We start from the raw sequence: 115,343 nt of genomic DNA on the forward strand, positions 1-115,343 counted from the left end.
GCTCCTGGAGCGAAAATCAACTAGACCACATACCACTTTTTGGATAAATAGTAACAAAGTTTACGAAAACATTTCCTTAAAACAACGATTGCTTAGTTAAAACAGTTGCTTTCAGCTTGATCAACTGTCATTCTTAAGTAGGTACTAAACTCAATAGAAATGAATGTGAAGGTGATTTACATGATTGAAATAAAGACTTCCAAGCTAAGTAACGGGGAATTTAATCGAGGGGTATTCGCGACACGTGATATCGAAAAAGGAGAACTTTTACACGAGGCGCCGGTCATTCCGTACCCAAATGAGGAGCATAAATTTATAGAGAAAACGATACTTGCTGATTACGCTTTTGAATATGGGAAAAACCACACTGCGATCCTTTTAGGGTACGGGATGCTGTTCAACCATTCGTACCAGCCTAATGCCACTTACGATATCAACTTTCCAAACCATACGTTTGACTTCTTTGCTTACACGGATATTAAAGCTGGGGAAGAGATTCTAATCAACTATAATGGCGACGTCGATGACAATGATCCTTTATGGTTTAATAAGGAAGAAATCGAATAAAAGCTGAAATCAATAACTAATAAGTTAAATCATTTGTGAACTCAATTTAATGTTCTAAGCCCTAACAGCCTATACTTAAGGCTGTTTTTTTTGCTAAAACCGTTGTGACTGCAATCACTACCTATATCTTAAATAAATGGTACTTTAATAATGAGAATATTTATCACTTGTATTCATTTATAGCAAGACAAAGCAAAGGAGAATCCTGATGAGTGAAATCATTAATAATCGTGAACAACCAATAATTAATAAAACAGAACGCCAAGAGATATTAAAGCAAATTTTTAAAGATCTTTATAATGGAAGAAATGTGAATGAAGTAAAGGCTCATTTTGACGCATTGATCGGCAAAGTTACCATCGAAGAGATTTCCCAACCGAAGCATGAAGAAATGGAAGCGGGTGATATTCCAGTTGCTGAAATGCAGCGACTATATTCAGCACATACGGAATTTTTTAGAGGGGCTATTGAAGAGACCCACCAATCCCAATATCCTGAAGATGAGCCAGGTCATCCGATTCACACCTTTAAACTGGAAAACAAAGAAATTGACAAGCTGATTAAAAATAAGCTTCAATTGCACTTGGAGCAGTTTGATAGTGAGGATACAGCCGAAAATGTGTTTCGCCTTATTGAAGATTGCAATCTATTACTTGATATCGATAAGCATTATAGCCGAAAAGAAAATTTGATTTTCCCATATTTAGAAAAGTACGGAATTTATGGACCTACGAACAATATGTGGAGAATTGATGATTTTATTCGGGACGCCACTAAAGACGCAAAACAAAAATTAGCAAATTATCATGGAGACAAGCAAGCAGTTATTGATGTTGTTCATTTTATCATTAAAGAAGTAAGCGATATGATTTACAGAGAGGAAAACATTCTATTTCCCATGGCCTTAAAAAATCTAACCGAAGATGAATGGGTAAAAATCGCTCATGAAAGTGATGAAATCGGATTTTGTCTGACAAGTCCGGCTGAAGAATGGAAGCCCGAAAGAAAAGCATTAGATGAGAAAACCATCTCTGAAGGATTTATTAAGATGGAAACAGGGATCTTATCTTTAAAACAGCTTGAGCTGCTTTTAAATCATCTGCCAGTTGACATCACCTTCATTGATAAAGATGATGTTGTCCGCTATTTCTCTCATGGGAAAGAAAGAATCTTCGCGCGAACAAAAGCAGTCATCGGCCGTACCGTCCAAAACTGCCATCCGCCTAGAAGTGCCCACATTGTTGAGGAACTATTGGAAGACTTAAAATCAGGAAGGAAAGACACAGAGGATTTGGATCAAATTCCGTGATAAGTTTGTGTATATTCGCTACTTTGCAGTTCGGGATGAGAACGGAGAATATATCGGTACCCTTGAATTCACGCAAAATATTGATCCGATTCAAGCCATAGAAGGGGAAAAACGGATCATGTCATAAGGAATATGGATTTACCATAAAAATATTATGTAAACTAGAGAGAACTTCATCTACTTTAGTTGAATAGGCGGGGGTGATAAAGATGTTCAATTTATGCCCCCGCCTAAAAAACAACTAACGTTTGCTCAAGACCTGTTCATTTATCTTAATGACTTGCTTCTTTTTGTCAGAAGTCCAGTTTACAAGGAAGATGGAGATAAAAATAAGACCTCCACCTATAAAAACATACCATTTAAGAACCTCTCCCAATAGGAGCCATCCTGATAAAACGCCAAAGAAGGGGGCCAAAAACAAAAATGCGCTCGTTTTACCAGGATCGCCTTCATTTAACAAATAGAACCAAATCATAAACTGAATGATTGAGGCCATGATAGCAAGCCATAAAATGATAAAAACGGATGTACCATTAATGGTCAATTTTGGCGTCTCGATGGTAACGGCCATTAATAACAAAAGAAGCCCGCCAAAAAGCATTTGATATGCTGTTAATACCCAAATATTGAACCGAGACCCCCATTTTTTAATTAACAAAGTAGCAATCGCCCATGATAAAGCTGCCCCAAGTCCAAGGATGGTTCCTTGCTCCAATTGAAGGTGAAAACCGAGCGTAATAAATACACCAATAAAGCCGATAATCACGCCTGCCCAATGGAAGATGCCGTATTTAGCTCCAAGAAATATCGTCCCTAATATAACGACTAGCAAAGGATTACTAAATGTTAATATGGATGATTCTCCTGCTGTGATGGTTCTTAGACTTACAAATATACATCCCATTACACCAGCTGTCTGAAACAGACCCACTAGGAAAATCCTACCCCAATCTGCCCATGATTTTGGCAGCGGCTTTTTTATAAAAATGAAAGCCATAAGCACACCGGCAATAGTAAATCGAAGCCCGACCAATAGCAGCGGCGATACATAGACTAAACCGATTTTTCCAAGTGCAAAGGATGAGCCCATCAGAGAAGTCGTTAAGACAACAAGTATTCCGAACAAAATAGGATTCATTTTTTCCTCCTAATTTATTTGCCTAGTACCTTTGTAATCGCACTTGTGTAGGCTTAACTTAGATGGACTGAACCTTTTTTGTCTGTGCTGTATAAATACGATACAAAACAAAGGCAATGAATGATAATACAATCCCTGAAAAATAAGGCAACCCGACCGTAATTGAAAAAAGCCAGCCGCCTAATGGAGGACCAATAATTCTTCCAAGTGAATCAAAGGAAGAAAGAAAACCGGTAGCACTGCCATGTCCTGCTGTCGAGGTTTTTGTCAGCAATGCTGAAACGCTAGGGCGAATAACCCCATTTCCAATTCCAAAAATAGTTAAAAAAATCGCTGCAGTCGTGAAACTGTCAATAAATAGAATAAGCCCAAAGCCAATCGCGGAAATAACAATTCCAATTTGAATGACAAATCCTTCTCCAAACTTTTTGGTCATTCTTCCAACTAATCCGCCTTGAACAATCGCCCCAGCCAGTCCCATAATCATAAAAATATAACCAAGATCAACGATCCCTAATCCTGCCTTTTCGGCGGCAAAATAAGCAAATGTTGCTTCCAAACCAGATAAAGACAGAGAGACAAACATTTGCAGAAAAAACAAGATCGAATGAGGCCCATTCAAAACTTCCCTTAAAGAGGATTTATCTTTATTCTGCAGCTTTCTGTTATCTTCAGTTAAAGATTCCTTTAAAAAAATCCATACAAGGAAAAAAGTGAGAAGAGAAGAGACTCCTGAAATATAAAAAGGCAGACTTAGACTAATTTTGGAGAAAACCCCGCCAATGGCTGGTCCGAACACAAAGCCTAGTCCAACAGCTGCACCAATTATGCCCATCCCTTTTCCACGGTCTTCCGGTGTTGTTATATCAGCCACATAAGCCATAACGGTTGGCATATTAGCGGAAGATAGGAATCCCCCGATAATTCTAGCTGCAAACAACATCCACAGCGATGAGGATATGCCCATTAAGAAAAAAGAAAGAGCAAGTCCTAAAATACCAATCATGATCACGGGCTTTCGACCAATCCGGTCAGAAATCCGTCCCCACATCGGTGCGAAAAAAAGCTGCATAAGTGAATAAACGGCCATAAGCAGCCCTAATTGTGTCGGCGTGGCACCGATGTTTTCGGCGTAAAAAGGTAATACGGGAATAATGATCCCAAAGCCGATCATGACGAGAAACATGACAGCAAATAAAATGGGTAAAGCCTTTTTTGTTTCTAACAAAATTTCCACTCCGTTTCATGATGTTTGCATTCATTAGACTTGACTAACATAAGTATAATTATTGTCCATGTGGATAGTCAATTTCAACGTTGCAAGGATCTTTGATATTTTACTAAATATTAACAAACATGGGTATGGTTTCATTTTCCCTAAAAAACATAACACTAAGTTTCGCTAGTTACCTCTTTTCAGTAAAAAGGCCAATAAATTCAGATGAAATAGGAGGCAGAAGATGCTTGAAGGATCCCATAATCTTTTCGATATCGTCACAGTTATTTGGTTGTTCCCAATCGTTTTTATGTTTCATGACTTAGAAGAGCTAATAACAATTGAGCATTTTTCGAAAAGCAACAAAATTAAGGATCAGAAGCCGATGCCTGCCGTATTTGCTTTATTCGCTTTAATAGTCAAAAGAAAATTTAGTACAAAGACAGTCCAGTTTGCTGTTGCAGTTACCTGGATTTTTCTTATCCTTTCATTTATCACATTATTTACTGTTCAGTCTCTTCCAAACGGAGGGAGTTTTCTTCTGTTTATTGCTGCAATAAACATATTTTTTTTACAGGTATTTACTCATATTGGACAAACCATCATTTATCGAGGCTATACGCCAGGTGTTATAACGGCGCTATTCATCGTTATCCCTTATTGCCTCTATACCTATTATCGCTTGTTGGAATCGGATCTTATAGACTGGCAATTCATATTTGACAGTATTCCTATCAGTCTATTCATTGTACCTGTTCTCCTTATAGGGAATATTTTAGGACGTCTAATCAATCCTTAAAGATAAATCGCTTAATTGCTGGAATGTTTTTTGTACCACTTACTGCTTACTGCGGGCAGTTTAATAAAAAAAGAAGTGATTGTGGTCACTTCTTTTTCATCTACTTATTTATCGGTTATTATATTCGCTTGGCTTTGGACCATTACGCTGGTCGCGATTAAGTTTATTAATCTCCGCCATTTCATTTGCAGATAGCTCAAAACCAAAAACATTAAAATTCTCTTCAATTCGTGATGGCGTGACAGATTTAGGGATGACAATTGAGTTATTTTGTAAATGCCAGCGTAATACAACTTGGGCTGGTGTTTTCTCATGTTCTTGAGCAATCTTTTGGATAACTTCTTCCTTTAATACTTCGCCACCTTGTTGTAGAGGGCTCCATGCTTCCACAAAAATATCATGCTTTGCACAAAACTCTTTTAACTCATTTTGAGAAAGATATGGATGGCACTCCACTTGGTTTAATACAGGCTTTACTTCACATTCTTTTAAAATACGTTCTAAATGCTCAATGTCAAAGTTACAAACGCCAATCGCTTTGACACGTCCATCATGATAGAGTTTTTCTAATGCTTTGTATGTATCAACATATTCATCAAATTCAGGAGTTGGCCAGTGGATTAAATATAAATCAACATAATCGAGGCCTAACCTTTCCAAACTTTCATCAAAGGCACGCAATGTGTTCTCGAAGCCCTGATCGCTATTCCAAACTTTTGTCGTTATAAAGAGCTCCTCGCGAGGCATGGATGATGCTTGAATCGCTCTCCCAACACCATTTTCGTTTTTATAAATCATTGCCGTATCAATAGACGTATAGCCCACTTCAAGTGCTTTCGCAACAGCAGCAGTTGCTTCTTCATCTTCTACTTGCCAAACACCCAACCCAAGCTGTGGCATCTTTAAACCATTATTTAAAGTAACAAAATTCATCTCGCATTTCTCCTTTTATTTCAATGATAAATCCTTTCGACGTACAGTACCTAGGGTATCAAGATATGGGTTTATTTTCAAATATTTCAATCGCCTTTACTTGATTTTACAAACTGCTCTAAACAATTTTTACAAATACAGACTTTTCTTAATTGATCAGGGGGAACAAGATCAAATATTTCTTTCGGAAAGTTTTCTTCGGAACACCAGCAGATACCTAATGATTTATCTAACGAATTGCAGCAATAATTACTTTTTCCGCAGAGGGGGCAGTATTCGTTCTTGATTTCTACCATTCTCTTAGAACACCTCCATTCCAAAATTTAGTCACTTGACTATTTGTTAGTTTACAAACTTCCTTGATAACGCTTCAACAAGCAAATAGCCAACTTGACGATCGGAAATTGAATATTCCTTTTTGATTGCCAAGCATAATGAAAAGATTAGTTCAGAACCTTCAGATTGTGCAAATTCAATTCCGAATTGCCCCATTAAATAACGGCCCATATCCCATCGTTCGTGATAATGCTCCTCTTGCATCAAATAATCTCTTATTTCTAAGAGATTTCGAGCATGTGGAATGCAATCTGGATTTTTAGCTAAAAAATCTTTTAGTGGTATTGAAAAATCATAGGTTCCATTCACATTCCGGGAATATACCGACGACAGTATTCTTAGAAGAAAATCTGTATTTAGGGCAGGACTTAACATCTGGACAAAAGGGCTTTTTAAAAACTGGCCGAATGTAAAAAGAGCTTGATCGATTTCCGTCATTTTTAATCCCTCATGGCTAGAATGTTCGTGGATATAAGGAAGGTACTCATCAAAATACAATTTCACCCATTGTTTATTGTCTTTCGGTATTTCCAAGATTAACTCTGTTTGTATATATTGAAAAGCGCGATAAGTATGCTGGTCAAAGAGCGGATAATACTCAGGATTAATGAGATGTAACAAAAATATTTTCCATACTCCATCACTCAAAAAATCCAAATCATAATCGACATTTACTTGGTCGGATCCCTTTAAACTGTTAATTAAATGAATTTTTTCTGTAATCTGTTTGACTGTTTCCTTTTTCTTTTTACTTAATGTCATGCCATTTTTCCACGTAAAGAGTGCGTATAGATCTTCTTCAGAGAATTCACTTTTTTGAATGTGTTCATTATAGAGTTCATTGCCCTTAGGATGTTTTGGCTTATAGCTATAAAGGGCAGCCCAATACTTCGTGAAATCATGAAAATCACTGCACGTAATTGGCCCAAGTTTCGTATACATTTATCTATCCCCTTATGAATTTCAAGATTTTCCAACTCTATTATATAATATGTTTTAGGAAACGAATATCCAATTTATTCAAAACAACATCCCCCTCCTAGATTTTCCTATCTTTCATCCCATTTCCCTTCAATCAAAATGTTATATTTAAAGAGAAAAGCACGGTGAACGTTTATGAAAGATGAATCAAGAAAAAACAATATGAGATTTTTCAATTACCGAAAATCTTGTTAGAATACATCTTTTCCAAAATTGTATGTATATTCCTTGCTATAATTTATAATAAAATTGATAGAGTCTGTGTACGTCAAAATTTTTGAAGTTAGGTCGGTGAGAAAATGACAATCGCTGAAATTCATGGGAAACTTCCGGAAAGCGAAGGGATGGAAGATTTACTGACATCTGATGTCTTCTCTGTTTTCAAATATCTCCCAGTTCAATCGCCTTGATTCCTTCAAAATAATTGTTATAAAAAATACCGTTTAAGGTGGTCCAATAACGATGAGAACAATTAATCCAAAAGAACTAAATGAAAAAATGAAAGCAAATAACGAATTATATATTTTAGATGTCCGCGCAAACGAAAAATACGAGAAAGATCATATTCACGACGAAAATATCCAAAGCATCAATATCGTAAAGACACTAATACTAGGTGAAACAAACAACGAGGCGATTTCCGCTTTACCGAAAAATCAAGAAATCATCGTCACATGCACAACTGGTAATTCTGCCGGAAAATGCGCGGCGGTTTTGGCGGAGAAAGGCTATAATGTAACCGTGCTTGAAGGCGGGATAACAGCTTGGAAAGAGCATCTTGAATAAACGGATAATAAATTTAAAGTTAAGATGTCATAGTATAGGAGTGTTTTGAAATGGAGATCGGGATAAGTACATTTGTAGAAACAACACCGGATGTTGAAACTGGAGAGGTAATAAGTCATGCACAACGAATTCGGGAAGTAGTCGAGGAAATTACACTCGCAGATCAGGTAGGTCTGGATGTTTTTGGTGTAGGAGAGCATCATCGCGAAGATTTTGCAGCGTCTTCTCCGGCAGTTATACTGGCTGCTGCTGCATCGCAGACAAAACGGATACGCTTGACGAGTGCAGTAACGGTCCTCTCTTCTGCTGATCCTGTACGGGTGTTTCAGGATTTTGCAACGCTTGACGCTATCTCGAATGGACGAGCTGAAATTATGGCGGGCCGAGGTTCTTTTATTGAATCGTTCCCGCTGTTTGGTTACGATTTGCAAGACTACGATGAGTTATTCGAAGAAAAGCTGGAATTGCTGTTAAAAATACGGGAGTCGGACAAAGTGACATGGCGAGGAGGGCATCGGCCGGCAATTCAAAATCTGGGTGTATACCCGAGGCCTGTTCAGAATCCTTTGCCCGTTTGGATTGGCAGTGGCGGGAATTCCAGTTCCGTTGTACGCGCAGGCATGCTAGGACTGCCGCTTGTGTTAGCAATTATTGGCGGCAGTCCGTTGCAGTTTGAACCGCTTGTACGACTTTATAAAAGGGCAGCCGCTAAAGCAGGACATGACATATCAAAGCTGCCGGTTGCCTCGCATTCGCACGGATTCGTTGCGGAGGATACCCAAAAAGCGGCCGACAAATTTTTTCCTTCAACTCAGCAAGTAATGAATAAATTAGGTAAAGAACGTAGATGGGGACGATATGACCGCTCAAGCTTTGATGCTGCTCGCAGTTTTGAAGGAGCCTTATACGTTGGTGATCCAAAAACGGTGGCTGAAAAAATAATACACCTTCGAAAGAACGTTGGCATAACACGCTTTATGCTGCATGTACCGGTCGGCACAATGCCTCATGATGATGTCATGAGAGCGATAGAACTTTTAGGAAAAGAAGTAGCGCCTATGGTTCGTGAAGAAATATCCAGTTGGGAAGGCGCGAGTGAAGGGAATCAGCAAGCTAATGAATAGATATTAGGTTAGAAGCGAAAATGAAATGTTTATTTTGATATTAGGAGTAGCCAGAAAAGATGAACGAATACGGGCAGTCTGTATGTAAGGTTCAAGAACCAATCCCAATGCTCTCAAAAATATTTTTCAAGACACAAACTAAAAAGATATTAGCTATGGAGTGGTGAAAATGGCACGTGTTTTATTTATTAATGCCGGATCAGAAGGACATATCAATCCAACTATTGGAGTTGTACAAGAGCTTATTTCGCGCGGAGAAGAGGTAGTGTACTTTACGATAGAAGCTTTTCGAGAGCGAATTGAGAAGACGGGAGCCACTGTACGAATATTAGACGGCCAAAAGTTTTTAAAAGCCTTTATCTCGGGTGGAAGAAATTATTTACTTGAAAGAATAAACGGTCTTTTACTTACGGCAGATATTGTCATACCTAGCGTACTTGAACAGATTGAAGGAGAACATTTTGATTACATCATCCACGATTCCATGTTTGGTTGTGGACGTATACTTGCCCATATACTTAAACTTCCGGCAATCAATTCTTGTACTTCTTTTGCGCAGACAAAGGAATCATTCGATAATATGCTGGAGCAGCTTTCTAAAAATATTCCTGCAGAAGTGGTTAAAGAAACAAACGAAGAATATCAAAGCCTGACGGCAATGGTGAATGAAAAATATAATATCGAGATCCATTCTCCTTACGAAGTTTTTTGTAATCCTGCATCAATTACAATCGTTTATACAACTAGGGAGTTTCAACCTTTTGGAGAAGCATTCGACCAAACTTATAAATTTATAGGTCCATCCATCCCTACACGATTAATTCAAGAAAACTTTGAGCATACATCAATCAAGGGAAAAAGACCAATTTATATTTCACTGGGTACTGTCTTTAACCAAGCCATTGATTTTTATAAGCTTTGTTTTAAGGCATTTGGGAACACTGATCATACCGTTGTCATGTCGATTGGGGAAAAAACTCAAATATCTGATTTAGGGGAGATCCCTATAAACTTCATTGTAAAAAATTATGTTCCACAAACTGAGATACTGAAATACACTAAATTATTTATTACACATGGTGGAATGAACAGTAGCCATGAAGCTCTCTATTACGGGGTTCCGCTCATTGTTATCCCACAAAGCGCGGATCAGCCGATCATTGCCGAGCAAGTTGCCAATATCGGTGCCGGTATTAAATTACAAATGCAAGGCTTGACTGCAAATCAACTACGTGAAGCCGCTGATCATGTGTTGAACCACCCATCTTTCCAAAAAGCTATTTCAAATATAAGTAAAGCCTTTCAAAAATCGGGTGGATATCAGCAAGCTATTGATGAGATTTTTGAATTTAAAAGTAAAAATGGTATCTAATTAAAATAATTTCCAAGCTGCCATTAATGGTGGCTTTTTCTTTGTGGTTACGGCCATTCCTTTTTAAATTTAGTAATTAAATATTCGCTCAATAAAAAGTATAAAATGATATACTGTTAAGTGAGGATTAATTTAACAATCTAACTCAATACATATCAAAATTTGTTTGACATTAACCTGAAAAAATTCATAGGAGGCATTATGGTAGAAAATAAACCTAGTGTTTTTATCGGCTCGTCTAGAGAGGCTATGGATTATGTAAACGCTGTTCAAAAAGCACTTGAATATCATGCAGAAGTTAATCCTTGGTATGCAGGAGTTTTTACACCGGGAAATTACACAATGGAGGATCTCGAAAGACAATTAAGCCAAAATGATTTTGCTATTTTTATATGTTCCCCAGACGACATAATAGATATACGTGGTAAAACCTTTTTAATTACAAGGGACAATACCTTATTTGAGATGGGACTGTTTTGGGGAAAGTTAAAAAGAAGAAGAGTTTTTTATTTAATTCCGAATTCAGTACCTAAAAAAAGAGATGATATAGATATTCAAGATTATCATCTTCTTACAGATTTAATCGGCATTAATCCCTTAACATATCAGGCACAATCAAAAAATTATGATGCAGCGGTAAGTGTATCATGTCACCATATTATAAAGAAAATAAATGAACTAAAATTCTTTAAAGACCCAGAAATGCTTTTAGAAGTAGTACAAAGAAGGCAAAGAGAAAGAGATGAAGTTGCTCTTTTCACCCTTAAACTAACTAAAGAACTTATAGAGAACGATAAATCAAAAATATATGAATATTTATCCGATGCACTTAGAAGTGTTTATGCTATCCATTCATTATTTAAAATGGATGGAGTAGGTGTATGGAAAAAAGAAGGGACGGACGGTTTAAAACACGTTGCAGGAAAAGCCGGGGATGTAAATTTTTATCCTTTTAATGCAAACGATGGTAAAGAAGAAGATGCTGCAGACAGAATTCTTGTGATTGATAGCTTATTAAAAGGGGAAGAATTGGTTCACTTAACAAAAGATCACTTGTTTAAAACTTATTTAATATGCTATCCTATAGGTAATAAATTAGTAATTACAGTAACCATTTCCGGATCAGACGTTCTAACTGATGATCAAATCGATTCCCAATTTCTTGCTAACTATGATTTGATAAAAACAATAAATTATCTATTCGGAGGTGCTTCTGAATGACCAGAATTATTAATCCAGCTGAACAAAGAAAAGTTTTCGATAAGGATTTGTATAAACTTGGAAAGCCTGTTGTTGGTGTAAAGGCAGTGGCACCCGTAAAAGGTAAAGAACAAGTCGGAGCGGTTGTTTATAAACGTAAAGCGAAATACGGCGATCTTTTTGAAAATCAAGCATAAATCAATTAATTATAAAAACACTTCAATCTTTAGGTTGAAGTGTTTTTTATGTAAACTACGCTTTGAGTAATCCGTGGCACAGTATTATCAAAATGGCATTTTTCCTATTGATCTTCTAATTGATAAACATTCTTAATATTTTTGAAGGTTGTTTTAGCATTGATCGTTGTTTTAAACTACGTTCAAACTCCAAAAAAGTCCGATTTAAGGATTTAATTCACTACTTTAAAGATTGAGCATGGTTCCTTTTTTTAAGAAGTGCAGGAGAAGGAACAGTGACTTGTCTGCAAAATGAAATACCAAGAAGTTAGAAGGGTAGCTAAATTCTTTTCAATTTTAGAAAAATAATATCAATATTGCTAAATTGGTAATTTCGATAATTACTATGTTTTGCAGTGCGCCTTGCCAAAAATGAAAATAAATAAATAATTTTAATATTAAAACTGTAGATTTTATAAGGTTTACAGAATTGGCATAATTTTTGCATACAACTATATATAACTAGCCTTAAACAGAGGATACAGGAGGAGATTTCATATGAATTTAGCACAATTTCCTAGAAAGCGATATACAACGGCCTATACACCCATTGAAAAATTACAACATTTATCTGAGGTTCTTGGGGGTCCTTCCATTTATATGAAACGGGATGATTTACTTGGGCTAACAGCTGGTGGAAATAAAACAAGAAAGCTGGAGTTCCTTGTTGCAGATGCAGTAGAAAAAGGTGCGGATACGTTAATTACCTGTGGAGGCATTCAATCCAATCATTGTCGTTTAACGCTCGCTGCAGCTGTTAAAGAGAATATGAAGTGCATTCTTGTATTGGAAGAGGGGCTTTTAACCGATTCTGAGCCAAATTTTAATGGGAATTATTTCTTATATCATTTATTGGGCACTGAAAAAGTCAAGGTTGTGCAGAATGGGACAGACTTGATGAAAGAAATGCAACAAGTAGCGAAAGAGGAAACAGAAGAAGGCCATATACCTTATATCATTCCGGTTGGAGGATCGAATCACATTGGGGCAACAGGATATGCTGCGTGCGCTCAGGAGATTTTGGCACAATCCTTCGATCAAGGAGTCTCGGTCAATGCCGTCGTTTGTGTAAGCGGTAGCGGCGGAATGCATGCAGGTTTGGTGACAGGCTTTTATGGAAATCAAAGTAATATACCCGTAATTGGAATAAATGTAAGCAGAGGTAAAGTGGAACAAGAAGAGAAAGTCTTTCAGCTTGTTAAAGAAACATCAGCACATATTGGCATCCAAAGTTCAATCCCTTGTGAGGCGGTTACGTGTTATGACGAGTATGTCGGACCAGGCTATGCTATACCTACGCAAGAAATGGTCGAAGCCGTAAAGCTCATTGCAAGAACAGAAGGGATTTTGCTGGATCCAGTCTATACTGGTAAAGCGGCGGCGGGACTCATTGATTTAATCCAAAAAGGATTCTTTAAGAGGGAAGACAACATTCTATTTGTGCACTCTGGCGGATCCACAGCGTTATATGCCAACACTTCGCTCTTTCAGTAAAGTTTTTGTTACTCAAACGTCTGAAAATTATATCAACCTTCGGAAGAATTTTTTCATTATTTTAGAAATCTAGTATAATCATTTATATAAAGTGGATAACAAAAAAAGGTAAAAAGCGGCAAAACATTGAGTGTTTTGCTTTTTTTCGTACATAGTTTTTTTGAATTTAAAGTTGGCTTGAACATTGAAATATAGGACAGTGAAAAAAATTTTATTTCATAGATAAGCTCCATTACTTTTTTTAAGTTTAAGTGAAAAATGAAATGGTTTTGGTAGGTTACCTGATTCACAATTGATTTTTATATTAATGACACCCATTTTTAAATACAATTAAATGGAAAAATATTTCACTAATTGTTCAAATAAGAAAAAAATTTTTTAAGGGCTATTTAGCTATTTAATAGGATTCAAAACTCTTAAAATATCTTGATAAATCGGCTTTTACTATGAGGTTAAGGGGAAGGGGAATGGTGTCATAAAGGAAGTTCTTTAGTAATATTTTTAATTTCCAGTAAACGTATAGTGATAGTTGATGGAAAATGATAATTATTATCTAAAAATTGGTTTCCATTAATTTCCTAGAGGAATTATAAGGAACTTGTAAAAGGACAAGGAAGTCTAAACTATCTTTATTTTCGATAAATTCAGTATTGACAACTCGAATTTATCAGTATATTATCGTATTTAATTAAATAATAACAAGCAAAGATTGGAAATAGTAAAAGGATTTATAAATTTGTCAGAGAGCCGATGGTTGGTGAGAATCGGTAGTTATAGCCTTTGAACTCATCCATAAGCTACTCCCTGAACATAATCAGTAGGGGATGTCGGTTTTCTACCGTTATGAAGATAGGTGGTGATTGCCACCGAAAATGAGTGGGTTAATATTATTATGATTAATCAATTAGAGTGGTACCGCGAGCAATGCCTCGTCTCTATATTTTTATAGAGGCGAGGCTTTTTTTATTTTTTTAAAAATCAACCATTATAAATGATAAGGTGGGAGTACGAATGAAAAATATCGATAAATATTCTAGAGGTTACTTTATGCCCCCAGTGCAAAGCATGAAATGGACAGAGAAGGAGTATATTACAGAAGCACCTACATGGTGTAGTGTGGATCTTCGAGATGGAAATCAGGCTTTGGTCGTCCCTATGAATCTGGAGGAGAAGTTAGAGTATTTTCAATTGCTTTTGCAAGTGGGTTTTAAGGAAATAGAAGTGGGGTTTCCTGCTGCATCGGAAACAGAATATGCCTTTTTACGTACATTAATTGAAGAAAATTTGATTCCGGATGATGTGACAATTCAAGTTTTAACACAGTCAAGAGAACATATTATTAAAAAAACTTTTGAAGCGTTACAGGGTGCGAATAATGCAGTTGTGCACTTGTACAATTCCACATCTGTGGCACAGCGTGAGCAAGTATTTAGAAAATCTAAGGAAGAAATTATTGATATTGCTGTAACTGGGGCAAAAATGCTTAAGAAATATGCTGCTGAAACTGAAGGGAATTTCCAATTTCAGTATTCTCCGGAAAGTTTCACAGGAACAGAAGTGGAGTTTGCGCTTGAAATTTGCAACAAGGTAATTGATATTTGGCAGCCGACAGCTGATAATAAGGTAATTATCAACCTACCAGCTACGGTATCAATGTCTATGCCTCACGTTTACGCAAGTCAAATTGAATATATGAGTGACAATCTGAGCTACCGAGATAATGTAATCCTATCACTTCATCCACACAATGACAGAGGAACTGGGGTAGCAGATGCCGAGCTAGGAATGCTTGCCGGAGCGCAAAGAGTCGAAGGAACATTGTTTGGAAATGGAGAAAGAACAGGGAACGTGGACATCGTAACGCTTGCATTAAACATGTTTTCACACGGGGTAGATCCGAAGCTGAATTTTGAAAATATCCCAACCATTATTTCTAAATATGAAAAATTAATAAGAATGAAGGTTCACGAAAGACACCCGTATTGCGGTGAACTTGTCTTTACTGCATTTTCAGGCTCCCATCAAGATGCCATTGCCAAAGGTATGAAGTGGCGCGAAGAAGAAGAACGTCAATATTGGACTGTTCCTTATCTATTAATTGATCCGATGGATATTGGAAGAGAATATGAAGGAGATATTATCCGAATTAACAGCCAATCCGGTAAGGGAGGAATCGGTTATATCCTTCAGCAAAAGTATGGAATAGATCTACCTGCCAAAATGCGTGAGAGCTTTGGATATAGTGTGAAAAATGTTTCAGATCATAAGCACAAGGAACTTATGCCGAATGAAATCTATGACATTTTCATCAATGAATATGTGAATATTAATACCCCTGTTGAATTTATCCGTTACGAATACTCTCAAAATGGTCTTTACGAAACAATTGTATCGATCCGAATGCATAATGAAGAACATGAATTTACTGGTGTGGGAAATGGAAGACTTGATGCTATCAGCAATGCTATTCAAACACAACTGGGTATCGACTACACAGATTTGGTCTATAAGCAGCATGCGCTGGAAATAGGCTCAGGATCAAACGCTGTATCTTATGTAGGAATTACCGCAAAGAATGGTGCTGTATATTGGGGCTGCGGAATTGACACTGATATTATGATTTCCTCAGTAAAAGCTCTGTTTAGTGCTGTTAACAATTTGGTATCCAGCTTGCAACTTCCTGTTCATAAAGAATTTTTCCTTTCAAATAAATAAAATAATAAAGTCGATAGAGGAAATTTAGCAAGTTTACAATTCCCTTCCAAGCTATTGGGAGCGACTGTTCAATAAGAACTGTCGCTTCTTTTGCTAACTCTGAATAGGCTACAATATATTTAATGAAGTGAGATATTTCAAACCGGTACATATTCTTTGATAAAAGTCATTTTTACAATAAGATACCGTTAAAAATGAATCTATATAATAATTATGTAGGTCGTTTTTCTATCTATTCTGCTTCTTTTAATATTTATATTTGACTAACAAACTGAGATAATGGATACTTATAGTAAGGGGGGATTGTTATGGTAGCTTTCGCAAAAAGAACAGCGCTAAAGCTGGATAGAGTGGATAATCAAAAGATATTACAAGAGCTGAAGGCGGAGAAGAGTGCCAATATCAATCCAGATTATCGAGCGTTTTTAAACTCTTGTATCCGTATATCAGCAAATGTTAGGAACAATAAAACAACTCATAGAGTATTCTGAGGAGTAAGACCATAATGAATTTCGATAATATAGAATTTTTGCCCTTGGACCAAACCTACCAGTTAGTTCAAGGGTTTTCTTGTGGGGACAGTTGGATAGATGGTTACTTAAAACAACCAAATAATGCTTTATTTGACCATAACTTAGGGATATCATCTACGACAACATTGATTTATGAGGGAGAAGTAATTGCCTTTTTTACGGCTAATTGTTCACACCTTGAAATACCTATGGAAGAAGCTAGAGAGATAGGACTACAAGATGATTTATTCATCCCGGCCATTGAAGTAAAGTTTCTAGGAGTAAGGACGGACCTAAAGAAGATAGGTATTGGGACATACTTGCTGCAGTTTATCATAGGTAAAGTCCTTGAAATTACACCAGTCTTTACATGTCGGTATATTTTCCTTTGGTCTGTTGAGGATAAGGTAAAATACTATCAGAAGAGATACTTCCAACCAACTGGAAAAGAAGATAATGGACTTCATTTGATGAAGTTTCTAGTACCTACATATTTTTCAGTAGAGGAATAATAGATTTCTAGAATAAATTGTCATCTAGGAGTATATATATCTACAAAGAACCTTTACGTGGTGGTGGATAATATGAAACTAGGTGCTAAGAAAATTATTGGTGGTAAAGCAAAGGACATTTTTGACGAAATGAAAACAGACAACCATTCAAAATCAAAGAAGAAATTCATGAAAGATGCGAAAGCAATTGCAAAGAAACACACTAAATAATATTTATTTCTGAGTCGCCTAGATGCGGCTCATTTTATTTTTGTGTCTAATCCTTTGGAATCAAAAGTGAGTACATTCTTTATATGGAAGCCAAAGAATGATCATATTATGCAACTACATACTTTTATAAATTATTGATTTAGACAGGATTCTGTAAAGTAATGTAGAATATCTGAGGTTAACCAAAAAACTGTTAAAAATATGAAAGTTAAAAATATGAGGGAGAAAGAATAGGAATGAATGTTAGAAAGCTAAGTAAAGGTGAAACAGTTCCAATGGATTTGTTGTTATTGGCTGATCCTTCAAAAGAGATTGTTGAAGAGTATCTAAATAGGGGTGAGTGTTTTATAGCCGAAAGTGAACAGCAAATTGTTGGAGTTTATGTATTACTTCCAACCAGACCAGGGACAGTTGAGTTGGTCAATATCGCAGTCGTAGAAGAGCAACATAGTAAAGGTATAGGGAAACAGTTAATAATGAATGCAATACAGGAAGTTAAGACAAAAGGTTTTAAAACAATTGAAATTGGTACTGGAAATTCCAGTATTGGACAATTGGCTTTATATCAAAAATGCGGCTTCAGAATTATTGGTGTTGACATAGATTTTTTCATTAAGCATTATCCAGAAGAAATTTTCGAGAACGGTATTCAGTGTAGAGATATGATTCGCTTATCTCAAGATTTATAGGGTAAACGAGAGTGATCCTTTTTCCATTTAAGGAGGCGTATGATCATATTTGTTAGTAATGTATTCAATTATGTATCTCATCCGGTTAGAGATTGCATGGTGCGGTTTTGAGGGTATCAATAATTCTATGTACTCAAATTCTTGTCTCCAATGTAATTTAATTTATGTGTTCGTACAGAGGGAAAAATTACGAAGAAAAAAATCTAGTTTACATAATATATATTATAGGAAGTAAAATAAAATCGCGCGAGTTCCATCTCATTATTAAGTATACTTAAGATAGTGAGACAAAATCGAGATTTAAGTGAAAAACGATACTAAATTGATCTATTTTAGATGATTCCGAAATAATCTTGCTTGAAATTAATTTCTATTTGGATCAATTTCATTATTAAATTTTATTAAATTTCTCTATTTTATTTTTAAAAATTGTTTTATTTACTGAAATCTTCAAGTCAATTATTATTTTTGTGAAATTGTTCCAATAATATAATTCTTCTTTTCAAAAGATGCCCAATTATCTTCTTTTCAATCTAATTCACTTAGTTTACATAATATAATTATCATTTACTTTCAGCTGTTCCGTAATCATAAAACAAACACAATAAAAGTGTCTGTCAAACTGTACGATTTATTCACTTTCTGGTGTGCTGTTAAAATAAATCTCAGCATTTTCGTTGTTATTGTTGGCTACATTCTTTTTCTTATTCTTGCCCATTTTCCCGTCGGACTCATAGCTTTGCTTATAAGAATTTTCATTTTTCTTTATCAAAATTTGTCACTCCTTTGCCAATAGAGTGTGTAATATGTTAATTTTTATACTATTTATTTCATTTTTTAATGGTATATCACTACTTTTTTAATTAACTACTTAGTAATTGGCTGTTCATGACTAGCAGATCTGGAACAGTTAAATTTGTTAAATTGAAATCTTTTAATGAGTATAGATAATATTTGGTTATTCCTCCACTTCCGCTGGTGTCAATGCCAATATACATATCTTTTACTTTTTTCTGTTGAATACGAAAAAAACACCACTAATAATACGATACAGGTACGTACCCCATCGAACATTAGTGGTGCTTCCGCATATTTAGTGTTTGCTCTAATAGCTGAATTCATTACTAACTTTCTAAAAGATTCTTGGCAAGATACTCCCCTTGACCTATTCCACCAGGGATTGCAAACATGGCACTACCGATATGCTTCGTATATTCGTTTAACAAATCCACTTGTGAAAGCTTTTTTAACATTGGAATAAGCTGCACTTCTGGATTTTTTTGAAAACTAATAAATGCCAATCCTGCACTCATATGTCCTGTTGTTTGATCGATGCCATCTGTAAAAGAATAGGCGCGTCTAAATATTTGTTGACCCGACTCTTTAGCAAGCCGAACGTGTGAGTTAGCTGGTAATTGACTCAAATCAACTGAATCATGTTCATTTACTCTTCCATAAGCAGCGCCGCTCATTTTTTTCCTTCCGAATGTGTCTTCCTGACTCTTTAAAGAAGTGCGGTCCCAAATCTCTAGTGTCATTAGAATTTTTCTGAAAGCCATATACGTACCGTTCTTCATCCATTCTGGTTCATCTTGGTCGGCCCATACAATTTCATTTAAAGATTTTTTATCATTATTTGCAGGGTTTGCTGTACCATCTTTAAAACCGAATAAATTTCTTGGTGTTTTTCCTTCTGCCTTGTTCAAAAATCCTGATTGCATCCAAGTTATTTCCGCTACCCCGTTGGAAGCCTTTATTAAATTCCGAATGGCATGAAAAGCAACTTGCTGATTATCAGCACACACTTGAATACAGATGTCCCCTCCCACAAATGGTTCTTGAATAGCATCACGAGGCATTGATGGGATATCTTTCAGATATTTTGGTTTTTGATTAGCAATCCCAAAACGATCAACCCCATTTTCCATAAAGAAAGTAGGGCCTAATCCAAATGTAATGGTTAAATTTGAAGACGTTAAATCTTCTGATTCTCCTGTATCGACTGGTGGAAGAAAATCATTTGAAGAACTAGCTGTTTTAACGCTCCCTTTGCTTAATTCTTCACTAAGATTAGTCCATTCTTTAAAAAGCTTGATAATTTCCTGTTTATGATCTGTTATTACATGAAGAGCAGCAATATACATATAATCCTGCTGTGGTGTGTCAATCCCAGCTTGATGCTCTCCATAAAAAGGTATGACATCATTATTTGTTTTTTTATTCTCTTTACTTGACGGTTGGGCCAAAACATCTGACATTGCTGTAACGGCACCGAAACCACCCGCTCCTAATGCCACCCCTACACCAGCAATAGCAGACATTTTAAGAAGATCACGTCTTGAATATTTATTAGAGGTTTTCTCGGAAGACATCTCTTCTTCTCCTTTCTACTGTAAAATCATAGCTGTTTGTGCCATTAATTCAGAGAGAACTCCTAATTTTTGGCTTATTTCGCGAATTTGCTCTTTTGTTAATTCAGAATATAGCACATACTGTCCGTTCTTTTTATATGAATTTAATATTGTTGTCATTTGAGTAAACTGAAGATCTAATTTTGAAGCAAGTTCTTTATCATTTTCAATTAGGGCTGGGAGTATTGCATTGTATATTTCGAATGACCCTTCAACGTTTGCTCCTAAATCCATCAAATCAACATGTGAATACCGTTCCTCCTCACCAGTGATTTTAGAAATGGAAGCTTCGTTTATTAATGAAATAGAACCTGCAACGACCTCAGTAGGTCTAAGTTTTAAATCTTTTACTTCTTCTTGTAGTTGTAGTACATCTTTATATAATTGGTCCGCAACACTTGGCATACTATCAAGTTGTTCATTTTCCCATAAAGCCTTTTCTATGCGATGGAAACCACCCCATTCTGAAGGGTCTACATCACCTTCACGAGCGTCGATTTTGGGATCAAGTTCTCCAAAGCTTTCAGCAATCGGTTCAATCCGTTCATAATGAGTACGTGCCTCAACATATAGTTCTTTTGCTTTTTGTACATCCTTATCTTTTACTGCATTAGTGAAATCCTGAGTACTACTTACTAATTTACTAGTTTCATCCAGTACATAAAGCTTATATTGCTCGACAGCTTTATCTAATGCAGCCGTACTTTTTTCTTCGGTTTCTTTTGCATTTTCTAATTTTGTTAAAGCTTCATCTAGTGAAACCGCTAATTCCTTTATTTTTGCAAGGTCTGGTTTATCAGTAGAAGCCTCCGAATATAAAGGCAGTATATATTTTTCAATCTCTGTATATAATAAAGGAAATGTTTCACGAATATTACTTTCACCAGAAAGCCATTGATTATTTAGTTGATCGTTTACTTTTTTAATACTTTCCATGTTTTTATTAGATACGGCTTCATTAAAGGATTTTAATGAACTTTTCAATTGAACAGCAGTTGTTTTTATATCATTATTCCCTTCTTCTTGAGTGACAGCTGATGATTTATCTGCTGAAGTCGTTTTATCCGTATTTGAACTGCATCCTGCAAGTGACGGGATGAGAATAGAAGATGATAATAATGCAACCATTAAACGTTTATTATTTAACTTCATGAATAGTGCCTCCATTTGTCTTAGATAATTTCTTTTTGTTAATATATTGATAAGTTAAAACACATACAGCCATTAAACTGATTACTAGCTGTGGCAAGGTACTGTACCAAGAAGGATAAACACCAATAAACGAAACTGTTGGAATACTTTCATTTACTGTTGAATCAATGAGACCAGAAAGCTGCAAACTATGTATTCCCGTACCCATAAATTTAATGCATAAATAGAATACGATAATACTTGAAACAAAGAAAAACGGCTTCAATGGCAGGAATGAACCTACTTTTAGCATTAAGATTCCAAAAATAACTAAAATTCCAACCCCCACTACAATCCCTATTAAAAACTTCTCTATCGGCATTCTATTAACCATTCCAACTAGGAAAATGACTGTTTCCAACCCTTCCCTTAAAATGGCTAGGAAAGAAAGAGCTGCAAATGAAATTAATTTTCCATTACTAATGGCTTTCTCCGTTTTCCCTTTAATAAAGCTGTTCCAATGTTTTATATTTGAATTTCTATGAAGCCAATAACTTACATATAGCAGCATAATACTAGCAATTACCCCAGACCAGCCATTAATTAAAAAGTTATTTTCGCCAAAAGAAATAGCTTTTAAGAAATAGGTTACTAACAGCCCAATTAACATACTGATTAGTAATCCGGATAATGTACCTCCCCAAATCCACTTTCTCCCGTTAGATACGTTTGCTTTCTTTGTGACGGCTAGGAGTGATCCAATGACTAAAAGCGCTTCTACCCCTTCTCTAATAGGTATGAGTGCCGCATCCCATAGCCCATACGAATCTTTTTGAAGTGGCTCAAGATCGGTTATCATCTGATCTAATGTTTTACTAGCTTTTGAGAGATTGTTTTGTTGGATATAGCCTTCTAATAAGACAAGATGTTTTTCAGAATTGTTATATATGCTCTGGGACTGACTAACAACCTCCCCCTCAACTCCTAACCAGTCTCTTCTTAGTTGTTGAGCTTGTTCTGTTGCTTGATTCATATCTTTATTGGAAATCGACTCTTTAGCCTTTTTTAATAACGTGATATACGAAGACAAACTCATTTTTTCAATTTTATTGGGATGATCATTTAACGTACCTTCTGAATAATCTTTTATTGTTTTTGTTAAAGAAGATATGTCTGTTAATGATTTATTTTTGTCCTCATTTAGTAGTGATATCGTTAATGCTGCTGTTTTGGATTCAATTTCACTGTAGCCAATAATCGAATCTGAACGAATCTCATTTTTTAATTTCAAAAATTGATTTTTATAATCATCGAAAGACAAATTTGCCTTTTCTAAACCACCATTGCTCACATCTTTTTCTACCTTATCTAAAAGAGGAATAAGTGTTTTTATTGCATCTCTTGCATTATTTTCTTCAGCAAACCCTATTGAATATAAACTAAGTGAAACGAGGTATAGAATGATAACCAGAATATTTACTCTCTTGAACAATTTGAGGCACCTCACATAAATGCAAATGAAAATCAATATCATTATTATCCTATGTAAAATATTTATTTGTCAATATCGTAGTTCTTTCCAAATTTAAAATGGCGAAAACGATGTGCTACTTACAATTTCAAGTTGTGGGCATAAAACTATTAATGTCTTTTGACATAAAAATTCATCCGTATGCCTGATATTTTGGTTAGCGAATCAAAAATCCTTTTGCCCCGAATACCAGGCTATAAACTTTTTGGATCCCTACGCCTAGCCTTTTCAACAAAAAAAATATAGCAACCTAAAAAGTTGCTATAATAATCTCTATAATACGTATATTCATTTTCTTAATTCAATAATTAATACTACCATCCAAAGCAGAATACTTCTTGCAATGATAATTATTAGTTGAAAGCCTTTAAGTTGTAAATCCATATTTTCCTGACTCTACCCCAGGTGGAGAGAATCGATGGTTTTACTTAAGCAATCGGTTGCATTTGATTAGAAAACGCGAGCGCTCGTCTAGCGAAAGTACACAAGTCGCTGGGCGCTACTCGAAACTACCGCTTCAGACCCTTTCTCCTATGGAGCAGGACATTTCTTCGAGTATAACGGTGCACTTAAATACCAACAGCTCGTTGAATAAACCAAACCAGACCGATTGTTATGATCGAAGCTGAGCTAACGGAGACGAAAACTGGAAAGCGTTTATACCGTCGAAATAGGAATAATAAAGGTAGTACTAGAGCAATAACCGCTATCTGGCCAATTTCGACACCCACATTGAAAAAGAGCAGAGAAGACGCAATGGTACTACGGGAAAGTTCCATTTCCTGCAGGATACCTGCAAATCCAAATCCATGAATTAAACCAAAGAGCAGCGTAACAATCCACCGGTTTTTCGTTTCCCATTTCAGTAGATTCGCCACAGCGACATAAATGATACTAAGGGCGATAGCCGGTTCCACCAATCGCTCCGGGAGTGAAACAATCCCTAAAGTTGCCAATCCAAGTGTAATGCTATGTCCGAGAGTGAATGCAGTAATGACCTCTACTACTCTTCCAAACGAAATGGCAGCCGGAATGATTAGACAAAGCACAAATAAAATATGATCATAACCTGTGATAATATGCTCGATTCCTAGAAAGGTGAAGTTCCATGCTTGGCGCAGCCAATTACGTTCGCCTATTACCATTTCTCGTTCCGCAATTGTAAAGGTAAACTCTTGAGTTCCCTTCTCTCCATCCACAGTGGCAAAGTTTATATGCGAACGGTTAATGTCATCTACAAATAGATCATAAGCAATCCTGGTAGATTTACCTTCACATGAGTAATGAAACTGGAAATTGGCTAACGGATGATTATCAATCATACTAACCTTTGTAGACTGGAGCCGAGGTTCACAAATCAGTTCATCCCGGTATACTCGCATTCCTGAGGCAAGGTAATCCATTATTTTATCTTTCTGATCACTAAGCGCGCTCTCCAACTCTGCAGTTGTTGGTGCGGTTTCAATACTGATCGGTAGTTCCACAGCTATTGCAAGCTCCTTATAATCAAGAGTCAGATCAATATCTACTTCTTTCGTTTTTTCATGTATGTTCATATATCCGTAGCTATTCGTATGTGCATGAACATGAGATGGCAGTATGCTATACAACAAAACTCCTAATAACAGTACAATAAAATTTGCAGAAAATAATGAAGTCCGATGCATGGATAAGTCCCTTCTTTCTGGTGCAATAGGCAGATACTGCAATAATGGTGAACGACTAAAGTAAACACATAACAAACAAAGGAGATGGAACATATGCCCCATCTCCTTCACATAGGAAGAAATGTTAATTTTACATATGATTTTGACCCTTAATGCTGTTAATTCTTAGCGTTTTTCTCTTCTTGCTTCTCTTTTTCCCACTGGGTGTTTGTTATTTCCTTGATCTGCTTTTGTCCACTTGGCGTTTTATTAATTTCAAAACCATCGAATAAATTTCCTGTAGCCGTACGTGCCTCGTAGGATAGTGTATCTCCATTAATTCGGACGAGTTGGTATAGCTGAGTATCCTTTATAGCATTGCGAACTTGAGCGCCATTCTCATCCCAGTTTTTAGAAGTAAAGTCATACATCTTTGGACCGGAAACCGAAACGACAAATACGGTGTCACTCTTTGTGCTCATTGCATTTTGCCCCGAAGATTTGTTAGTAACATGACCACGGGCATAGCTATGGTCGTGACCTTGAAGGACTAAATCAACACTGTATTTTTCAATTAAAGGAAGCAACTTATTCCGAACTTCCACATTGTCGCGCCCTGGAGAGTTGGCGTAGATTGGATGATGGAATGTGATTACCGTCCATTTATTCGGATTATTTTCTAGGACCTGTTCAAGCCAGGCAACTTGTTTATCCAGGTTGCTGCCTTTAGCATTGGTATCAAGCGAAATGATTCGCATTCCTTGATAATCAGTGTAATATACAGTTTCTTCAAAGCCTGCAGGCCCGTTCTCTGGAAGAGCAAACTGTGGGCGCCAATATTGGGACAGACCGGATGGTTCACCTTTTACAATTTTCGAGTATTCATGGTTTCCAGGAGTCGGAATACTAGACACCATGCCGTTGAGCCAGCCACCGGCTTTGAACCATTCCCCCCACTGCTCGTCTGCATCACCATGATTGATTAAATCTCCCGCATGAATAATGAATTTGGCATCTGGCAAGTCTGAATATGCATTGCGAATGACACGCGACCAATGTTCAAGGATGTCGTTTTGGGCGTCACCTACATAAAGAAATGAGAATGGTTCAGATTTATCGGAAGCTGTGGAAAATTCGAACCATTCGCTCCAGTTAGCTCCATCTCCGACTCGATATAAGTACTTTGTGTTCGGATTAAGATTTTCGAAATTTACAGTGTGGAATTTGGCCGTGTATGGCTGATTCCCCTTTACCTCACTACTGCTTTCGGCCATCACGATTTTCGCCTTGGCCTTGAAAGCAGGACCGTCTTCTGCAACCGCAATCTGGGCTTGCGGGGTGACGACATTAACATCTGTTCGCCAAGTTACCGCTTGTGTTGTAGCTGTATCGCCCTTCCAGCTTAAAATAATCCGATCCGGGATTGGTGTAGGCTTGTACGTTTCTGCAGCAGGATACTTTGTTGCGGTTAAATCTGCAAGTGCGACATTCATTGTAGGCACTGCACCAATAAGCAGAGCTGATAATAGAATCGTACGTGACTTAGAGCTTTTCATTATTTTCTTCACTACCATTCTCCTCCTAAGTATGTAATTACAACCAAATGATAGCTTAGTAGTGTTAAAAAATAATGAAAATTCGTAAATTTAGAGTAAAAAAACGGCAAATAATTGTAAAGAAATATGGGTAAAATTACCTGTAAAACTTAATACCCATAAATAATTTTTCTAGATAACAATTGGCTGCAGCAACTCCGGAATCCTTATTCTCCTGACACTACCCCTAAAAACATAACAACCATCTACTTGGTCCCTTTTGTTTTTCTTGGATTAGTTTCCTTTATTTTCATGCCCATAAGTACCCATTTTCCGTTTTCATAGAACCAAGTCGATTCGACAATCGCAATTGTATCCGCATGAATCGCCCCACTAATAGCTTGAGATCCAATCAATCCATACTGTTCACCCTTTACAAGGACAGGCTTTAGGGTTGAATATGCGTCAACCATAAGCTCAGTCGGCTCACTAAGCCTTCCATTTTGGTAAAGTCCCGAACGCTCGTACTCGTCCGCCCTATCCCTCAAATCAAACATATACGATTTACCTGTATCCTGAATCGTAATCCTTGCTTTATAGCCATTTAAAAATTGGCTGTTCATGACGAGCGGATCTGGAACAGTTAAATTTGTTAAATTGAAATCTTTTAATGAGTATAGATAATATTTGGTTATCCCTCCACTTCCGCCGGTGTCAACGCCAATATACATATCTGCAACTCCATCATGATTTAAATCGACGAAATCAATCTTGGGGCGTAACCCTCCATCTAGCTCTACTCGATATGTTTTTCCGTTTGATGCGGAAATCTCCATATAAATTTCTTTTAAATAATCCCCGTCTTCCACATAGGGGATTCCTGTAATAATAACAGTATCTTTTTTTCCGTCTCCGCTAACATCCACTTTATCTTTCGAAACCGTAATGATCTTGTTTCCGTCCTCTACTGCATATACCCCTGTAATCGCTGAAAGAGCCATGTAGAAAAAAGCCGCTAATGCAATGACCAATTCCTTTTTCATTGTAATTCACACCCTCCCTAGACATCCTTGCAGTTATTTTGTCCAGTTGAGGGAAATAAATGTAAAAAACCTCTTGTCCGAAATTGGGCAAGAGGTTAGTAAAAATAATGTTATTCGGCTGTTTTTAATAAATTCGATGTTCGTTTCCCAATGATAGTAGTTTTCTACTACAGAACTAAAAGCAAAAAGGAAAATAGAATTCTTTCATGATTCACTATTGTTCTCTTCCGTTAGTTCTTCAATTGGGATATCAGTGAATGGTTCATCTTCGCTTGAACTCGAACTCGATTCCGAGGCACTTGATGATTCATCGGCTGTTGATTCTTCTTGACTCTTTTCAAAATCATCCTTTATCGTGTTAAATTCTTTAAAATCCTCCTTAATTTGTTCAGAGACCTCTTTTGGGATGGTGTCCCTTCCATATGTCGCGCCAATGTTAAGTACCCCGCTCAATTCTTTAATTCCTAACTGGGCAAAATTATTATTTTGCTCATATTTATCAAGATAGAATTTATCAATTCGTATTTCCTTTATGATAACTGATTGTTCACTTCCCTTCTTTTCCTTCCCATTAACTTCCGTTTGAAAACTTGAGAGTTTTTCTTCGATGACGGAGATCCGGTTGAGGATGTCCGCTTGGTTTTCATTCAGCCAAAAACAATTTTGTTCCAGTTCAAGAATTTGTTGGCCCATCGAATCCACTTTTTTGAATAACGGGTGCAGCTTTTTAAGAATGGAGGCTTCGATTGACCGGGCTTCTTCTTGTATGTTAGGTATCTTTCTTTCTTCCTCTTGTTTTGCAATCGGGACTGAATGTGTGGATATTTTTTTATTTACAGCCATTAATTCGTCTTTCAATTTAAGTAGCGGAAAAATCTTTTCTTCTAATTTTAATAGACTTTTTACACGGAACTCGAGTGTATTTAGCTTTAAATAATTTTTCTCCAGTTCGGCAATTTTTTTATTGATTATTTCATTATTTGGGTTTTGATTGAATAATCCTTTTATAGACATATGTAATCCCCACATTTTTAAGTTATTTGAGTGCTTAAAACGAAGGAGGAACGATAAAAATGATTTCGCCAACGAATATCAATATTCAAGGAGTTTGTATTAATAGTGTTGACAGGCTCGGACGCATCTCGGTGAGTTCAACGATGCAAATTGGGAATCATGCGAAAAATCATCGGGTTGAAGGATTTGGTGAACAAAGTGGCGATCACGTTGTGTTTCACAATCCGAAAATTGCTATTGATGACTCTGACCTCGAAGATACACAAGCAGAAAAGATGGGATAGGTTATTCGATTGTCACTCTTTCCTCTTGCAGATATATTCTTTTATATGTCAATGTGAGTAGCCCATTTTGAAATTTGGCACGAATCTGATTGGTATCCGCTGGCTCAGGCAATTCGATTACACGCTGAAACTGACCCTGATTTCTTTCCTGTAAAATTGGCTGTCCTCCAACGATAGGAGTTGACATCCCCTTAAGTAAAAGCTTATTGCCCGATACAGATACTTGGATGTCTTCTTTAGCATAACCGGCTAAATCAGCCAGCACAATTACTTCTGAATCTGTCATGTATATATCTATGTTGGGATATACGGTTCTAGATGAGGGTTGACCTTTTGCATCCGAGGAAGGACCCATGTCCATATTTTCTTTCATAAACTGGCTAAAGGAGGATTGATCAAGCATGCCATTCCAAAAATCACCTGATTGGTATTTCTGAGCTAGCTCCATCCATTGCTTTAATTTTTCGAAATCCATGCTGTTTCCTCCTTTCTGAAAATCATAAAATTACTCATTTTGAATATAGTTCGATAAGGAGGTGGGCTCCAGTGGCAGGTGCATCTATTAATATTAATATTTTTCTTTTAAAAATTAATTCCTTTGAAAATTGCTCAGCAGTAAATGTTGGACAAAATTTGATGGCCGATTGGAATAATTCGGATAAGAAAACACAAGGTTACGGTCAAAATTTTGGGGATAACAGCGGCTTCATTGGCACAAAAAGCTGTGTAGATGACCGGGATCTTATAGACAGCCCTTCAACATTTCAAAAGATTCCATTACCGTGAAACAGGAGGTAGAAAAATGGGTATTTTTGGACCGGTATTCGTTAATTTGCTTGTGTTTAAGGTGAACGCAATGGACCGCGGGGCTTCAACGAGTCTTGGTCCCAATCAGCATATTGACACATTTCTATCTAACAAACAAAATCAAGGGTTTGGCGAGGGAAACGGGGATTTTGCCTTCACGAACATACCAATGATCTTACAGAATGATTCAGATGTAAATGATACAAATTCTGTAAAAGTCAGCGCAATTTAGAATAAATAAAAGCCTTCTTATATTTCTTCTTTGCAATTGCCTGACTGGAGTCTGGCCACTTCACCCTCGTCAACAATGTATGATAAAGAATTTTTCCACCTTTACCCTGTTATATAATTTGTATTTCGCCAAAACAAATAGAGAAGGCGCATTTTTAATTTAACCGCCTTCTCTATTTGTTAATACACTGGAAAATGACCGTTATTCTAAAAATTTCCGCTTATAATTCGCCAATGCAAGCAATGGGAACACATAGTTATAACTATGGTAATTCACATAAAATCCTCCTGCCATCCCCTGCCCTGTTGGATAAGAGAAAGTCCAATCATGTCTTTCAAATCCCTCAAGCAAAAACTTCACTCCAGCTTGGATCGCCGGTGTCGGCTGAATGGCCGCGGCAATGAGTGCATCCAGCGCCCACGCTGTTTGGGATAATGTGCTAGTGCCAAGCGGAACATAATAATTCATGATATCACTTTTGCATGACTCTCCCCATCCACCATCCGCATTTTGAATATTCTGCAGCCATGTGACCGCTTTTTGAATTGAATCGTGATATGGTGAAACACCGGAAGCAATTATGCCAGTAACAGCCGCCCATGTCCCATATAAATAACAGATCCCCCAGCGCCCATACCAAGACCCATCTTTTTCTTGGTTCTTGAGCAACCAATTAATTCCCCGTTTTATTACCGGATTTTTCTTCGTCATGTGGGTATAGTTTCCTAGAAATTCAAGCGTTCTACCTGTAAGATCTGTCGTACTGGGATCTGTGACCAAATATTTTGCCCCTTCAATCGGAATAAGTTTCCATAAATTTTTATTTATGTTTTTTTCAAAAGAAGGCCATCCACCATCGTCATTTTGCATGGATATCAGCCATTTCATTCCCTTCTGCCATTGATCACTAATCTGAGAATTTGTAAATACAAGCTGAGACATGGCCCTTAGGGATGATGTTGTATCATCAATATCCGGATTCATTGTATTGATGTTCGAAAATCCCCATCCTCCTGGAACACCCCCAGGATTATGCACTACCCAATCCCCGTATTTATGTTGCTGACGGTCAAGCAAATACCGGTTTGCCTGTTCACATACTGGTTCAAGTGGAGATACTCCCGCTTTTTGAAGTGCAAAGCAAATTAATGACGTATTCCATACACCGGCAGTTGTATACTGCATATGGGTATATCCATCGATGCGGAATTTCATCTTTATTAAGCCGTTGACTGCCTTTATAATGATGGGGTCATTTTTTTGGTATCCGAGCGATAGTAATGAAAAAATCATCAGAAAGGTTGCACTGAAATAGCTATACAATGTTCCATCCGGTTCAATCCGGTCAAGCATATATTTTTTTGCTTTGTTAATTGCAAGTGAATGGATTTGCCATGGCAGCCCAATTAATCCTTTCACCCCTTCTTCGATAGCTGTAAAAAGGGATCTCCATTCCGGCTTTCTTTCCCAATTAAAAAAATCATCCTCTCTTGAAGTAAACAAATCAGAAATATTCGGACTCCATTTCGTCCTAAGGCTGAACTTTTTATCCGCTAATATCAATATAGGAGCAAGATTAACTCTGCCAACGACCGAAATATCAAAAAAGTTAATCAGGAAAGATTGCGGCAAAAGGATGACTTCAACAGGGAGAGGAAAGAATGTCGGCCATTTATACCGGCCGGTTAAGGCAAGCATAACTTTTGTAAACATATGTGATTTTTCGATTCCACCGTTTGCTAGAATAAATTGTTTTGCTGCCTCCAGCCTCTTGTCATCCTTGCTGTAATAACCCGAAAAAAGAAGAGAATAATAGGATTGCAGTGTTGCCGTTAAATTGCCATCCCCCTCATCATGAAATAGCTTCCAAGCCCCATTTTCTTCTTGCTTGGCTAAAATTCGTTCTGCTAACTCTTGAATTAATTTTTCATCATTAATTTCTAGAGTGCGTAATAAGATAATCATAAATGCATCTGTTGCGAGCCCTGTCTCAAACGGGTATTGCCAGGAACCATCAGGAGCTTGATCTTTTTTTAAGATTTCAACGATTCTTTGAATCCCAGCTTCAGTCTCAAGCTTCACTAATGACTCACCTCCCTTTCTAAAACACTTCTTTTCTATTCATATTCTTCTGTTAAAAAAGAATACGTCAAAGGAGGGGAAAGAATATTTTTTTCCTGAGAAACGGAACGAAAAAGCCACAACTTACCGCTGCACAATTGGAAATAAGAGCAGATTTAAAGAATAGGATTAAGGAGCATAAAACAGCTTTTCCTTTAAATGAAGAAGATGAACGGTTACTTCGTAAAATTCGAGGATTAACAGCCGAGCATAATCTCAACAATGTCACAAGAACAAAAGCCTATCTCAATTTTTACCGAAAGTACCCAGAAGTTCACTGGGCATTTCTCGGTCATATGGTTTCCCGGAACGGCGGATGGAATATGACTGATTTGAAAGGAGAGTTGCTTTCAAAATTATTAGATGAAAGGACAAAAAAGGATTTCTTTGGTTTTTTGGAACGAGGGAACTGGCTGATCTTTCAAGATGCCTACCCACAATTTCTTGTTTATGACGAAAGCATAAAAAGAGAACAAAATTTATTTCATTTGCTTCCTCATTTAAACATTTCTATTTTCATGCAATCCGTTTGGAATTATTTTTGGCACCACAGGGACAAAACGACTTTAACAATCGCTCTCGTTATTAATGAGCAAAGCTATCTTGAAAAGCAAGTCATCCAAAATGCTTTTTTTAAAGATAAAGTACTCGATACGCTAGAATTCATGCTCCAGGATATTCTTTCTTTGAATCACATCTTATTTCCTTTCGTGGATGAGAAAGGCGAAAATATTGCAATCATCGGACAAACTTTAAACCATTTCAATTCACTCCATGAACGAATTTTGCTTGGAAAGCGACTGTACCGCATCCTTTTCGGGGATAAAATCCAACTGGAGAAGACCCTTATTTGGGCCTTTTCCCATCCGCACACTGGATCTCGAAAAGATTATTGGCCTCATATTTTTAATGATCTGAAGGAGGCGCTGCCTGGCTTTGGGTTTACGAAAAGATTAAAAAATTGCCAGCTTCGAAAAGGAGCGGTGCGTTTATACAGCCCAAGACTTGAACTTGCATGGAGGAATGTTGACCATTTGCCTGCTCAGCCAGTTGAATGGTTTGATAGCTTGGATACGATCAATTGTTTACGGGAATTAGATGAAAATATCGATGGAGAGATAAGCGATGAATACTGCGAAACACTCGATAAACTCGAACTTGCCGCCATTGCAAAAAAAGCAATCTTCATTTAAAAAGCGAGTCACTTATTTTCCTACGATCGTATTTGCTGCTCTGCTTGGAACTTATTTAGACCTTTATTTTGTCGAAAAAAAACTATATGAGTTTCCAGTCCGGCCTTTTCCGGAACTTTTTTCAATAAATATTTCCTTTACACTGATAACTCTACCTTTATTAACAGGTGTCTTTCTCTTTATTGCCCAAAGATTAAATAGGGTGGGAAGATGTTGTCTACTTGTTGCAGCAAGTGCTTTGACACCTGTAGTAGAGATGTATTCAGAGAAATGGGGCTTCTTTCGACATACCGGCAGTTGGAATCATGCATATTCAATTTTAGGATATCTATTGTTTTTAATCATCATTTGGCATGTTTTTAAGTGGACGAATAAAGGAATTTGGAGTGAAAAATATAATTAACAGCTCGATTGGGAGTGACGCTTTATCTATAAAGGTAATATTTATTAAGGCTGTTTTCGTAAAGTTTGTTGTAATCGGGAACAATGCCCGTTCCTTTCCGCTACAGGCACTTGCTTTCCGCGGGGAGGAAGTCGAGCCTCCTCGACGTTCCGTCTGCGGGGTCTCGACTTTTCCTCTATCTCCCGCTGGAGTCAAGTGCCTTCCGCTCCAATCCACTCACCGTTTTCAGTGGGGGAAATGCAGCTAAAAAACCAAATACAAATATAGTGGATTTCGTATAAGAAATCACACTATATTTTTTATCATTTATAATCCTCCAACGAATTTGATCTATAAAGATCAGTATCTGCTAACCATTCACTCAAGCCTATTATCGTATAGTATTTATTTGAATCCGATTCTATATATGGAATTCCTCTCCCGACGGTATGTATTTGATTTCTATCTATTTCATCGAATTCTATTTCTGATATTCCTAAATACTCTGCCATTTCTTCTTTAGTTAACAATGGATTTTCCATTACCTCTTTAGTAGCCTTTTCAATAAGAATTTGGGAATCATCATTCGTTGTATTTTTTAAAGAATTTGATATTATTACAGAGCTTATTAGAACTGATAATGATAAAAATATTACTGATATAGCTGTGAAATTCATTTTCATAACAAACCATCATGCCTTTCAAGTATTTTATTTTCAATATTAACATAGGAAAGATTCATAATGTTGTGAAATTAGGAAATAGACAAAAAACCCTGCTAGTTTTAAGCAGGGTTTTTTGTTTATTCTTCAGGAATATTTTTCTCTTGGATAGCTTCAATTTTCCAAACATGTTCGGCCTTTCCGCTTTCTGATTCATCTATAATAAATGAACCATTTGAATATCGATCATTAAATCTGATTGCAGATGCTTTCAATGTTTCAATTTGACCTTTTTCAGTCTCAATATAAATATCGTCATTCCCCCTCACAATGACAAAGCCGATGACACGGTGAGGATTTGATTTTAATTCTCTTAACATGACAACGCCCCGTTTCGCACGCGTTGTTCGTTCAAACTCACTTAACTTCATTTTTTTCACAGAGCAACGTTGAGTGACAATCACTATAGACTGTTCTTGCGGATTCTCAATTATCTGACCACCAGTAAGGAAATCATCGTCTTTCAGATTGATCCCTTTGACTCCGGCAGCCCTTGTTCCGACTATATTTACTTCTTCCTCGTGGAACCAGAGGGCATAGCCATGATGTGTAGCCAAAAACAGATCTTTATCCCCGTCCGTTATATGAACATCAATCAGTTCATCAATGCCCTTTACATTAACGGCAACGAGCGGTTTAGAGTACCTTTGAGCTTTATAAGCTTTTAGCTCCGTTTTCTTAACCATTCCGTTCTTTGTCACAAACAACAGATACGAATCCGTTTCAAAATCCTTGACAGGAAGTGCTTTGACAATCGTCTCATCATCGTCGATTGGAATAATATTTGCAATATGCTGCCCAAGATCCTTCCAGCGGATATCCGGCAGGGTATGGACCGGACAGTATAAATAATTTCCTTTGTTTGTAAACACAAGCAGTACATCCGTCGTGTTCATATCAAGCTGAGTGAGAAGAAGGTCCGAATCCTTCATGCCGAAATCCTGGCCATTAGATGCTGCGAATGAGCGCGGGCTTGTTCGCTTCACATAGCCTTCCTTTGTCACAGTTACAATGACATCTTCACTTGCGACCAAAACTTCAAGATTAATTTTTATTTCTTCGATCTCTGCTTCGATTGTTGTTCGACGAGTATCAGCGAAACGCTTTTTCACATCTCTTAGCTCTTTCTGAATAACAGCATAAAGCTTTTTCTCACTCACTAAAATAGCTGTAAGCTCTTCGATTTTCTTCGCCAATTCCTCTGCTTCTGCACGTAACGCAGTAATATCCGTATTCGTCAAACGATATAGCTGCAAGGAAACGATGGCTTCCGCCTGCGGTTCCGTAAAAGCAAATTTAGCCATTAAATTATCTTTCGCATCCCGCTTGTCTTTAGAAGCTCTAATAGCTGCAATTACTTCATCAAGAATGGAAAGAGCTTTCATAAGCCCCTCGACAATATGCTGTCGTGCTTGAGCTTTTTCCAATTCATATTGGGACCTTTTTGTGACTACTTCCTTTCGATGCTGAATATACGCATCTAACAGTTCTCTAAGCCCCATAAGCTTAGGATGCCTGTTATGGATGGCAACCATATTAAAACTATATGGAACTTGTAAATCACTATTTTTATATAAGTAGTTCAGAACACCTTCTGGATCAGCGTCTTTTTTTAACTCAATAACAATTCTTAAGCCTGTCCGGTCCGTTTCGTCGCGGACTTCGGCGATCCCTTCCACTTTCCTGTCTAAACGGAATTCATCCATTTTCTTGACGAGGTTTGCTTTATTCACTTCAAAAGGAATTTCGGTAATGACGATTTGCTTTTTACCGCCGCGAAGATCTTCAAATTCAGCTTTACCACGGATGATTATTCTCCCTTTACCTGTTTCATAGGCTTTCTTAATCCCGTCAACTCCTTGAATGATTCCACCTGTCGGAAAATCAGGCCCCTTTACGTGCTCCATTAAATCATCTACAGAACACTCAGGGTTGTTCATTCGATGGATGACTCCATCAATCACTTCATTGAGGTGATGGGGAGGAATATCCGTCGCATATCCAGCTGAAATGCCTGTTGAACCATTAACAAGGAGATTTGGAAACATCGCAGGCAGGACAGTAGGTTCATTCGATGTATCATCAAAGTTTGGAACAAAATCTACTGTTCTTTTTTCAATATCCTTGAGTAATTCAGCCGATATGGCAGAGAGTCTTGCTTCTGTATAACGCATTGCTGCAGGCGGATCACCATCGATACTACCATTATTCCCGTGCATTTCCACAAGAAAGTTGCGTACCTTCCAGTTCTGACTCATCCGAACCATCGCATCGTAGACGGATGTGTCTCCATGCGGATGATAATTACCGATTACGTTCCCAACTGTTTTTGCTGACTTCCGAAAGCCTTTATCATGCGTATTTCCTTCAACATGCATAGCATACAGAATCCGACGCTGTACTGGCTTTAGTCCATCCCGGGCATCTGGCAAAGCCCGTTCCTGAATAATATATTTACTATATCGACCAAATCTGTCGCCAAGAACATCTTCGAGAGGGAGATCGCGAAATTTTTCTGCCGATTTCATTATTCAATCTCCTCCTCTAAAACCGAAATATTTTCATTTTCAAGAATGCTGCCATCTTCTTCAAGGCCGAATGCCACATTTGATTCAATCCATTTTCGTCGCGGTTCTACCTTATCGCCCATAAGCGTAGTTATCCGGCGCTCTGCTCTTGCAGCATCATCAATTCTCACCCGAATTAACGTACGTGTCTCCGGGTCCATTGTTGTTTCCCAGAGCTGGTCGGCATTCATTTCACCGAGACCTTTATACCGCTGGAGCATATAGCCTTTCCCGACCTTTTTAATTGCGTCCTGTAAATCATCATCGCTCCAGGCATATTCGATCACTTCTTTTTTACCCGCTCCACGGCTTACTTTATATAAAGGTGGCAGTGCGATAAATATCTTTCCCGCATCAAGTAGTGGTCTCATATAGCGATAAAAGAAGGTAAGAAGCAGAACTTGAATATGGGCCCCGTCTGTATCAGCGTCCGTCATGATAATTACCTTTTCATAATTAATATCATCCAAATTAAAATCAGCACCGACCCCGGCACCAACGGCATGGATGATCGTATTGATCTCTTCATTTTTGAAGATATCCTGCAGCTTTGCTTTCTCCGTATTGATTACTTTTCCGCGCAGTGGAAGAACAGCTTGGAAACGTCTGTCTCTCCCTTGTTTCGCTGAACCGCCCGCTGAATCTCCTTCCACTAAATATAATTCATTTTTCTGTGGATTTCTTGATTGAGCCGGTGTTAATTTACCGGAAAGAACGGCTTCGGATCGTTTTCTTTTCTTGCCGCTTCTTGCATCTTCACGGGCTTTTCGAGCGGCTTCACGGGCTTGATACGCTTTAATCGCTTTTTTAAGTAATAGTGAACTAATATTTGGATTTTCTTCAAGAAAATAGGTCAGATTTTCAGATACGACTGCATCGACTGATGACCTGGCCTCACTTGTTCCGAGTTTGCCTTTTGTCTGCCCTTCAAACTGAAGCTGGTCTTCAGGAACCCGCACGGAAATAATCGCTGTAAATCCCTCACGAATATCGGATCCATCAAGGTTCTTATCTTTTTCTTTTAGAAAATTAACTTTTCTTGCATATTCATTAAAAACACGAGTCATTGCTGTTTTAGCTCCCGCTTCATGTGTTCCTCCGTCTTTCGTTCGCACATTATTAACGAAGGAAAGAACATTCTCTGAATATCCATCATTAAATTGGAATGCAAAATCGACTTCGATCCCATTATGCTGCCCTTCGAAGCTGACTACAGGTTGAAGCACGTCTTTTTCTTCATTTAAATATTCCACAAAGGCTTCGATTCCATTTTCATAATGAAAGATTTCCTGGATGCCATTGCGTTCATCAGTAATTTCAATCTTCATTCCCTTTAACAGGAAAGCTGATTCACGAAGACGCTCACAAAGGGTTTCATAGTTATATGAGGTGGTGGAGAAGATGTCTTTATCTGGTTTAAAGTGAATGATCGTACCAGTTTGATTTGTTTTCCCCGTTTTCTCTAGCGTTGTTGCTGGTTTTCCGCCATTTTCAAAACGCTGTTCATAAACAAAACCGTCCCGCCTAATCTTGACAACAAGCCACTCCGAAAGGGCATTCACAACAGATGCACCTACGCCATGGAGACCTCCGCTTGTTTTATAACCGCCCTGGCCAAATTTTCCGCCTGCGTGCAGGACTGTTAATATCACTTCAGGTGTTGGTTTCCCCGTACTATGTATTCCAGTTGGCATTCCTCTGCCTTTATCTTGAACACTTATTGAGTTATCTTTATGGATTTTGATAATGATATGGTCACCGTAACCTGCCAGTGCTTCATCGACAGCGTTATCGACAATTTCATATACAAGATGGTGAAGCCCTCTTGCATCTGTACTTCCAATGTACATCCCTGGGCGTTTTCTTACTGCTTCAAGCCCTTCGAGTACTTGTATGGCATCATCATTATAATCAAAAGCTTCCTGATTTCTTGCCACGAACATTCCCCTTTCATTTGTTGCAAAAAACAATGTATTACTTTATTTATTATGAAGGAATTGGGGACGAAGGCTACGCTAACTTATCAAGTATAGCCAAGCTATTAAGTAAATAGGCTAGATTCTCCTAGATTAATTAGCGAAATTTCGCTTCGCTCGTACACCATATTGTGTTGGTTTGGTTTAGAAATCCCAAAAATCCTTCATGGTAAATGGTGGCCTTTATAAGCCATTTTCATTTTGTATCCTGTCGAACTTTCGTATAGATATTCGTCTAATAAGGCATTTTTCCTTTATTTTATGTTAGAATTCCATTTGAAGAACGAATGTTCGATATGTGTATTTTACCATATTTTTTAATGGCGTCTATGCTTTATTGTATCTATTTATTCCATTTTGGCAAATGAGTTTTCAATTTAATTGTTGATTGGTCAGCTATTTTGAGATTCTTAAAGCCTTTTATTTCAATATTTTTTAGAAAGAATAAAAAAACATGAGACCTTATTCAGATCTCATGCAGTCCTCTTATTTTGTTAAGGCATGCTCTACCTTAATGCAACGATCCATGATCACTGTATACCCTTTTTCCTTTAAAAAGTTATAGGCTTCTTCATTAGCAAGTCCTTGCTGTGCCCAGAAGATATCGGCATCTATTTCAGCGAATTCTTTTGCCACTTTAAGCAAATGTTCTGAACGGCGGAATACGTTCACGATGTCAACGTGGCCTTCAATTTCTTTTAAGGATGAAACTGCCTTCACACCTAATACTTCATCGACTGTCGGATTAACCGGAATGATCTCATAGCCGGCATCCTGCATCGCTTTAGACACCATGTAAGAAGTTCTTTCAGGGTTCCCGCTAAGGCCCACAACAGCAATTCGTTTTGCTTTTTTTAACATCAAACCGATTTCATCACGACTTGGATTTTCAATGGCCATTTTTATTCCTCCATTTTCAAGTTCCATATTTAAGAAAAGTCTATCTTAATATTACCGAAAAAATGGCCGCTTATCTAATAATTGGCTTTAAATAACAGCCTTGCCTTAGTACACAACTGTTTCCAGCCTTTTTATTAGACGTTTGATCGCAATGTTTGATTCTTTTAATATAACCTTTTTATCAATGGTGTTTAAACGTCTATTTTCCATTAGGATTTTACCGTTTATAATGGTCGATTCGACATCTGCTCTTGTTGCGGAATAAACAATTCTCGAAATTGGGTCAATCTCAAAGGAGGGATAAACATGAAAATCGTTTAAGTTTAAAATGGCGAGATCAGCCTTTTTTCCAGGCTCTAGGCTGCCAATTTCATTTTCCATCCCGACCGCTTTTGCCCCGCCAATCGTAGCCATTCGGAATATCGTACTCGCCTTCATAGCTGTAGGCCCATGAATAGGCTTCTGTATGATGGCTGCGAGTCTCATTTCATTGAACATATCAAGGTTATTATTACACGGGGCCCCATCTGCACCGAGACTTACATGGACATGTAAATCCAACAAGGAAGGTACTTCAGCGATACCTGAAGCGAGCTTTAAGTTGGATCCAGGACAGTGACTGACCTTTACACCCCGCTCTTTAATAATTCTTTTTTCTTCATCATCAAGCCAAACACAGTGTGCAAGGATTAATCGTTCATTGGCAAGGCCGATGCTGTCTAAGTACACCACATTTCGCATGCCGTGCTCTTTTTTGACTAAAATAATTTCATTCGCATTTTCTGACGCATGAGTATGAACTTTGACATTATATTTTGCCGAAAGATCTCTCACACTTATTAATAATTCTTCCGTGCAGGAAACAACAAAACGGGGACAAAATGCATACTGTATCCGGCCACTGTCGTGATTATGCCATTTTTCTAGCAGCTCAACGCTCTGTTGAATCGAATCCGTTGTTTTCTCCCTTAAAAGGAGAGGGACCTCGTCTCCCTTATCCATCATGACTTTTCCTGCTAAGGCACGAATGCCGCTTTGAGCAATCGCCTTAAATGCGGATTCTGTATGATTGACTGTTTCCATATCTACAACTGTTGTTGTGCCGCTTTGGATTAATTCTCCGATTCCAAGCATGGCTGAATAATAGATCGATTCTTCATCATGGGATGCTTCAAGTGGCCAAATTTTTTGCTTTAGCCAATCCAACAGTTCGAGATCATCGGCCTGACCCCGAAATAATGTCTGGCAGAGATGGATATGCGTCTGAATAAAGCCTGGAATAACCGTTCGGCCTGTTGCGTCAATTACCTTGTTCGCCATATGAGGCAGATTTTGTCCGATTTCTACGATCCGATCATCAACAATATAAATATCCCCGTTAACGATCCTTTCATTAGCATCCATCGTTATAATTTCGGCATTTTTAATGAGTATGCTGCTCATTAGCCCCCTCCTAGTCTAATCCGACTGTTGATTGTCATACGATAAGATCAGCGTTTTATAAAACTCAATCGATCTTTTATATGCTGATAAGCTAACCCATTCATTTGGCTGATGGGCAAGCTTTTCATCACCAGGACCATAAATGAGCGTCGGGATTTCACTTCGCGGATTTAGAACAGCCCCATCTGTATAATAAGAGACGCCAAAGCAATTCGAGTCTGTTTGATTTTTTATCGCTATTGCGCTTTGGATAATATCTGCTGATGGAGAGGTTAGTATCGGTGGGCGATCTAAAATTTTTGTCACTTTAAATTTAAGAACTTCATTTTTTTTACGAGCTGATTTAATCTTACGTTCAACTCTTCAATTAATCCGTCGTGTGATTGCGGAGGAATAGAACGAATATCTACTCTGATGGTGCACCTGTCTGGAATAACGTTTGTTTGGATGCCTCCTTCAATCATCGTCACAGCCAAGCTGCTGCTGCCAAGCTTTATGTTTTCAATCCTCCACTCGTTTTTCAATGTTTCTAATGTTTTGATCACAAGAATCATGTGGTCAACTGCATTTATCCCCTGATCAGGCATTGAGCCATGAGCGGTTTTTCCATAAGTGGAAATCTCTAGCCAAAGCGCTCCCTTGTGGCCAATAACAACTTTCTCATTTGTTGGCTCTGCGATAACGAGTGCATCAATTGTTCTGTTCTCGTTCCCTTCTAGAAAGGCCCTGGCCCCGCAGCTATCCACTTCCTCACCAGCAGTAGCCAAAAATGTAATCGATGCTTTCGGAGTTATTTTCTCCAAAAACAATGACTCAAGTGCTAAATACATCGCCGCCAAGCCGCTCTTCATGTCAGATGCGCCTCGGCCGTATATCCTGTCACCAACGATCTCACCTGAAAAAGGATCAAAATTCCAATTAGCATCCCCAGGTGAAACCGTGTCCATATGACCGCATAAAAAAAGGTGCTTATCACCCGTTCCCCTAATGGTTATTTCAAAATTACTACGATTCTCCATAAGAGTCGTTACTTGGTATGGCACTCGATTTTTCTGACATCTTTCCATAAAAACTTCCGATACTTTATGTTCATTTCCAGGGGGATTCGAGCTGTTTATGCGGAGAAGCTGCTGTAGGAACTGAACTTCATCCATTATTCTGCCTCCACTATTTGCATTTTTAATGAAGTTACCTTCCAGCCATTGACCGGAGCCATATCCTGTGAACAAGTTGTACAGGCGATAACAACATCTTCTAACGCTTTGAGTCTTACATAATCACCTGGTTTTGAAAGCGGTTCGGAAATAACGTAATCACCAAGATCATCAAGGACATTGTTCATAAATAAATTGATCGGATCTGGAACGACAGATGGGTTAATATCATATTTTTTCAATGCTGTTTCCAGATTGTCATAACAATTCGGATGATCCTCTTTATTGAAATCCATCTTATACCGGTAATAATCACATGCTGGAAAAAAGAAATCATGCTTGCCTACGGTATCTTCCATGAGCTGCATAAGTGGACGGCGCCGGTTACTGTATAAGAAATCACCTATTTTTAACCGAATGCTGCTTAAAGATGCCCTCATATGGACCGGAGAAACATGCTCAGCTGGATCGGCATGATTAAAGCAGACAAAGTCTCCAACCTGCTTCCCTTCCATATCAATGATAATCAGCTCTTCTCCTTTTCGTAAAAAAGCACTTCTGCCTTCATATGGAGGAATGATAATTTCTTCACGAATTTGTCCTCTTTTAAAGAGATTTTCCAAGTAATCACCTCCGTATTTATTCAATAAAGACAGCAACTGCCCTTATCGGGGATCCGGTTCCTTTTCGGATCCGAAGTGGAAGCCCAAAGTATAAAAAACGCATGCCAGAGATCTGATCAAGATTACATAAATTTTCGGTATTCGTTATCCCATATTCTCTGCATACAAGATGTCCGGAATAATTTGGATCTTCCGGGTGATCGATGGCAGGTGCGTCGATGCCAATATTGACAACCCCTTGATCTGCAAGCCATTTTGCTGCGTTATAATCGAGTCCTGTATAGGTTGTCAGCCACTCATCTGTCCCATACGAGCGGTTATAATGTCCTGTGTAGAGGAGGACAATATCTCCTTTTTCCACATATTGCTTTGATTGGAGAAGAGCTTCTTCAAGATCTCGGCTTGTAATACATCGGCTTGGTGAGACATGGGAAAGGTCCAAGCATACCGCTGGCCCGTAAAAATAGTCTAACGGCATTTCATCGATGTATTTTCCGCTCGGGTCATATTCATATGTTGCATCACTATGTGTGGGTCCGTGCTCATTAATTAATAGATTGTTTGTAGCAAATTGAAACCCGATTTGTTTCTCACTTTCTTCATGAGATATATTAGGAAAAATCATTGTTTTTTGATGAAGGGGGAAAACTGGCATTCCCTGGTAGATTTCCTGTGTCAAATCAACTACTCTGACTCCCATGATTACCCTCCTTATTTTTTAGAAAAGGGCGAAGCTGTCAAACACTGATACGTTCAGCCATTATTTTGATAATGGAAAAGGTCGGCTAAACCTTTTTGCAAAGCACGTCTTCAAACCGCCTTTTTGTGATGGTATTGCTTTAATAGTTGAATAGGCATTTAAATGATGGTTGGGATGACTTCAAATTTATCAACATCAATTAAGCCCATATCGGTAATTTTCCATTTTGGACTCGTTACGAGTGACCAGAAAGATAAATGCATGAATGGAACCTCCATGCCGCAGCCAAGTTCTTCCTTTGCAAGCTTTGATAATTTATCTACTTTTTCACTCATCTCTTTTCCCGTTAATTCATCTGTCATTAATCCGCCGATTCGGAGCGGCAAGTCTCCTACGACCTTGCTGTCCTTAATCATCGCAATTCCACCATCCATTGCGATTACACGATTGACCGCTGTCACCATATCCTCATAATTCGTTCCAGTGACAATAATATTATGTGTATCATGGGCAACACTTTCAGCGATCGCACCACTCTTTAGATCAAAGCCATGGAGAAATGTTTTTCCGATTCTCCCTGTTCTGCCATGGCGTTCAACAACGAGTAACGGCAGAACATCCTGCTGCAAACAGGGCTGGATAATCCCTTCCTTCACATTGAGAGTAAACTCGCTTTCGCCGGTTAGGTTTTGAAATGGGATCGCTTCGATCGCACGAACTCTAGCTTGGTTTCCTGTTGCCTTAATTATGAGTTCCTCTTTCGTAACCACTTTTCGTTTGATTGATTTTTTTACAGTTTCAGGATAGGTATATGGGGCGATCTCTATCGTTAGCTCGCCTTTTTCGGCAGCTTTTTTTCCCTTTAGATAAACTTGGTCAATCGTCATATTCGTTAAATCGCTGATAATAGCAATATCCGCTTTTTTTCCTGGAGCAATGATACCGACATCCTTAAATCCAAAATGGGTCGCAGGGTTTATCGTTGCCATTTGAATGGCCTCGACCGGATCAATCCCTTCTGCAATTGTCCGGCGAATAATATCATTCATATGCCCGTATTTTAAAAGATCTGCCGGAACCATATCATCCGAAACAAGGATCGCGTTTCTTGAGTCAAGTCCCTCTTCGGTAATCGCTCGAATACATTCAGCCATATTCCTTTGGGAAGAGCCTTCACGCATAAAAACGCTTACGCCATAGCGAAGTTTTTCAATCATTTCTTCTTTCGTTGTCGTTTCATGGCATGAGACATGTGTACCCCCGCTAATGATATGTGCGGCTAGCTCTTTGCCAAACAGACCAGGAGCATTTCCTTCAACCGTTTTACCGATACTGTTTGCATAAGATACCGCGGCAACCAAATCATCTATGAGTTCGGGAGCATGATCGTAAACAGGTTTGATATTGCTAAAACTTTGGATTTCGCCAATTCCTTGAACATACGGATCTGTCAGCAAATCTTTCATATCTTTGGCGGATACATCAAACCCTGAAGTTTCAAGGCCTGGTGCATCAGGGACCGCACAAGGTATTGTGAATAAAATCCGGTTCGGCAGTGTCTTTGCTTCCTCAATCATTGCTTTCATACCATGGACACCGAGCACGTTTCCGATTTCATGCGGGTCGCCGATCAGCGTGGTTGTGCCTGTCGGGATCGATAGTTTAGAAAACTCGGTGCATGTAAGCATTGCACTTTCAAAATGCATATGAGAATCAATAAAGCCAGGACTGACAAACTTTCCCCGTATCTCCTCTACCGTTGTTTTGGGGCCGATCAAATCCTTGGCATCGCCCACCATTAAAATGTATTCGCCTTTAATCGCGACATCCGCTTCATAAATTTCACGGGTAATCACATTAATAAAATAACCGCCTCTTAGGACGAGGTCTGCATAAAGGTTTGGATCCAGTAAGACATCGATTAATTTTCGAAAATGTAAAGCTTCTTTCATTTTCAGTGCGTCCATTGTTTAGCCTCCCAACGTCGTTCCTTCTAAACTATCAATAATTCCTATGATTGCCGCATCTATGGGCGCCTCTTTATTTTGGATTGCCTTCGAAGCCATGCTTCCTGTTACATAGATCACTCGATCGCCAATTCCGGCTCCAACTGTATCTACAGTAATTATGGGATTCGCTAAAACACTGCCGTCTAAGTCAATCGGTTGTGTAATTAATAGCTTCGTTCCAACTAGATTCTCATCTTTCCTCGTCGCTGTTACTCGGCCGACCACTTTCCCGATTTGCATAAAAATCTGCCCCTTATTCTGGAATTAGTGCAATATTCAGTTCTCTTGCCTTATCTTCGGCTAGAGGGGTAATAATCGTATCATTCGTCACAACAAGTCTTGAATGATTTTGCTGATGGATAAATCGAATTGATTCCTCGGTAATGACAGTTTTCTTCATCGTTTTTAGCATTGTGAAATCAATTCTTTCCGTTTCGTCAATTAACTTAATTCCAATAGCTTTGAGCTGAAGCATTTGATCGTTTAGTTTTCTTTTGAGTAAGTCCGGGCCTTTGTCCATACCTTTCATACGCCAAAGCTGATGAAACGGGTCTGCCCCATGTTTTAAGCCAATCACCCTTTTCCCTGTTAGCAGCGCAGTAAGGATATGCCGGACGAACGGGCGTTGATCATTCAAAGAAAGAATATCTGAAACGATCGAAAAGGATAGAATTGGGATAAAAATTGTATCTACATGGTGAAGAGCCATATCAGATAATTTATGATTCGGGATCCAATCATCATTCCCGATTGTTTTCACAAGCCCTCGGATCGAATAACGAGAGTAGATTTCATCTTCTGCAGCGATTCGCATCGAGATATCTTCTTTGCTAAGCTTTCTTAAAAAAGAAAAACCCGGATCCATTCCAATCACATGAGAGGTAAGGAGAGCCAGGACATAGGGTTTTTGCTGGACCCTTCCACTTTTTCTGCGATAATACAGCTCTTGCAGAGTGTGCTCCATCATGGCACTCTGCCTTTCTGAGCTCATGATTATTCACCGTTCATTTTGGATAATAATGCTCGTTCAACTTCACTGTGCGGTCTTGGAATCACATGTACAGAAATCAATTCACCTACGCGGTTGGCTGCCTCAGCGCCGGCATCTGTGGCCGCCTTTACTGCACCAACGTCTCCCCTAACCATCACCGTTACAAGCCCGAATCCGACTTTTTCGTATCCGCAGATTTCAACGTTTGCTGCTTTTACCATTGCGTCTGCTGCTTCAACAGCCCCTACTAACCCTTTCGTTTCTATTAAACCCAATGATTCTCCCATTATGGTTCCTCCTCGAATATGAATGTTATTTTGTGATTGATCATTCTTAACTGTTATTACAAAATCAGTATCTAATGGAATTTCTTCCATTTAGGATTTTTCTGCTAGTTTAAAAATAGGCAGAAGCTTACCAGCCACTTCATTATGTGCTCTCGGAATCACATGGGAAGCAATGACTTTCCCTACTTGCTCAGCGGCATTAACCCCAGCATCAACGGCTGATTTCACGGCAGCCACATCCCCGTTAAAATGGACTGTAACACCGAGATAGCCGTCCACTCCTATAACTTTTTCAATTCCGACAATCTCCACATCTGCCGCTTTAACTGCTGCATCTGCGGCTGAAACAGCTGTTAAATAGCCTAGTGTTTCAATAAGTCCTAATGCCTGCACTCAAATACCCTCCCTTCGCTGAAAAGCGCTTTGTCGGCTCTATTTTTTAGTCAGTTCGGTAACCCGAATATGAAAGTACTTTAAAGATAGGTTTATTTAAGCCTTTCCGCTGCATTCTGCAATTCATCTGAAACTTGCGAAACAATCTTGTAATTTCCGTGCAGCAACAAATAGTTTTTTTCAAGCACGTAGGCAAAGTTTATATTGGGAGATGTTTTAAAATGACGATCCAGGAGCAGAACAGCTGAATAATAGTCAATCCCCTCAAGGACTGCGATGCCATTTACATGCGTCTTTAAATTTAATTGTTTGATCAGCCATGGGCTTGGTGAAGGGGACTTAAAAACTTGAATTGATTTATACGAGTTTTGGGAGAGTTTTTGGAATAATATATTCACTGCTTGTGAAACCACTTCTGGATCGTGTTCATATAACTCTAGGACAAAAGTTTTCTTGTTTTCTTTGTCCCAGGTCAAATAATATTTAAGGGATGAAAACTCTCTTAATACTTCATTTAATAAAAATAGCTGCCCAGCTGTGCATTTGACTGAAGATATGACACCGACCGATGTTGTTTTTAACGACCGTTGAAAGGAATCTTGCAAACTAGGATGAAAATCTGAAAACAGCCATGCTTTTACCCCATCTTTTGTTTGACCAATAAATTGGCTGGCTTTATTTGTTTGATTATTACTAGATGTGGTTTGGGCTTGATGATTGTTACCAGATCTCGTTCCCTGTACAAGTGACATTGTCTGAAGCATGGCGAGCGAACCCTTCGCGAAGCCTTTTGGTGAATGGTAGGTCTGTTTTGTGATTGGTTTTTCAGCAATTGAATTTGGAGATTCAATCGACATGAGAGACAGCCTTTTCTGCATATTTTCCCGTTGATAATTGGGACGGTTAATGCCTGGGATTGTTTGTTTATTTTTAACTACTGCCTTCGTGAGGGGAGTGAAGCTTTTTGAATGGGATCCTCCCTTAAAAAGCGGATTTTCTTTTGGTTTCTGATTAGGCTTCATCACTTCTTCAACAATGCTTTTCATGAAGTCCGACATTAATGTTCACCTCCATTACAAAATTTTCCTGAGTTCAGCATGCGGGCGAGGAATGACATGGAAGGATACGAGGTCTCCACCCGTTTTATTATGGGCCTTTTTACCAACCTCTACGGCTGCGGTAACGGCCGCAACATCGCCTTCAACAATAACTGTGACAAGGCCAGAACCTACTTTTTTAAAATCTACGAGATTTATATTTGCCGCTTTTGCCATTGAATCGAGCGCTTCAATGGCCGCTGTCAAGCCCCTCGTTTCAATCATGCCGATTGCTTTCATTTTTATCCCTCCCTAACGATGGAAAACGCTGCATGTCTTGTCAGATATAAAGAGACAGTAGCCGATTTGAATTAATCGATGAATTAAGCAAATCATTTTGTTCGAAACTCGAAACTAAAGTGTCCATCCGACAGATACAAAATCAATCTATTTGTCCACGGAAGGTGCCTGACACCTTAGAGATGACACCTTAAATGTAGTCTTCAAGATTGACTTCAAATGGTATTGAGGTTCTTCTAAATAATTCTTCTTTGCCAAGAGGATAGGTTGCGTCGATGCCCATTTTGTCAGAGACACCTCTTAGATTATGAGATGATTCTAGTGGAGATCCTTTTGCGCCTGGGACAATGAAGATATCACTTACTGCTTGCACTCTTGTTGCCACTGCCCACTCCACGTCATCCGAATCAAAGATGTCTACGTCGTCATTTACTACAACCACATGCTTTAAATCTTTATCACTGGCGAAAGCAGCAAGTGCAGCTTGCTTTCCATCACCTTCTGATTTCTTTTTAATCTGGATGACTGCGTGGTAACGGGCAACACCTCCCATGGGGATATGTACGCCTGTTATATTTGGAACGACTTGCCGAACGGTACTGAATAAAGTTGCTTCACGGACGAGCGCCATTGGAAGTCTCTCTTCAAAGCTTGAGGGAAATATGGTCTGGCATATCGCATGATTCCGATAGGTAACCGCGGAAAATTCTACAACAGGCTGCGGTGAACGGAAGCCATAGTATCCTGCCAATTCCCCAAATGGTCCTTCCATTTCCCGCTCATGTGGAAGCATTCGCCCTTCAAGAACAATCTCTGCATCGGCAAGAACTTCAAGATCAACCGTTTTACATTGAACAACATCGAGGGATTGTCCAAGCAAAGCCCCTGCAACATTAAGCTTGTCAGTGTGGTAAAGATGTGTGCTTATTTGCGAGCTTAGAACGACAGCAGGAACAACGCCAAACATTACGGCAATTTCCATTGGTTCCCCACGTTTTTCAAAGTGTGCATATTGCTCTAATAACTCAGGTGAGGTAATTAATATATTCGTTCGATTTCCGCCAAGATACTGCATTCTTCTAATTGATGTGTATCTTTTCTTTCCTGTTAAATCCTTAACAACTAGAATGCCAGATACATAATAAGCACCAGAATCCTCTGCATGAAAGGTTGGTATTGGAAAAAGATCAGCAAGGTCGAAATCGCCAGTGACTAAATTTTCCTGAACAGGCCCGGTTTCTTTTAAAGTCGTTGGGATCGGATTCACAATCGAGTCAATAATTTTAGGGATCAAATCTGAAGAGTCTATGCCAATGCTGTCCGCTAGTAATTCTCTATCTCCGCCAAGTCCAGCGGCCATAGATGATTGGTATCCCTTTACCTTTTCAAAAAGAAAGGGCCGTTTGCCATTTTTTGTATTAATAACTGCTCCAAGCTCAAAGCGGGGATCCACTTCTTTTTTTACTCGATACAATAGGCCTCGATTCTCCCAATCATCCAATAATGCCCTCATTGTTACAGGATTCATGTCTTTTCTCCCCACCTTTCCAGCAACCGATGATCAATGCCAAGCATATCGAGTATGCGAGCTGCCATGAAGTTGGCGAGCTCCCAAATTTCTGTCGGTTTATGGTAAAATCCTGGCGATGCAGGCATGATGCAGGCGCCTGTTTCTGCTAGGCTAGTCATATTACGCAGATGAATTAAGTTAAATGGAGCTTCTCTTGGAACAATAATTAGATTTCTCTTTTCTTTTAAGACGACGCTTGCTGCCCTGCTTAATAAAGTATCGCCAACCCCATTCGCAATAGCCCCAAGTGTATTCATTGAACAAGGAACGATAACCATCCCATCAGTGAGGAATGACCCGCTAGCAACCGATGCAAATAAGTTTTGATTGCTGTGGATAGTGGCATAACTTTTAAGTTCCTCCATCTTTATATCGCACTCAAATTGCATCACCTTTTCTCCCATTTCGGTAGCAATGACGTGCGTTTCGACTCCTAATTGATGAAGGGCGCGGACCATTGTATACCCATACAATGATCCGCTAGCTCCAGTAATTCCCACTATGATTCGTTTCGTTCTCTCTACTGATTCAATGAAGCTAGACAACCTGTTCATCTTGGGAGAATTTCTTTTTGGCTGCTTCCTTATATTCATTCGTTGACATAATGTCTCCAAATAAATCAATATCTCTTAATCCCGAGACATGCATCGACTCATCTTGGGAGGCTGTTCCGTCAGAAATACAGATAATGTTATAGCCATGATACAAGGCGTCTGAAGCGGTGCTTCGAACACACACATTCGTCCAAACACCAGTCAATACAACTGTATCAATCTCTTCTTCTCGTAAAAACAAGTCGAAATCTGTATAGCTAAAAGCGCTATGTCTTCTTTTCTGAACAATATAGTCTCCTTTCTCTTCTTCCGGCTGTAATTCTGGAATAAATTGCGAGCCCCATGTCCCTTTAATGGCATGAACAGGTCTAACTCTGAAATCCCGATCATTTTTTCGGTGGGCTTCCTGTACATGTATAACTTGAATATTGTGATCATGCGCAAAATCAATCAGTTCCCTAATTTTCGGAACAATTTTTTCCCCGCTTTCACAGCGTAGAGTTGCTTTTTCGCCAATAAAATCATTGAGCATGTCGATGACAACAACGCAATGTTTCTTTCCTCTTAATTCCACTTATATATCATCCTTTCTTATTTAAAATTTTTCGTATTTAAACGATCTTTCAAGGCGTTGGATGCTTTGACGCGGCACGTATTCACCATATCCTGCTTTTCCGACAATCCCGACTCCTTCTTCATCATAAATAAGGTTTCCGCGGATAATTGTTTGGACCGGCTTGCCTTTTAATTTCAATCCATGTAAAGGATTGTATTTTGCCATTGACTCCGTTTGTTGCTCATCAATTACATATTCTCTCTCAAGGTCGATAACAGTGAAATCTGCGTCACTGCCAATTTCCATTGAGCCTTTTTTTGGATAAATTCCGTAGTGGATGGCAGCATTTCGGCTAGTTACTTCGACAAAACGGGATAGAGATAACCGGCCTTTATTTAGACCTTCACTTACAAGAATTGGAACCATTGTTTCAACACCCGGAATTCCAGGGAATGTGTTCCAGATTGTTGCTCCTTCATATTCCTTTTCAGTCGCAATTTCATATGGAGCATGGTCCGTTCCGACGAAATCAATGGTACCGTCAGCAAGAGCTTGCCAGTGTGCCTCATTGTCAGCCTTTCCACGTAATGGTGGTGCAATTTTTGCAAAAGATCCTCGTTCTGACATGGAATCTTGTGCGTTAAGGACGAGATAATGCGGGCATGTTTCAGCAGTAACTTTCACACCGCGTTTTTTCGCAGCTTTGACGAGCTCGACCCCTTCCTTCGTGCTCATATGTACTACATGAACACGCGCATCTGTTGCTTCGGCAAAGCTGATAATTAATTCAATCGCTACTTTTTCTGCGAGACTTGAGCGCGCTTCAGCCCATGCAGGTCCATCCAGTCGCCCTTCTTTTTCTAGCTTTTTAGAGTTAAATGTACAAATATCATAATTTTCCGCATGGACGCCAATTGGCAAACCTGTATTTGCTACGTTTTTAAAAATTTCGAGCATTTCGGCATCAGAAACCCGCGGGAATGTTGGTACGGAGGGTGTCATATAAACTTTAAATGCAACAACCCCTTCCTCTATCTGCGGATAAATATTGTCTATCCAGCCTTCACGTGCATCCTCCCCTGTCATTCCGCCCCAAAAACAATAATCGACATACGCTTGATCTCGAATGGGTGCGATTTTCTTATGAAAACTATCCCCATCTCGAACAGAAGGCTTACTACAGCAAGGCATATCAATAATGGTCGTTAATCCGCCAGCAGCCGCTGATCGACTTCCCGTTGCAAATGTTTCTCGATGCGTAAATCCTGGATCCATAAAATGGGTGTGTGGGTCAATACAGCCTGGGACAACAAGTTTTCCCTCAACATCAATCACTTTTGCAGGGTTCAAAAAACTGATATCATTTGAATAACCGACAATTTTCCCATCGTTTACAAGAATATTTGTTAATACTTGACGATCCCCTTGAGGAATGTTTGCATTTTTCAAAATAAGATCCATAATAATACCCCCAACTATTTATATTTTCTGGTTTTTCCTAATGAAAAAACCCTGCGTCATACCCAGCAAATTCTTTTACCTAGAAATCTATGAAGCATGAACGCAGGGTTTTACAGCCTCTCAAAAGAATTCTTTATAGCACATCTAAAGATTGATCACTTTTTAACTGATCAATCTGTCCACTATTACTACTATTTAGTTCTTTATAATTAAAGACCAAATTTAATAAAATTGCCGTTAAACTTCCTAAAACAATTCCATTTTCAGCTAGCAAACGAACACTAGTTGGCAAACTTTCATAAATGGCTGGTACGACCGCGGATCCTAGCCCAATTCCTATTGAACATGCTACAATCAGTAGATTTTCATTTTTAGAGAAATCAACTGCAGACAGCATTCTTACGCCAGAAGCGATGACCATGCCGAACATCGGAATCATGGCACCACCTAGCACTGCCATAGGAATTATCGTTGTTAAGGCAGCGATCTTTGGTAAAAGACCAAGAATCATCAATATTACTCCTGCAGAAATAACAACATTCCGTGTCTTCACTTTGGTTAACGCGACAAGACCAACGTTTTGCGAGAAAGATGTATAAGGAAACGCATTAAAGATTCCTCCGATGACAACAGCAAGCCCCTCAGCTCGTAAACCCTTTTTAATGTCCTTTGATTCGAGCTTTCGTTCACACACATTCCCTAGAGCTAAAAACACACCTGTAGATTCGATCATGCTTACAATGGCAACTAGCGTCATCGTGAGAATCGCGGAAACATTAAAAGTTGGAAAACCAAAATAAAATGGTTGAATCATATGAAACCACGAGGACCTAGAAACTTCTTCAAAACTTACAAGACCCATGAAATTTGCGATGATCGTTCCTGCAATGAGTGAAAGCAAGACGGATATTGCCCTCATATACCCTTTAAAATATCGATTCATCAATATGATTAATAAAAGAGTGAATGTGGCTAAAAATAAATTTTGCAAGCTTCCAAACCCTGGAGATCCAAATCCTCCAGCCGCATTATTCATTGCAACAGGAATTAAGGATACCCCGATAATTGCTACAACAGAACCTGTCACAACTGGCGGAAAAAAGCGCATAATTTTACTCATAAACTGCGATAAAATCATAACGATAATCCCCGAAGCGATAATCGCCCCATAGATTGCTGTAATCCCCTGTAATTGACCGATTGCGATCATTGGACCTACTGCTGTGAAGGTACATCCCAAAATGACCGGCAGCTTAATGCCAAAATGCTTTCCACCCACTACTTGTAATAGGGTTGCAATCCCACAAGTAAATAAATCAATTGAAATTAAATAAGCTAATTGCTGTGCATTTAGGCCAATTGCCGGCCCGACGATCAGCGGTACAATTACAGCCCCTGCATACATAGCCAGTACATGCTGAAACCCCAAAGTCCCTACTTTCCATGGAGAGAGTTTTTCCATAAGCAGCCTCCTAGGTTTTTCTTTATAAAGCACTTGGAATGAAAAACTTTTCACCTCCTTAATTGGGTATACAATCATATATAAAAAACCGCAGTAATAGAATTCATCTTGTAAATCAGATGATCGATTACTGCGGTTTCATATAACTTTCGTATAACAAAAGTTAGCGTAACCGCTTTTATTATTGAATTAGGCTATTTTCGCATATATTGTTGTTTTAGCCTTGTAAGTTTGCCCGTTGATTTCCGCTGCGGGTACTTGGTTTCCGCTGGAAGGGACGGGAGCCTCCTCGGCGTTACCGCCTGTGGGGTCTCCCGCTTCCCTCTATTCCCGCAGGACACTGAATTTACATCCTTGAATCTGCCCACGCACGAAGGAAATGCGATAGCATTTTCGAGGAGTCAAGCGCCCTCCGCTCCAATCAACTCAGATTATTAAATATAAATCATATTATAAAAACAACAAACTTTACGAAATCAGCCTTAAATTAAAGATAGTAATACACCCAGACTCGCATGTTTCGCCTATCATTCATCGAAATAAATAATTGTGCAAGCCTCTTCAGTAATAGGATCATAGTCTCTTAAAATTGTTTTCACATTACGTTGAAGTGATTCTTCTATTCGCTTCTTGAACATTGATTTAAATTCAACAATTAATGCTGAATCAACCGAGAGTGTCAAGGTATGAAAGCTTTTGCTAAGCGTATTCAACGCTTGCACCCGCTTATGCGTTGCGAAAACAATCACAATGTCATCCAAAACCTCGATCCGCTGTTTTTTTACTCCTACGCCATTAATCTCTTGATTTACCCGATTATACAGCTGAGCGATGTTTTTCTTAAAGGTTGAATGGAAATTAGGTGAAATTGTAGACATATTTTCCTCCTGTTAATCACTATATTAGACAAAATAGATTTCTATGCCAAAATCCCTTTCAGAAATCTATGTATCGGAAAAATAGGGTACTATACTAAAAATCTATTCAACTTTTTATAAAAACATTCATGTGCGTGTGCTCTAAAGCCCAGTATGTTAATGTCGTTCGATCGACAATTAATTATTCACACGGAAAAAATACAGATCCAAGTAAATAAGGTTCGTATTCTAGGAGGTCCATTGATGAAAAAATTTAATTTACATGTAAATGGTTCACCCTTTTCTGTTTCATGCTCCCCAACGAAAACATTATTAGATGTATTGAGAGAAGACATGTCGCTGACAGCGAGCAAGGAGTGTTGCGGAAAGGGCGAATGTGGTTCTTGTTCCGTTCTTCTTAATGGGGAGGTTGTCTGCTCATGCCTCATCCTTATCGGGCAGGTAGAAAATCAGCAAATAATAACATGTGAAGGCGTTGGCTTAACATCCAATATGGATGTGATACAGGAATCATTTGTCGCTGAAGGCGCCACCCAATGCGGGTATTGTACACCTGGAATTATTGTTTCCGCAAAGGCATTCCTTAATAAGATCGATTATTTACCAACAGTTGTTGAAATTAAAACAGCTCTCGGCGGAAACCTATGCCGCTGTACCGGTTATACAAAAATTATTCAAGCCATTCAAACCGCCGCGAAAAAGCAGCTTCAGGAAAAAGGGACGATAAAGATCTAATGGGAGCTACAGCCATTCTCCTTGCTGCAGGACAATCAACCCGAATGGGATGCTTAAAAGGGATGCTTCCATGGCACGAAAAAACATTATTCGAGCACCAATTGATAGCGTTGGAAAAATCAACTCTCTCTGAAATCATCGTTGTACTTGGATACGAAGCCGAACGATTTCTAAAGATCGTAAATAATTATTCGGTAAAGGCCGTTTATAACAAAAACTATCATATTGGAAAAGTTTCTTCTATTTTAACCGGTCTAAATGCAGTTGGAGATGTTTCAGAATCCATCCTAATCCTCGCAGTCGATCAACCTACGGAAACTGAAATTATTAATAACCTTGTCGAAATACAAACAAACAGCAATTGCCCGATTGCAGTTCCAGTGTATGACGGAAAAAGGGGTCATCCCGTCGTATTTTCCAGGTCAATAATCAATGACCTCCTCGCTATTAAAGAGGAGACAAAAGGCCTTCGAACTATTTTTCAAAAGTATGAAAAGAAGGTTATCGAAGCTCCAATCAACAATCCTTTGATTCGGCTTAATTTGAATACGATTGAAGATTATCAGAATGCTGTGAAAGAACATCTCTCTGCTAATCTTTCTTTTGACCAATGATAGCCTTTACTCGAAGCAGTTATTTACGTTTCGGAAAGGGAAATCATGCTCAAAGAAAACCAAAATCTAGAAAGGCGGTTTGCACATGCTGGTCTCTGAAATTGACATTGTCTCCCCTACCTCTTTAAATGAGTGCCTTTCTATCATCTCAAAAAAAGGAACACAACATCGATTAATAGCAGGCGGCACAGATGCAGTTGTTAGAATGAAGGAAGGGAAATGGCGACCAGAAACTTGGATTAACATAAAGGGAATAAATGAATTACGCTATATTAAGGAAAAGGATGGCGCGATCCATATCGGCCCATTAACGACACATACCGACATGATCCACTCTCCTCTTCTGCAAAAAAAGGCGGATGTACTTGTGGAAGCAGCCCGAGAAGTTGGTGCCATTCAGATGCAAAACATGGGCACAATTGGCGGGAATATTGGCACAGCATCACCTGCTGGCGATACGATTCCTGCGTTATCTGTTCTTGGTGCGGCCATAGAACTTTGTTCAATTTCCACTAAACGCCTCGTACCAATCGAAGAATTCTTTTTAGGCCCGGGTAGAACTGTTTTAAAACAAAATGAAATGATTACGAATATTATTTTTCAGCCTCAGAACGAAAATGAAATAGGGATTTTTCAAAAACTAGGGCCACGAAAAGCTCAATCCATCTCGATTGTTAATGTAGCGATATCGTTAATAATGGGCAAAGAGCGGCAATGCCTAGGCGGAAAAATTGCCTTTGGTTCTGTTGCACCAACCATTATTCGGGCTAAAAAATGTGAGTCGATTCTCACGTTGAAACCGCTAACAGATGAATTCATTCAGAACATCGCAAAAATTGCCTGGAAAGAAGTCATGCCAATTACGGATGTAAGAGCAACCGCGGAATATCGTAGAGATATGGCAAGCTCCCTACTTGAGCGTGGACTTTATCGGCTAATGAGGAGGTGGGAAACAGATGCATCAGTTAAATTGGGTCGGAAAAAGAGTTAGGCGGATTGATGGACCGGAAAAAGTAACAGGTGAATTAAAATACATGACCGACTACCATTTTGACAATATGGTTTGGGGTAAGGTTCTTCGGGCTGAATATCCTCACGCCAAAATAAAATCCATTGATACTGAAAAGGCGAAGCAACTTGCCGGGGTTGTCTGTGTTCTTACCGATAAAGATATCCCTGGATTTAATGGGTTTGGAATCGTTATTCCTGATCAGCCCGTTCTATGCTCGAATGTCGTCCGATGTACTGGTGATGCGGTTGCTTTAGTTGCTGCGGAGACTGAAGAAATTGCCGAGTTGGCGCTGGAGTTAATCCATGTCGAATATGAGCTGCTTGAAGTTGTTTCAAATGCAGAACAAGCCATGACAGCCTCCGCACCGGACCTCCATCCAGACGGAAACATTCATAGTCACGTAATAATCAAGAATGGTGACATCGAAAAAGCGTTTGCGGAAGCGGATATCATCGTCGAAAATACATTTTACTCCCCTCGGCAAATGCATGCTTTTATTGAAACAGAAGGCGGTTGGGGCGTCATGGATGAAGACGGATTCATCACCATTCGCTGTCCTGGCCAATACGCACATAGAGATCGGCTACAAATCGCTCGAGCCCTTGCATATAATCCTGAACGAATCAGAGTCATCTCCAGTCCAATTGGCGGTGCTTTTGGCGGAAAGGATGAAATTACCGTCCAAATTTACCTCGCCCTATTAGCGATGCACACAAATGGACGCCCTGTAAAAATCCACTTGAGCCGTGAAGAATCCGTTATTGCTGGTATAAAAAGGCATCCCTTCAAGGTGCAAATGAAAACAGCTGCTAAAAAAGATGGCACTTTACTGGCAAATGAAGTGAGGGCTGTTGCTGATACGGGGGCATATGCCTCACTTGGCGGCGCCGTTATTGCTCTTGCAATTGAACATTCTTGCGGCCCATACAAAATTCCAAATGTAAATTTGGAAGGATTTTGTGTATATACGAATAATGGCATTGCTGGGGCTTTTAGAGGGTTTGGGGTCAATCAAGTATGTATGGGAATCGAAACCCATATGGACATGATTGCTGAAAAGCTTGGAATGGACCCTATTGAGATTCGGAAGAAAAATGTGTATCACCAAGGGGATGTCTCCAGCCTTGGACATGTCGTTAAGTCAAGTGTCGGTACATTCAAAACGCTGGAAGCCGCGGAAAATTGCGATCTCTGGAAGAATCGTAGGCAATACAAAGCTGAAGCCGGTGAACCCTGGAAAAAAAGAGGCGTAGCATTAGCAACATCCTTCCATGGAATCGGCATGGGAATCGGCTTGCCTGATTATGGGGCCGCATCAATTGAACTCCTTTCAGATGGACGATTTCTCGTTGCTGTCGGTTGTGAAGAAATTGGCGGAGGAAATAGCACTGCCTATGCACAAGTAGCAGCTGAAGTTCTTAACTGTGATATTAGCAATATTAAGGTGGTGCAAGGTGATACATTCCAAACGCTTGATGGCGGAACTGTAACTGCTTCCCGTTCCACTTACACCGGGGGAAGAGCCGTCGCAACCGCGGCACCGAATATGATCAAGTTGCTTACGAAAGCCGCCGCTGAAATCCTTCAAGTTCCTTTAACAGAAGTCAAAGTGAACACAAATTACTTGTCGGCAAATGAAAAAATCTTAACCTATCAAGCAATATTCGATTATCTTTATCAACACCATCGAAAAACGAAAGTCGAAGGCCACTTCATCCTTCCGAAAGAAAAAGTTGAAATTGAAGGTTCTGGAGGCGCTCCCCATCATCTATATGGCTATTTAACCCATGTGGTTATGGTCGAAGTTGATACATTAACAGGAGAAACAGATGTTCTTCGTGTCGTCTCCATCCCCGATGCTGGAAAGGTCATTAATCCTCAAGGACTGGAAGGGCAAGCAGAAGGCGGAGCCGTGATGGGCATCGGCTACACTCTTTATGAAGACGTGCTAATCGAAAATGGTTACCATAAAACACGAAATTTTACTGACTATATTATTCCAACCATCAGAGAAACGCCGATCATCGAAACCATACCTATCGAAGAACCTGAAAAATCTGGGCCTTTTGGCGCTAAAGGAATTGGCGAAGTTGTGATGATCCCAATCATCGCTGCCATTATGTCTGCCATTTATGATGCTACAGGCGCTAGGATCTATCATCTTCCGGCAACACCTGAAAGGGTTTTTAACGCATTAAAAACTTTAAAAAAGATTAAAAGTACAACTCGCTAGGTGATGATTATGAACAATGAGCGTATATACGATTTACTGATAGCAGCCCTAAATGATCATAAAGAAACCTTCTTACTTACAATAATCGCTCATCCCGAACAGAGAATGATTGGTTGTAAGATCCTTTTATGGGAAAATGGAGATTTCTATACTGAATCCTCATTTTCACTTGATTTTTTGCATAGATTAACAGAAAACTGCGAAAAACCGATGAAGAGAAAACGTTCTACCACCATTTCGTTCATTTTTAATGAAAGCTTAGTAGAATGTTTTGTCGAGTATTTTCCGGCTCCTATCCACTTAATCATTGCAGGTGCTGGGCATGTTTGTGAGCCTGTAGCAGAAATGGGCAAAATGCTTGGTTTTTTTGTCACGGTAATTGATGACCGGATTGAATTTGCCAACAGAGATCGATTTCCGAATGTGGATGAAGTCATCTGCCAATCATACCTACAATACTTTAAGGAGGTTGAATTATCTAACAAATCATATATTCTTCTTCTAACGAGAGGTCATAAGTATGATGTTTTAAGTTTACAAGAGCTGCTCAAACGGGAAGAAAAAGCGGCTTATATTGGGATGATCGGGAGCAGAAGGCGGATTTCCGGTGTCTTTGAGAAACTAAGACAGAATTTTCCGGAAGATCACTTTGACTCGCTGTATACCCCAGTCGGATTAGATCTCGGTGCGGAGACCCCATCTGAAATTGCGATTAGTATAATGGCGGAAATTTTAAAAGTAAAAAATAAAAAATCTGGCGGCTCTTTAAGTAGTAAAATTCGTCAATACGCCAAAATGGGCTTTCATGAGTGAGGGGGTCCCCGAAAAATGGAACAAATAAAACTTTTAAAGCGGGCAATGGAAATCCGGAAAGGAGGTGATGTTGCTGCACTTGCGACAATTATTCGGACAAAAGGCTCAACACCAAGAAAAACAGGAAGCCGTATGATCGTTTTTCCATGCGGTAAAATCGAAGGAACAATAGGAGGTGGTTGTGGGGAAGCTGAAATTATTGAAAAAGCAATTGAAGTGATTCTTACGAACATCCCTTTAACTCAGCGTGTGGATCTTACGAATGGACTGTTTTATGAGGATGGGGGCATTTGTGGAGGCATAATGGATGTTTTTATTGAACCGATTTAGCAAGGTTTTCTAAGCCCTACTTTTTCTATATTGGCTATCTTGTGCGTTTTATTAATTTAAAGGAGTGATCTCACATGTCCATGATTGAAAAAGATTTTGGGTCTGGTCCCCCTCCTTCCCTAAATGCAAGTCTATTGGAAAGACTCTTTAAATTGTCCGAGCGAAATACAAACGTAAAAACAGAAATTCTCGCTGGAATCACTTCATTTTTAACAATGAGCTACATCATTTTTGTGAATCCGATCATTTTAGCAGACGCTGGAATACCAAAAGAAGCCGCACTCGCAGCAACCATTTATGCCAGCGTTTTCTGTACGCTGCTTATGGCTCTTTGGGCTAACTATCCTGTTGCAGTTGCACCAGGAATGGGATTAAATGCGTTTTTCGCTTACACCGTTGTTTTAGGCCAAGGGCTTTCATGGCAAACTGCTCTCGGTGCCGTCTTTATTTCGGGCATTGTGTTTTTAATCTTGACTGTTACTGGCATTCGCCAAAAGATTGTTGATGGGGTTCCCGGCGTCTTAAAATCAGCTATTGCGGTTGGAATCGGATTATTTATTGCCTTTATTGGGCTAAAAAATGCGGAACTTGTTGTTGCAAGTGATGCGACATTTGTAAGCTTAGGAAATATGACAAGCGTGGGGCCATTACTTGCAATTTTCGGACTCATTATTGCTGCGATTTTAATGGCCAAACGGGTAAAAGGTGCCCTGTTGATTAGTATTTTAGGCACAAGCGTTCTCGCAATGCTTGTCGGCTTTATCGCCTATCCAAAAGCGATTAGTGATGTCGTCTCATTATCTCTCCCTAGCATGTCAGAAACATTTCTCGCGATGGACATAATGGGAGCCGTTAAATATGGGATTCTATCAGTCATTTTCTCCTTTACGATCGTCGAATTATTTGATAATTTAGCGACCTTAATCGGATTAACAAGAAAAGCGGGTCTGACAGATGATAACGGAAAAATTGAAAATCTTGATCGTGCACTTCAGGCTGATGCGATTGGAACGATAGCCAGTGCTTCTTTTGGCAGTACGGCATTAAATGCCTACGTTGAAAATGCAACTGGTATTTCTGAAGGCGGACGAACCGGTTTAACCGCTTTAACCGTTGGTGTCTTATTCTTCCTAGCCTTAATTTTCGCCCCCTTAATTTACTTCATCCCTTCTGTTGCCACAGCTCCTATCCTAATCCTTGTCGGGGCGTTAATGATCAGTGAAATCAAACATATTAGTTTTGATGACTTTACGGATGTGATCCCAGTTTTCTTAACGATTATTTTGATGCCGCTTACATTTAGCATTGCCCAAGGTTTAGCGTTTGGTTTTATCTCTTATACCCTATTAAAACTCCTAACAGGAAAAAGCAATCAAATTCATTGGATCATGTATTTTGTCAGCGCTGCATTTATCATAAACTTTATTATGGGCGGTCATTAATGCTATAATTTATAAAAAATTAAAGGCGGGGTCCTTATTGAAGCAAACAATAGAGATTTTGAAAAAAAGAATAGATGTGGCAGCTAAAAGAACTCCTGCCGATCTTGTGATTAAAAACGGGAAAATTATAAACGTTTTTACTAGAGAGATTTTAACAGATGATATAGCGATTGTTGATGGATTTATTGCTGGTATCGGGGATTTTGAAGGTAACGAAACCATTGATGCTTCCGGAAAATATATCGTACCCGGCTTTATCGATGGCCACGTTCATATTGAATCGGCAATGGTCACACCTTCAGAGTTTGCCAATGTCGTTCTCCCACATGGGGTAACAACCGTGATTGCAGATCCTCATGAAATCGCCAATGTCAGCGGAGTCGATGGAATTGAATTTATGCTGAAGGCATCAGAAGGGATTCCGCTTGACGTCTTTTTAATGCTGCCTTCATGTGTGCCCGCAACCCCTTTTGAAAACGCAGGAGCCACTCTTGAAGCCGAACAACTAGAGCCATTTTACACGCATCCCCGGGTAATTGGCCTTGGAGAAGTCATGGATTTCCCATCTGTTTTTCACAATGATGAAAAAATGTTAAAAAAACTTGCCGATGCGAGTATTCAGGAAAAACGGATTGATGGCCATGCAGCAGGGATTGATTCAAATGGGATTAATGTCTATATGGCTGCAGGGATTCGAACTGATCATGAATGTGTTACTCCTGAAGAGGCGTTAGACCGACTGCGAAAAGGCATGTATGTGATGCTGCGGGAAGGTTCAGCTGCGAAAGACTTAATTGCTCTTTTACAGGCAGTGAATGAACAAAACGCCCGCCGCTGTTTGTTCGTCACAGATGACAAACATCTTGACGAACTAATTAACGAAGGAAGTATCGATTACAACGTTATAACAGCAATCAAAGAAGGGCTCGATCCACTTCTTGCCATTCAAATGGCTACATTGAATGCTGCAGAGTGCTTTGGTCTCAAAACAAAAGGTGCGGTCGCGCCAGGGTATGAAGCCGATTTTTTAATATTAAATGACCTGGACACAATCGACATAGAAAAGGTTTATAAAAGTGGAAAGCTCGTGGCAATGAATGGAGAAATCGTTTCCCATTGCGAATCGAAAGTGGCTCCTTCCCCTTCTATTATCGATAGCGTAAAGATCAATTCAGTTACAAGTGACCATCTGCAAATTAAAATAAATGATGGCAGCTTAGCAAATATCATTGGCATTATCCCAAATAAGATTGTAACTAAACATTTGATTGAAAATGTCGATTCTAAAAATGGCCTTTTTCAATGCAATCTTGAAAAAGATCATTTAAAATTAGCAGTCGTTGAAAGGCATAAAAAAACAGGAAATGTAGGTCTTGGAATCATAAAAGGATTAGGCATCAAAAATGGAGCGGTTGCTTCGACAGTTGCACACGATTCACATAATATTGTCGCGGCTGGAACTTCAGATGAAGATCTGATGAAAGCGATTCATCTTACATCAGAGATGAAAGGTGGACTTGTTGTTGTTCAAAATGGAGAAATGATTGCCTCCCTTCCATTGCCTATCTCTGGTCTTATATCAGATCAACCTTCATCTATCGTCAACAAAAGGATAAGCGAATTAAATCAAGCGCTCATAAAAATCGGCTGTTCTATGGAATTTAATCCATTTGTTACCTTATCATTTCTGGCTCTTCCGGTAATCCCAGAGCTCAAGCTTACTGATGTTGGGTTATTTAATGTAAAGACTTTAAGACATATTCAGATTGAGGCATAAGATCAAATATAAGTAGGGTCATATTGGTAGCAATAGGTATAGTAAGGACAATTTAAAATTAATACGTTAAGAAAGATCGTAAATAAAAATGCCCAATTTCTCAGTGTTAAAAATGAGAGATTGGGCATTCATTCCTTCACAATTGCACTGTATTCTAGAATATTACAGAATTATAATGGTATTAATGAAAACATAAGTTATCTATTTTTTATTTTTGCAGATTATCTAGTTTTGTAAATCCGATTAGATACTAAAACTCTTTATTCCTCTTTTCCGCTCCAAGGAAGAACTCCACAATGTAAGAAGTACAGCTCCAAGCACCATTATACCGCCAATCCAAGGTGTATGAATCAATCCGAAAGAATCTACGATAAGTCCGCCAACAAAAGCCCCTATTGCTATTCCGACGTTAAATGCCGCAATATTTAAAGCTGATGCAACATTTACTGCGGAAGGTACATATCTTTCAGCTAATTGAACGACATAAATTTGTAAGCCTGGTACGTTCATAAATGCGAATAATCCTAAGAAAAAAAGCGTGACAACAGCTGTAACTTTGAATGGCGCCGTGAATGTGAAGATAACAAGTATAACTGCCTGAAGGATGAACATCCAAAACAATGCCTTTAGCGGATTTTTATTCGCAGCCTTCCCGCCAATTGTATTTCCAATCGCTACTGCAACACCATATACAAGTAAAATGATACCAACAGTGCCTGGGGCAAAACTTGTGATATCTTCTAAAATTGGCGCTAAGTAGGTAAACGCCACAAAAGTACCGCCATATCCTAAAGCAGTAATCGCAAATGCTAAAAGTAATGGACCGTTCATTAAGATTTTAAAGTTATCATTCAATTTTGCCGGTGGAACTTGTTTAAGATTTTTAGGAACCAGAATGGCACTGGCGATAATAGCGATGACACCTAGGATAGCGACAGCCCAGAACGTTGATCTCCATCCAAAGGCTTGACCAATGAATGTACCCAGTGGCACACCTGTTACGGTTGCAACTGTTAAACCTGTAAACATAAATGCGATGGCACTGGCCCGTTTGTGTTCAGGAACAAGATCTGCTGCAATCGTTGAACCGATTGAGAAGAATACCCCGTGAGAAAATGCAGTAATAACCCTTGCCACTAACAATAAGCCAAAGCTTGTTGATAAAGCAGCAATTGAGTTACCAACAATGAAGATAACCATCAATAGCATCAATAATGTTTTTCTGTTCATTTTGTTTGTTAAAGCTGTAAGAATCGGGGCGCCAATCGCAACACCCATTGCATAACCAGATATTAACAATCCAGCTAATGTTATGGAAATATTTAAATCTCCTGCTAACGAAGAAAGTAATCCTACTGGTACGAATTCAGTTGTACCAATTCCAAAAGCACTGATAGCTAAAGCCATTAATGCAAAGGTCCCTCCTTTTTTCTCTTGAGTATTTATCGCAGTGGAACTCATAAAAGAATCCTCCTTATCATTTTTGAAGTTGTTCATGGGGACCGCAGCGTGATTTGGCACCTTTCAAATTTTTATCACGCTGCTTCCGTGAACAGCATTATTAAACATACAAACAGAAAGATTAGTACATTATTTAAAGTAGTGTAGATTCTTTAAAGTATATACAGTCATTTTCAACCCTTTTCTTCCCGCTCATGTATGTTATTATGAAACCAACACTTCAAATTGAAAAGTACGCACTTTTAAGTAATGTAGGTACCTGAAAGTGCCTATGAAATATAAAGGAGGAACTAAAATGGCATATAACATTCCTGTAGAAGCCACACTGGACGTCATCGGTGGAAAGTGGAAAGTTGTCATTATGTGTCACTTGATTAAAGGAGAAAAACGAACAAATGAATTGAAAAAGCTCATGCCTGGCATCACACAAAAAATGCTGACCCAGCAGCTGCGGGAACTTGAGGCGGATGGCGTGGTGAATCGCATGGTTTTTGATCAAGTTCCTCCAAAGGTTATTTATTCTTTAACAGATTATGGCTGGTCACTTCGTCCCATTTTGGATGCCATGTGTAGCTGGGGAGAAGGACACATTGCATTGACTGGAGAGGAAGTTGTAAATTAAATATAATTGAAAAAGGATTCAAATGCGGAATGCAATGAATCCTTTTTTATATCTTGCTATTGAAATATGATTTATTACATTCTAACTGATGTAATAAAATCCGGTTCCACATTGATTTTCTATATTTTTTCTACCAAATGATATCCGGGTATGCTTTATTATGGGGCATTTCAAACATGCTAATCATTGCTTTTTTATCGGTTAAGTGTAAAATAACCCTATTAATTAGGGTTCGTAAAATAAAAAAACGGCCGGAATCTCCAGCCGTTTATTTCACTATTTTTTTGTCACTTGCTTCTTTTCCAACTCGAGCGCAGCCCAAGCCGACTCATCAGCAAAATACCTTGACCAACTCGCCACTCCGGCTAAACCATATTTACTCGCTAAGTCCGCACGTTTTGATAACGACAGCTCATCCTCAAGCCATATTTTATACGTTGTTTGCTCCTTTTCGGAATAAAGTTCAGCATAGTTTTGCCCACTTGCTTGATCATAAATCGGTGTTAGTCCATTGTTCGTCAGCCATTCCTTCACTTTCCCCATCGAAAGCGCCTTAGAAGAAACTTCACCTGAATTTTTTTCTTCCCAAAGCCTTGCATATAAAGGGACACCTAAGATTAACCGGTCATTTGGTACAACTTCGAGCAACCTTTTCAGGTTTCCTTCCACCCATGGCAAGCTAGCCACACTTCCAGCTTTTGGTGATGTACCCCAATGCTCGTCATAGGCCATGACAACCATATAATCAACAAGATTAGCTAGTTTATCTCTTTCATAAAAAACTGACCAATTTCCAGCATCAGAAATAAAGGTAATATCCATCGAAACGACTAAACCAGCCTCATGAAAATAAGGGACTGCTTCACGAACAAACTGTGTAATAAGAGGTCCATCCACTGGGTTTACATTTTCAATATCTAGGTTAATTCCGTTTAAATGATACATTTTACTAAAGTGTATGAGTTGGCGAATTATATTTTGCCTTGTTTCAAAGTTTTTGAAGGCTTCATGTGTTAGCGCGGGATCAAAAGCATTGGAAAATAAGCCCCATACTTGATATCCCTGTTTTTGCGCCCAGTTCACAAACTCCAGCGAACCGAGATTTTTAATAGCTCCGTCTGCAGCTCCTAGCTCAAACCATGTAGGAGAAATGACGTTGACTCCAGGCATCTTCGGGATTTTAGTTGTATCAGGATTATTGGAATAGACCGCTTCCCATGTGAGTTGAATTGGTCCTTTTAATTTGGGCAAAGTCACATTCTCCTGTTCTCTAGCAACTGCCACTTTTTCGGTGGAATCCTCTATTACAAACTCTTTTCTCAAATATCCAGCCGAGCCGTTTTCTTTCCTAACAAAGTAGTATTCTTCCTTTTCCCCTTCTATGTATATGTTTTCTTTAGATAGAACTTGGTCCGTATAAGGTGATTGCAAATTGGCATCTGTTCGCAAACGAAGCTTTTCTTCATGCACGTCTTTTTTCGTAACCATTCCCCGTTTGATTTCTTGACCATCTTTCTTTAACCAAACAGCATTCGTTTCCGGCAATACCTGGTATACGATCGGGTAATAGGCTAACAAAGGTTCAAGCGCCAAATACATTTCATTGTTCTTCTCTTTAAATACAGAAAAATGCAATTCCACTGGCTTCTCATTCACATAATAAGTGAGTGATTCGGAAGGCATTTGCACGACTTTATTTTTTGTTGTAATAATAATAGAATTCGATTTCTCATCAAAAATGATTGAGTCATCAATAAATTCTTGCAAGAAGGATATCGGCAAGTATACACTATCACCCTCAACAATAGCATTTCCAGCCTGCTTTCCCTCGAATAATATCGGGTTTTCCCCTTGAAAATATGATTCTTTCACAGTTGAAGCAAAAGGATATAAAAATAGTAATATACTAGAAATAATTAAAACAATAGAAAACAAAAGTCCAGCAAGTATCCACTTCTTCGCAAGAGGCTTTTGTTTATGTAATTCCACTCGAGCCATTCTTCAATTCCTCCCTTAAAACTATCGTAACGAATATATATGTAATTGGGAAGTTAATTTATTGGAATAGCTTTTATTTATCATTTCCTTTTCCCATAATAATAAACGTATAAAGGATGATAAAAGTTTCATAGCATGCATATGACTTTTTAAATCGTAATAGTTACGAAAATGGTTTACAACCGATAATATAATCGTGTAAAATACAAATCGTAATGGTTACTATTGAGTTGGAGATTAGAAAGCAATGCTTTGGAATTAATTAGGTTCTTGAAGAAGATGAATGCGGATGCTACGATTATACCACTTCATGTTGAATTGAAATCAATCACCTATTTTCATAGAAACCGGCATAGAAAACGAATATTTTTTTTGGAGATGAAAACATTGAAGATCAAAGGAGCTTTATTTACAATTGTGCTTATTTTCGCCTCTTTTTTAGGCGGATGCGGAAATAACAAAGAGGTTACTACAGATGAAAGCAACGAAAAAGATACATTAACCGTATTTACAACGATTTTCCCTTTAGAAGATTTCACGAAGAAAATTGGCGGTGAACGCGTTGAAGTAAAAAGTGTTTATCCTCCTAACGTTGATGCACACTCATTTGAACCAACTACAAAAACAATGACTCAAATCGCTGATGCTGATTTATTTCTCTATTCAGGTGCAGGTATCGAGGGATTCGCCGATAAAGCAGTTAAATCTTTAAAGAACGCCAAAGTGAAAATAGTTAAGGCGGCAGAAGGTATTGAACTGATCGAATCAAACCATCAACATAAACACGTTGATGAAGATGGGCACGGCCATGATGATGGAGCTGCTCATGAGGAAGAGCACAGCCATGATGACGGCGATGCACATGATGAGGACGGACACCATCACGGCGATCATGATCCGCACGTATGGCTTGACCCGATTAGATCTATTGAGCTAGCAGAAAATATTAAGAATGCTCTAGTTGAACAAATGCCGAATCACAAAGATGAATTTGAGAAAAATTTTGAAAAGCTAAAAGGTGATTTAGAAGTGCTTGATAGCAAGTTTGCTGACACAGTTAACAGTGCCAAAACGAAGTATATTCTCGTTTCCCATGCTGCATATGGGTACTGGCAAAATCGCTATGGGATCGAGCAAATTTCGATTTCTGGTCTATCCCCCACTCAGGAGCCTTCTCAAAAAGGGCTTCAGAATATTATCGAAGAGTCAAAAAAGCATGACATCCACTACGTCATCTTTGAACAAAATCTATCAGCGAAAGTAGCTGAGATTATTCAAAAAGAAATTGGCGCTGGTTCTTTAACACTTCATAACCTTGAAGCGGTTACAGATGAAAATATTAAAAATAAAGAAGATTACTTCAGCATTATGGAAAAGAACTTGGAAACTATTAAAACAGCTCTTAACTAAACCTAAATAATGAAAAAAAGAGCTTATAGTAGTATAGTAACTAAAGTTATTTAATGTCTGAAACCTCAAACACTCACAACCCCGTTTTGATTTTTAGAACGGGGTTAAAATAAAGTTGTTAAATTTATTGATGTTAATCTCGCAACACAGTCTTTTAATATTCTTTTAAACCAATAAGCTCCTTTTCAGTGTTGTGTTATTTTCGAATCGACAAATTCATATAATTGTATACGAATCAATGATGTGGATCTTCCCAATCTTAAATGGTGTAACCTTTTTCATTTTGAAACAACTCCTTAATATTTCGATATATTTCTTTAATCAAAATTCCACCTGAATTTGTAATGTGTTTTGTATCAATATTTGTACTAAATAAGCAAACGGCTCAGTCCTATACCGAGCCGTTGCTTTTTCCTATATGCTAGCTTAATACTATAAAAAAGATCAGAGGTTTGGTCTTACATTTCCTCTAACACCTTTTCAAGCTCGCCGAACCTGTTAATCAACCCATACGTAGCGCCTGCGGCTGCCTGATCATTTGAGATTCCGGTTTGTTCGAGATGAATGTTAACCATTTGAAATTGAGCAGTTAATTCGTGAAGAGGTAACTCATTTGCCTCTGCCAACAAACGCAGCAATTTACGTCTTGTTGGGTCAGCAATGGCTACATTAACATCACGCTCTTGAATACACTTTGGCCCAAAGCATCCCGAACGCAATCCTTGCTGAAGAAATGCGCCCAGTTGTTGAAGATCAATTAATTCATTTTTTAAAACTTCCCCTATTAAATTTCAATAAGGATAGGAACGATCATTGGTTCTTTCTTAGTCTGTGTATATACATATTGTCGGATTGATTTTTTTATTTGTTTTTTCAATACATTCCATGAGTTTCTATTTGCTTCTTGTAGCTCGTTAACAGTTTCTGTAGTAAGTCGATTAACGCCTCTTCGGAGTTCCGAGAAATCTTTATCCATAAATCCACGAGAAATGGTTTCGGGTTCAGAAATCAGTTTTCCCTCCGCTTTTCTCATAGTTAATATAATCATGAGCATCCCATCCTCTGAAAGCTGTTTGCGGTCTCGTAACACAAATTCCCCAACATTACCGACATCCCCCCCGTCTATATAGGTATTCCCAACCGGTATTTTCCGGGTCTGACGGGCAATGGCATGTTCGATATCGACGACATCGCCATTATTGATAATAAACGTGTTTCCTTGCTCTACTCCAACCGATTCAGCTAACAAACGGTGATGGTGCAGCATTCTTAATTCACCGTGAATAGGAATAAAATATTTTGGTTTCATTAATGTAAGCATTAGTTTTAAATCTTCTTGATAACCATGGCCGGAAACATGCATTCCGGATGTACTTCCTAATCCATAAATCACTTTGGCTCCAAGTGCAAATAAATTGTCAACGATACTCGTGACATTTCGTTCATTCCCGGGTATTGGGCCCGCTGCAAAGATAACCGTATCTTCAGGTAAAATGTCGACACCGCGAAAGTTTCCAGTGGACAGGCGGGCAAGAGCTGCCAATGGCTCTCCTTGACTCCCTGTGCATAATATAGCTACCTTTTCAGGAGCCATTTCATTAATTTCATTCGGGCCAATTAACATTCCCTCAGGAACTGTTAAATAACCGCGTTCCATAGCAACCTCTACAACATTAACCATACTTCGTCCAAGCAACGCAAGTTTTCGTTTTGTTTTTTGCGCAGCATTCACGACTTGCTGAACGCGACTAATATTTGAAGCAAAGGTTGAAACAATAATCTTACGTTCGGCTTTCATGAAAGCTACTTCCACATTTTCACCTACCATTTGTTCCGATGGGGTCAAACCTGGACGTTCTGCATTAGTACTCTCGGACAATAGAAGCAAGACCCCTTCTTTGCCGATTTCAGCCATTTTATGAATGTCCGAATACTCATTAGTCGCAGGGGTTAAGTCGAACTTGAAGTCTCCCGTATGTACAATATTCCCCTCTGGTGTGTGAAAGACCATTCCCAAGCAATCGGGAATACTATGGGTCACTTTGAAAAAGCTCACACTCATTTCTCCGATTTTCAAGTTTGAGTTTGAGTTAATTTCAACAAGTTCGCTTTCTCTTAGAAGTTTATGTTCTTTTAATTTAATTTCAATTAATCCTAGTGTGAAACGCGTGGCATAAACGGGTACATTCAATTTTTTTAAGAAGAACGGTATCCCCCCGATATGATCTTCATGTCCATGTGTGACAATTAAAGCCCTGACTTTATCCTTATTTTCTACTAAGTAAGCGATATCAGGGATAATCAAATCAATTCCTAATAAACTTTCATCAGGAAACTTATTGCCACAGTCGATAATCACGATATCGTTTGAATATTCGATCGCATACATATTTTTTCCGATTTCATTCAAGCCGCCTAAGGCGAAGATAGATAATACGTTCTTTTTTGTACTCAAATTTATATCCTCCCACTTGAAAATATATCTTAGTATGCCCTTTTGGTTTCTCTTTATCAGTGGGTTGAATGCTCAATCTTTTACTTGAAACATCTTTATTGTCGTTCAACGACAGCATGACCTCTTATTGTTTTGTCTTTAAATCTATATTGAAAAAAGCAATAAATTTAGGGAATAAGGGCATATGGCTGTATAATAAATATTAAAGTAATAAAATGAAAATTAATTGAAGAGGAGATAAAATATGGTAACAAAAGAAAGTAAATTTGGTTTTGTGATCGCGGGATTATTGCTGGCGATATTAATGGCGGCAATGGATAATACGATCGTTGCGACTGCGATGGGGACGATTGTTGCCGAACTTGGCGGCTTTGACAAGTTTGTTTGGGTGACGTCGGCCTATATGGTGACTGTTATGGCAGGTACACCCATTTTCGGAAAACTGTCTGATATGTATGGGCGTAAACGATTCTTTATTTTCGGTTTAGCCGTTTTCCTAATTGGTTCGATCCTTTGCGGAACTGCTGAAAGCATAACACAGCTTAGCATTTATCGTGCCATTCAAGGAGTTGGCGGCGGAGCAATCATGCCGATCGCCTTTACGATTATTTTTGATATTTTCCCTCCTGAAAAGCGTGGAAAAATGACAGGCCTTTTTGGAGCAGTTTTTGGAACATCAAGTATTTTTGGTCCGCTACTTGGGGCCTACATTACCGAGTATGTTAGCTGGCACTGGATTTTCTACATAAACGTGCCTTTAGGTATTCTTTCATTCATTTTTATTATTTTCTTTTATAAAGAATCACTCGAACATCGGAAGCAGAAAATTGATTGGCTGGGCGCACTTACCCTCGTGGGTGCGGTCGTATGTTTAATGTTTGCCCTAGAGCTAGGTGGTAATCAATACGAGTGGGCCTCAGGCGTCATTCTCAGTTTGTACGGCGCATTTGTTGGATTTTTTATTATTTTTCTCTTTGTCGAAACGAAAGCATCTGAACCAATTATCTCCTTTCAAATGTTCAGAAAGCGGTTATTTGCAACGAGTAACGCGATCGCCTTTTTCTACGGGGCGACATTTATTATCGCAACGATTTACATTCCGATTTTTGTTCAAGGGGTTTTTGGCGGAACAGCTACAAACTCCGGACTCATTTTAACACCAATGATGCTCGGATCTGTTTTTGGTAGCCAAATTGGCGGTTTCATGACAACAAAAACAAGCTATCGTAATATTATGATTTGCTCCGGTTTTTTCTTAATAACGGGTGTATCCTTATTAAGTACCATTTCACCGGATACTAGCCGCCAAATCATGACACTTTATATGATTATCACAGGCTTTGGCGTCGGCTTTTCATTCTCTACGTTAAGCATGTCTGGCATTCACGGCTTCGATATGAGACAGCGTGGTGCCGCAACTTCATCAATTACGTTTTTCCGTTCACTTGGGATGACACTAGGGATAACGATATTCGGTATTATGCAACGCAACCTTTTCGCAGATCATTTGAAAGAAGCGTTCTCTGGGATGGGGAATGGGGGAAACTTTGGCGATTCACGGGCCCTACTATCCCCTGAATCACGTGCAAACATTCCTGCACCTATCTTGGAGAAGATTACATCCGCACTCTCTTCTTCGATTGCACAAACATTTATGTGGGCACTTGTGCCTGCAATATTTGCGGTAATTTTTATCTTCCTAATGAGCAATGAGCGTATAAAAGTACATGTAAAAAAAGAAAAGCTAGTAGGTGAATAAGGATTGAACTGCTTTAGGTTGCCAGTAAAATTAATAACAAAAAAGAGCGTAATTGCTCTTTTTGTTTGGCTGTTTTCTAAAAGATTGTTGCTTTTATCAACATTAAAAACAGTGCCTGTAGCGAAAAGGAACGGGCATTGTTTATTCCCGATAACAACAAACTTTACGAAAACAGTCTTTTGTTTTGACAAAAAGCCTAGGATATTAATTTATTTTAAATTAAATCAGCGTATTTTTTTTGAGTTACTTTTACAGCATTTTCATCCCAAATTAACACTAATACAGTACGGTTGCTTTTATTGATTACTTTCATTTCTAATTGTCCAGCAGCATATTAAAGTCTAAGTGTACAATCTGGCTTTGTTGTCGCGATCATTCCTTTGGCACGAATGACACCTAAAGGCATATTGCTGAACCATTTTTCAGGTATTTTTGCATTTTGAAATTTTCGGTGATATTACTTTATTCTCTTTTGTTTGTAAACCCTATTGTTAATTTTTTTAAAAACTTCTGTTTATCTTTTCAATTGACATGGTGTCCTTCACATAATGCGTGGTACAATATATTAACGCAGAAAAAGTTTGAAGGAGAATTTTTATGGCAGTATACGGTATTATTATTGTTCTAGCTTATTTACTCGGGTCGATTCCTTCTGGATTAATTGTCGGGAAAGTGTTCTATGGGGTAGATATCCGTCAGCATGGGAGCGGTAATTTAGGAGCGACAAACACTTTTCGAACGTTAGGTTTTAAAGCTGGGATGATTGTTACGATTGCTGATATTTTGAAAGGAACACTGGCGACATTACTTCCATTATGCTTCGGGTCTGAAATGCACCCGCTGGCCGCAGGAATTTTCGCTGTTGTCGGCCATATGTATCCTATTTTTGCAGGATTTAAAGGCGGAAAAGCCGTGGCTACGTCCGGCGGTATTCTATTAGGCGCAGCACCCCTTATGTTCATCATCATGCTAGCGATCTTTTTTATCTTTCTATACATAACGAAATACGTTTCCCTCGCCTCCATGCTTGCAGCTGTTGCCGCTGTTATCTATGGATTCATTGACGGAGATCCGCCACTTATTATTGTTACATCACTCCTTGCCCTTTTTGTCATTTACAGGCACCAAGCAAACATAAAGCGGATAATTAACAAAACAGAGCCGAAAATAAAGTGGCTTTAAATCATTTCAAATAGGGGAATCGTCTTGGAAACAGCTTTACAACGTAAAGCCCATTTTCAAGACGATTCCCCCTTTAGTTACATCTGACCCTTTTTTATATCGTACTTGATTTTTCCGCAGGAATCTCTATTGGCTTTGTTTTAAATGCACCAATAAGCATGATAATCCCCCCTGCTGCAACCCCAAAGATAATTGCATTTAAGGATGAAGCACCTTCAATAGACAAATCCACAATAATAACTATCGAGCTAATCAACATGGAAATTAGAGCAGTTTTGCTTGTGATTCTTTTCCAAAACAATGCTGCTATAACAGGTAAGAATATGCTCCCAGATAGTAATGCATAAGCAACGTCGAGAGCAACAATAAGGTTTTCAAGATAAATTGAAGCTCCAATTGCCAACAAACTCACAACTAGAATAACGATTCTTGTTAATTTCACTTTTTGTTTTTCGCTAAAATCCTTTTTGAATGTCTGAAGGAGAAAGTCATTTACCACAATTGTAGAAGTAGCCATAATGGTACCCGATGCAGTTGACATGAGGGCTGATATAACTGCTGCAATGACTAGACCAACAATCCCGGTTGGTAAGATGGTCATAATAAGCTCTGATAAAGCTGTTTGGGGATCATTAAGCCTTGGTAAAACAATGCTTGCTACCATACCGATAATAGCGCCAGCAATCCCATAAATAACACAAAAAACGCCAGCAATAATTGTTCCTTTCCGCATAATTTTTTCATCTTTAGCTGTAAATACTCTTTGCCAAATATCTTGCCCAATTATGATTCCAAATGTGAACATTAAGAAAAAAGCAAAGATTGATTTCCCACCAATATTTGCAATGTTAAAAAATGATGGGTCGAGCTTGCTTGCCATTCCAGAAATTCCTCCTACATTGTAAATCCCTAGTGGCATCAATATCAAAATAAAGCCAACAGCGAGTACCCAAAATTGGATTACATCTGTCAGGGTCACTGCCCACATTCCGCCAAGTATCGTATAAGCAAGCATGATGAGACCTCCAATAATGATGGCTGTCGATAACTTTATATCAAATATCGCTGAAAACATTAGCCCCATTCCGATATTGGCTGTAACAGTGATCATGAAATCGTATACAATCATAATCCATCCACTAATCAGCCTACTACTTTGCCCATATTTTTCACCTAACATTTCACTTACACTGAATACTTTAAGCTTGCTCAACTTCTTAGAAAAAAATATTCCAATTACAAAAATACCGAATCCAAACATAAATACTAACCACATACCGGAAATTCCGTATTGATAACCTAAAGCAACACTTCCAAAAGTAGAGCCGCCGCCTAATACTACGGCGGCTAATGCTGGGACATATAAATTGTAACTTAACCTTCTCCCTGCTACTAAGAAGTCGTTTTCATCTTCAATTTTTCGGACACTAAATATACCAATCCCAACAAGTATTCCTATATAAATTAGAATGACTATATAGTCTAAATTTGTTATCATCGAAAGTCCCCCCCGTTTTTAATAAATTTCTACTCTAATTAACATGGGTAACTTGTTAATGTGAAAACAATTTGGAAAGTAATTATTTTTATTAGCTTGTTATGCTTTAGTCATTTGATTTGTTTCAAATAGAGCATTTTGCTTTTTACGTTTATTCCAGGCAATAAGCCCGATAAATTCATAACAAATATTTGCTGCGGCAATACTTGTAATTTTTGTAGGATCTCGATCAGGTAGAACTTCCACAAGATCAAAGCCAATAATATTTAAGCCAGTAAGCTGGCGAACAAATTGTTGAGCTTCATAAGTATTAAAACCTCCAATTTCAGGTGTCCCAGTTCCAGGTGCAAAAGCGGCATCAAGAAAATCAATATCAAAACTAACGAAAACGGGATTATTTTTTACTCTTTGTCTTATTTTTTCTCCTAGTTCGTTTGGCGATAGTGCCTTTACTTGATCTGTTGTTATTACTTGATAACCTAATGCTTTTGCTTCGAGGGCATCCTCAGCGCAATAATGGGTACCACGCATTCCTATCTGGATAGATTCATTTGGATTCACGATCCCTTCTTCAACCGCTCTTCGAAATACTGTTCCGTGTGTATATTTTTTCCCGAAGTAAGAGTCCCAAGTATCACCATGGGAGTCAAAATGAACAAGACTTACAGGACCGTACTGTTTGGCTATTGAACGAAGATGTGGAAGTGAAACAGAATGATCCCCGCCAATAATAATTGGGATAACTTTTTTACTAACCAATTCATCCAGCTGCTCTTCAATTAATTGATAAGACTCATCAATATATCCCGGATTCACGTCAAAATCACCGTAATCAACGCCTGAACAATATTTAAAAATATCAATCTCTAAGCCTGGGTGATAAGGTTTCAATAATGTGGACATTGATCTTACTGCTTCAGGTCCAAATCGGGTGCCAACTGCAAATGTCCCTCCTGTATCAAATGGGGACCCTACAATGACAAAATCTACATCCTCTGTCGTTTTAATATGTGGCAGACGCATGAAAGTTTTAATTCCACAAAAGCGGGGCGATAATTGCCCATCCATAGGAACGTATTTTCGTTTCAAGATAAAACCTCCTTTATATTGTTAATTTTTTATAATGCAATTCTTATGCCAAAAAAATCCTCAATAGCTATTTATTTAAAATCGCTGTCGAGGATCTGATATACTTATTAATTTTTCGGTTGGCCGTCGCTTGACTAATTTTTAATGCTTTTCCAAGGGCAATGCTATTCGGATATTTCTCGTACTTCCGAATGATAAATTCCCTTTCCATTGCCTCCATGTATTCACCTAATGTCAATTCATCTTCTAGATTTATAGTAAAATCTGGGTCTAGACTTGCAAAACAAATTTTTTCACCGTTGGATAAAATCATTGTCTTCTCAATATAGTTGCGAAGTTCACGGACATTACCTGGCCAATACTGATGAGTCATCCATGTGATCATCTCAGTCGAAAAGGATTTATTTAGATGATACTTCTTATTAAACTCCTTTGTAAACTCATCTATAAGTAAAATAATTTCAGTTTTCCTTTCCCTAAGTGGTGGGACTTCAATTTTTATTACATTGATTCGAAAGTATAAATCTTCGCGAAAATCGCCTAACTTTACAAGTTGTTCAAGGTTTTTGTTAGTAGCACAAATGACTCGGCAATCAATCTTTATTTCTTTATTTCCACCTATCCTTGTTATTTTGCGATTCTGTAAAACAGATAACAGTTTTACCTGTAAATGTAATGGTAGCTCAGCGATTTCGTCCAGCAATATCGTTCCTTTTTGCGCTATCTCAAAATAACCTTTTTTTCCTCCCTTTCTTGCACCAGTAAATGCTCCTTCCTCATAACCAAACAATTCAGATTCAATAAGAGCTTCTGGAATCGCCCCACAATTCACTTCAATATAAGGCTCATCTTTTCGGAAAGATTCTTTATGTACCAGCTGAGCAAGTCGTGTTTTTCCCACTCCGGATTCTCCTTCAAGTAGAATCGTAACATCTAAATATGACACTTTTGAAATAAGCTCCATTAACTTTTGCATTTTTGACTCATCTTGCAAAATACCTTTTTGTCTTCTCAATCTCTCCAGCTCTTTTTCATGTAAAGCCACCGTCCTTGCAACTTGCTCATTTTTCTCTTTTAACATCTCCAGTTCTGTAATATCTCTAGAAAAACTTAAGACTCTTTCCAGTTCACCTGCTTCATCAAAAGTGGGGTAAGCGGAGACAATAACCTTCTTGTTCAGTTTCGTAAATTGAATTCTTGATTCTGCTACCTTACTAGCGAGTACCAGTTTCGAAACTGAAGGATTTAATACATTTTGTTGTTCTAGTTCCTCCACAGTTTGACCAATGATCTTCTGGGCTTCTACTCCATATAGGTCATAACAAAATGGACTAACGTGCAAGACCGTTCCATTATTGTCTGTAATAAAAATTTCATCAAATGAATGTTGAACAATTTCCCTCAACAACAAAGAATCAATTTCCACTAAAATTACCTCCTTTTCTTCTTAAGCTAGTCATATTTGATTATAGTGTATTCAAAAGAGAATAACAATTCAGAAATTTTGGTTCACTTAAATTAAGATGATTATTCATAAAATTTTTCCAACCAACTATTATCTGATATTATACTAGTAAGAAAGACCTGCTCGTCATTTAAAATACGAAAATATTACATAACTGAACATAAACTGATTTTATTCGTCATAGATTAGATTGAAAGTAAAATGTTTTTTTAAAAATGTTGAGGAATCTAAAAAGGATGGTTTAGTTATGCACTTATCTGGAGTGGTTTTAGAAAAATTGCCTTTTCCCTATTATTTCATTGATGAAAATTTCAAAATCCTTTCATCGTCCATACAATCGGAAGAACAAATATTTACACGTTTGATAAATCAAAAAGATTTTGAGCTTTTCCACCTTGCTTTTTTCGATAAGAATGTTTTTGATTTATATTTGAAAATTCAAGAAAAATATACCCCTTATCGAGTTTACAAGATTCTTGAAGAAAATAAACATTGTCACCTTTTTTGCTTCCCTGTTGAATCGGAATCCGAACAATTAAGGAACACAGTTGCACAGGCCGAACGAAGATTTCTGCAAACGAGCACGTTATTAAGTACAAAACAGACCAAACCCCAAGAAATCCATGAAGTGACCCTCTCTTCAGATTATTTAGCCAACGTCGGTAAACTAGCAGCAGGGATTGCCCATGAAATTAGAAATCCTTTAACAACAGTGAAAGGATTTATCCAACTGCTAAAGCCTTACTTAAGTGATATCGGCAAAGAGCAATATGCAAATATTGCCCTCGCCGAATTAAACCGTGCAAATGATCTCATTTTTGAATTTCTGGATGCAGCAAAACCGCGGGAACATAAAAAAGAAAATCTCTCTCTTAATAAGATTGTCAAGGAAATTTCCATGTTATATGAAAGTGAAGCGATTCTTCGAAACGTTGAATTAGAAACTAAACTTTCAGAAGTTGAACCCATCGTCTTTGCTGATGCAAAGCAGCTTAAACAGGTACTTGTAAATTTATTAAAAAATGCTCTTGAAGCAATCGAGAATCACGAAAGTGGAGAAGTTGGAAGAATTCAAATTTCGGTTGAAATCAAAGAGTCTGCTTCATATATTGTTGTGAAGGATAACGGTTGTGGAATGACTAATGAAACAATTGAAAATTTATTTATGCCTTTTTATTCGACGAAACAGACCGGTACTGGCATTGGGTTACCCATTTGCAAAAAAATCATTGAGGAACATGAAGGACAAATTCATATAAATAGTCTGCCTGGAAAAGGAACAATATTTAAGATTGAGCTCCCCCTATTAAGCTGAATTTTTTTTGCTAAGAAAGCGGCGCTTTTGGCTGCCGCTTTTCTCATATTTTTATTAATTGAAACCCACCTGTGCCAAAAACATCATTCACATAATCTAGCTTCGTATGGTTGAAATAAACATAATCATTTTCATGGATCAAAATATTGATACCTTCAATTTCAAAAACTTTGTCTTGACTTAATGGCCGCTCCTCCAGAGACAGCTTAACCTTTGGGCCTCCTCAGCCAATTCCCATCGACAAACGAATATACAGCGTCTCCGAATCATCTTTTTTCTCTTTTTTTATCGCTGCAGCAAGAATCTTTGCTGCGCTCCCTGAAAGTTTTAACACTCTATCACCTCATTATCATCTCTCTTTTCATTATACCCAATCACGAACAAAAACCACGAATAAAACACTTTCTTTCATTTGTAAAAATCTCAATCCATAAATCATTATTTTGTATTATAGTAGATGAAAAGCTTTTGTAAAGGAGCTCCCTATGAAAAAGAACAAATCCCTTTTATTCTCGAGTTTTTTATGTTTAGGTTTAATTTTGCTATCATCATTCCTTATTTTTAAAATGTATAAAGAGACAGAACAAACAGAGATGGCCTTCAAACCTATTCAAACACACGAAGGAAGACATGCCGTTTTAAGTTCTAAATCATTTAGAGAAACGATTACACTTGGTGCCATTGGAGATATACTCATTCATGATTGGCTGTACAACGATGCCAAAACAACAACAGGTTATGATTTCAATCCAATGTTCCAACATATTAAAACCATGCTTCATCAGCCAGATCTTCTGCTTGCAAATCAGGAAACGATTTTAGGCGGGACAGCACTTGGAATCTCAAGTTATCCATTATTCAACAGCCCTCAGGAGGTTGGAGATGCCTTATTATCGGCAGGTGTGGATCTCGTTTCCACCGCAAACAATCATTCTCTCGACAAAGGTGAGATAGGTCTTTTAGCATCCATTGATTATATGGATAAAATTGGCCTTCCACATGTGGGAACTTTCCGAGATTCACAAGATAAGCAATCATTACTGATTTTGAACAAAAACGGAATTAAAGTCGCTTATTTGTCTTACACGTACGGCACAAATGGCATTCTAGTACCTCAAGGAAAAGAGTATCTAGTCAACTTGATTGATAAAGTAGCAATGAAAGAGGAAATTCATCGTGCTAAAGTCGGAGCGGACGTCATCGTGATGAGCCTTCACTGGGGAAATGAATATCAGCGTTTTCCAACGGACGAGCAAAGGCAATTGGCACAGTTTCTCGTAAATGAAGGAATCGATATTTTGTTCGGCCACCATCCACACGTGTTACAGCCGATGGAATGGTTGAAAGCGGCTGATGGGCGCAAATCACTCGTTGTTTATTCCCTAGGCAACTTCCTTTCTGGCCAAAATTGGGATTATAAGGATATCGGCGGGATGGCCACTGTTGAGGTTACGAAAATTATTGACGAGGACGGAGTCCAAATCGAATTGGGAAATCCTGATTTTTTTCCGACTTATGTAGCCCAGCAAAATTTGAAAAATTATCGTGTAATCCCCTTAAAGGATGCCGGTCCCGCCGGGTTGAAAAACGCAGAGGCGAAATACGTGGAAATTCAACACCATATGCTGGATGATCTGTAAATTATGTAATCAGAAAATATCAATCTCTCGGAAAATTGTAATATAACTTTCATAACTTCCCAAATAGTTCCTCGTACCTATCGATTATAATACATGTAAGATAGAAAAGTTTTCAAAGGGTTTTAAGGGGGAGTTTCGATGTCTTTAAAAACAAAATTAATTGTCGGTGTATTATCTACTATGGTTCTCATTATTGCTGTTTGCTCGGGGTTTACGTATATTTCAGTTCAGCTTTTTTCCGAAAATGGCAGGGATTTGACGCAAGGGCTTTCTTCTGACGCGAAAAGGGATGTTACTGGGTTTGCCGAACATTACTCAGGTACTTTAACCTACCATGAAACTCTAAATGTGAAAAGCTCGATCAATCACGTACTATCACAGGCAAAGAGTAATTTAGCGACTGCCGCCAGTTTTAATGAAGTCTTTTCGAATCAACAAACTGACTTAATCTCATTATTCGAAAAGATTGCAGTCCAAAATGAAATGGTTACCAATATGTACTTAGGTACAGAAAATAAAGGATTTACTATCTACCCAGAGGATTACGATTTGCCACCGGACTATGATCCTACAACAAGACCGTGGTATATTCCTGCAAAAACCGGGCAAAAAGATCAATTCTTTGTAACAGATGCTTATCTTGACGCAGCCGGGAAAGAATACATGGTCACAGTCAGTATGCCTTTATATAAAAATAATGAATTGTACGGAGTTCTCGGGATCGACTTATCCCTTGAGAAACTGACTGCATCGATTGCTGATACAAAGATCGGGAACACAGGCTATGTCGTTTTAACCGACAAAGAAGGTGCCCTTCTCTCCTATAAAGATCATGAACTTGTCATAAAAAATGAAAACATTTCATCACTGCCAATTTTTAAAGAAAAGAATGGTCAAAACATCTATTTAGATACGGAACAAGTTACATATGTAAGTGATAAGGACGAGGACACAGGCTGGCAGATTTTCTCCGTTATTTCGCAAGAAGAAACGAAATCCTTTTCTGACCAAATTTCACAAAATATGAGTAACCGAATTATGAATGCGGAAACGGAACTGCAAGCGATTTTTTCTAAACTATTATCGGTACAGATTATTATTATCATTGTTCTTCTTATTGGCTCTATTTTCATAAGCTTCTTTTTTGCAAAGTATTTCATCAATCCAATTAAGAAGCTGTCTGATTTTTTACAGAAAGTTGCAGATGGAGATTTAACGCGGAAAATGGATGTTCAATCAAAGGATGAGATCGGAATCCTTTTTACATCTGTCAACCATATGATTGATAGCTTAAAAGCAATGGCAAACAAAATGAATCATTTAATTCAGGAAGTTGAGAACGATTCAAAGATTCTAAATGAGCAAGTGAATGTGTCTTCTCACGTTACAAACACGGTTAATGCTGCGATGAATGATGTAGCAAATGGCTCTGAGCAGCTTGCCGCAGATATGGTTAATATTTCTACCCATGTTGATAATAACGACCTTGCTGTTCGCTCCATGTCCGAGCGAATAAGTAAAATTGTTTCACATGCCAGAGAGACGAAATCTGTCACTTCTGAAGGCCAAACCGCCATGGAAAATATGAATAATAAAATGAACAGAATTGTTGCCCAATCAGTCGAATCCACTGCAATTATGCAGGAGCTTGATCGAAAACTGCAAGCGATTAATGATATCACCACACTGATTCATGATATTGCTGAGCAAACAAATCTTCTCTCCCTTAATGCTTCCATTGAAGCTGCACGGGCAGGAGAACAAGGCAGAGGCTTTGCAGTCGTTGCTCAGGAAGTGAAAAAACTCGCTGAACAAAGCAGTGATTCCGTTGGAAAAATCTCAGGCCTGATCTCAGAAATTCAAATGGATTCGTCAAAAGCATTAGAAAATATCGATCTTGGGCGGCAATCAGCAGTCCAAGGAGCTAATATGGTTGAGGATACTTCGAAAAGCTATAAAAACATGATTGGCTTCATTGACAGCCTTGCAAATGATATTGATGAAATTGCGGGCGCAAGTGAGACACTTTCAACGAGCAGCCAATCCATTTCAATCTCAGTTGAAAGTGTGGTGGCCATTTCACAGCAAACATCAGCAGGCGTAGAGGAAGTAACTAGCACAACCGAAGAACAACGTCAATCCGTTCATGAGGTAAAACAAATCTCCGATCATTTACGCAAGTTGACCTTAGAATTGCGCGAATCGATTGAACACTTTAGAGTATAAATGGCGGGAATGAGTCTGGGTAACCACCGGGCTCATTCCTTTTTCTTGCGAAATTGCATTTTCATCAAAGAATGACAATGATCAAATTCGCCTTGGCGTATTGCGTCCAGATTTTCACCTTAGCTTGCTCGATAAATTCCTTAAAAAAATCTAAGGGGTCGCCGGAGGCTTAACTTTATTCAGCCGGGGTTTGAACCCCCATTAAATTGGATACCTGAAAGCACTCATTACGCCACTTAGTAGAGTAAGATCTCTGCTGAATAAAGATAAAAATGGTAAAATAGCATGAAGGAATGTTGGGTGAAAGGGTGAACTTGATGCCACTACAGAGAAAACAGAACCAATTGATGCAATATTTACAGCTTTTTTTATTTATTCTTATTGTTCTAACCGTTCAATATCAGCTCTTTATGGTTGCTTTTGCAATGGTTATTGGGTTTATCATTTATATGGCGATTGTCTCCAATCAAAAGCGGGTTTTTGTTTGGGTGAACATTGCTTATTTAATCGGTTATTTGTTCTTCTTATATGGGGATCGAATCATCGATGATTTGTCTTACCCTGTTAACACGTTAATGATATTAAGCCGCTGCTTACTGCTTATCCCGATTTTTTTCATGGTGTATGTCATTCGGAAATTTAGCGAAAATATAAACGACTACTGGAATAGACCAAATTGGCAGGCTCAGATTGGATTTCCATTTGTTTGGGGAGGATTTCATTTTGTTTCAGTAAAGGTATTTTTGCTAGTTGCCATTTTTGTGAATTTGGTATCTTTTATCCCCTTCATCTCTTTTGCAAAACTTAGCCTAGCACCTCCCTTCCTATTTTTCGTATTCCTGTTTTCAATCGTGAATGGGTTTTTAGAGGAACTCCTTTGGAGAGGCATTTTATTAACTAGGATGGTAGACTTGGCGGGTGAAAAGCCCGCGCTCTTCTTTTCTAGCATTGCATTTGGTTTGTCCCATCTTGCATTCGGCTACTCATGGGCGGTATGCCTCGGATTTGCGGTAGGCGGTTTTTTCTATGCAGGGATTACGATTCGCTCTGGGAGCATTCTTCCTGCAATTATCTGGCATATTGTATTTAATATCTTTATGATCCTAAGCGGCCTTATTCCGTATGTGGGCTGAAGCATTTTTAATAGCGATTGTGGAGAACTTACCATATAATAAGGCTATCGCTCCCTGAGGAGGTGTTTCAAAATGAAAATACATATTAGCGATCATGCAGCAGCATGGTATCAAGATGAAATGCACTTGAAAAGTGGCGGTTTTATTCGCTTTTTTGCCCGATATGGCGGATGCAGCGCGGTACAGCAAGGGTTTTCACTTGGTGTATCCAATGAGGAGCCTGTTAATGCAGGAACAGAAACAGTAAAAAATGGAATTACCTATTATATAGAGGAAAAAGATTTATGGTATTTTGACCAGCATGATTTATATGTCGAGTTTAATGAAAAAGCTCAGGAGCCAGTGTTCCAGTATACGATCTAAAAAGAGTTAGCGGACATTGTGTCTGCTAACTCTTTTTTCTTACCAAATATGTTCCATTAATCCTTCTTCTTTTAGGATAGCTGTTTGCCGTTCGCCAATTAAGTCAAAATGCGAATAACCGTCTTTTCGTATATGTATCCATTTGGCCTGCAACCCATGGTTCTTTCCCCATTCAATTAGTTTCTCCATATCGTTGCAGCCAACTTTTGTGACTGTTGTGCAGCCAGGGAAACGTTCATCAAGCCAATAATGGGTTAAAAAAGCGATTTGTCCACGATCGATTTTTCTTTTCCATTCCTGGAGATCCTTCTTTTTAATGCCAAATGCCAATATTGCACCTCCATATTACATATTAAACATTGACCGTTTGTTTTTTTGCCTTATCATAGGCATCATGCCAAACAGGATAGGTTCTCTTAATAGAAATAGGCCTAAAGGTATCCTTTTTCACACAAACATGCTTGGAGGTTCCTGTGACAGCCAACTCACCCGCTTCAGTGTAGATTTCATAGCTATAACTAACACGAATGCCGTCATATTCTTCGATCCATGTTTTGACGATTGCTTTTTCACCGTACCGAAGCGGCTTTTTATACGATGCCTGAATATCAAGAACCGGGGAGATAATTCCGTCCTTTTCCATTTCAGCATAGCTAAAACCTAAATCCTTAATAATTTGGGTCCGACCTAATTCCATCCAGACGAGATAATTTGCGTGATAGACAACGCCCATTTGATCCGTTTCCGCGTACCTGACTTCAATTTCCTTAGTTGAAATAAGCATCCTTATTCCCCTTTTCCATTTTTTTTATAGCTGTTTCAAAGTCCGATTTCTTTAGCATAGAAATATTCTCCAGATTTATGTCATTCTCCTCAGACATTAACCTCATCGCATGAGATTGAATCGTTTCATCCGTTATATTTGTAGCATAACGGCCATTTCCATTGATCGGAGCTCGTAATGATTCCCTTAAATAATTCAATGCTTCCGAATCAATCTCATATTGATAATTCGAAGCATAGTTTACAATGATTTCTAGCAGCTCCTCTGCGGAATAATCGTTAAAGTAGAAAAACTTTTTAAATCTTGATTTTAAGCCTGGGTTACTCTGTAGCAAGGCTTCCATTTCCTGCGGATACCCTGCTAAAATGACAATTAAATTTTCATTATGCTTTGTCATTTCATCGACAAGCGTGTCAACAACTTCCTTCCCAAAGTCGCCTCCTGATGAAGAAAGCAAGGAGTAGGCCTCATCAATAAAGAGAACGCCGCCAAGCGCCTCCCTAATTTTCATTTTTGTTTTTATCGCAGTCTGGCCGACATAACCAGCTACAAAATCGGCTCTGCTTGCAACGATCAAATGACCTCTTTTCAGCAACCCGCATTCTTTTAGTAACTCGGCATATATTTTGGCGACCGTTGTTTTTCCCGTCCCTGGATTGCCGGTAAAAACGGAATGAAGTTGAATTGGTACGACTGGAAGCCCCTTATCCCGCCTAATTTGCTGCATGTTCACAAAAGAAATGAGCTGGTTTACTTCCTTCTTCACAGTCTCAAGGCCGACCAAGCTAGCTAACTGCTCTTTTGGGTTTTTATCCTTTTCCTGTACAATATTTTCAAAGTCTTCTTTTTCAAGCAATGTGTAGGCCAAAATATGATTGTCCCTACTGGATTGGGTACCTTTTTTAAATATCGCATCTAATACGATATTCCTAACCGTCCGTGCATTTCCAAATGTATCATCGACCCGCTCGTTTTCAATTCGTTTTTCAAGCTCTTGTTTTGCCCCGTCAGTTAAAACATAGTCATTCTCCATTGCAAGCTTTTCGGCGATCATAATCAATTCGGCATTCGAATAGTCTTGTAGCGGAATATGGTTTGAATGGGGAAAACGGCTTCTAAGACCTGGATTCGCATCCAAAAATTGTCGCATTTCTTCCGGATAACCCGCTAAAATAACGGCGAATTTCCCGCCGTATTCCGTTCCGGTCATTAACGAAACAAGGGTATCAATTGCAGTTTGACCATAATCATTTCCTGACTGCCCTTCTCTTTTCAAGCTGTAGGCTTCGTCGATAAACAAGACACCCCCGAGCGCTTTTTCGACGATTGCTCGCACATTTTCCTCTGTTTGTCCAACAAATGCGCCAACAAGCTGGGAGCGATCTGCTTCAACCACTTCTTCACGAGGCAAAACGCCAAGCTCATGATAAATTTTTGCTAGTAAGCGGGCGATCGTCGTTTTCCCTGTGCCTGGATTTCCTGTCAATATCATATGAAGGCTCAGTTCATCTTTCGTTTGAAATCCTAATGTTTTACGTTCTTTTTGATATTTAAGAAAGCGATAAAAGTCGTTCACTCTTCCTTTAACCGATTCAAGTCCAATCATATCCTGAAGCTCGATAAGTGGAGTCACATCTACTTCTTTTTCCTCTTTCTCTTCATAAAATAATTCATGCCATTCTCGTTTTAACCTTTCAATCCCGTCCAAATGTTTCTTCATATCACTGTAATAGGTTGATGTATAGAAAACGCCCGCAATTGATTGTTCATATTCTTCCGATGCCTTAAAAAGCAAGGCCGTCTCATCTATCGTTTCTTCTAATAGTTCAGCCATTTTCTCGTACGTTTGTAGAATTTGTGTATCCTTAATTTTTTGACCATTTGCCATCATTTTCTGCAAATTTTCTTTTTCCTCTTCTGCCTGATCTAGAAATTGACGGCAAATTTCAAGGAATTGCTCTGCTGTTTTTCTTTTTGCTTGCCTGTTATCTGTTTCTCGAAGTGGCGGAAAAGATAAGACATTCAAGATTTTCTCCTTATCTTTCCATTCGTATTTCGTCAAAAATTCAGCTGCTCTTTGATTTTCAGGATCTAGACTGATTGCTTCATGAATCCATGCTAGGCCAAGAGAATCTTCCTGCATTCTTCCAATTCTTGAGAGCGCTGCTAGTGTTAGCATTTCAGATACAAGCTTTTTCTCCTCACCATAATCCACTTCTTTAATCGAAGTTAATAAGGCTGCTTCATTTTCTATATGCCCATATTTTTCAAGTTCTTTATCCCATTGCTGAATTTTTTCTTCTATTACATTTCTTTCTCTTCGTTTTTCCATTTATGATCACTTCTTTTTTTCAAATTCGATAACTTATGATATCACATTTTCAATATTACTTAGACATGATGAGACTTGCACTTTATCTTTCAACAAAAGCAAACCATTTTCCAGATGAAGAGTATCTTTAATGATAAGGAATATGATGTATTTTGAAAAATGTGATTTATATCACGATATACCCAATACTTTATCATTATAATAAGCATAAATTAAAAAATAATATGAGTAGGTGATAAAAATGGATTATAAATTTAATACACTTTTTACCGAAATCGGCGGTGCTGAAACCATTGATAAATTAGTAAATGCCTTTTACCCCAAAGTGTATGCAGATAAAGATTTAAGTCCGTTGTTTGAGGGAGAAATGGAAGAGATCATGAGAAAGCAGCGAATGTTTCTTTCGCAATTCTTAGGAGGACCGACCCTTTACAGTGATGAATTCGGCCCGCCTGCAATGAGACATCGCCATTTGCCATTCGAAATCACCCCGAAAAGGGCAACTGGCTGGTTGCGTTGTATGAAAGAAGCATTTAAGGAAATTGGACTTGACGAACACCCAGCAGGTGCAGTTTTTTATGACCGGTTAACCCAAGTCGCTTCCATTATGGTTAATAGTTCGGATCATGAATAAATAGGATAATTTATTTCTCAAGACAAATGAAAAACACAAAAAAACCCACTCTTATTTTCTAGAGCGGGTTTACTTGTATTTTTGGACTTTACCAGTCTTGGGTATTTTCGAGCAATGTATCAATTTCAATTTGTCTGATCAGATAGCGAAAATCGTCCTCCGCTATTTCTGTCGTAGCTTCCAAAAGTTGATCAATATCCGCATTAATTAAAATCATAATCAGACCTCCTTTATTTCGAGCATGTTTTTGTATCGGTTCCAGATTTGTTCCTCTTACTACAGTATTCGGAGTGGCCCTATCCGGTTTGGGGGTCAATGAAGAAATTTTTGAAACATCTATTTCTCTGTCGATTAAATTCAATCTTTTCTTCCAAATAAAAAGCCCCGATGGGAACGTATTCCCTTAAAAGATTCCTATAAAATACACAATTCCAAGCCGCACATTAAAAATGGAATGTTAATATATTGTATGAATGGTTTTATAAACTCTCAACAGGGAATAAAGTGAAACTTCACTAAGTGGGGGTATTACTGCCCGTTAATCTGCGATAAAATCCATATGCAAATTTACTAACTTGAAGGAGTTTACAGATGGAACCAAAAAAAAATTCATATAAATTTGCCAAAGTGTTAGAAACCGCCCTAGACAAAGGGCAAAATGAAAATCAATTAACTGTCAAAGAATTAATAAAAGAGCTTAAAGACCAATTGGAACCGTTATTTAAAAAATAGGGCTAAGCATTTGCTTTGCCTGTGATTAAGCATTTCAACGCTCAACTCTTTAATCCAAGAAGGTATTTTCATCGATTAACTTAAAAAACAAACGCAAAAAAAGAAATCGTAATTTACGATTTCTTTTTTTATTGAATGATTTTCATTAAATAAAGAATGAACAATTCCTTTAGAATATATTATTCTCCATAAAAAGAACAATAGCGACAATAAACATAACTTTATTCCTGTTTTTAGGTTTGGTTCAATACATAATAAAATATACTCATTGTATGCTAGTTCCCCAACTATATTATGAAACATTTTTATGAGTAATCGCAGGTACATCGTGATCTTTTCTAATGATTAAACGAGGTGCCGTCGATAGTATTAGTACGACGACAATGGAACATAAAATCGCTGCCCCGAGCATCGATGCTCCGTTTGCCATAAAAGAAAAAGCGACAGCAGAAACCCCTTCTGGTGCATAACTTCCGAAAAAGAAAACTCCTGCGAGAAAGTGCCAGAAATACCTAGCAATGCTTCCGACACAAACGGCCACTACCATCCACCCTAAGGCTTCCTTTTTATCACCAAAGCTTAAATGCTTTTGAATTAAGTTATAAAATAAGCCCGCGAAACCAATGCAAGCAAATGCAATGAAGTATTCAATAAAAGCTTGAAGAGGTGTAGCAATCCAGGCATCTCCTGTAACAATTTGTAAGATTCCCCACAGAAAACCTGAAATAAGGCTTACCTTAAATCCCCAACGAAAAGCAAGAATAAAAATCGGCACCATCGCGACCGAAATCGAAATCGACGGTGAAAGCTTAATGGATGGCAGCAAATCTAAAATCAAAGCAAATGCTGCGAAAAACGAAGCTTCAATCATGGCCGGCAAACTTAATTTTTTCATAAAAAAATCTCCCCTTTGTTCGTGTTACGCGACCTCAAGGGGAGAATAGCAATACAGAAAAATAATCTATTCATGCCACATTCCTGCGCTAGAATTATCTAACAGGTTCAAAGGGTCAGAACAGATTATCTGTTCACTCTCAGCATTATGCTCCCCTTGTGGTTACGTTTCATTAAATTCATTATATCCTACCATAGTTTACCACAGTTATGAATAAATCCAATATATATTATTGCACATTCAATAAAATGAAACTAGTAAATTATGTTACGGTAGAACTACATATAAATTAGGAGGAATGGTTGTGGAGGCACAGAAAATACAACAATACGCATTAGATAAACAGCCAAAAAAAAAATTAAACTACAAAGGGTACGCAATAGGAATCGGCCTAACCTTATTATTGGCACTCATTGCTGGTCAAATGACAAAGCTCCCGTTTTTATCCATTATGGGAATAATGATTCTTTCCATTTTATTAGGGGGGGCTTGGGGGAATACCCTTTCTGTACCTGCAGTCGCCGATGTCGGTGTGAAATTTAGCAGCAAGATACTATTGCGTGCTGGGATCATCTTATTAGGATTCAGATTGAACTTAAAAGATATTTTAGACGCTGGTTTCTCCATCTTAATCATTGATGTGATTGTTATAGCTTTCACGATGGGATTCATTTTGCTCCTTGGAAAATTATTCTCAATTGATAAAGGGATCGCTGCGCTAATCGCCGCAGGAACTGCCATTTGCGGAGCTGCGGCCATCGTCGCTGTTGCACCGATCGTAAAAAGCAAACAAGAACATACAGCGATAGCCGTTTCTTGTATTGCCGTTCTTGGAACAATTGGGGCCATACTTTATATTTTTCTTTTTCCATATTTACCTTTAAGTGAACAGGAATACGGGGTCATGGTAGGTGCTACTTTACATGAACTTGCCCATGTGATTGCAGGGGCAGATGCCGGCGGAGCAATTAGCAGTGATTCTGCCATTCTTGTAAAACTTGGAAGAGTGTTGTTGCTTATTCCAGTCGCTCTTCTCATTAGCTATTTTATGAACCGGAAAAACCAGCAGAACAGCAGTAGTTTGAAAAACCTCCCTATCCCATGGTTTATTTTTGGCTTCTTGCTTATGAGTCTCGTAAATACGTTAAATTGGATACCAAATGGGATGACAAATTTTCTATTGCTTGTTAGCACGTATTTACTTGCAATGGGTATGGTTGGATTAGGATTAAATATTAAATGGAAGGATTTTGTAAAAGTAGGATTCAAACCAATCGGAGTGGGAATCGTTGGGTTTTTAGGTTTATTGGCTCTCACCCCCCTTCTATTATTTATCTATCGGTTTTTTATATAGGTTTTAATTAATCAATCGATGCTCTTAGCAATTATGGGAAAAGATATTCCTTTAAAAAGTGGGTAGCTTACAATGCTATCCACTTTTTAGAGGTAAATTACTTAATTATCTATTACAATAGTAGATAAATTACTTATGGAAGCAAGGAGTTTATCTATGAATCTCGATTATTTAAAAGTATTTTACGTAGCTGCAAATAATAAAAACTTTTCCCAAACAGCGAAGGATCTCCATCTTTCACAATCTAGTGTTAGTCTCCAAATTAAACAGTTGGAAGAACAATGGGATTGCCAGTTGTTTGAACGGACAACAAAAAAAATCTCATTAACCCCTGCTGGTGAAATCTTATATGGGAAAGTAAAAAAGTTATTATCTTTAATGAATGAAACGGAAAACGAGCTTCAAGAATTGAAGGGAATTGTGCATGGAGATTTAAAAGTTGGTGCTAGTTTGACAATTGGTGAGTACATCCTGCCTTTTATGTTGGCCGAGTTCAAACACCTTTACCCTAGGGTGAATATGTCCTTAAAAGTAGACAACTCTGAACAGATTATCGAAAAGCTTCTTAATCATGAAATAAATTTAGGCTTTATTGAATCAATGCTCTCATATCCGGCATTTATACAACTGCCATTTGCTCAAGATGAACTAATAATTATTAGCTCACCACAAAAAAAATTCACACAATCTTCGGAAATAACTATTGATGAATTATTAACACTTCCATTCATCATTCGTGAAAAAGGATCCGGAACAAGACAGGTGATGGAAGATGCACTGAGAAAAAATCATGTAGATCCTGAAAAATTAAAAATAATTATGGAACTTGAACAAACAGAAGCAATTAAATCTATTGTAGAGGCTGGATTAGGTGTTTCCATCATTTCAAAATCAGCTGTAAAAAAAGAGCTTAAATTGCAGACGCTGGAACAGTTAACAATTGAAGGGCTTTCCTTATACCGGAATTTCTATATGGTTTACCATGAAGAGGCACTTAAACAAACGAGTAGAAAGTTAATGGAATTTATAAAAAAAAAAGCTTAGATGACGCATAAACAAGAGAGGACCCATTTTATGAGTCCTCTCACCTTTCATTAAACAATCAATTTGCTTTTCAACTTCATACAGTTACATTGAGGGCATGTAATTTAAAGCAAAACCTTAGTTAACCACTGGTTAACCCACCACCCCAATTTTTTGAAAATTCTGATTCAACCCCCTTTTACCATGTATAAACTTTCCTCAGATAAAAAACATCATTTTTGTCAAATGGAAAGCAAAATCCCTTCAATACTTTCGTTAAATGCAATCATTAGGAAAATAACTTTCTAAATCAACATAAAATTAACTATTGACTTACTAAATACATCGTGAGAGAATATGTTTTATACATACAACGCAGAATATTCTGAAATATATAAATGAATTTAAGGGGGAAGAAAAATGGCAGATCGTCCGGCTGGAAATCCAGCACTTTCTCGTTCAGTTGTTCATGCACCTAATGGCATGGTAGCTTCTAGCCAACCATTAGCTTCTATGGCTGGACTTCAAATATTACAACGAGGAGGAAACTCATTTGATGCGGCTATTGCAGCAGCAGCGGTACTAGCTGTCGTGGAACCAATGCAAACAGGTCTTGGAGGAGATATGTTCGCACTTGTTTATAATCAGAAGAACAAAAAAGTAGAGGCTCTAAATGGTAGTGGTCGGGCTCCTTTTAAAGCGAATAGAGAATATTATTTGTCTCAAGGCTATTCAAAAATGCCATTAACCGGAATATTATCACTTACAACGCCAGGTACTGTAGATGGTTGGGCGGAAATTCTTGAAAAACATGGGACAATGACATTTGCTGAAGTATTACAACCAGCAATTGAATACGCTGAAAAAGGCTTCCCTGTAACTGAGATCATTGCAACACAATGGAAGCGAAGTGAATCCCTGCTTAAGCAAAATAAAGAAGCAAGCGAGTATTACTTAATAAATGGAAAAGCCCCAAGAGAAGGAGATATCTTTAAAATCCCACAGTTGGCAGATACGTTAAACGCTATTGCGGAAGGTGGAAGAGATGCTTTTTATAAAGGTAAAATTGCTCGTGAAATCGCAACATATGTTGAAAAGCAAGGTGGTTTTCTCAGCTACGAAGATTTAGCTACACACTCATCTACATGGGTAGAGCCAATTTCAACAAATTATAAAGGCTATGATGTATATCAGCTTCCTCCGAATGGACAAGGGGTCGTAACACTGTCAATGCTTAATATGTTAGAGAATTTCGACTTAAAAAATATAAAGCATAATTCTTCTGAATATATTCACCTTCTTGCAGAGGTAAAAAAATTAGCTTATGCTGATCGGGACTTTTTTATTGCCGATCCTGATTTTGCTCCTGTGCCAGTTGAGAAAATGCTTTGTAAGGATTATGCCTCAAGCCGATGTCAGCAAATTGACAAATTGCATCCACTTGTGAGTACAGGACCTGGGTTTGAATTAGCTGGTGACACAGTTTATTTATCAGTAGTTGATAAAGATCGAAACGTGATATCGTTTATTAACAGCCTTTTCACGCCTTTTGGATCTGGGATTGTTGCTGGGGAGACAGGTGTATTTTTACAAAATCGGGCTGTAGGATTTTCTTTAGAGGAAAATCATTTAAACACATTAGAACCAGGAAAAAGGTCCCTTCATACGATTATTCCTGCACTTGTATTAAAAGATGAACAGCCTTATTTTTCTTTTGGGGTGATGGGTGGAGACATGCAGCCACAAGGTCAGGTGCAAGTACTTCTTAATCACTTGGAATACGGAATGAATGTTCAAGAAGCAGGAGAAGCTCCTCGTTTTCGTCATCATGAACAAGGAATAGCTTTAGAGTCGAAAATTTCAAGTAAAACAAGGTTAGAGTTAATGGAAAAAGGTCACCATGTCACCTCTGGCTTAGATTTTTTTGGGGGTTATCAAGGTATACGTATCGATACAAAAACAAATATGTTGCAAGGAGGGTCAGACCCTCGAAAAGATGGATGTGCTATCGGTTATTAAGTACTCAATCTAAAAATTTCTAAATTTTATAAACTAAGGATGCTTATAAAGGTGTAATAAAAATAAATCTAGTAGGAAGGAATAATGAACTATTATCCTCTTACATCATTATATAGACGGTTCCATAAAGCATGGAGGACAGTGATTTTTTATTTCACTGTCCTCCATGCTTTTCTGTCTCTCATTGCCATATTAATTCATAGCACTCTTAATGTCTTTCGTGGAATTCACCATTCCTCACTAGGTAAGTCTTCTTCTCGAATTTCACTTGCCTGCGTCAACAACCAAAATGAAATTCGAGCTTCAGCACCACCTTAAGGTTCAACACTCCCCACTAATTATAGTAGCATAGCCCCCCCACTTTTGATGTCTGCCATTTAACTTATCCTCTCGAATAACGTAAAGTTTCGTTCAAGGATTTACCGACAAATGACATAGTGCATCATACAAAACAGTCACTCCTTTTTCTATGTCCTTCCATGATGTATCTTCTTCTTTACAGTGACTTTTCCCGGCGATACTTGGTACAAAGATCATAGCTGTGTCTGTAATGTTGTTCATATACATCGCATCATGACCAGCGCCGCTTACTATGTGTTTGTATGGAATTTCATGTGTTTCACATATTTTCTCAAGGGTATGGACCAATGTTGAGGAGAACTTTACAGGATGTTTTAACCAAATATCTTCTATAATATAGGACAAATTTGCTTCGGCTACTCGTTTTTTGACGATGGTTTTAATTTCATCAATTATGCTTTCTAGTTTTTCTAGTTCAGCATGGCGGACATCTATTGAAAATATCGTTTGCCCTGGAACGGCGTTTATTATGCCAGGAATCGCTTGGATTCTACCGACAGTGAGTACCGTTCCATCATTTTTGCCTTTTGCATATTCGTGAATTTCTTTTACAATAGTAGCTGCTGTTACGAGTGAGTCTTCTCTCATATGCATAGGGGTTGTTCCTGAGTGGTTGGATTGACCGTTAATTATTACTTCCATCCAGGAAAAGCCTGATACACCATCTACGATTCCAACAGGTATGTTTTCGGCTTCTAAAATAGGACCTTGTTCAATGTGAAATTCAAGAAATGCTTTTATGTTTTTTGCTCTGTTGGATTCCAGTCCTAAAAAGCCTATTTCCTGTAGCTCATTTTTAAAAAGATAGCCATTTAAATCTTTCCGCTCATAAACAAATTCCTTTGAGAATTCATTTGCAATCACGCCGCTTCCTAGCATTTGAGGAGTAAAACGGGCGCCTTCTTCATTTGTGAAAGCCACGATTTCTAAAGGGTGCGTAGGTACTATATTTTGTTCAATAATCGATTCAATGACTTCCAGCGCAGCTAATAGACCTAACGTACCATCAAACTTCCCACCCTTAGGAACGGTATCGATATGAGAGCCAGTTAAAACAGCAGGCTTCTTTTTGTCGCTTCCTTCCAGCCTTCCATAAATATTGCCGATATCGTCATAACGGGTTTGTAGACCTATATCTTGCATCCATTGTATTAAAAGTTCTCTTGCTACCTTATCTTCTTTTGATAAGGCGAGCCTTGTTATTCCACCATTATCTGTTTGTCCAATAGAAGCCATTTGAACTATTCTAGACTTTAACCTCTCAATATTTATTCCTTTCTGCTGGGTTTTCATTCCATACCTCCATTTTAAGAATGCTTGTAGATTAAAGTAGAAGCACAAACTTATACTTACGACAGTACTTTCACTCTATTTTCCCAAACAACCTTCCCATCAATTATGGTTGCTAGAACCGGAATGTCCTTTATTTCTTCTGTTGGACAAGTTAATGGATTCTTGGCCAATACAGCAAAGTCTGCTCTTTTGCCTACTTCAATCGTTCCTTTTTCTTTTTCTTCAAAATTTAGTTCAGCCCCATAAATAGTCATTGATTTCAACGCTGTTAACACATCTATTTTCTGATCTTCTCCTAACACATTTCCGTTTCTTGTTACTCGATTTACGGCCGCCCAAACAGAGAATAGGGGTGAGATCGGTGTTATTGGACAATCGGAATGCAGTGTAAACAATAAATCTAGTTCAACCGCTTCGGCTAATGGGTTAATGCGTGAAGCGCGCTCTTGCCCTAAGAAAATGTCACGGTGCCGGTCCCCCCAAAAATAGACGTGATTAATAAAGAAAGAGGCGGCAATACCGAGCTGTTTCATTGTTTCCAAGTCATTAAAGCTTGCTGTCTGCACATGTTCGATACGGTGGCGATGATCTTCTCTTGGACTACCTTTTATCGCTTCCCCAAGGCCAGTAATATTAGACTCGATAGCCCGGTCCCCATTGCCGTGTATCGCGATGCGGAAACCTCTGTTATGCAAGTCCAATATTTCTTTATTGAACGCTTCTTGTTCGTTCAATAGTTCACCATATTCAGTGCTTTTGCTGTAATAAGGTTCTCTTAGCGCCGCTGTAAATCCTTGAATAGAGCCATCTTGGAACAGTTTGGCACTATCAAGTTGTATACGATTATTTGATTTTTTCTTCAATTCATCATTTAGCTGCTCTGCTGTGTAGTTAGCAAACGGGCCGTCTTCCCGTAACAGATGATTTAAAATCATCAATCTCATCTTCATCGGATTTCTACCAGAATTGGCCGCTGATAAATGGGCATCAAGTTCAGATGGTCCTTTATCGAGACCAACCCCAGCATCCGTACAAGTTGTTATGCCCTGAGCTAAATATACTTCTGCTCCCTTGGCGATATTCTCGATACTCTCTTCATTGCTAGGAACAGGTAAAATTGGAAAAATCATTTCCAATGCCGGTATTTCATGAACCACACCATCTAGCCTACCTTCTTCATCCCGCCCAAAAAAGCCGCCGGAAGGGTTTAACGTAGCTTCTGTAATTCCAGCTATCTCCAACGCTTTAGAGTTTACGGTAGCAAAATGTCCGGAGATATGTCTAATAAAGACAGGATTATTTGGCGCAACTTTATCTAAATCTGCTCTCATTGGATGCCTTTTTTCTTCTAGTAATGTATCGTCATACCCCCAGCCCATGATCCACTGTCCTGAAGCCGTCTTTTCCACTTTTTCACGGACTTTTTGTAAAATGTCATCAATATTTGTAGTAAGAGGTGAACGACAATCGAGAAAATTTAACATTTCCCCATACATTAATAAATGGCTATGTGTATCAATGAATCCAGGAAGAAGTGTCGCTCCGTTTAAATCAATTTCTTGTGTGTTTGAATCAATAATGTATCCTTCAGTGTCAGGCTCACATTCAAAAAATAGCTTCGCAATATTTCCGTTGGATACAATCAGTGATTTTGCAATGGTATTACTTTTATCCAAAGTTACAATATTTCCGTTTTTTATGATCAGATCAATATTCATTTTTATGGCTCCTTTATTTATATATTATTAATGCGTACAGGGACAGGATGTTCCCCGCAAATTTAGACATCCTTATAATAAAGAACCGTGTAGAAATGAAATTAACTACACGGCTAACTTAGAAAAATTGAATATTATTAACTCTGGCTAGATTATCCTCTATTGAATAGCATGTTTTTTCAACCTAATGATAGAGGATGGATTGGGTGTATCCCTGGATAAAAATACGTGCTTTGGAAGAAAATCCGCATGACTTTAACCAAGGATACGAGATGAGATGAGATGAAGATGTGCACTTGAAAACTTGCAGGCTAATGGGATGACTTTACTTCCTCCTGAATTTGCTTTAAAATAGCCGCTTTGTAATAAAGAAATTCTGGCGTTGTGATTACATCAATTGCTCGTGGTCGTGAAATGTCGATCGCATACTCTTGTTTTATAAGGCCAGGATTTCGTGACATCACGCCTATTCGGTCGCCGATAAAAATGGCTTCATCGATATCATGTGTGATAAAGAGGATCGTCGTATGGAATTGCTCCCACACATCCATAACTAATTCTTGCATCAGTGACCGAGTTTGAGCATCTAGTGCGGCAAAGGGTTCATCCATAAGTAGAACAGTTGGATCATTGACTAGTGCTCTTGCAATCGAAACGCGCTGCTGCATCCCTCCTGAAAGCTCGTGGGGAAAATGTTTTTCAAACCCTTTTAATCCAACAGCTTCGATAAATTTCGATGATTTTTCTTTCATTTCTTCAGATGAAGCTTTCTTCATCCGCAGTCCAAACACGACATTTTCATAGACAGTTAACCAAGGAAATAGATTGGGAGTTTGGAACACAACCGCTCTATCTGGGCCTATACTTTTTACTATTTCTTGATTTACTGATACTTTCCCTCTTGTCGGACTTTCAAAGCCGGCCAGCAATTTAAGAATTGTACTTTTTCCGCAACCACTCGGACCTAATAGACAATAAATTTCTCCTTTGTTTATTGTTAAATCGATATTATCCAGAACGTGAGTCTGTTTACGATCTGATGAAAAGATCATATCAATATTTTGCATGATTATTTGTGATGGCATAATTCTCCCCCCTTATTTCCCGCTCCAATGGCAGCTTTTCTTTTCAATGATAGAAATGATATTTTCGAGGATTAATCCGATTAATCCAATAAGGACTATGCCAACATAAACAACAGGCATTCTAAAGAAAGTAGCAGCATCCATAATCATATAGCCTAAGCCTTCTTGTGCAGCCATAAGTTCCGCAGCAACAACAATAGCCCAGCTGACAGCCAGTCCAGCTTTTAATCCTGTCATGATCGAAGGAAGTGTGGCTGGAAAGATAACTTTTCTAAACAATTGAATTCGATTCGCCCCAAGGTTCTTAGCCGCCTGGATGAGCCCATTTGGGATCGTCTTCACACCACTGTACGTATTTAAAACGATATACAAAAAGGCTGACATGAAAATAAGTGTTACCCTTGCAACCTCACCAATTCCGAACCACATAATAAACAGCGGTAAAAAGGCAATCGCCGGTATCGGACGAATAACTGCAAATAAAGGGCTTAATATCGCAGAAACATATTTATTCATCCCCATCCATAAACCAATTGGGATTGCTAGTCCTACAGCTATAAGGTAGCCTCCAATCGTTCTGAATAAACTTGATACAATATGCGCCGTTAAGCTCGACCCTACATATCCATCAGTAAATAACATTCCCATAGTGGTGATAATTTCCAATGGTGAAACGAGATATTTCTCTCCAACCGCACTAGAAACCAACCACCATAGTAGAAGCATAACTAGAGGTGCGCAAACGCTTACAATTCGTTCTGGTGACCACTTTTGCCTTTTCACCTTTATTGGGATTGCAGTATTAGACTGAACTGTCGTTCTGTTCATCTTTCTACTTCACTTCCTCTCTATGGATATTATTTAATTTTGTAGCTTTTCAACAAACGAGCCGTTTATATGCTGGTTTACATTAGGTAATTGACTGATTTTATCTCTCTCTTTTAAAAATTCCGCTAATTTATTCAGAACTTTTGCTAGGCCTTCATTCTGATTAATCGCTTGCGGATTCATCGAAAATTGATAATCAGTCTCCCACATTTTCTGAAGGGTTGGAAACGCAGAGTTGGTAATAACAGACTCCGCTTCTTGTTTCTCTAGTGCCAGTGCTTCTTGCAATATCTTGACTGATTTCTCTTTATCATTGTGAATAATCTCGTTTGCATCCGATAAACCTTTTAGAAAAGCTTGTACGGCCTCTGGATTTTTCTCAATCCAATCATTGTGTGCCATCCAGACCCCACAGGCTCCAATACCAATCTCTTTATCCCTGACGACCACTTTCCCACCTGCTGTAACCAGTTTGCTGGCCCAAGGATCCCATACCCAAACACCATCGACATCCCCTTTCATGAATGCCGGGATGATTGTAGTTATATCAAGATCGAGGATCGTTAACTCATCCGGTTTTAATCCGACTTGCTTTAGTCCATGCATCATGGCATATTCTGCTGAACTTCCTCTTAAAACAGAAATCCTTTTGCCTTTAATATCTTCAAGCTTGTTAATCCCACTGTTCGCATTAACGACTAATGCTTCTCCTCCCGAGGACTCAACTTCTACCCCAATAATGCTAACCGGAAGATTTTCCGCCATAGCAATAACCGCCGGCGGGTTCCCCATGTAAGCTACATCTATACTTCCGCTATTAAAAGCGGCGAACATCGGAGGACCTGCCGTGAATTTTGTATATTCAGGTTGAAGGCTATTTTTCTCAAACAATTTTTCTTTTTGAGCAACATAGAACGGTACTTCTACACTGGGTTGCCAGCCGATCTTTACCGTATGATTTTGATTATTTTCTTCTTTGGAGGATACTGTTTCATTTGATGTACACCCTACTAAAGAACCGAAACCCAATAACAAAATGATCCAAATAGAGATGAATCTATATTTCTTCATTTCAATCCCCCTGTGAAATTTAATGTTTTTCATAGACAAAAACGCGGATAAGTTAATGACTATGTATATTCTTTAAACAAGGAATAAGGGATGTGCCTTTGATAGTGTTCCTCTTTCATGTAAAAGACGGTACTTTTTTAAAAATGTAAGATGTAATATTTTGAAGCGTTGATGTGGGAACATAGCGGTGATCTTACTTTCAAAAGGAATTTATACGGTTTTTTGTAAAAACTGCATAGAAGGCATTCCCCCTTTACTTAATATTTAACAACGTTATCCTGACATCGTATCATACGGCCCAGCACTGAATTCAGCCTTAGTTGAATTAAACCACACGAATTTTTAATTTTCAATCTTTTCTAAAAATACAACATATTTATGTTTTCTATATATATTATTGTAAATTCGAATAACTATATTTCCTCAATAGTTTAAGAATGAAAGAATTCACTAAGAAAGTAGAATGAGGCACGAATAGGAATCTTGTAATTTATTCCCTTACGTTTTTGCTTTTTACACTCATCCCCTATAAGGCACTTGACAAAAAGAAAATTTGTTGAAGTAAGTCATTTTACGCACAACTAAGGGCTGATCATTTCCGTAGCGGATTCTATTAATGTTAGATGAAACCAAAAAAGAGCGGATCCATTTTTGGTTTCCCCCCCTTTTACGAAACAATTCATTGCCTCTATTTTCCATTATTATTCGTAGAACGGATATCTATTAAATCTAGATGAATTGGAAGTGCTTAGTTGTCTTTTTGAGTGGGTGAAAAATCCATTAATCCTGTAAGCACACCCATACAAATAGATATATAGTAACTGTTTATATTTACACAACCTTCTTGATATTTCCTTTAGCAACACTATGATTTCTATTCAACATTTTTTTCAATATGAAAGAATATAAAAATGTAAATGCTACTCCTTTAATTATTGAAGGCAAACCATAAACCGTTAAGCCAAATAATAACACTATATAATTAATACACCTTATCGCAACAGCTATATCAATTTTTTTATTTCTATGATTTAGAATAAGGGCTATAACATCAAATCCTACTGTAGATGCATTAGATGATATACATAAGTAATAGCCTAGAGCTATAAATGCTGATGCGATTATTATCCCGAGAACGATGTTTAAATCAATGCTAATATTCAATGAGTAAAAAATATGAAAGAAGAACATAAAACAAAAACTGCTTAAAATCGATTTGAGAAAAAATTCCCTTCCAAGAAAAATTAAACATGATAATAATAAAAGTAATGTTAAGACATTAACGAGAATGGATATTCCAATACCAGTTAAAGCGTTCAATATTAATGCTGAACTAGTAACTCCGCCATTAATTATTTCATTTGGAATAACTAAATATGTATAAGAAAAAGTCATTAAAATATTTCCTAGGATAATTTTAGTTACATCTCTCACTGATTATGTTTCCTTTCTACAAGTATAGAAAGTCAAAAAGCTTATCAAGAACAAGTATTTAGCCCTCAACATATTGGTAATAGCAGTTGATGGAAAGGAAACTATTAAACGTTTCCTTTCCATCAACTGACCGGGCATTATTAATGAAGCGAAAATATTGAAGATTAAAACTTCTGTTTCTCCGGATTTAAAATACTAGAATTAATAGCTAATTCTTGCTCGTTATCACTCTCTTTTCGTCGCCGATTGACAAAGTAAGAAGAAATAACGATTATGCTAAACAGCGATGTAAAAATAAATTGTGGACGCTGTGATTCAATAAATGCCATTAAAATTAGCACGGAAATCATGGCAACAATTGTAGCATAGGTTAAATACGGGAAAAACCACATTTTAATTTTAAAAACGCCAGGATTATCTTTTTCGATTCTTTTTCTTAGGCGCAGATGTGAAATCGCAATTGCTAAGTAAACAAGAATGCCAACCCCACCAGAAGAGTTTACTAAAAAGAAAAATATTTTATCCGGAGATACATAACTAAAAATGGTGCTTATAAAAGCAAATAATGTACTTCCTACAACAGCATAAACAGGAACCCCATTCTTGCTTAGTTTCGAAAATATCCTTGGGGCATCACCCTTTTGAGCAAGGGAAAAGAGCATTCGAGAACTAGTATAGAGACCAGAATTTAGGCAGGACAGCAATGCTGTAAGAACCACTATATTCATTAAAAGAGCTGCGGAAGGAATTCCAAGCATCTCAAGAACTGAAACAAATGGACTTTTTAGTAATGATGCCGAATTCCATGGTAAAAGAGTCACTAGTATAGCAATTGAACCAATATAAAAAATCAGGATGCGCCACACTACACTGTTTAATGCCCTTCTTACAGAATTCACCGGATCAGAGGTTTCACCAGCAGCAATGGCCGGAATTTCAACACCTACGAAAGCATGAAAAACAATCGCAATCCCAACAACGACCGATCCTATCCCGTTAGGTATGAAACCGCCGAAGTTTGTAAGATTAGCAGTGCCAGGTGACTTGATACTTGGTACTAGTCCAAAAATAACCGCTAATCCCAGACCTAAAAACAGAATAATACTCACTATTTTAATAATAGAAAACCAATATTCAAATTCACCAAATGATTTAACGGAAAAAATATTTGTAAGCTTTAACAAAACAATTAAAGCAAGACTTATTACCCAGACTGGGATTGATGGGAGCCATTCATGGATGATTGCTGCCCCTGCTACTGCCTCAAGTGCTATGATAATAACCCAGAAAAACCAATATAACCAACCTGTTGTATAGCCTGCCCACTCACCTATTCCTTCTCTTGCATACACAGCAAAGGATCCTGTATTCGGATTGACTGTTGCCATTTCTCCAAGCATTCGCATAACCAGAACAACAATTAATCCTGCAAATACGTAAGACAAGATTGCTCCAGGACCTGTTTTGCCAATTATAATCCCGCTTCCCACGAACAATCCTGCACCAATGACTCCGCTTAAAGAAATCATTGTCAAATGTCTTTGTTTAAGACCAGCTTTGAGTTTTTCTGGTTGATGCTCCAAATTCTCCACCAACTTTCAATATTTTTTTAGCACTATAGTTTCAAATTGGGTTAAGGGAAATTCTAGTTATAGTATTGAAACCATAATCCAATGGCTCAAATGTATTAGACCAATGCGTCATGATATAAAAAGCCTAGTTTTTGTTTAGAAGAGGATATGATATTCGTTCCTTACCTGCTTGGCGGATATATGTAAGGAAAATCGCTTGGATTGATATTATTCAATAGAAAGTAGCAAATATCCTTTTTAGAAAGAAAAGAGGGGCGATCTTTTATAGATTGCCCCTCTTTTCAAGTGTTTTACCAGTTTCTGTGATCTAAGTGGGAATATTTAGGCAATAGGCGCGTCGGCATTTTCAGGGCGTCTTTTCTAAATGGCGGTGCTAATTGCGTTCCATCCACTTGAATGTCGATGACTGTAGGTTTATTCGATTCAATCGCTCTTTGGATTGCAGGTCCGACATCTTCCGGCTTATCGACATTAATGCCGACAGCTCCCATTGATCTGGCTACTTCTGCAAAGTCAGGATTTTGAATGTCTGCACCTACAAAGCGATTATTATAAAAATCAACTTGATTTTTCTTTTCAGCACACCATGCATTATTATTAAATACACAAGCAACGACCGGAATATTTTCCTCAACAGCCGTACTTACTTCATGCAAGCTCATCCCCCATGCACCATCACCTACAATGGCAACTACTGGACTATCTGGATTAGCTAGCTTAGCTCCTAATGCAGAAGGGTAAGCAAAACCTGTGTTACCAAAAGTTAAGGCGGCGATATGCTGGCGCCCATGATTGAATTTCAAGTAAGCATTTGCTGTTGATGAAACGTTACCAATATCAGTTGTTACGATGGCGTTTTCTGGTAAAACCTTTGTAAGCTCTAGAAGTGCGCGGCGCGGGTTAATTGGACTGCCCTCTACCATCGCAAGATCTACTAGCTCTTTTTCCCATTTTACTTTTTCTTCAGAAACTTGGCGCAGTCTTTCTTGATTAGATTTACAATTTGGAACCTTTTCTTTTAAGCGTTTTGCAATTTCAACGCTTGCCGCTTTTGCATCCCCAATAATTCCAACCTCCACTGGATGAGTACGAGCAATATTACGCGGATTAATGTCAATTTGAATAATTTTTGCATTTTTCGGAAAATAATCGATATCATAGCAAGGCAATGTTCCAAATACAGATAATCTAGTTCCTATTGCCAACACAACATCTGCATCCTTCAGTGTATTCATTGCCGCTTTTGATCCCATATAGCCAATTGGACCAACTGATAATGGGTGATTCGCTGGGAATGCATCATTATGCATATAAGAAACAGCAACAGGAGTTGTAAGGTAATCCGCAATTTCCTTCACTGCTTCAATGCCGTCAGAGTCAACAACTCCACGACCTGAAATAATGACAGGGTTTTTCGCTGTAGCTAACAAGTCAACAGCTTGATCAATTAACTCTAAAGATCCACAGCCTCGATTATCTGCACGGTATTGATGTGGCTGAAGGATAACATCTTCTACTTCTCCATAGAAATAGTCTCTCGGAATATCGAATAGTACTGGTCCGCGCTCAGCATACGCAATCCGGAATGCTGTTCTTAAACAATCAGCAACACGGCCAGGGTGAGTTACTCTAACAGTTTCTTTCGTAATCGCTTTAAATACGGATACTTGGTCACACTCTTGGAATCCATCCCAACCAACTGTCGGTGTTCCCGCAGATGGTGAAATAATAACCATTGGTGTATGCGCTTGATTTGCAGCAGCTACGGACGTTACCATGTTTGTAATTCCAGGTCCGTTTTGGCCAATGACTACTCCTGCTACGCCACTTACTCTCGTGTAAGCATCCTCCATATGACCTGCACTTTGTTCATGACGGACTCCAATAAATCGGATTCCTGCAGTTGGTAGAAGATCTAGTAAATCCATAAAAGCAGATCCTAAAATACCGGAAATATGCTTAACTCCTTCCGCAACTAGCGTCTCTACAATCGCTTCACTTGGTGTCATTTTGATTTTCTTTGTTTTAATAACCTCTAATTCTTTTTCAACTTTTGCCATTGATAAGCACACCCTTCAATATTTATATTTTGGACAGCATTCTTTTTGATAGGCTGTTTTCGCATATATTGTTGTTTTTATCCTTCAAAATTCGCCCGTTGATTTCCGCTGCGGGCACTTGCTTTCCGCGGGGAGGGACGGGAGCCTCCTCGGCGTTACCGCCTGTGGGGTCTCCCGTTCCCTCTATCTCCCGCTGGAGTCAAGTGCCCTCCGCTCCAATCAACTCAGATTATTTAATAAAAATCGAATTATAAAAGTAACAAACTTTACGAAAACAGCCTTTTGATAAGATCAATATATAATAAATTTTTAAATTTCATCCAATACTTTAAATACAGTTTCTACCACGAAATTCAAGTCATCTTCTGTTGAAATAAGCGGTGGTGCGATAATCAGTACATTGTTAAATCCAGGAACTGTATCCCCATTTCTGCCGATAATGAGTCCCTTTTCTTTGCATCGGCCGATGATTTTCCCCATTGTTTCTTCAGAAGCTGGTGTTTTGGACTGCTTATCCTCAACCATTTCGATCCCATATAAGAAACCAGCGTGACGGACTTCGCCAACATTTTTATGGGAAATCAATTCTTTTAATCTGCCCAAGACAGACTCTCCGAGAGATGCCACTCGACCTACAATGTTTTCTTTCTCAATAATTTCAATATTTTTTAAGGCAACGGCACAGCTAGCTGGATGTCCACCATATGTAGAAACATGGCGGAAGTGATTGGCAGGTCCTTGCTCTTTAAATTTCTCATAGATTTCGGAACTTACAGCCGTTGCACCTAGAGGTAAATATCCGCTCGTTAAGCCCTTTGCCATCGTAATAATATCTGGCTTGACCCCTTCAGAATGCTGAAAACCGAACATTTTCCCAGTCCGACCGAAGCCTGATACGACTTCATCAATAATTAAGAGGACATCGTGTTTTTTACAAATTTCCGAAACTCGCTGCAAATAGCTTGGTGATGGAATTATGACGCCGCCGCCAGAAATAAATGGCTCCATAATAACAGCTGCCACTGTTTCAGCACCTTCCCAAGAAATGACCTGATCGATAAAATCAGCTGCTGCCAAGTCACTCTCAGGTCCTTCGCCGCCAAATGGGCTGCGATAACTGTAAGGTGGTGGAACATGTAGGAAGCCTGGTGCACTTGGACCGTATTTATATCGCCTGTTCGCTTGGGCAGTTGCACTCATTGCACCCAGAGTCGAGCCATGGTAGGCACGGTAACGCGAAATAAATTTGTGCTTTTCTGGATTTCCATTTTGATAATGGTATTGTCTAGCAATTTTGAATGCGGTTTCATTTGCCTCTGAGCCGCTGTTTGAGAAAAAAGTTTTGTATGAATCACCGAGAAGTTCACTAATTTTTGCTGATAACTGAATGGCTGGCGGATGACTTAACGTAAGAGGAAAATAACTAAGCTTCATCATTTGTTCGGCTGCTGCTTCGACAATTTCTTTGCGTCCATGTCCTAAATTCAAGCACCATAAACCTGAAACTCCATCTAAATAGCGGTTTCCATTGATATCATTAAACCAAGCACCTTCACCTGATTCAGCAATCATCGGGCCGCCGCCTTCGACATGGCGGCTCATCGCATGCCATAGATGGTCTTGATCTTGTTTGGCTAATTGCTCATTTTCTTGAATTTCCAGTTTCGTCATTTCGCATTCCCCTTTCATTAAATTGTTGTTGCTATTTTTTCACAAATCGAATGAATCGGTGTATATGGATAACTGTGCGTTTCTGCGATAGCTTGATGAGTTACTCTTCCATTAACCGTATTAAAGCCCTTTGCTAATGGAGGATGTAATTCGATTGATTTCTGGATTCCTTTATTTGCGATGATCAAGCCATATGGTAAAGTTGTATTCGCAAGAGCGTATGTGGCTGTTTTTGAAACAGCGCCCGGTATATTTGGAACGGCATAATGGATGACACCATGTTTTTTATAGGTAGGATTATCATGGGATGTAATGTGGTCGCTCGTTGCAATCGATCCACCTTGATCAATCGCAACATCGATGATGACTGAGTTTTCTTCCATTTGTTTAACCATTTCTTCAGTAACAAGTTGAGGTGCTCTTGCACCAGGAATTAATACGGCACCAATTACTAGATCAGCATCTTTCACTTCTCTTGCAATATTGAAATGATTGGACATGACTGTTTTTAATCTTCCAGCAAATTGATCATCCAGTTGACGAAGCCTTTCTGGGCTAATATCTATAATCGTCACGTCTGCTCCAAGCCCAATGGCCATTTTAGCCGCATTCGTGCCAACAATTCCGCCGCCGATGATCACAACCTTCCCTGGCTTTACACCGGGAACACCTCCCAAGAGGACTCCTTTTCCGCCATTTATTTTTTCCAAGTATTGTGCGCCAAGTTGGACAGACATTCTGCCTGCCACTTCACTCATAGGTGTTAGCAGTGGAAGTGACCCATTCTCAAGCTGAATGGTTTCATAGGCAACAGCTGTGACTTGATTCTCGACTAAAGCCTTTGTCAGCTCCGGCTCGGCAGCTAAGTGTAAGTACGTAAACAAAATAAGATCTTTTCTAAAATATCGATATTCTTCAGGCTGAGGCTCTTTTACTTTAATCACCATATCAGCTTCCCATGCATCCTTAGCATGTGGAACGATAGTGCCTCCCGCTTGTTTATATTCTTCATCTGTAATACCGCTGCCAATGCCAGCACCTTGTTGGATTAATACGGAATGCCCGGATTGAACGAATGCTTTAACACTTGCTGGAATTAACGAAATACGGTTTTCGTTGTTTTTGATTTCTTTTGGTACTCCGATAATCATTCGAACCCTTCCTTTCTTCGTGAAGTATACGTTTATTTCAAAACTAGAGGTGCTGATCCCCCTTTCGGTCAAATTAGATCCTGACGTCATGTCATCCGTACCAGTTGATGAATGAAGCCTCAATTAGATTAAACCATAATGGTTTATAATTTTCAATGTTTTCTAAAAATATTATTTATTGTGATTTTTCATATAACTTATTAATATTTCTAATAACTCTCTCTACACCCTTTTGAATGGATCAAGTATACCTTTTTGAAAGCTTAATTCGAAAGGAGTATAAATCAGAGCGGAAAGAGGCAATATAGTATTCAATTAGATGATCGTCAATGTCCATTAATAACCTTTCTGTCGTTAATACATTTAATGATTCTTCCACTCCTAATAACTTTGCATCTTCTTTTGATAAGTAACTGCTCGTAATTATTTGCTCTGCCTCTGCAAGCTTAATGTGCAACTTTTGTTCAAGGATGTCATACAGAGTTCCTTTTTCAATATCGTACTGCGCTAGCTTTTCTCCGATTTCAACAGGGTAATATTGAACCTCAATGGCAAGGGGCTGATCATTTGCAAAGCGGATTCTTTTAATATAGTAGGCTTCCTCAAACCCTGTCGCATCGATTATTTCCTTTGGAGGTCTTACTTTTCCGTGTTCAATTAATTTTGCATCTGGTTTCATTCCCATTTTTCTGATAGTATCTGTCGTACTACTCAAATTCCCGAGCCATTCTTCAATAGGCTTCATAGAAATAAACGTCCCTTTTCCGTGTACCTTTTCTAATACTCCTTCACGGACTAAATGCGAGACTGCTTCTCTTACCGTGCTTCTGCTCACCTTATAACTATCCATTAATTCTCTTTCACTAGGAATCTTCTCATGAAATGAACCTTCATTAATTAAGTTTTTAATTCGGTCTTTTAACTGAATATGAAGCGGGATTGGGCTTTTCGTGTCTAATTCCATCCTAATACCTCCAATTTTATTATTCTATTTCTTTTTACCTACTAACTACCAAAATATGTTCTAATTCATATGTTATGACCAAGGTCGATAAAAGTAAACAATAATTATAAAAATCACGTAATTTCACCCCCCACTGCCATTTTCTTCAACATTTTACATGAATACTTACCTATTCAGTGTCTTTTAATCCTCTTATAATAGAAAGGTACAACGAGGAGGGAAACAATGAAATTAAATATAAAGAAATCTTCGATGATTGTACCTATTATTCTAGTGTTATTAATAAATTTAGCGGGCATTTTTTGGGCTGTCCAAGATGGAAATAAAGAAATGACCATCCCTTTTTCTTCCGTGGAGAAAGTAATCGCTTCCGAAAATGGAGAAATGGTCACGCTAAAAGAGTATATAGACGGGAAGCTTTTGATCAAAACGCATGAGGGTGAATTCATTTCACACGTCCCTCCTAATAGTCAAATGATCGCAAAATTAGTAGAAAACTATAATATACAATATACATTTTCTTCAAGCAGTCCATATACGCCATGGATTCTTGGTGGGATCGTTGTCTTATTAGCTGGAATTGCCTTTTATTTTTATAAATCAGGAAAAGGCGGGCTTGGAGCAACAACCACAATGAAGCAAAGCGTTTCAAAGGCAAGACCCCTTCCTTCTATTTCTCTTGCAGATGTAGGAGGTATCCAGGGAGAAATGAAAGAGGAAATCTTGCAGACTCTTTCGATTATCAAAGAACCTGAACGTTCGATAAAATTAGGTGTGAAACCGCCTAAAGGGATTTTATTATATGGACCGCCCGGAACAGGGAAAACATTGCTTGCCCAGGCGATCGCAAAAGAACTAGGTTCCACATTCTTTTCAACGAGCGGTTCCGCGTTTAATGAATTATTTGTCGGTGTAGGTGCATCTCGCGTTCGGAATCTTTTTCAAAATGCAAGAAAACAGTTGCCTGCTGTCATTTTCATCGATGAAGTAGATGCTCTTGCTGGGAAAAGGAAACAACATGGCGGCGAAGAAAGTGAGAAAACCTTAACCGAGCTTCTCGTCCAGCTTGATGGCGGCCATTCAAATGATGGCATCCTTTTTATTGCTGCGACAAATAGAAAGGACATGTTAGATGAAGCATTCCTTCGTCCGGGTCGGATTGATTTTTCATTTCATGTTCCACTGCCAGATACACAAGGCAGGAAAGAGATTATTCAAATCCATTCAAAAAACAGACGTTTAGCGGAAAATGTTATGACTTCATTCGAAGAACTTGCTGAAAGTACCTCTGGTTTTTCAGGTGCCGAACTTCATTCTCTTTTTGAAACGGCAAGCCGCAGAGCAGTTCAGAATGGACAGGAAGTGATTGCTAAAGAAGACATGGATTTCGCACTTGATCGTACGATTCTTGGAAGTACAACTCGGTCTCTTCAAGATCCTGAAACGAAAAGACGTGTAGCTATTCATGAGTCGGGACATGCGCTTGTTGCGGCAGTCACAAAACCGGGATCTGTTCGAAAAGCGACAATTATTCCCCGTGGGGAGGCGCTTGGTTATGTCGCTCCGATTCCGAAAGAACTTCATTTATCGACAACAAGTGATCTTCTCGATCAAGTGGCAATGATTCTTGCGGGTGGTGTCGCTGAACGGCTTATTCTTGGTGAACATAGCATCGGGGTGAGCGGTGATGTCAAGCAAGCCAAGCATATCATTGAACAAATGGTTGACACCGGCTTGCTGGAAGACGGATTTACGTTAACTTTTAATAAAGGACAAAAAGAAACAAAAATGCAGGGACTTTTCCAAAAAGCATTAGAGAAAACAGAAATGCTAATTACAGCCAATCGGGTTCAATTTGATTTGTTAGTAGCAGCCCTTCTTAAGAAAGAAACATTGGAGGGTGCGGAAGTGCAGGAAATCGTGAATTCACCCCGCCTTGCGGAAGAAAAAGATGTTGTAATGCCTTAATGAAACCGGCTCTTTTAAATGAGCCGGTTTTTCCTTTTTCCACGATAACCCTCGGGGTGGGCTATTTACTCCACTAATATTATTATTCTGATTGAAGAAAAAATCAGAAAGTGATTCTAAAGAAATTTAATTTTCAATTATAAATAAGCTTTAAAAAATCATTCAGGTAATAAGGAATATTTAATTTTTATGCTATAAACCTAAAAGTTCTATTCAGATTCAAAGAATATTGTCTTTTTTTGCGAATTATTCACATTTTTTGTCGAGAAATACATCGAATTAATTTATCCATATTTAATAGGATTCGTATACTATTTGGTATAATTATATGAATCATAAGTAACATGGAGGAATGATGCGTTTGAAGGTATTTGTCGGTGAATTATTTTTTCATTTTTTTATTATGATGATTATTCCGCTTGTAAATAACATCCTTTATAAACATAAAAAGGGATTGCAAACTAATATTGCTTTTTTACTAACCATTTTGGTTGCTCTTTTTTTAACAATGTCCTTCCCCGTGAGAATTGTAGATGGAATGGAATTTGATTTAAAATTTATTCCAGTATTTATTGCTTTCTTCTATATCGGACCTCTCGCTGGAGGTGTGACAATTGGTGTGCTTCTCGGAATAAGTACCTTCTTGGAAATTGGAAATCCACTCGTAATATTCGTCAATTATTTAATTATGACCGCGCTATTTTGGTCTGTAAGTAAATTCTACCAAAGAGGAAAAATTCTCCACAAGCTAAGTGTTGCCATTCTTTCATACCTTTTGATTACTGGAACGCGTTCAATTGCATTCATCCAAACTGGACATGCTAATGATATTATCCATCTCTTATGGTTCTCGCTCGTATCCATTGTAACCCTTTCGACGATTGTTTATTTAATCGAGACGAATAAAGTGCAGCTCCTCATGATGGAACAATTACAAAATGCGGATAAAATGAATGCGATCAGTCAGCTTGCTGCATCTGTTGCCCACGAAATTAGGAATCCAATGACATCGATTCGAGGTTTTATGCAAATGATGAAAGATGAGGTGAACTTAACTGCCAACCAAAAAATGTTTATTTTAGTATCTCTTGAGGAATTAGACAGGACCCATCATATTATTAATGACTTTCTAACCCTTGCGCGGCCATCTAGGCATGAAACAGAAGCTTTTAGCTTGTCGAGGGTTGTTTCGGATGTATCTGATTTTATGAAACCATATGCGGTTATGTCGAATGTTAATCTAACAGATGATATTGAGAATGATTTGTTTATTAAGGGAAATTTGAATGAGTCCAAGCAGCTATTTATGAATATCGTCAAGAATGGAATCGAAGCTATGCCTTCAGGCGGAAACTTACGAATTCTTGCTTACCAAAATAGCGGTTTTGCCATTATTGAGATCAATGATGAAGGCATCGGCCTTTCCCAAGCCCAATTAAAACAGCTTGGCCAACCCTACTATTCTACAAAAACAAAGGGTACGGGCATCGGATTAATGATTTGCTTCGATATTATTAAGCGCCTGAAAGGCGATTATCACATTGACAGCAATGAAGGGATCGGAACATCATTTAAAATGAAGTTTCCAATGTAGGTAGTTAATCATACCTTAATCATTACCATCATCACTGAACAAACAAGGGTCACTTTATGCGGGTTATTCTTTAACATCTTTCCAAATCGACAGGATGCTACTTTTATTCTGCCTTTTCACCAAAAACAGCAAATACATAGCAAGAATTGTCTAAACCTGCGCTTTCCCGAGAAATATTAATAGAATATTCCGTCACTTCATCACTAGCTGATATTTACCACAAATAACACTCCCAAAATGACATCCGATCAATGCTATTTTGGGAGTCGCTAAAAAGGCAGTTTTTAGATGACTGTTTTTACGAGAACGGTCATCTAAGAATAAGTTTTTTCATAGACCGTAAATTGCTTAATCGTCTCGCGATTCGGCTTATACCCCATTCCCGGTTTATTAGGAACAGTGATGTATCCATCTTCGACACTTACTTCCGGATCGACAATATCCTTTTCCCAATAGCGTGAAGAACCTGCTGTATCCCCTGGCATAACAAAATTAGATAAAGTAGTTAGGGCAATGTTATGAGCTCTTCCAATTCCAGATTCGAGCATCCCCCCACACCATACTGGAATATTGTGTTCTTCGCAAAGATTATGAATTTTTATTGATTCTGTTAACCCGCCCACACGGCCTATTTTAATATTAATAATCTTGCAGCTTCCTAATTCAATTGCCTTACGCGTATCTTCATAGGAATGAATACTCTCATCCAAGCATATAGGGGTGGTAATTTCCTTTTGCAGCTTGGCATGGTCAATAATGTCATCCGACGCCAAAGGCTGTTCAATCATCATTAAATTAAATTCATCCAACGCCTTTAATAGCTTGATATCATTTAGTGTATATGCTGAATTGGCGTCTGCCATCAGTGGCACGTTCGGGAAACACTTCCGAATCTCCCTCATCACCTCAAGATCCCAGCCTGGTTTTATTTTCACTTTCATACGTTTATAGCCTTCATTTACATAGCCATGAATTAATTTTAATAGATCATCAACCGTATTTTGTATGCCAATACTAATGCCAACTTCAATTTTGTTTTTTTTACCTCCTAGTGCAGTTGCAAGCGAGATCCCCTTTTCCTGGGCAAATAAATCCCAAACAGCACCTTCAATCGCAGACTTTGCCATATTATTTCTCCGTATGTAAGAGAGAAGTTCAGAAACTTCG

General features: G+C 38.4%; 102 protein-coding genes, 4 pseudogenes, 1 riboswitch and 1 other annotated feature (1 of these 108 running past the window's edge). Of the genes and pseudogenes, 45 read left to right on the forward strand and 61 right to left on the reverse strand.

The genetic code is table 11. From position 1 onward, the window contains the following. Nucleotides 1–180: 180 nt before the first annotated feature. Together BGM26_RS05860 and BGM26_RS05865 are read left to right on the forward strand one after the other, a co-directional pair. Nucleotides 181–567 (forward strand): SET domain-containing protein, encoded by a 387-nt coding sequence (locus BGM26_RS05860; protein ID WP_217038773.1) that lies wholly within the window; start codon nt 181–183, stop codon nt 565–567. 310 nt (nt 568–877) lie between these two features. After that, a pseudogene (locus BGM26_RS05865) lies at nt 878–2,003 on the forward strand (DUF438 domain-containing protein). Nucleotides 2,004–2,117: 114 nt separating this feature from the next. Here the strand turns inward: BGM26_RS05865 and BGM26_RS05870 are convergent. Next, nucleotides 2,118–3,014 (reverse strand): DMT family transporter, encoded by an 897-nt coding sequence (locus BGM26_RS05870; protein WP_217038774.1) that lies wholly within the window; start codon nt 3,012–3,014, stop codon nt 2,118–2,120. Nucleotides 3,015–3,072: 58 nt separating this feature from the next. Further along, entirely contained in the window at nt 3,073–4,242 is a 1,170-nt protein-coding gene (locus tag BGM26_RS05875) for an MFS transporter (RefSeq protein WP_302053222.1), read from the reverse strand. Nucleotides 4,243–4,474: 232 nt separating this feature from the next. Here BGM26_RS05875 and BGM26_RS05880 point away from each other — a divergent pair, with 232 nt between their 5' ends. Beyond that, on the forward strand, nt 4,475–5,029 hold the full coding sequence (locus BGM26_RS05880) for an HXXEE domain-containing protein (RefSeq protein ID WP_217038775.1): 555 nt from the start codon (nt 4,475–4,477) through the stop codon (nt 5,027–5,029). Nucleotides 5,030–5,137: 108 nt separating this feature from the next. On the opposite strand, the gene BGM26_RS05885 is transcribed toward BGM26_RS05880, so the two are convergent. The 3 genes from BGM26_RS05885 to BGM26_RS05895 all read right to left on the reverse strand — a co-directional run bounded on the left by BGM26_RS05885 (nt 5,138) and on the right by BGM26_RS05895 (nt 7,240). After that, entirely contained in the window at nt 5,138–5,962 is an 825-nt protein-coding gene (locus tag BGM26_RS05885; protein WP_217038776.1) for an aldo/keto reductase, read from the reverse strand. 86 nt (nt 5,963–6,048) lie between these two features. Further along, nucleotides 6,049–6,258, reverse strand: a complete 210-nt coding sequence (locus BGM26_RS05890; protein WP_217038777.1) for a cysteine-rich CWC family protein — start codon at nt 6,256–6,258, stop codon at nt 6,049–6,051. Nucleotides 6,259–6,304: 46 nt separating this feature from the next. Further along, entirely contained in the window at nt 6,305–7,240 is a 936-nt protein-coding gene (locus tag BGM26_RS05895; protein ID WP_217038778.1) for a hypothetical protein, read from the reverse strand. A gap of 501 nt (nt 7,241–7,741) precedes the next feature. Between BGM26_RS05895 and BGM26_RS05900 the strand changes: the two genes are divergently transcribed. From BGM26_RS05900 to BGM26_RS05955, 12 genes and pseudogenes are all read left to right on the forward strand, one after another. Beyond that, on the forward strand, nt 7,742–8,065 hold the full coding sequence (locus BGM26_RS05900; RefSeq protein ID WP_254119058.1) for a rhodanese-like domain-containing protein: 324 nt from the start codon (nt 7,742–7,744) through the stop codon (nt 8,063–8,065). Nucleotides 8,066–8,115: 50 nt separating this feature from the next. Further along, a complete protein-coding gene (locus tag BGM26_RS05905; RefSeq protein WP_217038779.1) occupies nt 8,116–9,189 on the forward strand; it encodes an LLM class flavin-dependent oxidoreductase in 1,074 nt (357 codons plus the stop codon). Between the two features lie 19 nt (nt 9,190–9,208). Next, a pseudogene (locus BGM26_RS05910) lies at nt 9,209–9,277 on the forward strand (hypothetical protein); the annotation flags it as partial. A gap of 81 nt (nt 9,278–9,358) precedes the next feature. Next, a complete protein-coding gene (locus tag BGM26_RS05915) occupies nt 9,359–10,561 on the forward strand; it encodes a macrolide family glycosyltransferase (RefSeq protein ID WP_217038780.1) in 1,203 nt (400 codons plus the stop codon). Nucleotides 10,562–10,762: 201 nt separating this feature from the next. Beyond that, complete coding sequence (locus tag BGM26_RS05920; RefSeq protein WP_217038781.1) at nt 10,763–11,782, forward strand: TIR domain-containing protein; 1,020 nt, start codon at nt 10,763–10,765, stop codon at nt 11,780–11,782. Continuing rightward, nucleotides 11,779–11,958 (forward strand): hypothetical protein, encoded by a 180-nt coding sequence (locus BGM26_RS05925; RefSeq protein WP_217038782.1) that lies wholly within the window; start codon nt 11,779–11,781, stop codon nt 11,956–11,958. The genes BGM26_RS05920 and BGM26_RS05925 overlap by 4 nt, the downstream gene beginning before the upstream one ends. 537 nt (nt 11,959–12,495) lie before the next feature. Continuing rightward, nucleotides 12,496–13,491 carry a D-cysteate sulfo-lyase gene (gene cuyA, locus BGM26_RS05930; protein WP_217038783.1) on the forward strand — a complete coding sequence of 332 codons (996 nt, stop codon included), beginning with the start codon at nt 12,496–12,498 and terminating at the stop codon, nt 13,489–13,491. Nucleotides 13,492–14,187: 696 nt separating this feature from the next. Next, nucleotides 14,188–14,431, forward strand: a binding site (T-box leader). A gap of 71 nt (nt 14,432–14,502) precedes the next feature. After that, nucleotides 14,503–16,206 (forward strand): 2-isopropylmalate synthase, encoded by a 1,704-nt coding sequence (locus BGM26_RS05935; RefSeq protein ID WP_217038784.1) that lies wholly within the window; start codon nt 14,503–14,505, stop codon nt 16,204–16,206. A 308-nt stretch (nt 16,207–16,514) separates the two neighbouring features. Beyond that, on the forward strand, nt 16,515–16,697 hold the full coding sequence (locus BGM26_RS05940; RefSeq protein ID WP_217038785.1) for a hypothetical protein: 183 nt from the start codon (nt 16,515–16,517) through the stop codon (nt 16,695–16,697). A 14-nt stretch (nt 16,698–16,711) separates the two neighbouring features. Then, nucleotides 16,712–17,230 (forward strand): hypothetical protein, encoded by a 519-nt coding sequence (locus BGM26_RS05945; RefSeq protein ID WP_217038786.1) that lies wholly within the window; start codon nt 16,712–16,714, stop codon nt 17,228–17,230. A gap of 72 nt (nt 17,231–17,302) precedes the next feature. Next, nucleotides 17,303–17,440 (forward strand): hypothetical protein, encoded by a 138-nt coding sequence (locus tag BGM26_RS05950; RefSeq protein WP_217038787.1) that lies wholly within the window; start codon nt 17,303–17,305, stop codon nt 17,438–17,440. Between the two features lie 236 nt (nt 17,441–17,676). Continuing rightward, the gene (locus BGM26_RS05955; protein ID WP_217038788.1) at nt 17,677–18,129 is read left to right on the forward strand and encodes a GNAT family N-acetyltransferase; all 453 of its coding nucleotides are present in this window, start codon (nt 17,677–17,679) and stop codon (nt 18,127–18,129) included. A 631-nt stretch (nt 18,130–18,760) separates the two neighbouring features. Here BGM26_RS05955 and BGM26_RS05960 read toward each other — a convergent pair. The 8 genes from BGM26_RS05960 to BGM26_RS05995 form a co-directional block, all read right to left on the reverse strand. Then, a complete protein-coding gene (locus BGM26_RS05960; protein ID WP_217038789.1) occupies nt 18,761–18,901 on the reverse strand; it encodes a hypothetical protein in 141 nt (46 codons plus the stop codon). Between the two features lie 352 nt (nt 18,902–19,253). After that, nucleotides 19,254–20,501 carry an iron uptake transporter deferrochelatase/peroxidase subunit gene (gene efeB, locus BGM26_RS05965; RefSeq protein ID WP_217038790.1) on the reverse strand — a complete coding sequence of 416 codons (1,248 nt, stop codon included), beginning with the start codon at nt 20,499–20,501 and terminating at the stop codon, nt 19,254–19,256. Nucleotides 20,502–20,516: 15 nt separating this feature from the next. Next, nucleotides 20,517–21,692: an iron uptake system protein EfeO gene (efeO, locus tag BGM26_RS05970; protein WP_217038791.1), complete on the reverse strand. Its 1,176-nt coding sequence runs from the start codon at nt 21,690–21,692 to the stop codon at nt 20,517–20,519. Further along, nucleotides 21,679–23,163, reverse strand: coding sequence for an FTR1 family iron permease (locus BGM26_RS05975; RefSeq protein ID WP_254119061.1), 1,485 nt, complete (start codon nt 23,161–23,163; stop codon nt 21,679–21,681). Before BGM26_RS05975 ends, efeO begins: the two co-directional genes overlap by 14 nt. A gap of 608 nt (nt 23,164–23,771) precedes the next feature. Then, nucleotides 23,772–24,962, reverse strand: coding sequence for a HupE/UreJ family protein (locus tag BGM26_RS05980; RefSeq protein ID WP_217038793.1), 1,191 nt, complete (start codon nt 24,960–24,962; stop codon nt 23,772–23,774). Nucleotides 24,963–25,027: 65 nt separating this feature from the next. Then, nucleotides 25,028–26,416 (reverse strand): purple acid phosphatase family protein, encoded by a 1,389-nt coding sequence (locus BGM26_RS05985; RefSeq protein ID WP_367949269.1) that lies wholly within the window; start codon nt 26,414–26,416, stop codon nt 25,028–25,030. A 233-nt stretch (nt 26,417–26,649) separates the two neighbouring features. After that, nucleotides 26,650–27,426: a hypothetical protein gene (locus BGM26_RS05990; protein WP_217038795.1), complete on the reverse strand. Its 777-nt coding sequence runs from the start codon at nt 27,424–27,426 to the stop codon at nt 26,650–26,652. 204 nt (nt 27,427–27,630) lie between these two features. Then, the gene (locus BGM26_RS05995; protein ID WP_217038796.1) at nt 27,631–28,440 is read right to left on the reverse strand and encodes a hypothetical protein; all 810 of its coding nucleotides are present in this window, start codon (nt 28,438–28,440) and stop codon (nt 27,631–27,633) included. Nucleotides 28,441–28,499: 59 nt separating this feature from the next. On the opposite strand from BGM26_RS05995, the gene BGM26_RS06000 reads away from it, so the two are divergent. Further along, nucleotides 28,500–28,724, forward strand: coding sequence for a hypothetical protein (locus tag BGM26_RS06000; protein WP_217038797.1), 225 nt, complete (start codon nt 28,500–28,502; stop codon nt 28,722–28,724). 1 nt (nt 28,725) lies between these two features. Here BGM26_RS06000 and BGM26_RS06005 read toward each other — a convergent pair whose 3' ends face one another. Next, nucleotides 28,726–29,199, reverse strand: a complete 474-nt coding sequence (locus BGM26_RS06005) for an Hsp20/alpha crystallin family protein (RefSeq protein ID WP_217038798.1) — start codon at nt 29,197–29,199, stop codon at nt 28,726–28,728. Nucleotides 29,200–29,270: 71 nt separating this feature from the next. Here BGM26_RS06005 and BGM26_RS06010 point away from each other — a divergent pair, with 71 nt between their 5' ends. Both BGM26_RS06010 and BGM26_RS06015 read left to right on the forward strand, forming a co-directional pair. Next, a complete protein-coding gene (locus BGM26_RS06010; RefSeq protein ID WP_217038799.1) occupies nt 29,271–29,510 on the forward strand; it encodes a hypothetical protein in 240 nt (79 codons plus the stop codon). Between the two features lie 16 nt (nt 29,511–29,526). After that, on the forward strand, nt 29,527–29,763 hold the full coding sequence (locus BGM26_RS06015; protein WP_217038800.1) for a hypothetical protein: 237 nt from the start codon (nt 29,527–29,529) through the stop codon (nt 29,761–29,763). Nucleotides 29,764–29,964: 201 nt separating this feature from the next. Here the strand turns inward: BGM26_RS06015 and shc are convergent, their stop codons facing one another. Continuing rightward, complete coding sequence (gene shc, locus BGM26_RS06020; protein ID WP_217038801.1) at nt 29,965–31,845, reverse strand: squalene--hopene cyclase; 1,881 nt, start codon at nt 31,843–31,845, stop codon at nt 29,965–29,967. Nucleotides 31,846–32,072: 227 nt separating this feature from the next. On the opposite strand from shc, the gene BGM26_RS06025 reads away from it, so the two are divergent. Both BGM26_RS06025 and BGM26_RS06030 read left to right on the forward strand, forming a co-directional pair. Continuing rightward, the gene (locus BGM26_RS06025) at nt 32,073–33,077 is read left to right on the forward strand and encodes a DUF2515 family protein (RefSeq protein WP_367949324.1); all 1,005 of its coding nucleotides are present in this window, start codon (nt 32,073–32,075) and stop codon (nt 33,075–33,077) included. Beyond that, nucleotides 33,010–33,480: a CBO0543 family protein gene (locus BGM26_RS06030; RefSeq protein WP_217038802.1), complete on the forward strand. Its 471-nt coding sequence runs from the start codon at nt 33,010–33,012 to the stop codon at nt 33,478–33,480. The genes BGM26_RS06025 and BGM26_RS06030 overlap by 68 nt, the downstream gene beginning before the upstream one ends. A 302-nt stretch (nt 33,481–33,782) precedes the next feature. Here BGM26_RS06030 and BGM26_RS06035 read toward each other — a convergent pair whose 3' ends face one another. The 22 genes from BGM26_RS06035 to BGM26_RS06135 form a co-directional block, all read right to left on the reverse strand. After that, nucleotides 33,783–34,142, reverse strand: coding sequence for a hypothetical protein (locus BGM26_RS06035; RefSeq protein ID WP_217038803.1), 360 nt, complete (start codon nt 34,140–34,142; stop codon nt 33,783–33,785). A gap of 119 nt (nt 34,143–34,261) precedes the next feature. Then, the gene (gene parC, locus BGM26_RS06040) at nt 34,262–36,709 is read right to left on the reverse strand and encodes a DNA topoisomerase IV subunit A (RefSeq protein ID WP_217038804.1); all 2,448 of its coding nucleotides are present in this window, start codon (nt 36,707–36,709) and stop codon (nt 34,262–34,264) included. Then, nucleotides 36,709–38,685, reverse strand: coding sequence for a DNA topoisomerase IV subunit B (gene parE, locus BGM26_RS06045; protein ID WP_217038805.1), 1,977 nt, complete (start codon nt 38,683–38,685; stop codon nt 36,709–36,711). Before parE ends, parC begins: the two co-directional genes overlap by 1 nt. 525 nt (nt 38,686–39,210) lie before the next feature. Then, nucleotides 39,211–39,618 carry a CoA-binding protein gene (locus BGM26_RS06050; protein WP_483297794.1) on the reverse strand — a complete coding sequence of 136 codons (408 nt, stop codon included), beginning with the start codon at nt 39,616–39,618 and terminating at the stop codon, nt 39,211–39,213. A gap of 111 nt (nt 39,619–39,729) precedes the next feature. Further along, a complete protein-coding gene (locus BGM26_RS06055) occupies nt 39,730–41,067 on the reverse strand; it encodes a 5'-deoxyadenosine deaminase (protein ID WP_217038807.1) in 1,338 nt (445 codons plus the stop codon). A gap of 15 nt (nt 41,068–41,082) precedes the next feature. Then, nucleotides 41,083–41,373 (reverse strand): M20/M25/M40 family metallo-hydrolase, encoded by a 291-nt coding sequence (locus BGM26_RS21415; protein WP_367949270.1) that lies wholly within the window; start codon nt 41,371–41,373, stop codon nt 41,083–41,085. Then, entirely contained in the window at nt 41,370–42,221 is an 852-nt protein-coding gene (locus BGM26_RS06060) for a M20 family metallopeptidase (RefSeq protein ID WP_254119067.1), read from the reverse strand. The genes BGM26_RS21415 and BGM26_RS06060 overlap by 4 nt, the downstream gene beginning before the upstream one ends. Continuing rightward, nucleotides 42,221–42,844, reverse strand: a complete 624-nt coding sequence (locus BGM26_RS06065) for a DUF1989 domain-containing protein (protein WP_217038808.1) — start codon at nt 42,842–42,844, stop codon at nt 42,221–42,223. The genes BGM26_RS06060 and BGM26_RS06065 overlap by 1 nt, the downstream gene beginning before the upstream one ends. 16 nt (nt 42,845–42,860) lie before the next feature. Next, nucleotides 42,861–43,544: a cyclase family protein gene (locus BGM26_RS06070; protein WP_217038809.1), complete on the reverse strand. Its 684-nt coding sequence runs from the start codon at nt 43,542–43,544 to the stop codon at nt 42,861–42,863. Between the two features lie 158 nt (nt 43,545–43,702). Further along, nucleotides 43,703–45,511, reverse strand: a complete 1,809-nt coding sequence (gene ade / locus BGM26_RS06075) for an adenine deaminase (protein WP_217038810.1) — start codon at nt 45,509–45,511, stop codon at nt 43,703–43,705. Between the two features lie 3 nt (nt 45,512–45,514). Continuing rightward, the gene (locus tag BGM26_RS06080) at nt 45,515–45,793 is read right to left on the reverse strand and encodes a EutN/CcmL family microcompartment protein (protein WP_217038811.1); all 279 of its coding nucleotides are present in this window, start codon (nt 45,791–45,793) and stop codon (nt 45,515–45,517) included. Nucleotides 45,794–45,806: 13 nt separating this feature from the next. Next, nucleotides 45,807–46,544 (reverse strand): hypothetical protein, encoded by a 738-nt coding sequence (locus BGM26_RS06085; RefSeq protein ID WP_217038812.1) that lies wholly within the window; start codon nt 46,542–46,544, stop codon nt 45,807–45,809. A gap of 2 nt (nt 46,545–46,546) precedes the next feature. After that, nucleotides 46,547–46,831: a BMC domain-containing protein gene (locus tag BGM26_RS06090; protein WP_254119069.1), complete on the reverse strand. Its 285-nt coding sequence runs from the start codon at nt 46,829–46,831 to the stop codon at nt 46,547–46,549. Between the two features lie 90 nt (nt 46,832–46,921). Next, complete coding sequence (locus tag BGM26_RS06095; RefSeq protein WP_217038813.1) at nt 46,922–47,224, reverse strand: BMC domain-containing protein; 303 nt, start codon at nt 47,222–47,224, stop codon at nt 46,922–46,924. A 92-nt stretch (nt 47,225–47,316) separates the two neighbouring features. After that, entirely contained in the window at nt 47,317–48,282 is a 966-nt protein-coding gene (locus tag BGM26_RS06100) for a hypothetical protein (RefSeq protein WP_217038814.1), read from the reverse strand. Nucleotides 48,283–48,297: 15 nt separating this feature from the next. Further along, complete coding sequence (locus BGM26_RS06105; protein WP_254119071.1) at nt 48,298–48,561, reverse strand: BMC domain-containing protein; 264 nt, start codon at nt 48,559–48,561, stop codon at nt 48,298–48,300. A gap of 190 nt (nt 48,562–48,751) precedes the next feature. Further along, the gene (locus BGM26_RS06110; protein ID WP_217038815.1) at nt 48,752–50,089 is read right to left on the reverse strand and encodes a UbiD family decarboxylase; all 1,338 of its coding nucleotides are present in this window, start codon (nt 50,087–50,089) and stop codon (nt 48,752–48,754) included. Beyond that, nucleotides 50,086–50,676 carry a UbiX family flavin prenyltransferase gene (locus BGM26_RS06115; protein WP_254119073.1) on the reverse strand — a complete coding sequence of 197 codons (591 nt, stop codon included), beginning with the start codon at nt 50,674–50,676 and terminating at the stop codon, nt 50,086–50,088. The genes BGM26_RS06110 and BGM26_RS06115 overlap by 4 nt, the downstream gene beginning before the upstream one ends. After that, nucleotides 50,669–51,259 carry a cysteine hydrolase family protein gene (locus tag BGM26_RS06120; RefSeq protein ID WP_217038816.1) on the reverse strand — a complete coding sequence of 197 codons (591 nt, stop codon included), beginning with the start codon at nt 51,257–51,259 and terminating at the stop codon, nt 50,669–50,671. The genes BGM26_RS06115 and BGM26_RS06120 overlap by 8 nt, the downstream gene beginning before the upstream one ends. A gap of 21 nt (nt 51,260–51,280) precedes the next feature. Then, nucleotides 51,281–52,702 carry a dihydroorotase gene (locus tag BGM26_RS06125; protein ID WP_217038817.1) on the reverse strand — a complete coding sequence of 474 codons (1,422 nt, stop codon included), beginning with the start codon at nt 52,700–52,702 and terminating at the stop codon, nt 51,281–51,283. A gap of 133 nt (nt 52,703–52,835) precedes the next feature. Further along, nucleotides 52,836–54,164, reverse strand: a complete 1,329-nt coding sequence (locus BGM26_RS06130) for a nucleobase:cation symporter-2 family protein (protein WP_217038818.1) — start codon at nt 54,162–54,164, stop codon at nt 52,836–52,838. A 527-nt stretch (nt 54,165–54,691) separates the two neighbouring features. Then, nucleotides 54,692–55,042, reverse strand: a complete 351-nt coding sequence (locus tag BGM26_RS06135; protein ID WP_217038819.1) for a Na-translocating system protein MpsC family protein — start codon at nt 55,040–55,042, stop codon at nt 54,692–54,694. A 243-nt stretch (nt 55,043–55,285) separates the two neighbouring features. On the opposite strand from BGM26_RS06135, the gene BGM26_RS06140 reads away from it, so the two are divergent. The 8 genes from BGM26_RS06140 (at nt 55,286) to ade (BGM26_RS06175) (ending at nt 63,998) form a co-directional block, all read left to right on the forward strand. After that, nucleotides 55,286–55,777: a (2Fe-2S)-binding protein gene (locus BGM26_RS06140; RefSeq protein WP_217038820.1), complete on the forward strand. Its 492-nt coding sequence runs from the start codon at nt 55,286–55,288 to the stop codon at nt 55,775–55,777. Further along, nucleotides 55,777–56,391, forward strand: a complete 615-nt coding sequence (locus BGM26_RS06145) for a nucleotidyltransferase family protein (protein ID WP_217038821.1) — start codon at nt 55,777–55,779, stop codon at nt 56,389–56,391. Before BGM26_RS06140 ends, BGM26_RS06145 begins: the two co-directional genes overlap by 1 nt. An 85-nt stretch (nt 56,392–56,476) precedes the next feature. Continuing rightward, complete coding sequence (locus tag BGM26_RS06150) at nt 56,477–57,382, forward strand: FAD binding domain-containing protein (protein ID WP_217038822.1); 906 nt, start codon at nt 56,477–56,479, stop codon at nt 57,380–57,382. After that, nucleotides 57,348–59,636 carry a xanthine dehydrogenase family protein molybdopterin-binding subunit gene (locus BGM26_RS06155; protein WP_217038823.1) on the forward strand — a complete coding sequence of 763 codons (2,289 nt, stop codon included), beginning with the start codon at nt 57,348–57,350 and terminating at the stop codon, nt 59,634–59,636. Before BGM26_RS06150 ends, BGM26_RS06155 begins: the two co-directional genes overlap by 35 nt. Before the next feature lie 9 nt (nt 59,637–59,645). Continuing rightward, nucleotides 59,646–60,449: an XdhC family protein gene (locus BGM26_RS06160; RefSeq protein WP_217038824.1), complete on the forward strand. Its 804-nt coding sequence runs from the start codon at nt 59,646–59,648 to the stop codon at nt 60,447–60,449. Nucleotides 60,450–60,464: 15 nt separating this feature from the next. Further along, complete coding sequence (locus BGM26_RS06165) at nt 60,465–60,779, forward strand: XdhC family protein (protein ID WP_217038825.1); 315 nt, start codon at nt 60,465–60,467, stop codon at nt 60,777–60,779. Nucleotides 60,780–60,853: 74 nt separating this feature from the next. Continuing rightward, the gene (locus BGM26_RS06170; protein WP_217038826.1) at nt 60,854–62,221 is read left to right on the forward strand and encodes an NCS2 family permease; all 1,368 of its coding nucleotides are present in this window, start codon (nt 60,854–60,856) and stop codon (nt 62,219–62,221) included. Between the two features lie 37 nt (nt 62,222–62,258). After that, a complete protein-coding gene (ade, locus tag BGM26_RS06175; RefSeq protein ID WP_217038827.1) occupies nt 62,259–63,998 on the forward strand; it encodes an adenine deaminase in 1,740 nt (579 codons plus the stop codon). A gap of 243 nt (nt 63,999–64,241) precedes the next feature. Here the strand turns inward: ade (BGM26_RS06175) and BGM26_RS06180 are convergent, their stop codons facing one another. Then, complete coding sequence (locus BGM26_RS06180) at nt 64,242–65,459, reverse strand: MFS transporter (RefSeq protein ID WP_217038828.1); 1,218 nt, start codon at nt 65,457–65,459, stop codon at nt 64,242–64,244. A gap of 295 nt (nt 65,460–65,754) precedes the next feature. Between BGM26_RS06180 and BGM26_RS06185 the strand changes: the two genes are divergently transcribed. Next, a complete protein-coding gene (locus BGM26_RS06185) occupies nt 65,755–66,081 on the forward strand; it encodes a winged helix-turn-helix transcriptional regulator (RefSeq protein WP_217038829.1) in 327 nt (108 codons plus the stop codon). Between the two features lie 276 nt (nt 66,082–66,357). Here the strand turns inward: BGM26_RS06185 and BGM26_RS06190 are convergent, their stop codons facing one another. Continuing rightward, nucleotides 66,358–68,079, reverse strand: a complete 1,722-nt coding sequence (locus tag BGM26_RS06190) for a glycosyl hydrolase family 18 protein (protein ID WP_217038830.1) — start codon at nt 68,077–68,079, stop codon at nt 66,358–66,360. 387 nt (nt 68,080–68,466) lie between these two features. Here BGM26_RS06190 and BGM26_RS06195 point away from each other — a divergent pair, with 387 nt between their 5' ends. Next, complete coding sequence (locus tag BGM26_RS06195) at nt 68,467–69,489, forward strand: metal ABC transporter solute-binding protein, Zn/Mn family (protein ID WP_483297772.1); 1,023 nt, start codon at nt 68,467–68,469, stop codon at nt 69,487–69,489. 572 nt (nt 69,490–70,061) lie between these two features. Here the strand turns inward: BGM26_RS06195 and BGM26_RS21805 are convergent. Both BGM26_RS21805 and BGM26_RS06205 read right to left on the reverse strand, forming a co-directional pair. After that, a pseudogene (locus BGM26_RS21805) lies at nt 70,062–70,178 on the reverse strand (transcriptional regulator); the annotation flags it as partial. Nucleotides 70,179–70,273: 95 nt separating this feature from the next. Then, entirely contained in the window at nt 70,274–71,944 is a 1,671-nt protein-coding gene (locus tag BGM26_RS06205) for a ribonuclease J (protein WP_217038831.1), read from the reverse strand. A 244-nt stretch (nt 71,945–72,188) separates the two neighbouring features. Here BGM26_RS06205 and BGM26_RS06210 point away from each other — a divergent pair, with 244 nt between their 5' ends. Then, a complete protein-coding gene (locus tag BGM26_RS06210) occupies nt 72,189–73,703 on the forward strand; it encodes an MDR family MFS transporter (RefSeq protein WP_217038832.1) in 1,515 nt (504 codons plus the stop codon). A 597-nt stretch (nt 73,704–74,300) separates the two neighbouring features. Then, a complete protein-coding gene (gene plsY, locus BGM26_RS06215) occupies nt 74,301–74,885 on the forward strand; it encodes a glycerol-3-phosphate 1-O-acyltransferase PlsY (protein WP_217038833.1) in 585 nt (194 codons plus the stop codon). A 94-nt stretch (nt 74,886–74,979) separates the two neighbouring features. On the opposite strand, the gene BGM26_RS06220 is transcribed toward plsY, so the two are convergent. The 3 genes from BGM26_RS06220 to BGM26_RS06230 all read right to left on the reverse strand — a co-directional run bounded on the left by BGM26_RS06220 (nt 74,980) and on the right by BGM26_RS06230 (nt 78,898). Next, nucleotides 74,980–76,383, reverse strand: coding sequence for a sodium:solute symporter family transporter (locus BGM26_RS06220; RefSeq protein WP_217038834.1), 1,404 nt, complete (start codon nt 76,381–76,383; stop codon nt 74,980–74,982). A 99-nt stretch (nt 76,384–76,482) separates the two neighbouring features. Continuing rightward, a complete protein-coding gene (speB, locus tag BGM26_RS06225; protein ID WP_254119075.1) occupies nt 76,483–77,472 on the reverse strand; it encodes an agmatinase in 990 nt (329 codons plus the stop codon). A 67-nt stretch (nt 77,473–77,539) separates the two neighbouring features. After that, nucleotides 77,540–78,898, reverse strand: a complete 1,359-nt coding sequence (locus tag BGM26_RS06230; protein WP_367949271.1) for a sigma-54 interaction domain-containing protein — start codon at nt 78,896–78,898, stop codon at nt 77,540–77,542. A gap of 286 nt (nt 78,899–79,184) precedes the next feature. Between BGM26_RS06230 and BGM26_RS06235 the strand changes: the two genes are divergently transcribed. The 6 genes and pseudogenes from BGM26_RS06235 to BGM26_RS06255 all read left to right on the forward strand — a co-directional run bounded on the left by BGM26_RS06235 (nt 79,185) and on the right by BGM26_RS06255 (nt 85,614). After that, nucleotides 79,185–80,252: an ATP-binding protein gene (locus BGM26_RS06235; RefSeq protein ID WP_217038835.1), complete on the forward strand. Its 1,068-nt coding sequence runs from the start codon at nt 79,185–79,187 to the stop codon at nt 80,250–80,252. Nucleotides 80,253–80,737: 485 nt separating this feature from the next. Next, a complete protein-coding gene (locus BGM26_RS06240) occupies nt 80,738–81,892 on the forward strand; it encodes a CapA family protein (RefSeq protein WP_217038836.1) in 1,155 nt (384 codons plus the stop codon). A gap of 180 nt (nt 81,893–82,072) precedes the next feature. Beyond that, nucleotides 82,073–83,176, forward strand: a pseudogene (locus tag BGM26_RS21895) (methyl-accepting chemotaxis protein); the annotation flags it as partial. Between the two features lie 123 nt (nt 83,177–83,299). Beyond that, nucleotides 83,300–84,118 (forward strand): methyl-accepting chemotaxis protein, encoded by an 819-nt coding sequence (locus tag BGM26_RS21900; RefSeq protein ID WP_483297795.1) that lies wholly within the window; start codon nt 83,300–83,302, stop codon nt 84,116–84,118. A 317-nt stretch (nt 84,119–84,435) separates the two neighbouring features. Next, entirely contained in the window at nt 84,436–85,251 is an 816-nt protein-coding gene (locus tag BGM26_RS06250; RefSeq protein WP_217038838.1) for a CPBP family intramembrane glutamic endopeptidase, read from the forward strand. A 72-nt stretch (nt 85,252–85,323) separates the two neighbouring features. Beyond that, nucleotides 85,324–85,614 (forward strand): HesB/YadR/YfhF family protein, encoded by a 291-nt coding sequence (locus tag BGM26_RS06255; RefSeq protein ID WP_217038839.1) that lies wholly within the window; start codon nt 85,324–85,326, stop codon nt 85,612–85,614. Nucleotides 85,615–85,653: 39 nt separating this feature from the next. On the opposite strand, the gene BGM26_RS06260 is transcribed toward BGM26_RS06255, so the two are convergent. The 3 genes from BGM26_RS06260 to BGM26_RS06270 are packed head-to-tail and all read right to left on the reverse strand — an operon-like array spanning nt 85,654 to nt 88,730. Beyond that, complete coding sequence (locus BGM26_RS06260) at nt 85,654–85,944, reverse strand: hypothetical protein (protein WP_217038840.1); 291 nt, start codon at nt 85,942–85,944, stop codon at nt 85,654–85,656. Nucleotides 85,945–85,966: 22 nt separating this feature from the next. Continuing rightward, entirely contained in the window at nt 85,967–86,398 is a 432-nt protein-coding gene (locus BGM26_RS06265) for an acyl-CoA thioesterase (RefSeq protein ID WP_217038841.1), read from the reverse strand. Beyond that, nucleotides 86,382–88,730, reverse strand: coding sequence for an AAA family ATPase (locus BGM26_RS06270; RefSeq protein WP_217038842.1), 2,349 nt, complete (start codon nt 88,728–88,730; stop codon nt 86,382–86,384). The genes BGM26_RS06265 and BGM26_RS06270 overlap by 17 nt, the downstream gene beginning before the upstream one ends. Nucleotides 88,731–88,971: 241 nt before the next feature. Between BGM26_RS06270 and BGM26_RS06275 the strand changes: the two genes are divergently transcribed. Beyond that, nucleotides 88,972–89,364, forward strand: a complete 393-nt coding sequence (locus BGM26_RS06275) for a globin domain-containing protein (protein WP_217038843.1) — start codon at nt 88,972–88,974, stop codon at nt 89,362–89,364. An 88-nt stretch (nt 89,365–89,452) separates the two neighbouring features. Here the strand turns inward: BGM26_RS06275 and BGM26_RS21655 are convergent, their stop codons facing one another. Then, entirely contained in the window at nt 89,453–89,581 is a 129-nt protein-coding gene (locus tag BGM26_RS21655; RefSeq protein WP_302053223.1) for a hypothetical protein, read from the reverse strand. A 374-nt stretch (nt 89,582–89,955) separates the two neighbouring features. Between BGM26_RS21655 and BGM26_RS06280 the strand changes: the two genes are divergently transcribed. Continuing rightward, nucleotides 89,956–90,096, forward strand: coding sequence for a YwzD family small protein (locus BGM26_RS06280; RefSeq protein WP_217038844.1), 141 nt, complete (start codon nt 89,956–89,958; stop codon nt 90,094–90,096). A 292-nt stretch (nt 90,097–90,388) separates the two neighbouring features. Here BGM26_RS06280 and thiT read toward each other — a convergent pair whose 3' ends face one another. Then, complete coding sequence (gene thiT, locus BGM26_RS06285; protein ID WP_217038845.1) at nt 90,389–90,991, reverse strand: energy-coupled thiamine transporter ThiT; 603 nt, start codon at nt 90,989–90,991, stop codon at nt 90,389–90,391. Nucleotides 90,992–91,054: 63 nt separating this feature from the next. Beyond that, nucleotides 91,055–91,158: riboswitch (TPP riboswitch) on the reverse strand. A gap of 137 nt (nt 91,159–91,295) precedes the next feature. Here thiT and BGM26_RS06290 point away from each other — a divergent pair. The 3 genes from BGM26_RS06290 (at nt 91,296) to ggt (ending at nt 95,387) form a co-directional block, all read left to right on the forward strand. Then, nucleotides 91,296–92,345 carry a YeiH family protein gene (locus BGM26_RS06290; protein WP_367949272.1) on the forward strand — a complete coding sequence of 350 codons (1,050 nt, stop codon included), beginning with the start codon at nt 91,296–91,298 and terminating at the stop codon, nt 92,343–92,345. A 156-nt stretch (nt 92,346–92,501) separates the two neighbouring features. Further along, on the forward strand, nt 92,502–93,389 hold the full coding sequence (locus BGM26_RS06295) for a selenium metabolism-associated LysR family transcriptional regulator (RefSeq protein WP_217038847.1): 888 nt from the start codon (nt 92,502–92,504) through the stop codon (nt 93,387–93,389). 399 nt (nt 93,390–93,788) lie between these two features. Beyond that, nucleotides 93,789–95,387: a gamma-glutamyltransferase gene (gene ggt / locus BGM26_RS06300; protein ID WP_217038848.1), complete on the forward strand. Its 1,599-nt coding sequence runs from the start codon at nt 93,789–93,791 to the stop codon at nt 95,385–95,387. Between the two features lie 411 nt (nt 95,388–95,798). Here ggt and BGM26_RS06305 read toward each other — a convergent pair whose 3' ends face one another. The 11 genes from BGM26_RS06305 to BGM26_RS06355 form a co-directional block, all read right to left on the reverse strand. Then, nucleotides 95,799–97,040 carry a Zn-dependent hydrolase gene (locus tag BGM26_RS06305; protein ID WP_217038849.1) on the reverse strand — a complete coding sequence of 414 codons (1,242 nt, stop codon included), beginning with the start codon at nt 97,038–97,040 and terminating at the stop codon, nt 95,799–95,801. A 56-nt stretch (nt 97,041–97,096) separates the two neighbouring features. Further along, the gene (locus BGM26_RS06310; RefSeq protein WP_217038850.1) at nt 97,097–98,758 is read right to left on the reverse strand and encodes an amidohydrolase; all 1,662 of its coding nucleotides are present in this window, start codon (nt 98,756–98,758) and stop codon (nt 97,097–97,099) included. Between the two features lie 311 nt (nt 98,759–99,069). Beyond that, nucleotides 99,070–99,843 (reverse strand): ABC transporter ATP-binding protein, encoded by a 774-nt coding sequence (locus tag BGM26_RS06315; protein ID WP_217038851.1) that lies wholly within the window; start codon nt 99,841–99,843, stop codon nt 99,070–99,072. Between the two features lie 12 nt (nt 99,844–99,855). Beyond that, nucleotides 99,856–100,671, reverse strand: a complete 816-nt coding sequence (locus BGM26_RS06320; RefSeq protein WP_217038853.1) for an ABC transporter permease — start codon at nt 100,669–100,671, stop codon at nt 99,856–99,858. A 33-nt stretch (nt 100,672–100,704) separates the two neighbouring features. After that, nucleotides 100,705–101,742 (reverse strand): taurine ABC transporter substrate-binding protein, encoded by a 1,038-nt coding sequence (locus tag BGM26_RS06325; RefSeq protein ID WP_217038855.1) that lies wholly within the window; start codon nt 101,740–101,742, stop codon nt 100,705–100,707. An 831-nt stretch (nt 101,743–102,573) separates the two neighbouring features. Further along, on the reverse strand, nt 102,574–103,176 hold the full coding sequence (locus BGM26_RS06330) for a YitT family protein (protein WP_367949273.1): 603 nt from the start codon (nt 103,174–103,176) through the stop codon (nt 102,574–102,576). Nucleotides 103,177–103,340: 164 nt separating this feature from the next. Continuing rightward, a complete protein-coding gene (locus BGM26_RS06335; protein ID WP_483297773.1) occupies nt 103,341–104,759 on the reverse strand; it encodes an amino acid permease in 1,419 nt (472 codons plus the stop codon). Between the two features lie 299 nt (nt 104,760–105,058). After that, on the reverse strand, nt 105,059–106,828 hold the full coding sequence (gene xsc / locus BGM26_RS06340; RefSeq protein ID WP_217038857.1) for a sulfoacetaldehyde acetyltransferase: 1,770 nt from the start codon (nt 106,826–106,828) through the stop codon (nt 105,059–105,061). A 309-nt stretch (nt 106,829–107,137) separates the two neighbouring features. After that, nucleotides 107,138–108,499 (reverse strand): aspartate aminotransferase family protein, encoded by a 1,362-nt coding sequence (locus BGM26_RS06345; protein ID WP_217038859.1) that lies wholly within the window; start codon nt 108,497–108,499, stop codon nt 107,138–107,140. Between the two features lie 17 nt (nt 108,500–108,516). Next, the gene (gene ald, locus BGM26_RS06350; protein ID WP_217038861.1) at nt 108,517–109,650 is read right to left on the reverse strand and encodes an alanine dehydrogenase; all 1,134 of its coding nucleotides are present in this window, start codon (nt 109,648–109,650) and stop codon (nt 108,517–108,519) included. A 241-nt stretch (nt 109,651–109,891) separates the two neighbouring features. Beyond that, nucleotides 109,892–110,614 (reverse strand): GntR family transcriptional regulator, encoded by a 723-nt coding sequence (locus tag BGM26_RS06355; RefSeq protein WP_217038862.1) that lies wholly within the window; start codon nt 110,612–110,614, stop codon nt 109,892–109,894. Nucleotides 110,615–110,839: 225 nt separating this feature from the next. On the opposite strand from BGM26_RS06355, the gene BGM26_RS06360 reads away from it, so the two are divergent. Continuing rightward, nucleotides 110,840–112,582: an AAA family ATPase gene (locus BGM26_RS06360; RefSeq protein ID WP_217038863.1), complete on the forward strand. Its 1,743-nt coding sequence runs from the start codon at nt 110,840–110,842 to the stop codon at nt 112,580–112,582. A gap of 361 nt (nt 112,583–112,943) precedes the next feature. Further along, nucleotides 112,944–114,176: an ATP-binding protein gene (locus BGM26_RS06365; protein ID WP_217038864.1), complete on the forward strand. Its 1,233-nt coding sequence runs from the start codon at nt 112,944–112,946 to the stop codon at nt 114,174–114,176. A 314-nt stretch (nt 114,177–114,490) separates the two neighbouring features. Here the strand turns inward: BGM26_RS06365 and menC are convergent, their stop codons facing one another. Beyond that, a protein-coding gene (gene menC, locus BGM26_RS06370) for an o-succinylbenzoate synthase (protein WP_217038865.1) crosses the window boundary here: on the reverse strand, nt 114,491–115,343 show its 3' portion. Its footprint extends 254 nt past the window's final position; the window shows 853 of its 1,107 coding nt (coding positions 255–1,107); its start codon lies beyond the right edge, outside the window; it ends in the stop codon at nt 114,491–114,493.

The organism is Bacillus sp. FJAT-29790 (assembly GCF_019039215.1).
GTDB lineage: Bacteria > Bacillota > Bacilli > Bacillales > Cytobacillaceae > Cytobacillus.

Excerpts from the sequence above, each read along its gene's own strand:
- BGM26_RS05860 (WP_217038773.1), top strand. The coding sequence starts at position 181 with ATGATTGAAATAAAGACTTCCAAGCTAAGTAACGGGGAATTTAATCGA.
- BGM26_RS05870 (WP_217038774.1), bottom strand. The coding sequence starts at position 3,014 with ATGAATCCTATTTTGTTCGGAATACTTGTTGTCTTAACGACTTCTCTG.
- BGM26_RS05880 (WP_217038775.1), top strand. The coding sequence starts at position 4,475 with ATGCTTGAAGGATCCCATAATCTTTTCGATATCGTCACAGTTATTTGG.
- BGM26_RS05885 (WP_217038776.1), bottom strand. The coding sequence starts at position 5,962 with ATGAATTTTGTTACTTTAAATAATGGTTTAAAGATGCCACAGCTTGGG.
- BGM26_RS05890 (WP_217038777.1), bottom strand. The coding sequence starts at position 6,258 with ATGGTAGAAATCAAGAACGAATACTGCCCCCTCTGCGGAAAAAGTAAT.
- BGM26_RS05895 (WP_217038778.1), bottom strand. The coding sequence starts at position 7,240 with ATGTATACGAAACTTGGGCCAATTACGTGCAGTGATTTTCATGATTTC.
- BGM26_RS05900 (WP_254119058.1), top strand. The coding sequence starts at position 7,742 with ATGAGAACAATTAATCCAAAAGAACTAAATGAAAAAATGAAAGCAAAT.
- BGM26_RS05905 (WP_217038779.1), top strand. The coding sequence starts at position 8,116 with ATGGAGATCGGGATAAGTACATTTGTAGAAACAACACCGGATGTTGAA.
- BGM26_RS05915 (WP_217038780.1), top strand. The coding sequence starts at position 9,359 with ATGGCACGTGTTTTATTTATTAATGCCGGATCAGAAGGACATATCAAT.
- BGM26_RS05920 (WP_217038781.1), top strand. The coding sequence starts at position 10,763 with ATGGTAGAAAATAAACCTAGTGTTTTTATCGGCTCGTCTAGAGAGGCT.
- BGM26_RS05925 (WP_217038782.1), top strand. The coding sequence starts at position 11,779 with ATGACCAGAATTATTAATCCAGCTGAACAAAGAAAAGTTTTCGATAAG.
- cuyA (WP_217038783.1), top strand. The coding sequence starts at position 12,496 with ATGAATTTAGCACAATTTCCTAGAAAGCGATATACAACGGCCTATACA.
- BGM26_RS05935 (WP_217038784.1), top strand. The coding sequence starts at position 14,503 with ATGAAAAATATCGATAAATATTCTAGAGGTTACTTTATGCCCCCAGTG.
- BGM26_RS05940 (WP_217038785.1), top strand. The coding sequence starts at position 16,515 with ATGGTAGCTTTCGCAAAAAGAACAGCGCTAAAGCTGGATAGAGTGGAT.
- BGM26_RS05945 (WP_217038786.1), top strand. The coding sequence starts at position 16,712 with ATGAATTTCGATAATATAGAATTTTTGCCCTTGGACCAAACCTACCAG.
- BGM26_RS05950 (WP_217038787.1), top strand. The coding sequence starts at position 17,303 with ATGAAACTAGGTGCTAAGAAAATTATTGGTGGTAAAGCAAAGGACATT.
- BGM26_RS05955 (WP_217038788.1), top strand. The coding sequence starts at position 17,677 with ATGAATGTTAGAAAGCTAAGTAAAGGTGAAACAGTTCCAATGGATTTG.
- efeB (WP_217038790.1), bottom strand. The coding sequence starts at position 20,501 with ATGTCTTCCGAGAAAACCTCTAATAAATATTCAAGACGTGATCTTCTT.
- efeO (WP_217038791.1), bottom strand. The coding sequence starts at position 21,692 with ATGAAGTTAAATAATAAACGTTTAATGGTTGCATTATTATCATCTTCT.
- BGM26_RS05980 (WP_217038793.1), bottom strand. The coding sequence starts at position 24,962 with ATGTTCCATCTCCTTTGTTTGTTATGTGTTTACTTTAGTCGTTCACCA.
- BGM26_RS05990 (WP_217038795.1), bottom strand. The coding sequence starts at position 27,426 with ATGAAAAAGGAATTGGTCATTGCATTAGCGGCTTTTTTCTACATGGCT.
- BGM26_RS05995 (WP_217038796.1), bottom strand. The coding sequence starts at position 28,440 with ATGTCTATAAAAGGATTATTCAATCAAAACCCAAATAATGAAATAATC.
- BGM26_RS06000 (WP_217038797.1), top strand. The coding sequence starts at position 28,500 with ATGATTTCGCCAACGAATATCAATATTCAAGGAGTTTGTATTAATAGT.
- BGM26_RS06005 (WP_217038798.1), bottom strand. The coding sequence starts at position 29,199 with ATGGATTTCGAAAAATTAAAGCAATGGATGGAGCTAGCTCAGAAATAC.
- BGM26_RS06015 (WP_217038800.1), top strand. The coding sequence starts at position 29,527 with ATGGGTATTTTTGGACCGGTATTCGTTAATTTGCTTGTGTTTAAGGTG.
- BGM26_RS06030 (WP_217038802.1), top strand. The coding sequence starts at position 33,010 with ATGAATACTGCGAAACACTCGATAAACTCGAACTTGCCGCCATTGCAA.
- BGM26_RS06035 (WP_217038803.1), bottom strand. The coding sequence starts at position 34,142 with ATGAAAATGAATTTCACAGCTATATCAGTAATATTTTTATCATTATCA.
- parC (WP_217038804.1), bottom strand. The coding sequence starts at position 36,709 with ATGAAATCGGCAGAAAAATTTCGCGATCTCCCTCTCGAAGATGTTCTT.
- BGM26_RS06055 (WP_217038807.1), bottom strand. The coding sequence starts at position 41,067 with ATGAGCAGCATACTCATTAAAAATGCCGAAATTATAACGATGGATGCT.
- BGM26_RS06060 (WP_254119067.1), bottom strand. The coding sequence starts at position 42,221 with ATGGATGAAGTTCAGTTCCTACAGCAGCTTCTCCGCATAAACAGCTCG.
- BGM26_RS06070 (WP_217038809.1), bottom strand. The coding sequence starts at position 43,544 with ATGGGAGTCAGAGTAGTTGATTTGACACAGGAAATCTACCAGGGAATG.
- ade (WP_217038810.1), bottom strand. The coding sequence starts at position 45,511 with ATGGACGCACTGAAAATGAAAGAAGCTTTACATTTTCGAAAATTAATC.
- BGM26_RS06080 (WP_217038811.1), bottom strand. The coding sequence starts at position 45,793 with ATGCAAATCGGGAAAGTGGTCGGCCGAGTAACAGCGACGAGGAAAGAT.
- BGM26_RS06085 (WP_217038812.1), bottom strand. The coding sequence starts at position 46,544 with ATGAGCTCAGAAAGGCAGAGTGCCATGATGGAGCACACTCTGCAAGAG.
- BGM26_RS06090 (WP_254119069.1), bottom strand. The coding sequence starts at position 46,831 with ATGGGAGAATCATTGGGTTTAATAGAAACGAAAGGGTTAGTAGGGGCT.
- BGM26_RS06100 (WP_217038814.1), bottom strand. The coding sequence starts at position 48,282 with ATGTCGGACTTCATGAAAAGCATTGTTGAAGAAGTGATGAAGCCTAAT.
- BGM26_RS06105 (WP_254119071.1), bottom strand. The coding sequence starts at position 48,561 with ATGAAAGCAATCGGCATGATTGAAACGAGGGGCTTGACAGCGGCCATT.
- BGM26_RS06110 (WP_217038815.1), bottom strand. The coding sequence starts at position 50,089 with ATGAATCCTGTAACAATGAGGGCATTATTGGATGATTGGGAGAATCGA.
- BGM26_RS06125 (WP_217038817.1), bottom strand. The coding sequence starts at position 52,702 with ATGGATCTTATTTTGAAAAATGCAAACATTCCTCAAGGGGATCGTCAA.
- BGM26_RS06130 (WP_217038818.1), bottom strand. The coding sequence starts at position 54,164 with ATGGAAAAACTCTCTCCATGGAAAGTAGGGACTTTGGGGTTTCAGCAT.
- BGM26_RS06135 (WP_217038819.1), bottom strand. The coding sequence starts at position 55,042 with ATGTCTACAATTTCACCTAATTTCCATTCAACCTTTAAGAAAAACATC.
- BGM26_RS06140 (WP_217038820.1), top strand. The coding sequence starts at position 55,286 with ATGAAAAAATTTAATTTACATGTAAATGGTTCACCCTTTTCTGTTTCA.
- BGM26_RS06145 (WP_217038821.1), top strand. The coding sequence starts at position 55,777 with ATGGGAGCTACAGCCATTCTCCTTGCTGCAGGACAATCAACCCGAATG.
- BGM26_RS06150 (WP_217038822.1), top strand. The coding sequence starts at position 56,477 with ATGCTGGTCTCTGAAATTGACATTGTCTCCCCTACCTCTTTAAATGAG.
- BGM26_RS06155 (WP_217038823.1), top strand. The coding sequence starts at position 57,348 with ATGCATCAGTTAAATTGGGTCGGAAAAAGAGTTAGGCGGATTGATGGA.
- BGM26_RS06160 (WP_217038824.1), top strand. The coding sequence starts at position 59,646 with ATGAACAATGAGCGTATATACGATTTACTGATAGCAGCCCTAAATGAT.
- BGM26_RS06165 (WP_217038825.1), top strand. The coding sequence starts at position 60,465 with ATGGAACAAATAAAACTTTTAAAGCGGGCAATGGAAATCCGGAAAGGA.
- BGM26_RS06170 (WP_217038826.1), top strand. The coding sequence starts at position 60,854 with ATGTCCATGATTGAAAAAGATTTTGGGTCTGGTCCCCCTCCTTCCCTA.
- BGM26_RS06180 (WP_217038828.1), bottom strand. The coding sequence starts at position 65,459 with ATGAGTTCCACTGCGATAAATACTCAAGAGAAAAAAGGAGGGACCTTT.
- BGM26_RS06185 (WP_217038829.1), top strand. The coding sequence starts at position 65,755 with ATGGCATATAACATTCCTGTAGAAGCCACACTGGACGTCATCGGTGGA.
- BGM26_RS06190 (WP_217038830.1), bottom strand. The coding sequence starts at position 68,079 with ATGGCTCGAGTGGAATTACATAAACAAAAGCCTCTTGCGAAGAAGTGG.
- BGM26_RS06210 (WP_217038832.1), top strand. The coding sequence starts at position 72,189 with ATGGTAACAAAAGAAAGTAAATTTGGTTTTGTGATCGCGGGATTATTG.
- plsY (WP_217038833.1), top strand. The coding sequence starts at position 74,301 with ATGGCAGTATACGGTATTATTATTGTTCTAGCTTATTTACTCGGGTCG.
- BGM26_RS06220 (WP_217038834.1), bottom strand. The coding sequence starts at position 76,383 with ATGATAACAAATTTAGACTATATAGTCATTCTAATTTATATAGGAATA.
- BGM26_RS06235 (WP_217038835.1), top strand. The coding sequence starts at position 79,185 with ATGCACTTATCTGGAGTGGTTTTAGAAAAATTGCCTTTTCCCTATTAT.
- BGM26_RS06240 (WP_217038836.1), top strand. The coding sequence starts at position 80,738 with ATGAAAAAGAACAAATCCCTTTTATTCTCGAGTTTTTTATGTTTAGGT.
- BGM26_RS21900 (WP_483297795.1), top strand. The coding sequence starts at position 83,300 with ATGAATGATGTAGCAAATGGCTCTGAGCAGCTTGCCGCAGATATGGTT.
- BGM26_RS06250 (WP_217038838.1), top strand. The coding sequence starts at position 84,436 with ATGCCACTACAGAGAAAACAGAACCAATTGATGCAATATTTACAGCTT.
- BGM26_RS06255 (WP_217038839.1), top strand. The coding sequence starts at position 85,324 with ATGAAAATACATATTAGCGATCATGCAGCAGCATGGTATCAAGATGAA.
- BGM26_RS06265 (WP_217038841.1), bottom strand. The coding sequence starts at position 86,398 with ATGCTTATTTCAACTAAGGAAATTGAAGTCAGGTACGCGGAAACGGAT.
- BGM26_RS06270 (WP_217038842.1), bottom strand. The coding sequence starts at position 88,730 with ATGGAAAAACGAAGAGAAAGAAATGTAATAGAAGAAAAAATTCAGCAA.
- BGM26_RS06275 (WP_217038843.1), top strand. The coding sequence starts at position 88,972 with ATGGATTATAAATTTAATACACTTTTTACCGAAATCGGCGGTGCTGAA.
- BGM26_RS21655 (WP_302053223.1), bottom strand. The coding sequence starts at position 89,581 with ATGATTTTAATTAATGCGGATATTGATCAACTTTTGGAAGCTACGACA.
- BGM26_RS06280 (WP_217038844.1), top strand. The coding sequence starts at position 89,956 with ATGGAACCAAAAAAAAATTCATATAAATTTGCCAAAGTGTTAGAAACC.
- thiT (WP_217038845.1), bottom strand. The coding sequence starts at position 90,991 with ATGAAAAAATTAAGTTTGCCGGCCATGATTGAAGCTTCGTTTTTCGCA.
- BGM26_RS06295 (WP_217038847.1), top strand. The coding sequence starts at position 92,502 with ATGAATCTCGATTATTTAAAAGTATTTTACGTAGCTGCAAATAATAAA.
- ggt (WP_217038848.1), top strand. The coding sequence starts at position 93,789 with ATGGCAGATCGTCCGGCTGGAAATCCAGCACTTTCTCGTTCAGTTGTT.
- BGM26_RS06305 (WP_217038849.1), bottom strand. The coding sequence starts at position 97,040 with ATGAAAACCCAGCAGAAAGGAATAAATATTGAGAGGTTAAAGTCTAGA.
- BGM26_RS06310 (WP_217038850.1), bottom strand. The coding sequence starts at position 98,758 with ATGAATATTGATCTGATCATAAAAAACGGAAATATTGTAACTTTGGAT.
- BGM26_RS06315 (WP_217038851.1), bottom strand. The coding sequence starts at position 99,843 with ATGCCATCACAAATAATCATGCAAAATATTGATATGATCTTTTCATCA.
- BGM26_RS06320 (WP_217038853.1), bottom strand. The coding sequence starts at position 100,671 with ATGAACAGAACGACAGTTCAGTCTAATACTGCAATCCCAATAAAGGTG.
- BGM26_RS06325 (WP_217038855.1), bottom strand. The coding sequence starts at position 101,742 with ATGAAGAAATATAGATTCATCTCTATTTGGATCATTTTGTTATTGGGT.
- xsc (WP_217038857.1), bottom strand. The coding sequence starts at position 106,828 with ATGGCAAAAGTTGAAAAAGAATTAGAGGTTATTAAAACAAAGAAAATC.
- BGM26_RS06345 (WP_217038859.1), bottom strand. The coding sequence starts at position 108,499 with ATGACGAAACTGGAAATTCAAGAAAATGAGCAATTAGCCAAACAAGAT.
- ald (WP_217038861.1), bottom strand. The coding sequence starts at position 109,650 with ATGATTATCGGAGTACCAAAAGAAATCAAAAACAACGAAAACCGTATT.
- BGM26_RS06355 (WP_217038862.1), bottom strand. The coding sequence starts at position 110,614 with ATGGAATTAGACACGAAAAGCCCAATCCCGCTTCATATTCAGTTAAAA.
- BGM26_RS06360 (WP_217038863.1), top strand. The coding sequence starts at position 110,840 with ATGAAATTAAATATAAAGAAATCTTCGATGATTGTACCTATTATTCTA.